This window comes from Pseudomonas sp. FP2335 (genome assembly GCF_030687535.1).
Taxonomy (GTDB): domain Bacteria; phylum Pseudomonadota; class Gammaproteobacteria; order Pseudomonadales; family Pseudomonadaceae; genus Aquipseudomonas.
In genome coordinates this window covers 884,717-999,470 of sequence record NZ_CP117437.1, presented here as the reverse complement: position 1 = coordinate 999,470, position 114,754 = coordinate 884,717, and the positions used below count along the sequence as shown (strand labels likewise).

The window sequence follows — 114,754 nt, the reverse complement described above, 5'->3', positions numbered from 1 at the left end:
TCTCCAACAACATTCCACCCATTTACCCACGCCCTCTCCCGTAGCGCCGGTGCCACAGGCCAGCGTCGGTACAACGGCGTCGCCCCACGAGACCGCTCTGCTCAACGCCTACATTGCGGCGGTACAACGTAAAGTACTGCACAACGATGCCGGTCTGGTGAAGGTGCCGCCCCAGAGCACCCTGGGCCAATGGCTGGAGCTGTATCGGGCCCAAGTGGAACACCCGGTTGTGCAACGCTGGATGCACGATCAGAAGATCGATCCCTCTGCCCTGCTTTCAATCGACCCCTTCAAGGGCACGCTGACCGTCGGGGTCGACGCACAGAACAAAACCTTTTCGCTCTCGGACACCTCCGGCTGGGGCCAGGTTTCTGGCCCGTTGCTGGCCGCTGCAAAAGTAATCGCCCCCGAAAACAAAGGTGCCTTGCGCGTACGATTCGGTGATGGCTACACACAGGTCAGCGCCAAAGTGGTGGCGAACTTCCAGGGCATCGCGCTTCCTACAAACCGTTCCAAGGCCAGTGACCAAATCAAGCATCTGGAGCAGCAAAAAGCCTTCGACCCTATCCCGGCGGACGACCGTGTGCGCCCGGCCAGCAGCCGTTCAGCGGAAGCCCTGGAGGTGCACAAAAAAAATGCAGCCACGTTCTACAGCAGTGCTCCGCAAGCGCTGGAGTACAAGCATCTGGCAGTCGATGTTGCGACTAACCTGCCTGACACACGGGCAGAAGCAAAGAAGTGGGCAGAGGCACTCATTTTCAAGTTGACCGGCAAACATGTCGACGCGGACACCCTCTATTTCAATCGCTTCGACAACTACAACACGCCGATGTTCGGAGCCACCGCCTCAGGCACCGAGCATTTCAACGATGAGCCAAAATCGTCGTTGCGCCTGCCCGATGCACTGCTGAAAAACTTCTCCGAACATGACGCAATTCCAGGCGAACTGGATGCTCACGCCGGTATATACACCGTCGGATACGGCGCAGGTGCAACAGGCGGATACGGCGCCCGTAACGAATTCCCCTTGGCCCCATCCAAACTCATGCACGAGAGCTGGAAAACCGATTTCCAAGGCCAAATGGACAAGAAGATCGACAAGTTCTGGAGCACGCATACCGAAAGCTATGAGACCGCCATCAAAGGAGAGTTCACCTACCAGGCCCGCAAACAATTGAAGGAGGCCGAGGCCAGGCCCGCGGCAGAACAAGCGGTGCAGGCTCCCGAACATCGATTTACGCGCGACGACTACCGCTTGGTTATGGGCGCCGTGTCCAACCTGCCACTCGATGAAAACGCGCCGCTAAGCGTTGAGCAGCTCAAGGCCAAGGCTCCAGCCAACGGAGTTGTGAAGGCGTACGCCCTCAACATCCACGGGATTACGTCCAGCGATATTGTGCGATTCAGTGCGGACGACGGTAGTCGGCAAGTCATCTACATACCCGGAGCCGTGCCGGCGTTTCTGAGATTTGATTCTCTCGACCAGTTGAACAAGTGGATCACTAACCAAGCCGATGACCCTAAAAAACGCGAGGCCTTGGCCGCTCATTTTCCGTTGGCCTCTCGACAAGACCATGCGCATAAGCCAGGCGTGGGTGAGAGTATTCTTGAGGGGTTGATCCCAGGACTCGCTCTTGCGACTTCGGTGATTAAATCCAAAGGTCTGGACACCGTACTCAGCGAAATGGCAGACGGTAGCCTGAAGGGACCGGCCGTCAGTGCCAGCCACTCAAAGATCGAGGGCGATGTGTTTTCCACACTGACATCTGCCAGCAAGGTGCGTATGAGCAGCGATGCAGACATCGTGATCAAATCCAACAGCGAGGTGATCCGGGATACTTGGCTGAACGACATTACCGTGGCCGCAGGCTTACTGGCCAAGCTTGCCCCCATCGCGGCACCGGTAGCGGCTGCCGCAGTCATCACAGGCTTGGCTGAGGTGGCGCTGGGAGCAGAAAAGGCATCATCCGGTGACACCCAGGCTGAACGCAAAGACGGTGCGTCCAAGGCATTCGATGGTGTGCTGAACGTGTTGTTCTCGGCCGGCGCCAGCACCGTCCCCAAAGATCCTTTTGCTCTACCTCCCGAGAATGAAATAGCTGCGCAGGAGCCGATGCCTCGACCTGACGTCAATGCCGGTGAAGAGCCACAACCGGGGTCATCCAGCGGTAAGCCCGTTGTGCCCGCCCCTGAGGCGGGGCCTGCGGCCAGATCCAAATCGCTCATTCCCTTGGCTCAATACGCTGTTCCGGAAGGCGAAGCGCTGATAAAGAACGCCACCGCCGACGCGAAGGGGGTCTATCGAGTGAGCGACAGCGACGGGGTGCTGCATCAATACGTGCGCCTGACCGATGAAACAGGCACAAGTAAGGTATTTGAAATATCAGGTCGCTACAGGACGGGGAACTCATTCGCCAAAATCATTGATCCCAATAATGGCGCGGGTCTGATAGTGATAACACCCGGCCGCAATGGCGAGTGGGCGCGAGCTCCAGCCGATGGCGGTACATGGTGGAAACGTACACCTTCGCCAACACCAAGCCTGGAACCCAGGACACCGCCAAAACTATCGGATCAGTTCCTTGAAGTCGATGGCACAAAAATCAAGGGCTCCGAAAAACTGGACAATTACTTCAATCTTGATGGCAACGACTACGTTTACGGCATTGCTGTGGGCGATGACGGTGAAGTCATCCCGCAAATTTCCTGGACATCTGAAGAGAATCCCGCATTAGCCACTCCACCACCTACCGAATACAATTCGGCGTTCGGCACCAATGAATACACAGAACAGTTCCTTAAAGATTTAAACCGCAGCAAGCTCACCATACAAGCCCCCGGTGACATCAAACTGGAAATTGATATCGGTAAACAAATACGAGAGCTTGAATTGGAAAAGGGCAGACTCCTATCCACGGCCGAAATGGATGAACTCAAACAAAAAGCTATCGAATCGATTGAGAAGCTTATTCCTGACCCCGCGCTGAGAAGACGCATATCTGAACTTGCCAATCAATGGGCACTCGGCGCGGCCCCGGATGAATTCAGAACGTCTCGATTCAAAGGTGAGTTTTTTGGAAGCGGACGTGACCCGCATTTTTACGTCAACTATGATCCGGCAAACGATGCAACCACGGTCACGGCCAAGTCCGATTTTATAGTCACCAAACTAGATGAACAGAATGGTGAGCTCGAGCGCCTTAATGATCTGGATGTAAAAGCATCCAGAACACTCACCCTCCGTCGCAGCAATGAACTGGACAGTGACGGCTATGTCTTGGACCCCTCTTCGCCGACACGTATAGAGGTTAGACCTACGCAAGGCTGATGGCGCTCCTCCCTATCACGTCCTACTGAACGGCGGTAACCTCGGTGACCGCCGTTTTCGTTTGGGCAGCGAATCTATGCCTGCCATCTCAGGGGTCTCCATGGAAAGAATCACCTTCAAACCGCTCTTCCTCGTCGCGGGCCTGCTGGCCTTCATGCCAATGGCCCAGGCGGCCAGCACCCTGGTCTACTGCTCCGAAGCCAGCCCCGCCGGTTTCGACCCTAGCCAGTACACCAGCGGCACCGATTTCGATGCATCGGCCGAAACCGTGTTCAACCGCCTGACCCAGTTCAAGCGCGGCGGCACCGAAGTGGAACCCGGCCTGGCCACAAGCTGGGACGTGTCCAATGACGGCCTGACGTATACCTTCCACCTGCGGGATGGCGTCAAGTTCCACACCACGGATTTCTTCACCCCGACCCGCGATTTCAACGCCGATGATGTGCTGTTCACCTTCAACCGCCTGCTGGATGCCGACAGCCCGTTTCGCAAGGCCTACCCATCCGAGTCGCCGTATTTCACCGACATGGGCTTGAACACCACGATCAAGAGCGTCGAAAAACTCGACGAGCACAGCGTGCGCTTCAACCTGAACAACGTCGATGCCGCGTTCGTGCAGAACCTGGCCATGAGTTTCGCCTCGGTGCAGTCCGCCGAATATGCCGCGCAACTGTTGAAAGACGGCGCAGCCTCCGACATCAACCAGAAACCCGTCGGCACCGGGCCGTTCGTGTTCAAGCGCTACCAGAAAGACTCGCAGATTCGCTACGTGGCCAATAAACAGTATTGGAAACCCGAGGACGTGAAACTCGACAACCTGGTGTTCGCCATCACCCCCGATGCCGCCTCGCGCCTGCAAAAGCTCAAGGCCGGCGAATGCCAGGTCGGCGGCTACCCACGCCCGTCCGACATCGAAGTGATGAAGCAGGACCCCAACCTGCGCGTGCTGCAACAGGCGGGTTTCAACCTGGGCTTTCTGGCCTACAACGTGACCCATCCGCCGCTGGACCAGCTCAAGGTGCGCCAGGCCCTGGACATGGCCATCGACAAGCCGGCGATCATCAAAGCCGTATACCAGAGCGCCGGGCAATTGGCGCAGAACGCCCTGCCACCGGCGCAGTGGTCTTATGACCCGAATATCAAGGACGCGCCCTACGATCCCACCAAAGCCAAGGCGCTACTAAAAGAAGCAGGCATTGCGCCAGGCACCACCATCAACCTGTGGGCCATGACGGTCCAACGCGCGTCCAACCCGAATGCGCGTATGTCGGCACAAATGATCCAACAGGATTGGGACAAGGTCGGCATCAAGGCCAACATCGTCAGCTATGAGTGGGGCGAATACATCAAGCGCGCCAAAAACGGCGAACACGACGCGATGATTTATGGCTGGACCGGCGACAACGGCGACCCGGATAACTGGCTCGGCGTGCTCTACAGTTGTGCCGCAGTGAAGGGCAGCAACTACGCCAAATGGTGTAACCCGGCCTACGACAAGCTGGTGCAGCAGGCCAAGGTCAGCAGTGACCGCGAGCAGCGCATCAAGTGGTATCAACAGGCGCAAAAAATACTTAAAGAACAAGTACCTATAACACCTATTGCGAACTCGACGGTTTTCCAACCCCTGCGCAAGGAAGTGCGCGACTTCAAGATCAGCCCGTTTGGGCTCACGCCGTTCTACGGCGTCAGTCTAGATAAGTAACAGCAACGCCCCAAGCGGGTGCGCCAGACGCCTCGCTCGGTCTTTTTTGGTGCGCCTGGCGCACCGAAAAAACCCTCGAAATGTACGAAATCATGTACGAACTTTCATATTTGCGACATTCCTGTACGTTCGTACCACTCTTTTAACCTCGTATCGGTTCTGCGTCTTGCAATGGGTATGGCCCCTGCATAAGTATCCGCAGGTCGACTCACGAGGTCGCCCTCACTACCAAAAATGACAACAAATCATGAGGCCAACATGCTTAAACACGCAGTCCTTCCGCTTTTAGTTAGCGCTGGCCTTATGGCCGCAGCCCCTTTCGCCCAAGCGGCGACTAACCTGGTGTTCTGCTCCGAAGGGAGCCCGGCCGGTTTTGACCCAGGCCAGTACACCACCGGAACAGACTTCGATGCTTCGGCAGAGACCATGTTCAACCGCCTCAGCCAGTTCGAGCGCGGCGGCACCGCCGTTGTTCCTGGCCTGGCCACCAGCTGGGACGTGTCCCCGGATGGCCTGACCTACACCTTCCACCTGCGCGAAGGCGTCAAGTTCCACACCACCCCGTACTTCAAGCCAACTCGTGAATTTTCGGCTGACGACGTACTGTTCACCTTTAATCGGATGATCAACAAAGACGATCCTTTCCGTAAGGCCTACCCCACCGAGTTCCCGTACTTCACGGACATGGGGATGGACACCAACATCAAGAACATCGAGAAAGTCGATGACCACACCGTCAAGTTCACCCTTGGCACCGTGGACGCGGCTTTCATCCAGAACCTGGCCATGAGCTTCGCCTCGATCCAGTCGGCCGAATACGCCGCCCAACTGTTGAAAGAAGGCAAGGCCCAGGACATCAACCAGAAGCCGATCGGCACTGGCCCGTTCGTGTTCAAGAGCTACCAGAAAGACTCGAACATTCGCTACACCGGCAACAAGAACTACTGGAAACCTGACGACGTGAAGATCGACAACCTGATCTTCGCCATCACCACCGACCCGTCGGTGCGTATCCAGAAGCTGAAGAAAAACGAATGCCAGGTCACCCTGTTCCCACGTCCGGCCGACCTCAAGGCGCTGGGCGAAGACAAGGACCTGAAACTGCCGCACCAGGCGGGCTTCAACCTGGGCTACGTTGCCTACAATGTGATGGACAAGGTCAAGGGCAGCGACCAGCCAAACCCACTGGCGGACCTGCGCGTACGCCAGGCAATGGACATGTCGGTAAACAAGCAGCAGATCATCGACTCCGTATACCAAGGCGCCGGCCAACTGGCCACCAACGCCATGCCGCCGACCCAGTGGTCCTATGACACCACCGTCAAGGACGCCAAGTACGATCCTGAAAAAGCCAAGGCCCTGCTCAAGGAAGCCGGCGTCAAGGAAGGTACCGAGATCGTGCTGTGGGCCATGCCGGTTCAGCGTCCGTACAACCCGAACGCCAAGCTGATGGCTGAAATGCTGCAAAATGACTGGTCCAAGATCGGCCTGAAGGTCAAGATCACCAGCTACGAGTGGGGCGAGTACATCAAGCGCTCCAAAGGCGGCGAGAACCAGGCCATGATCATTGGCTGGAGCGGCGACAATGGTGACCCGGACAACTGGCTGAACGTGCTGTTCGGCTGCGATTCGCTGGCCGGCAACAACTTCTCCAAATGGTGCGACAAGAAATTCGACGGCATCGTAAAAGAAGCCAAGGCTACGTCCGACGTCGCCAAACGCACCGAGCTGTACAAGCAGGCGCAACACATCCTCAAAGATGCTGTCCCGATGACACCTATCGCACACTCGACGGTGTATCAACCCATGCGCAACACCGTGCAGGACTTCAAGATCAGCCCGTTTGGCTTGAACTCCTTCTACGGCGTGAGCGTAAGCGGCAAGTAAAAATCAATAACGGCGACGTTTCATAACGTCGCCGTTATTGCATCCGCCATGACAGTAGGAAACAGACCACAGTCGCATTCGTTGCCGTCCTACAGCAATAAACTGCGATCCCTGTCTACGTTACCTACAAAGTCAGTCAGATTTTGCGCATTTACTGCGAAGTCCACGGCCCATAACGTCGTAGGACAGCAGAGGCTGCAATCTGATGGGCACTTGCTGCGTGGGGTCAGCCATGCATCCCGGCCGGTAAATGGCCGGGTGATTGCACGCTGACGACAACTACAAACAAGGATCGGGATCGTCATGCGCCATACCACCGTTCTATCCGCACTGTTTGCCACCAGCCTGCTGGCTGTGGCCACGATGGGCCAAGCCGCCGAGAAAAAGAGCCTGGTGTTCTGCTCTGAAGGCAGCCCCGCAGGCTTTGACACCGCGCAATACACCACCGCCACCGACAACGACGCGGCCGAGCCGCTGTACAACCGCCTGGTCGAATTTGAAAAAGGCGCGACCAACGTGGTACCGGGCCTGGCAACCAAGTGGGATATTTCCGAAGACGGTTTGACCTACACCTTCCATCTGCGTGAAGGGGTGAAATTCCACAGTAACAAGGAGTTCAAGCCGACGCGCGACTTCAACGCCGACGACGTGCTGTTCACCTTCAACCGCATGCTTGACCCCGACCAACCGTTCCGCAAGGCCTACCCCACCGAGTTTCCGTACTTCAACGGGATGAGCCTGAACAAGAACATCGCCAAGGTCGAGAAAACCGGCCCGCACACCGTGGTGATGACGTTGAACACGGTCGACGCCGCGTTTATCCAGAACATCGCCATGAGCTTCGCCGCGATCCTGTCGGCCGAATATGCCGAACAATTGCTCAAGTCCGGCAAGCCCAGCGACATCAACCAGAAGCCGATCGGCACCGGCCCCTTCGTGTTCCAGCGTTACCAGAAAGATTCGCAGATCCGCTATGTGGCCAACAAACAGTACTGGGACCCGAGCAAGGTCAAGCTCGACCAGCTGATTTTCGCCATCAACACTGACGCCTCGGTACGTGTACAAAAGCTCAAGGCCGGCGAATGCCAGGTAACCCTGCACCCACGTCCGGCCGACGTCGACGCCCTCAAGGCCGACCCGAACCTGCAATTGCTCACCAAGCCCGGCTTCAACCTCGGCTACATCGCCTATAACGTGCGCCACAAGCCGTTCGACCAGCTCGAAGTCCGCCAGGCGCTGGACATGGCGGTGAACAAGCAGAGCATCCTGAACGCCGTGTACCAGGGCGCGGGGCAACTGGCGGTCAACGCCATGCCGCCGACGCAATGGTCCTACGACGACAGCATCAAGGACGCCGCCTACAACCCGGAAAAAGCCAAGGAACTGCTCAAGGCTGCCGGCGTGAAGGAAGGCACCGAAATCACCCTGTGGGCGATGCCGGTGCAACGCCCCTACAACCCCAACGCCAAGCTGATGGCGGAAATGCTGCAGAACGATTGGGCCAAGATCGGCCTGAAAGTGAAGATCGTCAGCTACGAGTGGGGCGAATACATCAAGCGCACCAAGAACGGTGAGCACGATGTGAGCCTGATCGGCTGGACCGGCGACAACGGTGACCCGGACAACTGGCTGGGCACCCTGTACAGCTGCGACGCCATCGGCGGGAACAACTACTCCATGTGGTGTGACCCGGCGTACGACAAGCTGATCAAGCAAGCCAAGGTCGTGACCGACCGCGAACAACGGACTGTTCTGTACAAACAGGCGCAGCAACTGCTTAAAGCGCAGGTGCCGATCACGCCGGTCGCCCACTCGACGGTCAACCAGCCGTTAAGCGCCAAAGTCGAAGGTTTCCAAGTGAGCCCCTTCGGCCGCAACGTGTTCTCGGGCGTCAGTATCACCCCATAAAAACATAACCGGATGATGGAGAGCCAAACTGGCTCTCCAGCAAACGTGCAGCCAATTTTCAGGAAATTTCCTACGGCAAACGTTTGCAATAGCTTGAACGAGTTACACCCAATAGCCGGTTCACCTGATAAGGCCGGCATAAAAAAGAGAACCAAAGGAGCTTCACACATGAAACTGAGCAGCAAAGCGCTTCTGGCCCTGGCCATCAGCAGCATCACGGCGACCGCCTACGCGGAACCCGCCAGCCAGGATTTCGTGCCGACCACACTGGCCGGCACCAGCGCGCAAAGCGAGGCCAAGGGCTTTATCGACGGTCAAAGCCTGGGCGGTACCACTCGCAACTGGTATGCGAACGAAATGAAGTTTCGCAACGACCGCTTCAGCTATCGCAAAGACGGCGTGAAGACGCCGATCTCGCGCCGTATCAACTGGGCCCAGGGCACCATCCTCAACTACACCTCGGGCTTCACCCAAGGCACTGTCGGGGTCAGCACTGAAGTCGCTGCCTACAACTTCATCGCCCTCGACCGCGACCGCAAAGATATCGCCGGCGGTTCCAACCGTACCCTGGCGGATTCCGGCGGCGACGCTGTAGGTCAGTGGAGCAAACTGGGCCTGGCCAACGTCAAGTTCCGTGTTTCCAACACCACCTTGACCGCCGGTCGCCAGAACTTCAGCACCGGCATCGTCGACACCATCGGCAACCGTGCGCTGCCTTCGAGCTTTGAAGGTGTGAGCTTCAACAGCGAAGAGTTCAGTAACCTGTCGTTCCAGGGCGGCATCTTCGACCGCGTTTCGCCGCGTACCGAGCAGAGCCTGTCGAAATTCCGCTCCGAATACGGCAATGGCCAGGAAACCGACAAGGTCAAGACCCTGGGCTTCAACTACCAGCCGTTCAAGAGCCTGAAAACCAGCGTGTTCGCCGCCAACGTCGAAGACTTCTGGAACCAGTACTACTTCGGCGCAACCCACGAACTGGGTGATGCTCAAACCCTGGCACTGACCACCGGCCTGAACTACTACAAGACCACCGACACCGGCAGCAAGAAGATGGGCAACATCGACAACGACACTTACTCGTTGTCCCTGGGCTTGACCCACCAGGCCCACAGCCTGACCTTCTCGTACCAGGAAGTGAACGGTGACGAGTACTTCGACTACCTGCACGAAACCAACGGCATCTACCTGGCAAACTCCCTGACTTCGGACTTCAACAGCCCGAACGAGAAGTCTTTCCAGATCGCCTATGCCATCAACATGGCCGAATACGGCGTGCCAGGCCTGAAGTTCAACGTGTACTCGGCTCGCGGTTGGGGCATCGACGGTACTCACTACAACGGCACCGCCTACGGCGAAGCCGGCGCATCGCGTAGCGACCTGCGCCTGATGGACGGCGAGAAACACCAGGAATACGGCGTTGGTACTTCCTACGCAATTCAGAGCGGCCCGCTCAAGGCCACTACGATCCGTGGCACCTACGTGACTCACCGAGCCAGCGCCCAACAAGCTGACGGCAACATCAAAGAGTTCCGCCTGGTCACCACCATCCCGTTCAACATTCTTTAATTAGCGCCAGGTAGACGGCAGGCTCAGGACGAGCCTGCCGTCTACGCTTGTCTGGTCCCACCGATTGCAGAGGGCTCTGAATGAAAATGCTCCCACTCCAAGCCGCCATGGCTGCCGCGTTGTTGAGCGTGGCCGTCGGCATTTCGGCCAAACCGCTGGTGGTCTGCACCGAAGCCAGCCCGGAAGGTTTCGACCCGGTCCTGTACACCACGGCCGTGACCGCTGACGCCGCCGCCGAAACCATGTTCAACCGCCTGGTGGACTTCAAGCCCGGCACCACCGAAGTGATCCCCGCGCTGGCCAAGGCCCTGCCCGAGATCAGCGCCGATGGCCTGACCTACACCTTTCATCTGCGTGACGACATCAAGTTCCACACCACCGACTACTTCAAACCCACGCGCAACATGAACGCCGACGACGTGCTTTGGAGCTTCCAGCGCCAGCTGGACCCGAATCATCCGTGGCATAAAAAGTCCCTCGTGGGCTACCCGTATTTCGAAAGCATGGGCTTCAAGGAACTGCTCAAGAGTGTCGAGAAGCTCGACGATCACACGGTTGTCTTCACCCTGACCCGTCCTGAAGCACCGTTTTTGGCCGACCTGGGCATGGCATTCTCTTCGATCCACTCGAAGGAATACGCCGACCAGTTGCTCAAGTCCGGCAAGACTGAAGACCTCAACGCCAAGCCCATCGGCACAGGCCCCTTCGTCTTCAACCGTTATCAGAAAGATGCCCAGGCTCGATTCAAGGCCAATCCCGACTACTTCCGCGGCAAACCGGCGGTAGACCCGCTGATCCTGGCAGTCACCACCGACAACAACGTGCGCCTGCAGAAACTCAAGGCCAACGAATGCCAGATCGCGTTGTTTCCCAAGCCGGATGACATTCCAAGCATCAAGAAAGACCCGAACCTGAAAGTCGATGAACTGGCGGCGATGACCACCAGTTACACCGCGTTGAACACCACCCACAAATACATGAGCGATGCGCGAGTGCGTCACGCGATCAACATCGCGTTCGACAAGGCCGGCTATACCGAAGCCCTGTTCGGCAAAGGCAATGCGGTGGTAGGCACCGGCCCCTATCCGCCGACCTTGCTGGGTTTCAGCGAAAAACTGAAGAACCCGCCCCGCGATCTGGACAAGGCCCGCGCCCTGCTCAAGGAAGCCGGCGTACCGGAAGGCACCGAATTCACCCTGTTCACCCGAAACGGCGGTGGCCCGACCAACCCTAACCCGATGCTCGGCGCCCAGCGCATGCAGGCAGATCTCGCGCAGATCGGCCTGAAAGTGAATATCAAAGTTATGGAATGGGGCGAAATGCTCAAGCGTGCTAAAAACGGCGAGCACGACATGGTTTCGGCTGGCTGGGTCGGTGATAACGGCGACCCGGACAACTTCCTGACACCCAACCTGAGTTGCGACGCTGCGAAAAACGGCGAAAACTACGCACGCTGGTGTAACAAAGAATTTCAAGACTTGATCGACAAGGCCCGCGCCACCGCTGAACCCAGCCAGCGCGCTGCACTCTATGAACAAGCGCAGGACGTTTTCGAGAAGGACCAACCATGGCTTCCCATGGCTTACCCGAAACTGTTCACCGCCATGCGCAAGAACGTAGAAGGCTTCACCCAAAGCCCTCTGGGGACCAATAACTTCGCCACCACCCAGGTGAAGTAATAAGAAAAACGCTCGGCGCCGTCGACACTGACGGTGCCGGACCTGCCTAACCGGCTGATTGAGGTACACGACAAGATGTTTAGTTTTATTGCCCGCCGACTGGGGTTATTGATCCCCACGTTTTTCGGCATAACGTTGCTCACGTTTGCGTTGATTCGCATGATCCCTGGCGACCCCGTCGAAGTCATGATGGGCGAGCGGCGCGTCGACCCCGAGATGCACGCACAGGCAATGGAACGCCTCGGCCTTAACAAGCCGCTGTATGCGCAATACCTGGATTACGTTGGCAAGCTCGCCCAAGGCGACCTCGGCGAATCCCTGCGTACCCGCACCAGCGTGTGGACTGAATTCAGCGCCCTCTTCCCGGCGACCCTGGAACTGTCCATGGCCGCCCTGCTGTTCGCCGGTATCCTGGGCCTGTTGGCCGGGGTGATCGCGGCCTTGAAGCGAGGATCGCTGTTCGACCACGGGGTGATGGGCATCTCCCTCGCGGGCTATTCGATGCCGATCTTCTGGTGGGGCCTGATCCTGATCATGTTCTTCTCGGTGAGCCTGGGCTGGACCCCGGTGTCCGGGCGGATCGATCTGCTCTACGACATCGAGCCGCGCACCGGCTTCATGCTGATCGACACCCTGCTGGCTGACGAGCCGGACGCTTTCTGGGACGCGCTGCACCACCTGATCCTGCCAGCCATCGTGCTTGGCACCATCCCGCTGGCGGTGATTGCGCGGATGACCCGTTCGTCGATGCTCGAAGTGCTGCGTGAAGACTACATCCGCACCGCCAAGGCCAAGGGCCTGTCACCGGCGCGCGTGGTATTCGTCCACGGCCTGCGCAACGCGCTGATCCCGGTGCTGACCGTGGTCGGCCTGCAAGTCGGCACGCTGTTGGCCGGTGCGGTCCTGACCGAAACCATCTTCTCGTGGCCCGGCATCGGCAAATGGCTGATCGAAGCCATTGGCGCACGGGACTACCCGGTGGTGCAAAACGGCATCCTGCTGATCGCCTGCCTGGTGATCCTGGTGAACTTCGTGGTGGACATCCTCTACGGCTTCGCCAACCCACGCATCCGTCACCAGCGCTGAGATCAAGACCATGACCACACCTACTCCCGTGTCAGCAGTCGATCAAAGCCTGCTGTATCCGTCCCCGTACAAAGAATTCTGGCAAGCCTTTTCCAAGAACAAAGGCGCGGTTGCCGGCCTGGCGTTCATGTTGCTGATCGTGTTCTGCGCGATCTTTGCCCCCTGGGTCGCGCCGCATAACCCCAGCGAGCAATACCGCGACTTCCTGCTGACCCCGCCGGCGTGGCTGGAAGGCGGGCAGATCCAGTTCCTGCTCGGCACCGACGAACTCGGCCGTGACCTGCTCTCGCGCCTGATCCAGGGCTCGCGCCTGTCATTGCTGATCGGTCTGTCGTCGGTGGTGATGTCGCTGATCCCGGGCATCCTGCTGGGCCTGTTCGCCGGGTTCTTCCCGCGCTTGCTCGGCCCGACCATCATGCGCTTGATGGACATCATGCTGGCCCTGCCGTCGCTGCTGCTGGCCGTGGCCATCGTCGCGATCCTCGGCCCAGGCCTGATCAATACCGTGATTGCCATCGCCATCGTCTCGCTGCCGTCCTATGTGCGTCTGACCCGCGCCGCGGTGATGGGCGAACTCAACCGTGACTACGTGACCGCTGCGCGCCTCGCTGGCGCCGGCCTGCCACGCCTGATGTTCATCACCGTGCTGCCCAACTGCATGGCGCCGCTGATCGTGCAGGCCACCTTGAGCTTCTCGTCGGCGATCCTCGACGCTGCGGCGCTGGGCTTCCTTGGCCTTGGCGTACAACCGCCAACCCCGGAGTGGGGCACCATGCTGGCTTCGGCCCGTGACTACATCGAACGCGCTTGGTGGGTGGTAAGCCTGCCGGGCCTGACCATTTTGCTCAGCGTGCTGGCAATCAACTTGATGGGCGACGGCCTGCGCGATGCGCTGGACCCGAAACTCAAGAACGCCGCCTGAGGAGATTCCCATGTCACTGTTAGAAATCAAGAATCTCAATGTGCGCTTCGGCGACAAGACCGCCGTGCCGGTGGTCGATGGCCTCGACATTTCCGTCGACAAAGGCGAGGTACTGGCCATCGTTGGCGAGTCGGGTTCGGGTAAATCCGTGACCATGATGGCGCTGATGGGCCTGATCGAGCACCCCGGCATCGTCACCGCCGACGCCCTGAACTTCGACGGCAAGGACATGCTCAAGCTGAGCAACCGCCAACGCCGCCAGATCGTCGGCAAAGACCTGGCGATGGTGTTCCAGGACCCGATGACCGCGCTGAACCCCAGCTACACCGTGGGTTTCCAGATCGAAGAAGTGCTGCGCCTGCACCTGAAAATGTCCGGCAAACAAGCACGCAAGCGTGCCATCGAGCTGTTGGAAAAGGTTGAAATCCCGGGCGCTGCCAGCCGTATGGATGCCTACCCGCACCAGCTGTCCGGCGGTATGAGCCAGCGCGTGGCCATCGCCATGGCAATTGCCGGCGAGCCGAAACTGCTGATCGCGGACGAACCGACCACTGCGCTGGACGTAACGATCCAGGCACAGATCATGGAGCTGCTGCTGGCCCTGCAGAAAGAGCAGAACATGGGCCTGGTGCTGATCACCCACGACCTCGCGGTGGTGGCTGAAACCGCCCAGCGCGTGTGCGTGATGTACGCCGGCCAGGCTGTAGAGGTCGGCCAGGTGCCGCAGTTGTTCGACATCCCGGCGCACCCGTACAGCGAAGCGCTGCTCAAGGCGATCCCCGAGCACAGCCTAGGTGCCACGCGCCTGGCCACGCTGCCGGGTATCGTGCCCGGTCGTTATGACCGTCCGCAGGGCTGCCTGCTGTCGCCGCGCTGCCCGTATGTGCAGGACGCCTGCCGCGCCCAGCGACCTGGGCTGGACCCGAAAACCAACAGCCTTGCGCGCTGCTTCTACCCCTTGAACCAGGAGGTGGCGTAATGGCCGTCGTTCTTACCGCCCGCGACCTTACCCGTCACTACGAAGTGTCCCGTGGCCTGTTCAAGGGCCACGCGTTGGTGCGCGCACTCAATGGCGTGTCCTTCGAGCTGGAAGCCGGCAAGACCCTCGCCGTGGTGGGCGAGTCGGGTTGCGGCAAATCCACCCTGGCCCGTGCACTCACACTGATTGAGGAACCGTCTTCAGGCTCGCTGAAAATCGCCGGCCAGGAAGTCGCCGGCGCCGACAAGGCCCAGCGCAAGCAATTGCGCAAAGACGTGCAGATGGTGTTCCAGAGCCCGTACGCGTCGTTGAACCCACGGCAGAAAGTCGGCGATCAACTGGGCGAGCCGCTGCTGATCAACACCAACCTGTCCGCCGCCGAACGCCGCGAGAAAGTGCAGGCGATGATGAAGCAAGTGGGCCTGCGCCCTGAGCACTATCAGCGCTACCCGCACATGTTCTCTGGCGGCCAGCGCCAGCGCATCGCCCTGGCCCGCGCCATGATGCTGCAACCGAAAGTGCTGGTGGCGGATGAACCGACCTCGGCGCTGGACGTATCGATCCAGGCCCAGGTGCTCAACCTGTTCATGGATCTGCAGCAGGAATTCAACACCGCCTACGTGTTCATTTCCCACAACCTCGCGGTGGTGCAGCACGTTGCCGATGACGTGATGGTGATGTACCTCGGCCGCCCGGTGGAAGTCGGCCCCAAGGAAGACATCTACGCGCGCCCCTTGCACCCCTACACCCAGGCGCTGCTGTCGGCCACCCCGACCATCCACCCGGACCCGAACAAGCCGAAGATCAAGATCGTCGGCGAACTGCCCAACCCGCTGAACCCGCCGCCGGGCTGCGCGTTCCACAAGCGTTGCCCGTACGCGACCGCACGCTGCAGCAGCGAGGAGCCGCAACTGCGGGCCTTGGACAACCGCCAGGTGGCCTGCCACTACGCGGAGCAATTCGTGGCGTGAGATCGCAACAAAAATGCCCTGGGCTGATTAAGCCCAGGGCATGACAGGAGTTCTACCGCCCCACCCGTCGGATTGCGCATCAGTCCGGCAGGTGGGGCTTTTTTTCGTCTCGACTCAGGTATCGCTGTCGCCTTCGCTGTCATCGTCATCCGGTGGGGCTTGTTGGTCGTCGTCATCCTCGGAGCCGCCTTGGCCTTTGTCACCGGCTTCCGATTCGCTCTGGGCCAGCTGCAAGTGCTTCGCCGCCACAAACCCGGGCGCCTGGCTTTGCACCGCGGTATTGGCCCATGCGGTGGTGGTACCCAGCGTTAACAGCACCAGCACTTTCAGCAGCAGCACTAAACGTTGAAAGGTAGTCATGGTCGATTTCCGTCCAGTCAGTGAGTCACGTGCGCCAGCGTTCAACTGGCGCTGTGATTCAAGCTAGTTGCGATCCGAGGTTTACGCCAATCGCCTGTCAGGTATCGCCGTCATCGTAGGTTTCGCTGTCTTCCCCTTCGTTATAGGGGTTTTCGGCGTCTTCCTTGGGCGCGGGCTGGGCCTGGGGCTGCCAGCTGCCGGAGTTGACCTCTTGTTGCTTGCGCTTGGTGACGGGGCCGGTGTCTTTCCACTGGGGCGTTCCGGCATCGGCCTGGGCGTGTGCGGTGGGGAGCAACAGGCCTGTTAGCAGGACCAGACGGATGGCATGTTTGACACTCGACACAGCGGTCTCCTTCTCAGTCGTTGGGTAAAAACTAGACCCGATGTACGGTTCTCGCCAATCCCAAGCCTGATGAAGACCAAAATGTGGGAGCGGGCTTGCTCGCGAATGCAGTGTGTCATTCACAGCTATGCTGGCTGATCCACCGCATTCGCGAGCAAGCCCGCTCCCACACAAGCCCATTCCCACCGTTGGTTTTGTGTGGGCATGAAAAAGGGTGAAGCCATCACAGCTTCACCCTTTCTTTACCGCTCAGCCCTTAGTGGTGCTCGCGGGTCGCGCGGAATTTCACATCCGGCCAGCGCTCTTCCATCAGCGCCAGGTTCACCCGGGTCGGGGCCAGGTAGGTCAGGTGCCCACCGCCGTCCACCGCGAGGTTTTCCACGGCCTTGTTGGAGAACTCTTCCAACTTCTTCTTATCGCTGCAATCGATCCAGCGCGCGGAGTACACGGTGATCGGCTCATACGAGCACTCAACCTTGTATTCCTCTTTCAAGCGGCTGGCCACTACATCGAACTGCAGCACACCGACGGCGCCGAGGATAATGTCGTTGCTGCGCTCCGGGAAGAACACCTGGGTGGCGCCCTCTTCCGCGAGCTGCTGCAGGCCCTGGCGCAGCTGCTTGGATTTGAGCGGGTCGCGCAGGCGTACGCGACGGAACAGTTCCGGGGCGAAGTGCGGGATTCCGGTGAAGCCCAGCGCTTCGCCTTCGGTGAAGGTGTCGCCGATCTGGATGGTGCCGTGGTTGTGCAGGCCGATGATGTCGCCGGCGTAGGCTTCTTCGAGCTGTTCACGCTCGGAGGAGAAGAACGTCAGGGCGTCGCCGATGCGCACGTCCTTGCCGGTCCGCACGTGGCGCATTTTCATGCCTTTTTCGTATTTGCCGGAGCAGATGCGCATAAAGGCGATGCGGTCGCGGTGCTTGGGGTCCATGTTCGCCTGGATCTTGAACACAAAGCCGGTGAATTTCTCTTCCACAGGCTCCACGGTGCGCTCGTTGGCCACACGGGCCAACGGCTTCGGCGCCCAGTCGACGACCGCGTCGAGTACGTGGTCAACACCGAAGTTGCCCAGGGCCGTACCGAAGAACACAGGGGTCAGCTGGCCGTCGAGGAATTCCTGCTGGTTGAACTCGTGGCAAGCGCCCTGCACAAGTTCCAGTTGGTCGACAAAACGGTCGTACTCGTCACCCAGATGGGCGCGAGCTTCGTCCGAGTCGAGTTTCTCGATGATCTTGGTTTCGGTGCGCTCGTGACCGTGGCCGGCGGTGTAGACAATGATGTAGTCATCGGCCAGGTGGTACACGCCCTTGAAGTCGCGGTAGCAACCGATCGGCCAGGTGATCGGTGCGGCCTTGATCTTCAGGACGGCTTCGATTTCATCCAACAGCTCGATCGGGTCGCGGATGTCGCGGTCGAGTTTGTTGATGAAGCTCACGATCGGCGTGTCACGCAGACGGCACACGTCCATCAGCGCGATGGTGCGCGGCTCGACGCCTTTACCGCCATCGAGGACCATCAGCGCCGAGTCCACGGCGGTCAGGGTGCGGTAGGTGTCTTCGGAGAAGTCTTCGTGGCCCGGGGTGTCGAGCAGGTTGACCATGTGCTCGCGATACGGGAACTGCATGACCGACGTGGTAATGGAAATACCCCGTTGTTTTTCCATTTCCATCCAGTCGGAGGTGGCATGGCGGTCGGATTTGCGGGATTTCACCGTGCCGGCCACCGCGATTGCCTTGCCCATCAGCAAGAGCTTCTCGGTGATGGTGGTTTTACCGGCATCGGGGTGGGAAATAATGGCGAAAGTGCGGCGTTTCGCGACTTCGGCGGCCTGGTGGGTCATGGGAAATCGCCTGGCAGGTGAGTCAAAAAAGGGCGGCGAGTATAGCGCAAACCCCAGCCACCGGACCACCGTTCACCCGATTGGGGGTGGCTAAATGCTGCCAAGTATGGAACCTTTTAAAAGGTCGAGACGTCCACTCCCCTGCTACCGCACTCGGAACAGGGGCTGATAAATCAGCAAGTTAGCCTGACGAGGCTGCGCTCATGGCTCGGATTGATACCGCGTTGCCGGTATAGACGAGCTGCTTTTCGCGACCACATTCGCCGACAGCCAGGAATGGCATGCCACGAAGGAATGTGCTCGCCGACAGAAGAAAAAAAGGAGTCCGCCTGTGGCTATTCGCTATGGCAAAGGGCTGATAGGAGGTGCGGTTGTCGTCGCGCTCCTGGCCCTGCTGGTCCACTGGATCGGCATCAACACGATCGAACTGTACCGCGACGATTTGTTGTTTTACCTGCAAGCACACCTGATCCTCGTTCTAGTCTCCATGCTGGCCGCCCTCGTTGTGGGCATCCCCGCCGGTATCCTGCTCAGCCGACCGAACATGGTCGGGCGCGCAGAACGCTTCATGCAGATCTTCAACATCGGCAACACCGTCCCGCCCCTGGCCGTCCTGGCCATCGCCCTCGGCGTCCTCGGTATCGGCAGCGGCCCGGCGATCTTCGCGCTGTTCCTCGCCTCCCTGCTGCCCATCGTGCGCAACACCTACGAAGGCCTGAAAAACGTCCAGGGTTCCCTGAAAGAAGCTGCCACCGGCATCGGCATGACCCCGCGCCAGGTGCTGTTTCGCGTGGAATTGCCCAACGCCGTGCCCATCATCATCGGCGGCGTGCGCGTGGCCCTGGCGATCAACGTCGGTACCGCACCGCTGGCGTTCCTGATTGGCGCCAACAGCCTGGGCAGCCTGATCTTCCCTGGCATCGCCCTGAACAATCAGCCGCAATTGCTGCTTGGCGCCGCGTGCACCGCGTTGCTGGCATTGCTGCTTGACGGTCTGGTGACCATGGCCAGCCGCCTCTGGCTGGAACGCGGGTTGCGTCCGTCTTAAGGCTTGGCAAAGGAATCGACATGAAAAAACTTAGCTTGATATTAGGCTGCGTCCTGCTGCTCGCCGGCATTGCGCAAGCCGCTGAAAAACCGGTCATCCGCATCGGCGCCCGGGTGTTCACCGAACAGACCCTGCTTGCCGAAATCACCTCCCAGTACCTGCGCACCAAGGGTTACGACACCCGCGTGACCGGCGGCCTGGGCAGCAACCTGGCGCGCAGTGCCCAGGAAAGCGGGCAACTGGACCTGATCTGGGAATACACCGGCGTGTCGCTGGTGGCCTACAACCACGTGGACGAGAAGCTCGACAGCGAACAGTCCTACGCCCGAGTGAAAGAACTCGACGCGAAAAAAGGCCTGGTCTGGCTCTCCCCATCGCGCTTCAGCAACACCTACGCCCTGGCACTGCCGGAAAAAGTGGCCGCCGAGCATCCCGAGATCAACAGCATCAGCGACCTGACCCAAGCCGTGGCGGACGATGCAAAGGCCCATCGCCTGGTGGCCCTGGACACTGAGTTCGCCAACCGCTCCGACGGCCTGGCCGGCATGGTCAAGCTGTACGACATGAACCTGACCCGCAAGAACACCCGGCAAATGGACGCCGGCCTGGTCTACACCGCGCTGCGTAACGGCCAGGTGTTTGCCGGTTTGGTCTACACCACCGACGGTCGCCTCAACGCGTTCAAATTGAAGCTGCTGGAGGACGACAAGCACTACTTCCCGGACTACACCGCAGCGCCCGTGGTACGTCAGGTTTATCTCGACGCCCACCCGCAACTGGCCGCCGACCTCAAACCGCTCGCTGCACTGTTCGACGATGAAACCATGCGCCAGTTGAATGCGCGGGTCGATGTCGACCACGAAAGCCCGTCCACTGTTGCCGCCGATTTCCTGCGCCAGCATCCGCTCAACTAAAGAGGAGAAGACATGGAATTCCTGAACGCCTTTTCCCATCTTGATTGGGCCCAAGTCCTGCATCTGACCTGGCAGCACATCACCCTGGTCGGCATTGCCGTGATCCTCGCGATCCTGATCGGTGTGCCCCTGGGCATCCTGATGACGCGCTTTCCGAGCCTCGCAGGCCCCTTGCAAGCCAGCGCCACGGTGTTGCTGACCGTGCCGTCCATCGCCCTGTTCGGCCTGCTGCTGCCGTTCTACTCCAAATTCGGCCAGGGCCTGGGGCCAATGCCGGCGATCACCGCCGTGTTCCTCTATTCCCTGCTGCCGATCATGCGTAACACATACCTGGCCCTGACGGGCGTGGAACCGGGCATTCGCGAGGCCGCCAAAGGCATCGGCATGACCTTCGGCCAGCGCCTGCGCATGGTCGAGTTGCCCATTGCCGTGCCGGTGATCCTCGCCGGTGTGCGCACCGCCGTGGTGATGAACATCGGTGTCATGACCATCGCCGCCACCATCGGCGCCGGTGGCCTGGGTGTACTTATTCTGGCTTCCATCAGCCGCAGCGACATGTCGATGCTGATCGTCGGCGCCGTGCTGGTCAGTCTCCTGGCCATCTTCGCCGACCTGCTTCTGCAATGGCTGCAACGCTCGCTGACTCCAAAAGGATTGCTCAAATGATCGAACTTCAAAACCTGTCCAAGACCTTCCAAAGCAACGGCAAGACTGTCACCGCCGTGAACGATGTAAGCCTGACCGTCAACGAAGGCGAAATTTGCGTATTCCTCGGCCCCTCGGGTTGCGGCAAGAGCACCACGCTGAAAATGATCAACCGCCTGATCAAGCCGACCTCGGGCAAGATCCTGATCAACGGCGAAGACACCACCGACCTCGACGAAGTGACCCTGCGTCGCAACATCGGCTATGTGATCCAGCAGATCGGCCTGTTCCCCAACATGACCATCGAGGAAAACATCGTGGTCGTGCCGAAACTGCTCGGCTGGGACAAACAGAAATGCCACGACCGCGCCCGCGAATTGATGAGCATGATCAAGCTGGAGCCCAAGCAGTACCTGCACCGCTACCCGCGTGAACTGTCGGGCGGCCAGCAACAGCGGATCGGCGTGATCCGTGCGCTGGCGGCCGATGCGCCGTTGCTGTTGATGGATGAGCCGTTCGGGGCAGTCGACCCGATCAACCGCGAGATGATCCAGAACGAGTTCTTCGAGATGCAGCGTGCGCTGAACAAGACCGTGATCATGGTCAGCCACGACATCGACGAAGCCATCAAGCTGGGCGACAAGATCGCCATCTTCCGCGCCGGCAAGCTGTTGCAGATCGACCACCCGGACACCCTGCTCGCCCACCCGGCCGACGAATTTGTCAGCAACTTCGTAGGCCAGGACAGCACCCTCAAGCGCCTGCTGCTGGTCAAAGCCGAGGACGCGGCGGACAACGCCCCGTCGGTGAGCCCGGAAACCCCAGTGGCCGACGCGTTGGAACTGATGGACGAACACGACCGCCGCTACGTGGTGGTGACCTGTGCCGAGAACAAGGCACTGGGGTATGTACGACGTCGCGACCTGCACCGCCAGAGCGGTACTTGCGGCCAATACCTGCGCGAGTTCAACGCCACGGCGGCGTATGACGAACATTTGCGCATCCTGTTGTCGCGCATGTACGAGTTCAATCGCTCGTGGTTGCCGGTGATGGATGCGGAGCGGGTGTTCCTTGGGGAAGTGACCCAGGAATCGATTGCCGAGTACCTGAGTTCCGGTAAGTCCCGGGGTGGCAAGACCAGTATCGTTTCGCCTGCCGAAACCGCACTGGCTTGACCTGACACCACTCGGTCAAAACTGTGGGAGCGGGCTTGCTCGCGAAAGCGGTGTATCAGTCAAACATCTATCGACTGACACTCCACTCCGCTTTCGCGAGCAAGCCCGCTCCCACATTGGATCTCTATTGGGTCTGAAACACCTCAATTTGCCCCATCCGGGGAACATCATTCCGTCACACCTGTCGGTTACATAAGTAGCTGCACGGGTGCTCGCGACGAACGCGTGCAAAAACGCGACATTTTTAGTTGATCTCAAGCCCCTCACGCCCTAAAGTTCGCGCCGAACGTCCATGCTGGAAACGATCCATCCGGCTCAAGTACTGACGACGAGACAGCAAGGCCAAGGGAAGCGGTAGATCCCATGGCCTTTTTGCTTTCGGCGACATGCCTTGGGAAGTAGGCGAACCAAAGTGGGGATACGGAGGACGTTCATTTGCACCCATTGATCAATTTAGTTTGCCAGTAGGAGTTCCCAGCATGTCGATCCAGGTCGAAGATTATTTCGCGCGCGCCACATTTGACAAAATGAAGGCGTTCGCCGACAAGCAAGAAACCCCGTTCGTGGTGATCGACACCGCGATGATCAGCCAGGCCTACGACGACCTGCGCGCCGGTTTCGAATTCGCCAAAGTCTATTACGCGGTCAAGGCCAACCCGGCTGTCGAGATCATTGACCTGCTCAAAGAAAAGGGTTCGAGCTTCGACATCGCCTCGATCTACGAGCTGGACAAAGTGATGGACCGTGGCGTCAGCGCCGACCGTATCAGCTACGGCAACACCATCAAGAAATCCAAGGACATCCGCTACTTCTACGAGAAGGGCGTGCGCCTGTTCTCCACCGACTCCGAAGCCGACCTGCGCAACATCGCCAAGGCCGCGCCGGGCTCGAAAGTGTATGTGCGCATCCTCACCGAAGGCTCGACCACGGCTGACTGGCCTCTGTCGCGCAAATTCGGCTGCCAGACCGACATGGCCATGGACCTGCTGATCCTCGCCCGTGACCTGGGCCTGGTGCCTTACGGCATCTCGTTCCACGTCGGCTCGCAACAGCGCGACATCAGCGTGTGGGACGCTGCCATCGCCAAGGTCAAAGTGATCTTCGAGCGCCTGAAAGAAGAAGACGGCATTCACCTCAAGCTGATCAACATGGGCGGCGGCTTCCCGGCCAACTACATCACCCGCACCAACAGCCTGGAAACCTACGCCGAAGAAATCATCCGCTTCCTCAAGGAAGATTTCGGCGACGACCTGCCGGAAATCATCCTGGAGCCGGGCCGTTCGCTGATCGCCAACGCCGGCATCCTGGTCAGCGAAGTGGTCCTGGTTGCACGTAAATCCCGTACCGCCGTCGAGCGTTGGGTGTACACGGATGTGGGCAAGTTCTCCGGCCTGATCGAAACCATGGACGAAGCCATCAAGTTCCCGATCTGGACCGAGAAGAAAGGCGAGATGGAAGAAGTGGTCATCGCCGGTCCTACCTGCGACAGCGCCGACATCATGTACGAAAACTACAAGTACGGCCTGCCGCTGAACCTGGCGATCGGTGATCGTTTGTACTGGTTGTCGACCGGTGCGTACACCACCAGCTACAGCGCGGTTGAGTTCAATGGCTTCCCGCCACTGAAATCCTTCTACGTTTAAGAGCAGCGGTTAGTTTTTAGCCGCAAGCTACAAGAAAAAAAGCCCATGACGTGTCATGGGCTTTTTTGTTTCCGCTAAGCCGATAACTCACGCAACGCCGCCGTCGCCAAAAAGCCTGGTCGCGAGGCGTAGCGATGGTCCTTTTGCACGCGCTCATCGATGCGCTGTAACAGGTGTTCCGGTTATGCCTGCCTCGCCACAGCCGGTGTTTACAGAGTTAGCTGTGTAGCACGCGCCTCGTATGCATCGGCCATTGCGCGAATCTGCGTATCATTCGCCGCAGCCAATGCCTTGCACGCCGTGCGTAAAAACTTCAAATTGCCCCCCGCCAATGCCTTGCGCAACCACTCCAGCGCCGCATCGACCTGGCCGCTGTCCGCCAGCACCGCCGCGTAGCTGAACTGCCCGCGAAAATCTCCGCCTTCGGCTGAACGGCGATACCAATCCACGGCAGCCTCCAGATCCCGTGCACAGAAGCGGCCGTCTTCCAGATAACGCCCCAGCAGGTTCATCGATTTGGCGTGACCTTGCTCAGCTGCCCGGCGATAAAAACTCAGCGCTTGCGATTGATCCTCTGCAACACCGCGTCCGGTCGCCAGCAGATTGGCGTAGTTGTATTGGGCCCAATCCAGCCCGGCCTCGGCGCCCTTGCGGTATTCCCGCGCAGCTGCCGCTTCATCCGCCGCGCAGCCCCAACCATGTTCCAGACACCGCCCGGCCATATTGCGCGCCATCAGGTGCCCGCCCTGAGCCGCGATCCGGAACCAACACAGCGCCAGCGCTTCATCCCGCGCAATGCCTCGGCCTTCCAGCAGGATTTGCCCGAGCAGCGCCTGGGCATCCACCACGCCTTCTTTCGCCGCCATCAGGATCGCCTGGGCGGCGCGTACCGGGGAATCGTCGAGCATCGATTGCAGTTGTTCGACGTTGAGCACTTCTTCGCGACGCAGCAAGAAGCCCATGTCAGACCTCGACCCAGCGGCGCAACAGGTTGTGATAAGTGCCGGTGAGCTGGATCAGCGCCGGATGGTCAGGCACATCGGCGGTCAATTGCTGGATCGCGCCGTCCATGTCAAACAGCAGGGTGCGCTGGCTGTCTTCGCGCACCAGGCTTTGGGTCCAGAAAAACGAGGCGTAGCGTGCGCCACGGGTCACGGCGTTGACTTTGTGCAGGCTGGAACCGGGGTACAGCACCATGTCGCCGGCCGGCAGTTTTACCCGTTGCAGGCCAAAAGTGTCCTGGATCTCCAGCTCGCCGCCGTCATATTCCTCCGGGTCGCTGAAGAACAAGGTGGACGACAAATCGGTACGCACCCGTTCAAAACTACCCCGGGCCTGGCGCACGGCGTTGTCGATATGGAAATCGAAACTGCCGCCGGCGGTGTAGCAGTTGAACAGCGGCGGGAAGACCTTGTGCGGTAACGCCGCTGACATAAATAGCGGGTTTTTCCACAAGCGCTCAAGCATCGCCGCGCCGATTTCCTTGGCCAGCGGGTGGCCTTCGGGCAATTGCAGGTTGTGCTTGGCCTTGGCGGACTGGTGCCCGGCGGTGATTTTACCGTCGGCCCAATCGGTGCTTTCCAGGGCTTGGCGAATGCGCTGCACTTCCTCGCGAGAGAACAGGCCGGGGATGTGCAGCAACATGGGCAGTACCTGAATGCAGAGAGGCGCCAATGGTATTGATTCTTATCAAGCCTGTAAAACGCCGTGGACGGATGAGATCGTAAAAACCGTAAGCAAAAAGTGTAAAGAATGTAAATTCAATGCAATTAGCAATGTATCGCAATTGATAGAAAGTCGTGTTCACCCTATATTCCGCCGCCTCACATCCTTGGGGAAAGGACACGTCATGTCGCGCACTTCAATAAAAACACCTGCCAGTTCACCGCGCCTGCTGGCTTCGGCCATCGGCGTCGCGCTTACCGCCAGCTCTGCCGCCCAATTGGCGCAAGCGGCCGAAGACACTGAACAAAAAGGCGAGCGCAACACCATCTCCCTGGGCGCCACCAGCATCACCGGCGAAGAACAGGACCAGACCTCCTACCAGGTCGAAAAAGCCTCGTCGCAGAAGTACACCGCGCCGCTGGTAGACACCCCGCGTTCGGTCACCGTGGTGCCACAGCAAGTCCTCAAGGACACTGGCGCCACCTCGCTGCAAGATGCCTTGCGCACCGTACCGGGCATCACCTTCGGCGCGGGAGAAGGCGGCAACCCCCAGGGCGACCGTCCATTCATCCGTGGCTTCGACGCCCAGGGCGACACCTACCTCGACGGCGTGCGCGACACTGGCGGCCAGAGCCGTGAGATTTTCGACATTGAGTCGATTGAAGTCAGCAAAGGCCCGAACTCCTCGTTCGGCGGTCGTGGTTCGGCCGGTGGCAGCCTCAATCTGGTCAGCAAGACCCCACAAGCGCGGGACTTCACCAACGGCGGCTTCACCTACGGCTCCGACCAGACCCGCCGCTATGTGCTTGACGTCAACCGCCAGTTCCTCGACGACAGCGCCGCGTTCCGCCTGAACCTGATGAGCCACGAACAAAACGTCGCCGGCCGCGACGCGGTCAACTACGACCGTTGGGGCGTGGCCCCGTCGCTGACCTTTGGCCTGGGCACCCCGACCCGCGTCAACCTCAGCTACTACCACATGGAAAGCAACGACCTGCCGGATTCGGGCATTCCGTACGGTTATGGCTCGGCAAGCGCCACCACCCATGGCCATGACAAACCCACCGACGGCGGCGACAGCAGCAACTTCTATGGCCTCAAGGATCGCGACTTCCGCAAGACCCGCGCCGACATCAGCACGATCTCCATCGAGCACGATCTGAGCGACAGCATGACGCTGAAAAACACCCTGCGTCATGGCAGCACCGGCCAGGACTACATCCTCACCCAGCCGGACGACAGCAAGCTCAACGTCAACAAATACGGCACCGTATGGCGTCGTGCCAACACCCGCGTCTCCACCACCACGACCACCACCAACCAGACCGACCTGTTCGGCAGCTTCCAGGCCCTGGGCTTCAAGCACAGCTACTCCACCGGCCTGGAGTTCACGGGTGAAGAAACCCGCGTCAGTGGTTACACCGTGACGCCGAACGCCAACCCGACGCCCAACGGTTGCACGCCTGGCATGGTCGGCAACAGCGGCGGCAGTTGCACCTCCCTGGGCAACCCGAACCCGGACGACGCCTGGACCGGCGCCACCGCTCGCAACTACATGGGCACCAACACCAAGGCCACCAGCCGCGCCGCCTACGTGTTCGACACCATCGAGCTAGACCCGAAATGGCTGCTGAACGTTGGCCTGCGCTACGACACCTTCGACACCGAAGCCAACACCAATGCCACCACCGGGCGTACCAAGGTCAAGGACGACAGCCAATTCTTCAACTGGCAGGCCGGCCTGGTCTGGAAACCGCTGGAAAACGGCAGCATCTACACCTCCTACGCCACCTCGGCATCGCCGGCCGGCGGCCTGGTCGGTGAAGGCGTCGACAGCAACGCGATTCCGACCGGCATCAACACCAGCGACATGAAGCCGGAAGAAACCGTCAACTACGAACTGGGCACCAAGTGGGACCTGTTCCACAACCGCCTGTCCCTGTCGGCGGCGGTGTTCCGTACCGAGAAGAAAAACACCCGCATCCTGGTGGATTCCAACACCTACCAAACCGCCGGTGAGTCTCGCGTCGACGGCCTGGAACTGACAGCCAGCGGCAAGATCACCGAGCAATGGCAAGTGTTCGCCGGCTACAGCTACCTGAAAGCCGAGCTGGTTGATCCTGGCAAGAACGGCAACCGTCAGGGCGTCGTCACCACGGGTTCGAACAAAGGCAACCAGATGCCGAACACCCCGGAAAACTCGTTCAGCCTGTGGACCACCTACGCCATCACCCCAAAACTGACCGTCGGCGGCGGTGCGTTCTATGTCGACGATGTTTACGGCGACGCGGGCAACACGGTTTACGTACCGTCCTACACCCGCTACGACGCCATGGCCAGCTACAAGCTGACCAAGAACGTCGACCTGCAACTGAACGTGCAGAACCTGACCGACAAGACCTACTACGACAAGGCCTACGGTTCGCACTTCGCCAACCAGGCGGCCGGGCGCACGGCGTTGCTGTCCACCAACTTCCACTTCTAAGCAACAGCCTCACGCAGCACAAAGCCCCACGCATCGGATGCGTGGGGCTTTTGCGTGTTGAACAGAATGTTTCTCGACAAGCCACGGCATAATGCGCGCCGTGTCCTACATACCCAGATAGACGAGGCGGTCAGACGTGTTGAAGAAAACCCTGTTCCAGTTGCACTGGTTCTTCGGCATCAGCGCCGGGCTGGTGCTGGCCTTGATGGGGATCACCGGGGCTGCAGTGTCGTTCCAGGATGAAATCCTGCGCGCGCTCAACCCCACGGTACTGAGCGTGGAAAAACGCGAAGCCGGTGTGCTGCCGCCCGCCGAACTCGTGCGCAAGCTCGAAGCCACCGAAGGCAAGACCGTCTCCATGCTCTGGGTGGAAAACGATAGCGGCAATGCCGCACGCGTGTTCTTCACCCCGCCACCGGGCGAGCGCCGCGGGCAGATGCGCTATTTCGATCCGTACACCGGCGCCTACATGGGCGACGCCGTCGGCCAGGACGTGTTCGGCTTCCTGCTGCAATTTCACCGTTTCCTCGTGATGGGCGACACCGGGCGCAACATCACCGGCGCGTGCACGCTGATCCTGGTGTTCTTCTGCCTGTCCGGGCTGTACCTGCGCTGGCCGCGCCAAGTGGCGAACTGGCGGGTATGGCTGACGCTGGACTGGCGCAAAAAGGGCCGCAGCTTCAACTGGGACCTGCACTCGGTATTTGGCACGTGGTGCCTGCTGGCCTACCTGCTGGCGGCGCTGACCGGCCTGTATTGGTCCTACGACTGGTACAACCAGGGCCTGACCAAACTGCTCTCCGACGCGCCGCAGAACGAGCGCATGCGCAAGCGCGGCCCGCCACCCGCTGGCCCGGCGCCAATCGCCAACTACGACGCGCTGTGGAGCAGCATCTACAGTCGCGCCGGTCCCGGCTTGAGCGCCTACAACATCCGCATGCCAGCCGTTGCCGGGCAACCGGCCACTGTCTACTACCTGCTGCAGGACTCGCCCCACGACCGCGCGCTGAACCAGATCAACCTGGACCCGGCCAGTGGCGAGGTCAAATCCCACGACCGCTACGCCAGCAAGACCCTCGGTTCCCAACTGCTGACCAGCGTTTACGCCCTGCATACCGGCAGCTATTTCGGCCTGGCAGGGCGGATTATTCTCACCGTCAGCTCGCTGCTGATGCCGTTGTTCTTTATCACCGGCTGGCTGCTGTACCTCGACCGCCGCCGCAAAAAACGCCAGGTGCGTGATGCGCGCAAAGACCTCGGCGCCAACAGCAGCGAGGCCCCGGCATGGCTGATCGGCTTTGCCAGCCAGAGCGGGTTCGCCGAGCAACTGGCCTGGCAGACCGCCGGCCAATTGCAGGCCGCCGGGCTGCCAGTGAAGGTGCAGCCCCTGGGCAGCGTCAGCCAGGACGACCTGCGTCAGTCCGAAAACGCGCTGTTCGTGGTCAGCACCTTCGGCGACGGTGAAGCGCCCGACAGCGCCCGTGGTTTCGAGCGCAGCGTGCTCGGCCAGGACCTGTCTCTCAAGGGCCTGAACTACTCGGTGCTGGCCCTGGGTGATCGGCAGTACCAACACTTCTGTGGGTTCGCCCGGCGCCTGCATTTCTGGCTGACCAATCAGGGCGGCAACGCGCTGTTCGCCCCGGTTGAAGTCGACAGCGGCGACACCGCCGCCCTGCGCCACTGGCACCAGCAACTCGGCGAACTGACCGGCCACGCCCCCACCACCGCCTGGCCAACGGCGCAGTACGAAAACTGGACCCTGAGCCAACGCACCCTGCTCAACCGCGACAGCGTCGGCGCCAGCGTCTACCTGCTGGGCCTCACCCCGCCATCGCCGCAAACCTGGCTGGCGGGCGACCTGGTGGAAGTGCTGCCGCGCAATTGCCCGTGGGCCATCGAACACTTCCTCGAAGGCCTCGGCCTGAGCGGCAGCGACGGCGTGTTGATCGACGACCTCGCGCACACCCTCGATCAGGCCCTGGCCACCCGCCAACTGCCGACCCATCGCGCCCATCTGGTCGGCCTGCACGCCCAGGCACTGGTCAACGCGCTGGTGCCCCTGGGCATGCGCGAATACTCCATTGCTTCGATTGCCAGCGATGGCGTGCTGGAGCTGATCGTGCGCCAGGAACGCCACCCCGACGGCAGCCTCGGTTTGGCGAGTGGCTGGCTCACCGAACACGCGGCCCTCGGCTCGGCCATCAGCCTGCGCCTGCGCCGCAACAGCGGCTTCCACCTACCCGACGCGCCGGTGCCGCTGATCCTGCTGGGCAACGGCACCGGCCTCGCCGGCCTGCGCAGCCTGCTCAAGGCACGCATTGCCGACGGCCAGCAGCGCAACTGGCTGCTGTTCGGCGAGCGCAACATCGCCCACGACTACTTCTGCCAGGACGAGCTGCAAGGCTGGCTGGCGAGTGGGGATCTGGCGCTGCTGGACCTGGCGTTTTCCCGCGATCAAGCGGAAAAGATCTACGTGCAGGACCGCCTGCGCGAATCGGCGGATGTGCTGCGCAAGTGGCTGGCCGAGGGTGCGGCGATTTATGTGTGCGGCAGTTTGCAGGGCATGGCGGCCGGGGTGGATCAGGCGCTGGCGGATATTCTGGGCAGTGACGCCGTGGAGCGGTTGATCGAACAGGGCCGTTACCGTCGCGACGTGTACTGACCTCTTAGGCGCCAAAGTCCCCATGTGGGAGCGGGCTTGTGTGGGAGCGGGCTTGCTCGCGAAGGCGGTGTTTCTGTCGACACCTATTTCACCGATCCACCGCTTTCGCGAGCAAGCCCGCTCCCACAGGTTTAACCGCGTTTCAAATCAGGTGGGTTGGAGTTTTTGCTGGAACACTGACACGCCATCCAGATCCCGCAAGATCACCGTCAACTCCGCCGTCTGCCCATCAATCTGCACCTCGCCAAAAAACTGGAATCCCGCAAACGGCGAGGTGTTCTGCGCCGGTGGTGCTTTCTCGAACACCACTTCTGGCCCAAAGGTTTTATCCAACGGATTGGGCCCAAAGCTGCCAGCATTCAGCGGCCCCGCGACAAACTCCCAGAACGGTTCGAAATCCTGGAACGCCGCCCGGTCCGGGTGGTAGTGATGCGCCGCGCAGTAGTGCACATCGGCGGTCAGCCACACATGGTTGCGCACCTTCTGCGCCCTTAAAAAACCGAGTAACTCGGCGATCTCCAGCTCACGCCCTTGCGGTGCGCCGGGGTCATTGTTGGCGATCGCTTCCCAGCGCGGCACGCCCGGGCTGACCTCTCCATCCGGCACGCCCAGGCCAATCGGCATGTCGGCGGCGATGACTTTCCACTGCGCCGTGGACGCCTTGAGTTCGCGCTTGAGCCAGTCCAGCTGCTCACGGCCCATGAAGGCTTTTTCGCCGCCCAGGTTGTCATCGTTGGGCCCGCGATAGCTGCGCATGTCCAGCACAAATACATCCAGCAACGGCCCGTAGCCGAGCTTGCGATAAATCCGCCCGCCGCCGTCGGCGCTCTGCCGGCGCATCGGCGAATATTCCAGCCACGCCTGGCGGGCACGGCTCACCAAGGTGTTGATGTCCTTGGTCTGGTAGCGCTCATCGAGCTGCTTGCTCGGCGACCAGTTGTTCACCACCTCATGGTCGTCCCACTGCCAGATCTGCGGCACCTCGGCATTGAAGCGGCGCACGTTTTCATCCAGCAGGTTGTAGCGGTAATTGCCGCGATAGTCATCGAGGGTCTCGGCGACTTTGCTTTTGGCTTCGCTGGTGATGTTGCGCCACACGCGTCCGCCCTCCACCGCGAGCTGCGCGGGCACCGGGCCGTCGGCGTAGATGGTGTCGCCGCTGTGGATAAAGAAGTCCGGCAGGCGCAGGCGCATGGCTTCATAGATGCGCATGCCGCCGATGTCCGGGTTGATGCCGAAGCCTTGGCCAACGGTATCGCCGCTCCATACAAAACGGATGTCGCGCCGCTGTTGCGGCACGCTGCGCAGGTGGCCGAACCAGGGTTCGCTGGCGACACCGGTCTGGGCGTCTTCGAAGTGCACGCGATAGAAGATCGCCTGGTCGGCGGGCAGCCCGGTGAGTTCGACGCGGGCGGTAAAGTCGCTGCGATGGTCGGCCAGGGGCGAGATGGATTTGCGCGGGTTGCCGAACGTGCTGCGGGTGTCCCACTCCACCACCATCCGTGCCGGGCGGTCGCTGCGGCTCCAGATCATCGCCCGGTCGCCAAGCAGGTCGCCGGACTGCACGCCATCGGTGAGTTGCGGGCGGTCCTTGACCGAAGCGATCACCGCCGGCGCCAGGCCCGGCAGCAACAACCCGGCGCCGACGGCTTGCATCACGCGGCGACGGCCGAGATCGAAGTGGCTCATGCAGGTGCCCTCTTGAATATCAAAAGGGCAACTTAAACATGCAGGGATGAAGCGGATATGACACAGGCCTTGCGATCAATGAAGATCAAACGGTGGGAGCGAGCAAGCCCGCTCCCACCGTTTTAGACTGCGTCAGGCTTTAACAGGTGCGACCGACAACTCGACCACTTCCGGCCGCTTGATCACCGCATACACCAACCCAGTCAACACACTCCCCGCCACAATCGCCAGCAAATACAGCAACGCATGGTTCATCGCATTCGGGATGATCAACACAAACAACCCACCGTGGGGCGCCGCCAGTACGCAGCCGAAATACATCGACAACGCGCCGGTCAACGCGCCACCGGCCATGCTCGCCGGGATCACGCGCAGCGGGTCCTTGGCGGCAAACGGGATCGCGCCTTCGGAGATAAAGCACATGCCCAGGATCATCGCCGCCTTGCCTGCCTCGCGTTCGGTCTGGGCAAACTTGCGCCGCGCCAGGAACGTAGCGATGCCCATGCCAATCGGCGGCACCATGCCGGCAGCCATGGTCGCGGCCATCGGTGCGCCGCTGTGGGCGGCCAGCAGGCCGACGGAAAACGCATACGCCGCCTTGTTGATCGGCCCCCCCAAGTCGACACACATCATGCCGCCGAGCAGGATGCCCAGCAGCACCGCATTGGTAGTGCCCATGGTGCTGAGAAAATCGGTCAGGCCCACCAGCATGCGCGCCACGGGCGGGCCGACCAGGTAGATCATCGCCAGCCCGGTGAACAGGCTCGCCAGCAGCGGGATGATCAGGATCGGCTTGAGCGCCTCCAGGCTCTGGGGCAATTTCACCGCACGGGTGATCAGCTTGACGCAATACCCCGCAAGGAAACCGGCGAAAATCCCGCCGATAAAACCGGCGCCCAAGGTGCCTGCCAGCAGGCCGCCGATCATGCCGGGGGCGATGCCGGGACGGTCGGCAATCGAGTAGGCGATGTAGCCCGCGAGCAACGGCACCATCAGCATGAAGGCGCGGTCGCCGACGGTTTTCAGCGCGGCAGCCAGCGTGCCTTCCTGTTCAAACGCGTGGATACCGAACACAAACGACAACGCGATCAACAACCCGCCCGCCACCACCATCGGCAACATGAACGACACGCCGGTGAGCAGGTGCTTGTACACCCCGGTCTTTTCCGACTTGGCAACCGTCGCGCTGGCGTTGCTTTCCACCACGCCTTCGGCCAGGGCCTTGTTCAGAATCGACTCGGACTGCTTGAGGGCAATGCCGGTGCCGCAACGGTAGATCTTCTTGCCGGCGAAGCGCTCGGTGGCGACTTCGATGTCGGCGGCCAACAACACCACATCGGCATTGGCGATGGCCTCCGGGCTCAACGGCGTGCGGGCGCCCACCGAGCCTTGAGTCTCGACCTGCAGGTCATAACCCAGGCGCTTGGCGGTTTGCTGCAAGGCCTCGGCGGCCATGAACGTGTGGGCCACGCCGGTTGGGCACGCGGTGACCGCGACGATGCGTGGCGCATTCGGCGTGGCCTGTTCAGCGGCAACATACACCACCGCCTCTTCGGCACCCCGGCGCAACACCGCCTCGACATCCGCCAGCGCCTGGGCCGGCGTGCTCTGGAACACACGCTTGCCGACGAACCGCTGCATGTCCACCGGCGCGCTGCTGACCAGCAGCACCCACTCGGCATCGTCGATGATCGCCTGGGACAACTGGCGTTCCGGGCGCTGCACGTCGACCACTTCGACGCTGGTGCTCCAGCCCTGGCGTTGCGCGGCGGCGTCCAACAAGCGGGCGCACAGCACACTGGTGACCATGCCGTTGGGGCAGGCAGTAACAATGGCTAACTTCATGAAAAACCCTCTTATTGTTCTGTCAGCGCGCGTACATCGACGCCACTTTCGAGATGCGCCAGCTGCGCGTCATCGCTGATGCCAAAACCGATCTGTGTCACCGCCATCGCAGCAATCGCCGTGGCGCGGCGCAGGGTCTGCTCGGGTGTGTCGCCACTGAGCAAACCGTGGAGCATCCCGGCGAGCAGCGAGTCGCCCGCGCCCACGGTACTGGCGACAGTGACCTTGGGCGGCGTGGCATGCAGCGCGGTGCCAGGGCGGTACCAGTTCACACCGGCCGCACCATCGGACACCACCACGTGTTCCACGCCCAATCGATGCAATTGGCTGATGGCATCGCTGGCGTTGCCCAGCGCCTCGGCCAGTTCCTCGGTGTTGGGTTTGACCAACCACGGGCCCGCCTGCAAACCGGCGCGCAACGCTTCGCCGCTGGTGTCGAGGGCAACTTTCAAACCGAGGTTTTTCAGGGTTACCAGCAAACCGTGAAACCACTGTGGGCTGACACCGCGCGGCAGACTGCCAGCGACCACCACCGCATCGAATTCAGGGCCGATGATCTCGACCATCTTGAGCAGTTCCTTTTGCGCCCGCTCATCCACAAACGGCCCCGGTGCGTTGATGTCAGTGATCCGGCCGTCCTGTTCGGCGATCTTGATATTGCTGCGGGTTTCACCCGCCACGCGGATAAACGCATCACCAAAACCACGGCGGGCGATCAGGGCGTTGAATGCCTGGGGATTTGCCTCGCCGAGGAAACCGCCCACGCTTACCGAATGCCCCAGGTCGGCCAACACCTGCGCCACATTCACGCCCTTGCCAGCGGCGTGGGTCAGCACGTTGTCACTGCGATTGACTTCGCCCGGTTCCAGGCGCGCCAGGCGCACCGTCAGGTCCAACGCCGGGTTCAGCGTCAGGGTCAGAATCCTTGCCATTTACACGGCCTCCACAAGGGCACGCACTTCGGCGGGCGAACCCACCGCAAGCGCTTTTTGCGCCAGGCCCTGGGCCTCGCTCAGACTGAATTCACGCACCCGCGCCTTCACTTCGGCAATGCTGCGCGCCGATACGCTCAACTCATCCACCCCCAGGCCGATCAGCACCGGCACCGCCAACGGGTCCGCCGCCAGCTCGCCGCACACGCCGACCCATTTGCCATGGGCATGGGCCGCACGCACGGTGATGTCGATCAGTTGCAGCACCGCCGGGTGCAGGCCATCGGCCTGGGCCGACAGGGTCGGGTGGCCGCGATCGATGGCCAGGGTGTATTGGGTCAGGTCATTGGTGCCGACGCTGAAGAAGTCGACTTCCTTGGCCAGCACCGGCGCGAGCAAGGCGGCGGACGGCACTTCGATCATGATCCCCAGTTGCAGGTCGGCCACCGGGATTTCCAGGCGCAGGCGCTCGGTCATGTCGCGGGCGGCGCGCCATTCGTCGACGCTGCCGACCATGGGGAACATGATGCGCAGCGGACGGTTGTCGGCCGAACGCAACAGTGCCCTGAGTTGCGCTTCCATGATCTGCGGACGTTGCAAGGTCAGGCGAATGCCGCGCACGCCGAGGAAGGGGTTTTCTTCTTCGGCAATCGGCCAGTACGGCAACGGTTTGTCGCCGCCCACATCAAGGGTGCGTACCACCAGCGGACGCCCGCCGAGGCCGTCGAGTACACGGCGGTATTCGGCTTCCTGGGTGGCTTCGTCCGGTGCTTGCGGGTGAGCCATGAAGATCAATTCGGTGCGCAGCAGGCCAATGCCTTCGGCGCCCTGCTCCACCGCGCTGGCCACACCGGCGCTTTCGCCGATGTTGGCGAACACTTCCACGGCGTGGCCGTCGCGGGTCAGTGCCGGTTCATGGCGCTGGGCGGCGGCGGCTTGCAGGCGTTGTTCGCGGGTGTCGCGCTCGACGGTGGCACGTTGCAGGGTGGCGGCGTCGGCGTCCACATGCAGGCGACCACGCTGGCCATCCAACAGCAGCGGCGTGCCGGCGGCCAGCAGCAACACGCCGGCACCGGCGCCGACCAGCGCCGGAATCCCCAGGGCGCGGGCGACGATGGCGCTGTGGGCGGTCGCGCCGCCACGGGCAGTGAGGATGCCGGCGACGCGCGCCGGATCAAGCCGCGCCACATCGGAGGGGCCGACTTCGTCCATCACCAGAATGTAGGGCTCGTTCGGCTCCCTGGCGGTTTCGACGCCGCACAGTTGCGCCAGCACACGGCGGCCGATGTCACGCAGGTCGGCGGCGCGCTCGGCGAGCAAGGCGTCCTGCAGCGACTCCTGCTGTTTGGCGGCGGCTTCGATCACGCTCATCCACGCCGCTTCGGCGCTTTCGCCCTGCTTGAGGCGGGTGTCGACTTCATCGGTGAGTTCCGGGTCGTCGAGCATTTCCTGGTGGGTGATGAAAATCTCGCGGATGGCCTTGGATTGGCTGCGCTCGATCAAGCCTTGAATGTCGCGACGCACATCGGCCAGGGCATCTTGCAGGCGCTGGCGCTCGATGGCCGAAGATTCGCCGCGCAGCGGGTAGTCGAACACCTGCTGAACCTGGATATGCGCCGGGCCGATGGCAATGCCCGGCGCGGCGGCGATGGCCTGGATCTGACTGCCGCTGGACGGTGCACTGAGCACCGGTTCGACCTCGACAGCAGCCAGTGGCGCGCGCACGGTCGGCAGCGGCTCAACCTCTTCGCCGAGGCCCGCTTCGACCGCCGCCAGCAACGCCGGCAGCGCATCGCCGGCAATCGTCGGCTCGGCAACAAATTCCAGCACCTGGCCGCGACGAGCACCGAGGCTCAGCAGTTTGCTCAGGCTTTTGACCGACACCGCGCCGACGGGGCCATCAACGATGCGCACGCGGATGTCGCCTTCAAAACTTTTCGCCAGTTGCGCGAGGATCTTTGCCGGGCGGGCATGCAGGCCATGGGCGTTGGCCAGGGTGATGCGGGCGTTGGGCCAGTCTGGCGGCAGTTCACCGCCGAGGACTTCGAGGACGGCGCGGCTGCTGGTGGCGCGGCCCAGCTCCTGGCCGCGACCTTCGATCAGCAAGGCGCACAGGCGCTCGAGCAAGGCTTGGTGGGCTTCGCCGAGGCTGGCCAGGCAGAACAGGCCGTTGAGCGGCTGGCCGAGGTAGCGCATCGGTTTGTCCGGGGTGACAAACGCCAGGCCCGGACGCTTGACCGTCTGCTCGCTGTGCAGCCACCACAGGCCGTCGCCCAGGGGCAGCGCATCAACCTGCTGCAGCACCGCGGCGAAACCGTTGCTCACACAATCGGCCTGGCGCAACAGGCGTGCGCCGCGCCACACCAGCTCTTCAAAATCGTCGGCGGACACGCCCAGGCTGATCATCTGGGCGTCCAGCGCCAGTTCCTGGGGCGCGCCTTGCAGCAGTTTGAGCAAGGCTTGCGCCGTACCGGCACGGCGCAGTGCCTGGCCGAGGTCGGTCTCACCGAGGGCCCGGGTCAGCAGTTGCAACAGGCGCAGGTGTTCATCGGATTTGGCCGCGATGCCAATCGCCAGGTAGACGATCTGGCCGTCGCCCCAATCCACCCCTTCGGGGAACTGCAGCAGGCGCACGCCGGTGGCGAACACCTGGTCGCGGGTTTCGGGGGTGCCGTGGGGGATCGCAATACCTTGGCCGAGAAAGGTCGAGCCCTGGGCTTCACGGGCTTGCAAGCCACTGAGATAACCCTCGGCGACCAGGCCGTCGGCCACCAGTTTTTCAGCGAGCAGGTGCAAGGCTGCAGATTTATCCACAGCCACCTGGCCCATGGAAATCTGCTCGTGGGTGAGCTCAAGCATGCCGTTCTCCTAGTTAGTGCGATGGGCGCACTAGGTATTGTTTTGAATAAACAGGGTAATAGCGCTTCAAAATAGCTGACTGAGTAGTCAATTGGCAGTAGCCACTCAGTAGCGAAGATCGTAAAAATACGCTTGCTGAAACGTTTAATCTAGAATTTATGGCAGATTACGCGTTAATTGAGCATCCTTGAAGAACCACTCGGCACTTGAGCTTGGACATTGGTCGTGTGCAGTAATCGGTTACGATTGGACAAAATGTCGGGGCACGCTCCAAAAAACAAGGAAATCCCGGTTTGAAACTCAGTGATATTGCACGTCTGGCCGGTGTGTCCGTGACCACCGCCAGCTACGTCATCAATGGCAAAGCCGAACAACAACGGATCAGCAACGCCACCGTCGAGCGTGTGCGGGCCGTGGTTGACGCCCATGGCTTTACGCCCAACCCCCAGGCTGCCGGGTTGCGCAGTCGGCATACGCGCACCTTGGGTTTTATCCTGCCCGACCTGGAAAACCCCAGTTACGCACGCATCGCCAAGCTGCTGGAGCAAGGCGCACGGGCGCGTGGCTATCAACTGTTGATCGCCAGCTCCGACGATGATGCCGACAGCGAACGCCAGTTGCTGCAACTGTTTCGCGCCCGCCGTTGCGATGCGCTGTTTGTCGCCAGTTGCCTGCCAGCTGGCGACGACAGCTACCGCGAACTGCAAGCCAAGGGCCTACCCGTGATCGCCATCGACCGGGTGATGGACACTGCGGATTTCTGCTCGGTGGTCAGCGACGACCGCCGGGCCTGCCAGCACCTGACCGGCAGCCTGCTGCAACCGCTGCCCAAGCAGATCGCACTGATCGGTGCGCGGCCCGAACTGAGCATCAGCCAGGAGCGGGCCGCCGGCTTCCGTGAAGCGCTGCAGGGTTTCAGCGGCGAGGTGATCGTCGAACACGGCGAGTCGTTCAGTCGTGACTGTGGCCGACAGCTGATGGAGCAATTACTGCAACGCCTGGGGCATTTGCCTGACGCGCTGGTAACAACCTCCTACGTGCTGCTGCAAGGTGTGTTTGACGCGCTGCATGACTTCCCGTTGAAGTCGCGCCCGCTGCGCCTGGGCACCTTTGGCGATACGCAACTGCTGGACTTCCTGCCGCTGCCGGTCAACGCCATGGCCCAGCAACACCCATTGATTGCCGATACCGCGCTGAAACTGGCCCTGGCGGCGATTGAAGAGCAGCAGTACCAACCGGGCGTGCACGCCATCGGCCGTACGTTCAAGCAGCGTATCCGCGAGGCTTGAGCGTGGAGCTGATCGACACCCACACCCACCTGGACTTCGCGGAGTTCGACAAAGATCGCCGCGCCGTCCTCGCCCACAGCCGTGCACTTGGCGTGCGGCGCATGGTGCTGCTGGGGGTGTATCAGCAGAATTGGCAGCGGTTGTGGGATCTGGTGCTGGAGGATGAAGGCCTGTTCGCAGCCTTTGGCCTGCATCCGGTGTATCTCGATGACCACCGCCCCGCCGACCTGACCGAACTGGGCGATTGGCTCACGCGCCTGCACGGCCATCGGCAACTGTGTGCGGTGGGCGAGATCGGCCTGGATTACTTCCTCGAACAACTGGATCGCGAGCGCCAGCAAAGCCTGTTTGAAGCCCAGCTCAAGCTGGCGGTGGACTTCCAGCTGCCGGCGCTTTTGCACGTACGCCGCAGCCATGCCGCGGTGATCGCCACCCTCAAGCGCATCCGCCTGCCACGGGGCGGCATCATCCATGCCTTCGCCGGCAGCCGGGAGGAAGCCCGCGAGTACATCAAGCTGGGCTTCAAACTGGGCCTGGGCGGCGCGGCCACCTGGCCCCAGGCGCTGCGCATGCATAAGGTGCTGGCACAGTTGCCGCTGGACAGCGTGGTGCTGGAGACCGATGCCCCGGACATGGCGCCCGTGATGTATCCGGGCCAGCGCAACAGCCCGGAGCATCTACCCCAGATTTGCCACGCCCTGGCCGAGCGGATGGGCATCAGCCCCTTATTGCTGGCTGAGGCGAGCACACGCAATGCGTGCGAGTTGTTCCATTGGTAGCACCGGGCTGACCGCTTCCAGACTAAGGGTCAACCGCTGCCGGTAGCGCGCATAACGCAATGCCAGGCAATGCACCAACACCACCACCAGCGAAACATTGAGCTGCCCGATCACGCTGACCAACCCGACCCACTCCGCCACCAGTGCCACGATCAGCACCATGCAGGTCAGCACCATCATGCTCGGGTGGACCAGCGCCCAATGGTCCAGCGTCCTGAGCTTGCGCAACTGCCGTGGGCAGCTCAGGTGCAAGACCCGCTGGCAATACGGACAGTCGAAGGGTTCCTTGATGGCGATGGCATTCAACTGCCAAGGCTTGAGTTCAAACGTGATGTCACAATGGGCGCAGTGCCCTTTGATGCCGACTGCAGTGGTCATCGCCGTGCGTCCCCAAAACCTGAATGTGAGAGAGGTGAAGTTTCGCCCACTCACACACCACGGAAAGAGCCTCAGGCAAATTAGGACATACACCACACACCCAAAAGAAAAACCCTACACCAAGACCTTACACACGAAACGCCCCGATCAGCTGCTTCAGCTCGATCACCTGCATCGACAGTTGCCGGCTCGCGGTTTCGGTCTGATAGGCGCCCTGGGCCGCGTGTTCACCGGCGCGATTGATTTCGACGATGTTCTGGTCGATGTCATGGGCGACGGCGGTCTGTTGCTCCACGGCGGCGGCAATCTGCTGGTTCTGATCAACGATCATTCCTACGGCGCCTAGGATATTTTCCAGCGCCTGCTGGACTTTTTCCGACTGCTCCACGGTGCCATTCGCCATTTCATGGCTGCTGCCCATGGCTTTCACCGCAGCGGCGACACCGCTGTGCAAGCGGCTGATCATCTGCTCGATTTCTTCGGTGGAATGCTGGGTGCGCCGCGCCAGGGTACGTACCTCATCGGCCACCACCGCAAAACCGCGCCCCTGTTCACCGGCCCGCGCCGCCTCGATGGCGGCATTGAGCGCCAGCAGGTTGGTTTGTTCGGCGATGCTTTTGATCACTTCCAGCACGCTGCTGATGGATTGGCTGTCGGTGGCCAGTTGGTTGATCACCCGCACCGACTGGTCGATCTCCGAGGCCAGGCGCGCGATGCTGCCCTGCTGGGACTGCACCAGGCCACGGCCGCTGACGGTTTCATCATTGACACTATGGGCACTGCTGACCGCCGCCGCCGCACTGCGCGCCACTTCTTGGGCGGTGGACGACATCTGGTTCATCGCCGTAGCCACCTGTTCGATCTGGCTGCGCTGGCCGGATACCGCCTGGTTGCTCTGGGCCGATACCGTTTCCACTTGCCCGGCCTGGTGCTCCACCTGGCTGACGGTGTGCCCGACGCGCTCGATCAGGTCATGGATTTTTGCCACGGTGCCGTTGAACACCTGGCCGAGGTCACCGAGTTCGTCGCGGCTGTGGGCAACGAAGGTGACGGTCATGTCACCAGCGGCCACCTTGTCCATCATCGCGCCGAGGCGTCGCAGGGTGGTGCGGGTGGAGGCGTAGAAGCCCGCATATAAATAGAAGATCAGCAAAAACACCGCCGTCAGCGCCGCGACCAGCACCACCATATGCGTGCGGTTTTGCGCCAGGCGTTGCTCCAATTGGTGCCCGAGGAACGTCAGGGTCGCCTCATCCAGCTGGTAGGTCAGGGCCATCAACTGGCTGACGCTGTCATAGAAGCCCTGCCACGGCGCGTCGAGGGTTTCGGCCATCACCACCTGTTCTTCAAACAACTCGCTGGCGTGCTTGAGGCTGGCGTTGCTGGCCGTGGCCAGGCTGTCGAGCGCGGCGTGGGCGGCCTTGCTGGAGCCCAGGGCATCTTGCAGCTTCAAGGCGTATTCGCCGTGGAGTTTTTCCAACTGCTGTAGCAGTTCGTCGAAGCGCGTGCTCGAGGATGAATTGAGAAAGCCCTGGCCGAGGGAGTAGGCCCCCATCGCCCGACCTTCACCCAGGGTCTGGGTGACCTGTGGGGTGACACTGGTGATCAGCTCGCTGAGTTGGCGCAGATCGCCCTGGGGGTCGCGGCTCAAGCCGGATTGGCTGGCGATGATCTGGCTGAGCATCTGCGCTTTGTTGAGCAGCTTGCCGATCAGCGCGCTTTTGCTCAGCAGCGAGGTTTCCTGTTGCTGGGCCTTGAAGGCCGCGATCAGCTCGTCGCGCTTGCCGTCAAACACGACGATTTGTTCGGGATCGGTGGTCATTGCGTTGAGACTTTGCAGGCGGCTCAGCACACTCTGCTCCAACGCGCTGATCTTGCCCTCCAGGTCACCGGCCTTGCCGGATTGGCCAAGGGTCGCGTTGATTTGCACCTGATTGTTCAGGGTTTCCAGGTCGCGGCGCAGGGCCAGGCTGCTGCCGAGCAGATCCAGGCTTTGCAGTTCGACGCGGGTGCCCTGGAATTCGCGCCAGGAATCGCGCACCAGATAATAGTTGGTGGCCAACATAGGCAGCAGGAACAGCACGCTGATCAGGCTGAACTTCATGCCGAAGCTCAAGCGATTCATCAGCGCAACGGCGGGATAGAGCAAGCTCTTCACGGGTGAACTCCCTTTCTTTTATTTTTATTGAGGTCAGGGCGACGGCAGAACGCCAGCATCTGTATAGCTCAATTTGAAAGGGAGTTTTGTAACGTAAGGTTAACGAGAGTTTCGCGCGGCAAAAACAAATGTGGGAGCAAGCCGGCTCCCACACGGGTTTATGGCAATACGGTCCAGATCGCGAAGCCGGCATACCACAGCACCGCTGCGCGCAGCAGCAGTTCCCACAAGCGGTCCAGGCTGTTGATGCCGTCGGCCCCCACCACCGGCGGTGGGATTTCCGCGGCCACCAGGCCGACTTTTTCCACCAGTTGCGCGGCGCTGATGTCCCAGCTCAGTAGTTCGTGGAGCATCACGCGGCTGACGGCAACGAAGTTGCCCACCAGGGCAAAGCTGGCCGCGAGCAAGCGCACCGGCAACCAGTCAAAAGCATGACGCAGTTGCCCGGCGCGCTCGGCCACCAGCGGGTTCTTGCTGTGTTCGTTGGCCAATGCCAGCAGGCGGTAGGCCAACGCGGCGACCGGGCCCAGCAGGAAATACCAGAAAATTACCGCAAAAAAGCTCTGATAGGCCTGCCACAGCAGGTGGCCCTGCACGCGTTCAAGCAGTTGCTCGCCACTGTCTGCGCCCAGTTGCAGGTCACGTTCGGCCACGTGTTCGGCGGCTTGCAGATCACCGCGCCGCCAGGCATCACGAAACGGCCCGAGCCCGGCCAACAGATCGCCTCGCCCCAGGCTGTAAATCACCACCAGCAAGTGCACCGGCAGCGCCAACAGGCCGTAGGCCACTGGTTCCAGCACCAGCAGCAACAATGCCAGCAAGGCCACCGGCAACAGCACCAACGCGGCCAGGATCAGCCACGGCCGCTTGCCCATGCGCGGGCTCGATTCCAGCCTGGCCAGCTCGCGCAGCCAGCCGCCATCACGCTGCAATCGTTGGCGCAGGGCCGAGAACTTCTCGATCCACACCGCCAGCACCAATACCAGGAAACTCATTGTGCGTGTCCTCCATCCTGCAAGGCGCTGCGAAAGCGCGTCCAATCAAAAGCCGGGCCGGGATCGGTCTTGCGCCCCGGCGCTATATCGCTATGACCACAAATACGTTGGCGGGTGATGCCTGGATACGCTGCCAGCAATTGACGGGTCAGGTCGATCAGCGACGCATATTGGGCGTCGGTGTACGGCAAGTCATCCGTGCCCTCCAACTCGATGCCAAGGGAAAAGTCATTGCACGTCTCACGCCCTTCGAACGACGAGACACCGGCATGCCAGGCCCGGTCGACGCACGCGACAAACTGCGTCACCGCCCCGTCGCGCTCAATCAGAAAATGCGCAGATACCCGTAGGTCGGCAATCCCTTCAAAGTAGGGATGTTCCGTGACATCCAGGCGATTCTGGAAAAACTCCTGCACCTTGCCGGTGGCAAACTGCGCGGGGGGCAGGCTGATGTTATGCACCACCAACAGCGAGATTTCGCCGGCAGGGCGCTCGTTGAAGTTGGGCGAAGGGCAATGACGGATGCCCTTGCACCAACCGCTGAGGGGGTCCAACTGCATACAGGGTCCTTGAGCGTGACAAAGTGTGACCAGTATGCCGCGTTCAAGCCTATGGTTGCGATGCCTTGGCGCGATTGAGTTGACGCAGGTGGCCCAGCACCGAGGCCAGCGCCCGGTCGAACAGCAACCCGTCGTCAAGCCTGCGCAAGTTGCCACGCTTGAATCCAAGCGCCAATTGCCCCACACGCTGCTCCAGCACCTTGAGCCCGGTGCGGTTGATGAACACGTAGCGATTGGCCGGCGCGACGATCGTCGTCAGCTTGCAACGCTGCACGGTGTCCGCGCCGTCCTGGAACTCGATCCAGTCACCAATGCGCGTCTGGTAGGCGTTGATCAGGTCGGGATCGTCACTCGGCAAATCCTCGGCGGCGTCGGGCAACTCGGCACTAAATACAAAGGGCTCGCGCACAACGCTCAAGGTTTCGACGCCGTCCAGTGGCTGCACGTGCAACGCTTGGAGGCGGATGAAGAATTCACGGGTGCTGAACGGGTCGAACGCCGCGCTGGTCAGACCGTCGCGCAGAGCCTTGAGCAATCCCGGCAGCCGCGCCAGCAGATGCCGCCCGGCCTCGGTGTCGTCCTGCAGGCCCACGCTCCAGATCAAATCGTCCATGGTGCGCAACGCTGCCAGCCACTGCACCGACTGCTCGCCATGCTTGAGGCTGGCCAGCAACAGCACCTGGCTCCAGGCCTGTTGCAGGAATTGCACCACGGCTTGCGGCAAGGTCTTGCCCAGCAGCCGACGATTAAGCACATCGGCCACCCGCTGGCGGGCGGCGTCGGTGCGTACGCGCGTGTCTTCGGCATCGCGGGTGTGTTGCTCGACCAGCTCGCTGCGACGTTGCTCATCGGCGGTAAAAGCCGTGAACTCTACGAGCAGTTGGGAAAAAATCGCCGGGTCTTCCACAAAATCATTCAGCAGACGCTGCACTACCTGCTCGATACGCAGGTAGAGGTAGTCACGCGAATAATCTTCGCGAGGGCTCCAGCCCAGGGCAACAGCGGCGATTTCATTGAGCAGCCGCCGCGCCGGATGGCTGGCGCGGCTGAAAAAGCTTTTATCCAGCACCGCGACTTTCAGCAGCGGGATCTGCAATCGCGCGATCAACGCCTTGAAGGGGTCCGGCAGATTGCAGTCCTTGCGAATGAACTCGAACAACATGGCGATCAGGTTGATCACGTCTTCGTCCGCAACTTCCACCACCCGGGACTTGCCACTCTTGACGCTGACCCGGGTCAGCAGTTGCCCAAGCTGGTTGCGCAGGTCGACATCATCTTCGGTTTCTGACGCAGGCACGTACTGCTGCAAATGGGACAGCAGCCGCAACAGGTCGCGGGTGGCGATCGGTTGTGGTTCGGCGCTGGCTTCCAGGGTGGGCGCCACGCCGCCACGCACGGCCTTGAGCAATGCCTGCAGGGCGGCAAACGCTTGCTGGCCGTTCTCATCGAGCGGCGGATCAGCGTTCGGCACGCTGTCTTCACGCAAGCCCTCACGGGCCGTTCGCCCGCCGGGACGCCGCGACGGTGCGGCCTTGAGTTCAGGCAATACGCCGGTGGCAACCAGCAATCGGTTGGCTTCGCCGTACAGTTGGTCGGCGTCGCTGAGCACGTATTTTTCAAACAGCTTGAGCATGATCAGCTTGACGCGGATCTCCACGCCAAGGCTGCGCCCCGCACGCAGGAAGAACTCACATAACAGCGCAGGCCCCAGCGGGTTTTCGCGCTCATCCAGGCACTTGTCCAGCAAGGCGCTCAAGCGCGCCGTCAGTTGGCCCAGGGCCAGGCCGTCGCGGTGTCGCACCCGCCCCAACATGGCCTCCAGTGCCACGGCTTTTTCCAACTCATCGCTGGACGTCCCCGGCACTGCGTCGTAGGACACCACCGGCACCAACTGCCGCTCCCCCTGCCCGGCCAGGCCCAGGTTGGCGAAGGCCGCGAACAGCTGCTCCATGAACACACGCTCGAAATTCTTGCGCTTGAGGCGCAAGTCGCGCATGGCTTCAAAAAAAATGTGGTGATCGAGGTTGTTGCGCGCCTTGTCGGCCATCTCGAACAGGGTGTCGTCGGCGTTATCGAACAACTCCTGCAAGCCCTGCTGCAACTGCTGCGCCGCCTTGTCGCGAACCTGCAGCAACACCACCGGCAAGCGCGCGAGCGGCGATGGCGTGGTGTGTGCCTTGCTAATGGGCACCACCTTTCCGTCATAGTGCATCCTGGCCTCCTGATACGGCGGTGTCTGTTGGGGAATGATGGGGCGGGCGCTGCGCGATTCCAGTCATCACCAAGACGTCAAAGCTATGACGCCAATTGCAAGGCGCGAGATTATCTTGCAAAGAGGGGCAGTTGCGCCAGCGAACTCTGTCATTTGGCAGCAATTGAGCGGTGGGTTCTGGGTTCGGGCGCACACTGCCCCTATAATCGGGGCACTTTGTTTGTGGAGCCTGTTATGCCGAATCTCCGTCTTGCCGACCTCACCGCCGAAATCGAAGCCAACGTGCGCCGCGCGCTGCTCGAAGACATCGGCAGCGGCGACATCACCGCGCAGTTGATCCCGGCCGAGCGGCTGGCCAAGGCCACCATCATTACCCGTGATGCGGCGGTGATTGCCGGCACAGCCTGGGTAGATGCCGTGTTCCGCCAGCTGGACCCACGGGTTGCGGTGCACTGGCAGGTGGCCGACGGTGAGCGTGTCAGCCCCAACCAGGCGCTGTTCCACCTCGAAGGCCCCGCACGCTCGCTGCTCAGCGGCGAACGCAGCGCACTGAATTTCTTGCAACTGCTGTCAGGCGTGGCGACGCGTGCCCGGTTCCTGGCGGATTTTGTCGCGAGCACCCAGGTCAAGCTGCTGGACACCCGCAAGACTCTGCCTGGCCTGCGCCTGGCGCAGAAATACGCAGTCACCTGTGGCGGCTGCCACAACCACCGCATCGGTTTGTATGACGCGTTCCTGATCAAGGAAAACCATATCGCCGCCTGTGGTGGCATCGCCCAGGCCATTACTGCCGCGCACAAGATCGCCCCGGGCAAACCGGTGGAAATCGAAGTGGAAAGCCTGGAAGAGTTGCGTGAAGCGCTGGCGGCAGGCGCCGACATCATCATGCTCGACGAACTGAGCCTGGACGATATGCGTGAAGCCGTTCGTCTGAATGCCGGCAAGGCCAAGCTGGAGGCCAGTGGCGGGATCAATGAAAGTACGTTGCTGCCTATCGCGCAAACCGGTGTGGACTACATCTCCATCGGCGCGATGACCAAGGACGTGAAGGCGGTGGATCTATCGATGCGCCTCAGTATCTGAGGCCAGGCACCAGCTTGCTGTTGTGGCGAGGGGGCTTGCTGCCTCGCCACAACACGCTTGGCTCAGACCACCAGATTATTCATCTCGCAGTATTCTTCCCATTCGACGCCCAACACTTCGGCCGCCTCCTTGTGCAAGGCCAAGCGTGCATCTTCGAACTCTTCCGGTGTCGAGGTGTACTTGAGGGTCAATTCCCAAGGCTGCAGGCCCTGGCTCTCGGCCTCATCCTCGAATGCCCACTGGATCTGATCACGCCGGTCATCAGCGCTCAAATCCTTGATCTCTTCTTTAAGCTGCGGCGACTCCTCGATGTATTTTTCGAGGGCTTTGGCGTGCCGAACTTCCTGGGTCATTTCAGTCGTGGTCATGTCGTTCTCTTAGATCGAGGAATGGGGATGCATCTGGGTCATCAAGGTCTCGCAGATACAAAAGAGCGGGCGTGAATACCGACTCGTCTGGCCTTCAGAACCATTCTTGGGATCATCTGAAAACAGTGCTGCCTTTTTGCCCGAGACAGGAATCGAACCTGCGACCTTCGCGTTACGAGTGCGCTGCTCTACCAACTGAGCTACACGGGCGGTGGGCTAAAGCTAGCACCGCATCGGGTGTCCGGCAACTCACGGACGTGGCAGCGCGATTACCCCCTGGGCCCAGAAGCGTGGCTGCAGGTGGTTATGGGTCGCATCGATGTAGCGCTGCTGCGCCTGCGTGATGTGCGGTACATCACGTGCAGCAACAAATATCAGCAGACCAACGGCCACGACACTCAGCACCGTCCATACACCCGCGACCATCGGCAGCGCGGCAGCGCCCGGCACTCGCGGATGCAGCGCCAGCAGCCAACCCACCACCAGTGCCAGCCACAGTTGCGAGATAGGCATCACGATCACTCCATCGACCATCGACTGCACCAGCGCAGCGACCAAGGCCGCGAACAGGCACAGACGCAACAAATCCACACGCTGGGTCGACAACCCACGTTCACGCAGTACACCGAGCGTGGCCCAACCGCCACGCCAGGCCAGCGCAATGACAACCAGGGTTGATGGCACACCCCACTCGCTGGCCCATTGCAGAATCGCCTGATGGGGATGGGCCGCAATCACGTTGGGAATATCGGCAAACTGCATCGGCCCGAACCCCAGCCAAGGCCGCTCGACGATCATATGCCAGGCCTGCCACCAGATCGGCCCACGCCCAGACAGCGACGTGGTGAGACGATCGCCGGCACCGCTGGACAACTCGATCCCCAAGTAGCCCGCCAGCCCCGTGAACAGCAGCCAGTACAGCAGCAACCCGCCGCCCGCCGCCGCCAGTTGCCAGGCCACCCAGCGCCGCCCTCCTGGCCCCAGCGCCGCCAGCAGCACCCCAGCCGTGCCCAGGCCCAGCCAAGTACCGCGCGTACCGCCGCTGATTGCGATCAACCACCATACGCACAGCAACGCCAACACCGCAGCGCGCACTGGGCGAGAGAGCGTGGGCAACAGCAAGGGAAGCGCCAGAAACGGCAGCGTGAAGGTCTGAAATTGACCGTAGAAACGTTTGTTGGAGAAGCCTGACAGCAGCAGATCCGGGTCCAGCAGGCGCTGGCCACTGGTAAACGCCAGCATGCCGGCATACAGGTACTGGGCCGACTTGACCAGGCACAGCAGCACCACGATCAGGATCAGCACACGATCCAGGCGCTCCCCCCCCTCGCGGCGCACCGCGGCAAACGCCACGGCAATCAGGCCGCAACTGATAAACAGTGACACCTCGGTGAACGCCCAGAGCGGTTGGTGCGCCAGCCCCGAGGAAATCATCCCCAGCGCGATCACCAGCGCCAGGCCTATGGCGGCGGGCCGATCCAGCCACGGCCCGTGGTTGACCGACAACCCATACAGCAGCGCGAGCAGCGCCAGGGCAATCTGGATCGTGCGCTGAAGATCATGACCGCCGAACGGCACACAGATCCCCAGCACCAGCAGGCACACCGCCAGCACCAGGAAAACGTTACCGCGCTGCCGTATGGAAAAGACCATCGTCCACCTCTACGTCCGTGTGGATGGTTGGGTCGTTACGCGCCGTCGGCGCCACAGCCCTTGGCAACGTATTTTGCTTCAGCGCTGGTAACACACTTCCAGCCCTTGGTCGCATCACGGGTCAACGTGATGGTCTTGCCCAGCACCGGCGCCGGGGCGTCGAGGATTTCGCAACTGATGGAACCGGTGCCCGTGGCCACATCCCCCGCCACATCGATCTTGCAGTTGGCGGTCGGGCTGGTGCCACCGATCAGGGGGAGGGTCGGCACGGTGCCTTGATTGAAGACGTCCTCGTAACCGGCCTTCAACGCGGTGATTTCCGCCAGCCCCGCCGTGAACTTGGCCTTGGCCTGGTGCGTGGTGTACATCGGCAGGCCGATGGTGGCCAAAATGCCAATGATTGCCACGACGATCAACAACTCGATCAGGGTAAAGCCTTTCTGACGCATCACATTCACTCTCCAGAATAAAACCTATGACAAGGCGCATCCTGCGCCCCGTAGTGTGCAGCCGCGCCAGTGTACTCACCCTCGAGCGGCCAATCGTATCCAAGACGCACATTCTGACATTTTATCGTGCACCACCCGCGCGCCCGAATCCGTCACCTGACTACGCTATAAATTCTCCACCACCGGCATGCGGAGCAGTGATATGGACAACGCGTCAACGATCTACGCCTGGGAAGGCATCAACCGCAAAGGGCACAGGGTGTCCGGGCAAACCGTCGGCCACAACCCTGCGCTGATCAAGGCGCAACTGCGCCAACAAGGCATCTGCCCCGAGCGTGTGCGCCAGCGCTCCCGTGTTTTTCCAGACCTCGCCCCACCGATCAAATCCGCCGACATCGCCCTCTTCACCCGACAGTTGGCGACGCTGCTGAAAGCCGGAATTGCGCTGCTGCAAGCCCTCGACATCCTCGCAGAGGGCTGGGAAAACCGGCGCATGCAGGTGCTGATCAAAAGCTTGAAACAGGAGATCGCCGGCGGCAGCAACCTGGCCACGGCACTGCGTAAACAGCCGCGCCATTTCGATGCGTTGTACTGCAACTTGATTGCCGCGGGCGAGCAGGCAGGCGCCCTGGAAACCCTGTTGGAACGCGTGGCGCTGCACCTGGAGAAAACCCAGCAGCTCAAGGCGCGGATCAAAAAAGCCATGACCTACCCAGCGGCTGTGCTGGTGGTCGCCGGCGTAGTCAGCACGTTGCTGCTGGTGCACGTCGTGCCACAGTTCCAGACCCTGTTCGCCGGCAGCGGCGGCAAATTGCCCGGCTTTACCCAGGTGGTCATTGCCCTGTCGGAATTCCTGCGCAACGCCTGGTGGCTGCTCGCACTCGGCCTGGGCACGGCAGTGGCCGGGCTGCGCCGGGCCTATCGTGTGTCCCCAGGGTTTCGCCACCGGCTGCAAGCCGGTTTGTTGAAAGCGCCCCTGGCAGGCACACTGTTGAAAAAGTCCGCCGTCGCCCGCTACGCTCGCACACTCTCGACTACGTTCAGTGCAGGCGTCCCCCTGGTGCAGGCATTGGACTCGGTCGCCTGCGCCGTCGGCAACGGGCCATTCAGACAAGCCATCGAGCGCCTGCGCGACGATGTATCCACAGGTATTCAGTTGAATCAATCCATGACCACCAGCGGCCTGTTTCCAGCCATGGCGATCCAGATGACCGTTATCGGCGAAGAGTCCGGCACGTTGGACCGCATGCTGGAAAAGGTGGCAAACCACTATGAGGCTGACGTGGACACACTGGTCGACCACCTCACCAGCCTGATGGAACCGCTGATCATGGTCATACTGGGAGGGATTGTCGGTGCGCTGGTGATCGCAATGTACCTGCCAGTCTTCCAGTTGGGGTCGGCATTTTGAGCTTGCTGCTGAGCGAACACCCTTGGGCCTTTATCGGCATGGCGCTGGTGCTGGGCCTGATCGTCGGCAGCTTTCTCAACGTGCTGGTGTGGCGTCTGCCGAAAATGCTCGAACGCGAATGGCGCGCCCAGGCCCAGGAAGTCCTCGGCCTGCCGACCGAGCCACCCGGCCCGACCTACAACCTGATGCACCCCAACTCCTGCTGCCCGCATTGCAATCAGCCGATTCGTCCCTGGGAAAACATCCCGCTGTTGAGCTTCCTGCTCCTCAGGGGGCGCTGCGCTCATTGCCGTGAGCCGATCAGTGCACGCTACCCCTGCACCGAACTGGCCTGCGCGCTGCTTTCGGCCGTGGTTGCCTGGCACTTCGGTTTTGGCTGGCCAGCGGCAGCGGTGATGCTGCTGACCTGGGGCCTGCTGGCCATGAGCCTGATCGATGCGGACCACCAACTACTGCCGGATGTTCTGGTACTGCCGCTGATGTGGCTGGGGCTGGTCCTCAACAGTTTCGAGTTGCTGGTGACACTGCCCGATGCGCTGTGGGGTGCAGTGATCGGCTATATGAGCCTATGGACAGTGTTCTGGCTGTTCAAACTCGCCACCGGCAAGGACGGTATGGGCCATGGAGACTTCAAGTTACTGGCCCTGCTGGGTGCCTGGGGCGGCTGGCAGATCCTGCCGATGACCCTGCTGATGTCTTCATTGCTGGGGGTGTTTGTCGGGCTGATCCTGATGCGCCTGCGCAAGACCGAAGCGTCGACCCCGATGCCGTTCGGTCCTTATCTGGCAATTGCCGGCTGGATTGCATTGCTCTGGGGTGGTCAAATAACCGACTTCTATTTGCAGTCCGTCGGTTTCAGATGACCACTTCTGTTGCAACACCCTGGATTCTTGGCCTCACTGGCGGCATCGGCAGCGGCAAAAGCGCGGCGGCGCAACACTTTATCGACCTGGGTGTCGACCTGGTGGACGCCGACCACGCCGCCCGCTGGGTCGTCGAGCCTGGCCGGCCGGCACTGGCACGCATTGCCGAGCATTTTGGCGCAAGCGTGCTGCAGCCTGACGGCCAACTGGACCGCGCAGCGTTGCGCAAGCTGATCTTTGAAATCCCCGAAGAGCGCCGCTGGCTGGAAGGCTTGCTGCACCCGTTGATTGGCGAAGAGATTCGCAGCCACCTGGCGCGCGCGCAGTCGCCTTACGCGATCCTGGTGTCGCCGCTGCTGATCGAGTCCGGCCAGCACAGCATGACCCAGCGCATCCTGGTGATCGACGTGCCGCAATCGCTGCAGATTCAGCGTACCCTGCAGCGCGATGGCATCAGCGAGCAGCAGGTGCAGGCGATCCTCAAGGCCCAATCGAGCCGCGAAGAGCGCCTGAGCCATGCCGATGACGTGCTGGTCAACGACAAGGACCTCGCCTGGCTGCACAGCGAGGTCGAGCGACTGCACCACTTTTACCTTACTTTGCGTGGAGGCCGATCATGAGCCAACCCTTGACCGTCGACTGCCCAACCTGCGGCGCACCCGTGGAATGGACAGCGACCAACCTCAACCGGCCGTTCTGCTCGGACCGTTGCAAACTCATCGACCTGGGCGCCTGGGCAGCTGAGGAACACAAGATTCCCGTGGCGCCGGATGCCGAGGACGAGCTGTTTTCCGAAGACCTGACACCGCGCCACTAAGGCCGCATAAAGGCGTATTCCTGCTGGTCGTCGAGGTTTTCTGCAAGGTATTGCAGTTCGTCGGCCAGGTCTTCGAAACTGCGCACGCCCTTGCTCTGCTGCACCACCGCGCTGAGCATGGCGCGCAGGGTCAAGCCGGGGTCAAAACCGATTTCCTGCGCTGCGTCCTGGCTTCTGCGCAACTCCTGCCGTGCCCACTCATACACACTCATGATTCGTGCTCCTGGAAAATTTCGCAGAGCATGGGCCTGCGCGTGCCGACAGGATTTGATCTGGATCAACGCCGCGAATCGTCGTCATTCCAGGGCGCCGAGAGGTAGCGGGTACGGTTGAAGGTCTCCAGCCATTCAGGGCAAAACACTACCAGGGCGCTGATGACCATGCCGTTGATAAAGGCTTCGGGAAAGATGATCAGCCATAGGTAACCGACAAAGTCTTCCAGCCATTCCGGCATGGCGAAACGTCCGTCGAACCACAGCAAGCCCAGCCCGAGCAGCAGACAGAGCAAGGCTGACAGGGCGGCGGCGAAAAAACCGGAGCAGAAGATATACACAAAGGGGTTGCGAGGCTGTGCGCGCTCCACCAGCAGCGCGCAGCCTTCAGTGACCAGCACCGGCAACACGATCAGCAGCAGGCCGTTGACGCCAAGCGCGGCCAGATCCTGGCGCCCCAGCAGCATCAAGCCGAGCTGGGCGGCAAAGCCACCGACAATGGCCAGGGGCCAATCCAGCAGCAGGGTCACGGCGGTCATGCCGATGAAATGGTAGGACACCCCGGTATCGAAATCCCTGCGTACCAACCAGAGCATGAACAGTGCGAACACCGTGCCGAACAGCAAATGCTGGCGCCGTCGGTCGGCGAACAGCTCGACCCACGGCGAACGCAAAATCGCCCACACCACCACAGGCACAAATAACAGCCAGCCAAGGCCAAGGGTTTGTGGTGCGAGCACTGCAGCACTGATCACGGCGGCCCCCATGCTTGAATAACGGTCGAGTAGGCAGTCTACACCGAGCTTATGCAACGGGACTTCCTGCGGTCATCATTTGAACGCTAAGCTGCAAGCATGGATGACTCAGATTACTTGCGCCTGCTCACGGTAGCGGCCGAACAAGCCAACGCGTTTTTGTCCAATGCCCGCAAATGGGAGCGTGAGCGTTGGGTCTGCCAGCGCCTGCTGCAAGGCTTGAATGTGCCCTACCGCGTTGAAGAGTTCCACGCCGCCGGGCAAGAGCCGCCGGACGTGCTGTTTCGCGACGCCAGCTTCGAAGTATTTTTTGTACTGGATGAAGGCCGGCGCCTGAACGACGAATGGCGCGACGAGTTGCTGCGCCGACGCAGCGCGTTCTCCCTCAGCCAACTGGTGCGCCGTGAAGCCAAGCCGCGGCGGATCCCGGCCCATGAATTCCTGTTGCGCCTGGCGCCGACGCTGCGCAAAAAGGCGCACAACTATAAAGAACGCGGCATGGACCTGGGCGAGCTGGATCTCATCGCCTTCACCAGCCTCAAGCGCGAAGTGCTCGACCTCAACAGCCACTTCCCACCGCCGACGGAATACCTGCGCCAGGGCTGGCGCTCGCTGTCGCTGGTGGGGCCAACGTTTGCACGGGTGCTGTTCGCTCACCCCGACGCGCCGGATTTCTTGCGCAACAACCTGGGCCGCAGCATAGTGTTCGACGTGGGCATCAGCCTCTGAGCCCCCGGACTGTAACGTGGCGCCCTTTTGCAACGTCTACCTGACGAGGCCTTTATGACCAGCCGCCTGAACCCCGATGACCAACAGCATGTCGAAGAGTACCTGCAACTCTCCCAGAACCGAGTCGAGCGCAAGCCTTTCCGGCCGTGGCTGCTCCTCGGCGTGGTGCTGGTTGCAGTGATCGGCCTCGGTCTGTTGAGCCGCCTTTTGAGTTACCTGACGCTATGAGCTGCCTGGCGCTCGCGGGGGTAACTGCTCCGATTTCTTTTAGCCTTGCGAGATACCCCCATGACCCATCGTATTATTATCGTCGGCGGCGGCGCCGGCGGCCTGGAGTTGGCTACCCGCCTGGGTAAGACTCTGGGCAAGCGCGGCACCGCCAGCATCACGCTGGTGGACACCAACCTGACCCACATCTGGAAGCCCCTGCTGCACGAAGTGGCCGCCGGCTCGCTGAACTCTTCGGAAGACGAACTCAATTATGTCGCCCAAGCCAAATGGAACCACTTCGAGTTCCAGCTGGGCCGCATGAGCGGGCTTGATCGTGAACAGAAGAAAATCCAGCTGGCCGCCACCCTCGATGAAGAAGGCCGCGAACTGGTGCCCGCGCGCGTACTGGACTATGACAGCCTGGTGATCGCCGTCGGCAGCACCACCAACGACTTCGGCACCGAAGGCGCAGCGCAGCACTGCCTGTTCCTCGACACACGCAAGCAGGCCGAGCGTTTCCACCAGCAATTGCTCAACCACTATCTGCGCGCGCATGCCGGGCAGACTGATGCTGTCGAGCAGATCAGCGTGGCTATCGTCGGTGCCGGCGCCACAGGCGTCGAGCTGGCGGCCGAACTGCATAACGCAGCCCATGAACTGGCGGCCTATGGCCTGGACCGGATCAAACCGGAAAATATGCACATCACCCTGATCGAAGCCGGCCCACGGGTGTTGCCTGCCCTGCCGGAACGCATCGGTGGACCTGTGCATAAAACCCTGGAGAAGCTCGGCGTGACCGTGCTGACAAACTCGGCGGTCAGCGAAGTGACCGCCGACGCGCTGATTACCAGCAGCGGCCAGGTGATTCCTGCCAGCCTGAAAGTCTGGGCCGCCGGGATTCGCGCACCGGGTTTCCTCAAGGACATCGATGGCCTGGAAACCAACCGCATCAACCAGCTGCAAGTGCTGCCGACGCTGCAAACCACCCGTGACGAGAACATCTTCGCCTTTGGCGATTGCGCCGCCTGCCCGCAGCCGGGCACCGACCGCAACGTACCGCCACGAGCCCAGGCGGCTCACCAGCAGGCTTCATTGCTGGCCAAGTCGCTGAAATTGCGCATCGAAGGCAAGGCCCTGCCGAGCTACAAGTACACTGACTACGGCTCGCTGATTTCGCTGTCGCGTTTTTCCGCTGTGGGTAACTTGATGGGCAACCTCACTGGCAGCGTGATGCTGGAGGGCTGGTTGGCGCGGATGTTCTATGTGTCGCTGTACCGCATGCACCAGATGGCGCTGTATGGCTTCTTTCGCACGGCGATGTTGATGCTGGGCAGCAGGATTGGCCGCGGGACTGAACCACGCCTCAAATTGCATTAACAACCGGGGTCTGGAATGTGACCTGATAAATGTGGGAGCGGGCTTGCTCGCGAATGCGGTGGTTCAGTGCCAGATGTACTGACTGACACACCGCTTTCGCGAGCAAGCCCGCTCCCACATTTGCTTTGCGGTGAATTCAGGTTTTTGCAGGCAAAAAAAATCCCCGTATCTTTCGATACGAGGATTTTTAATATGGTCGGGGTAGGGGGATTCGAACTCCCGACATCCTGCTCCCAAAGCAGGCGCGCTACCGGACTGCGCTATACCCCGGTAATAAAAAGGCGACCTTTCAGTCGCCTTCTTCGATCAGCGCTTTTGGCCTCTGATCTTAAGATTCGATTCCAGCGTTAACTGGTTTCAAAAATGGTGGGTCGTGTGGGATTCGAACCTACGACCAATTGGTTAAAAGCCAACTGCTCTACCAACTGAGCTAACGACCCAAAAATGGTCGGGGTAGGGGGATTCGAACTCCCGACATCCTGCTCCCAAAGCAGGCGCGCTACCGGACTGCGCTATACCCCGATTTGAAATTGGCTCCGTGACCAGGACTCGAACCTGGGACCCAATGATTAACAGTCATTTGCTCTACCGACTGAGCTATCACGGAACAACATATTTCAATGTACAACTTCTACTGCGGTGTAGCCTTCTCTTCGACGCTTCCGTATCGCTACGTTGTCGTGTCTGAGGCGCGCTATTCTACAATCTTAAAAACCCCTGTCAACCCTTTAAATTGCTTTTAAGACAATGATTTGCGCTTGTTTCTGATTTCTTCTTGGGGAGAAGAAACCCGTGGGCTGACGTTGCTGCGGGGCGCACTTTACAAGCCTTTTCCTTACAGTTCAACGCCCTATCGAAAAAAAAAGGCCCCGCGATGCGGGGCCTTCTTTTATTACGCCACTGAAGAGGCTTAGTGGAAGACGATTTCGTCGTTTTCCACGGTCGCTTCGACGCTGGTGCCAGGCATGAAACTGCCCGACAGGATCAGCTGCGCCAGCGGGTTCTCGATCCAGCGCTGGATCGCACGTTTCAAAGGCCGTGCGCCATACACCGGGTCGTAACCAACCGCGATCAACTTGTCCAACGCCTCGCTGCTCAGCACCAGGTCCAGCTCGCGCTCGGCGAGGCGGCTGCGCAGACGACCCAGCTGGATCTCGGTGATACCAGCGATCTGATCCCGCGCCAGAGGCTCGAAGATCACCACTTCATCGACCCGGTTGATAAATTCCGGGCGGAAGTGACTGGTCAGCGCATCCATCACCGCAGCACGCTGGCCTTCACGATCTCCGACCAACTCCTGGATCTGCGCAGAGCCCAGGTTGGAGGTCATCACGATCACCGTGTTGCGGAAGTCCACGGTACGTCCGTGGCTGTCCGTCAGCCGGCCATCTTCCAACACCTGCAGCAACACGTTGAACACGTCCGGGTGGGCCTTCTCGACCTCATCCAGCAGGATCACCGAGTAAGGCTTACGCCGCACGGCTTCGGTCAGGTAGCCACCTTCCTCGTAGCCCACATAGCCTGGTGGCGCACCAATCAAACGAGCCACCGAGTGTTTCTCCATGAATTCGGACATATCGATCCGCACCATGGCCTCTTCAGTATCAAAGAGGAACTCGGCCAAGGCCTTGCACAACTCGGTCTTACCCACGCCGGTTGGGCCGAGGAACATGAACGAGCCGCTCGGACGGTTCGGGTCGGACAACCCGGCCCGCGAACGCCGTACCGCGTTGGACACAGCCACCACGGCTTCTTCCTGGCCAATCACACGCTGGTGCAACAGGCTTTCCATCTTCAGCAGCTTGTCGCGCTCGCCTTCGAGCATTTTCGACACTGGAATGCCGGTCCACTTCGAGACGACTTCGGCAATTTCTTCCTCGGTCACCTTGCTGCGCAGCAACTGGTTCTCGCTGTGGCCATGCTGGTCGACCATTTGCAGGCTGCGTTCCAGGTCCGGGATCACCCCGTACTGCAACTCGGCCATGCGGTTCAGGTCGCCTTTACGGCGCGCTGCTTCCAGCTCCTGGCGGGACTGCTCGATTTTCTGCTGGATCTGCGCAGAGCCCTGCACTTCGGCTTTTTCCGAAGTCCAGATTTCTTCCAGATCCGAATACTCGCGTTCCAGACGGACGATTTCTTCCTGGAGTTTTTCCAGGCGTTTTCTCGCCGCGTCGTCCTCTTCTTTCTTCAGGGCCTGGGATTCAACTTTAAGTTGAATCAGACGCCGATCCAGACGGTCGAGCACTTCCGGCTTGGAGTCGATCTCCATGCGAATGCGGCTGGCCGCTTCGTCGATCAAGTCGATGGCCTTGTCGGGCAACTGCCGGTCAGTGATATAGCGATGGCTCAATTTCGCCGCCGCAATGATCGCGCCGTCAGTGATGGCCACTTTGTGGTGGACCTCATAACGCTCTTTCAGGCCACGCAGGATCGCGATGGTGTCTTCTTCGCTCGGCTCTTCCACCAGCACTTTCTGGAAACGACGTTCAAGGGCCGCGTCCTTTTCAATGTACTGGCGATACTCGTTGAGCGTAGTGGCACCGACGCAATGCAACTCACCCCGCGCCAACGCTGGCTTGAGCATGTTGCCCGCATCCATCGAGCCCTCGCCTTTACCGGCGCCGACCATGGTGTGCAGTTCGTCGATAAACAGAATGATCTGCCCTTCCTGCTTCGACAGTTCATTCAGCAGGGATTTGAGGCGCTCTTCGAACTCACCACGGAACTTGGCGCCAGCGATCAACGCCCCCATGTCCAGGGACAGCAGGCGCTTGCCTTTAAGGCCGTCCGGCACTTCACCATTGATGATGCGCTGGGCCAGACCTTCGGCAATCGCGGTTTTACCTACGCCAGGCTCACCGATCAGCACCGGGTTGTTCTTGGTGCGACGTTGCAGGACCTGGATGGTGCGACGGATTTCATCATCACGCCCGATCACCGGGTCAAGCTTGCCGTCTTCGGCGCGCTTGGTCAGGTCGACGGTGTATTTGTCCAGGGCCTGGCGCGACTCCTCATGATTGGGGTCGTTCACCGCGTCGCCGCCACGCAGGTTGTTGATGGCGTTTTCCAGGGCTTTCTTGCTCACGCCCTGGCCCAGCAACAACTTGCCGAGTTTGCTGTTTTCGTCCATGGCGGCGAGCAGCACCAGTTCGCTGGAGATGAACTGGTCGCCCTTTTGCTGGGCCAGGCGGTCCGCTTGGTTAAGCAGGCGCGCCAAGTCCTGGGACATATTCACGTCGCCGGTCGGATTTTGGATTTTCGGCAATTGGTCGAGCTCTTTGCTCAACTCCTTGCGCAGGCTGTTGACGTCGAAGCCCACCTGCATCAGCAAGGGCTTGATAGAACCACCTTGCTGCTCCAGGAGCGCCTGCATCAAGTGCGCAGGCTCAATGGCCGGATGGTCGAGGCCCACCGCCAGGGATTGAGAGTCAGATAATGCCAACTGTAATTTGCTGGTTAAACGATCAATACGCATTAGTCACCTTCCTTTTGAGCAGGCCGGAGCTATAAAACATCCTGAATGAAGAAACCTGCCAGATACCCTTATAGATGGGGTGGATTCTGGGAGTTTCAAGCGTCGGACAGTTGACCTAGGTCAGAAGAGTTTAGCGTGCAAGCCAGATAAGGGAGGCAAACCGACCGGTGCGAGGACTGCGGCGGTAAGAAAAGAAGCGCGGATCGGTCACGGTGCAGAAACCGCCACCATAAACAGCAGTTACACCGCGTGCGGCAAGGCGCAGGCGCGCGAGCTTATAGATGTCAGCCATGAACTTGCCGGGGTTGCGACTGGGCACGAAAGCTTCGGCGGTGATCGGCAATTGCTGCACGAAGGCTTCCCGCACTTCCGGGCCGACTTCAAACGCTTGCGGGCCAATGGCCGGGCCGAGCCAGACCAGAACCTCGCCGGGTTCGGCATCCAGGCTTTCAAAAGCGGCTTCCAGCACGCCAGCCGCCAGGCCACGCCAACCGGCATGGGCTGCGGCGACGCGAGTACCGGCACGGTTGCAGAACAACGCGGGCAGGCAATCGGCAGTCATGGACGTGCAGGCGATACCTGGGGTGCTGGTCCAACTGCCATCGGCTTCAGCGGTGCGGTCTGGGTCAGCTTCGACCACGGTCACACCATGAACCTGACGCAGCCAGGCCGGCCGGACATCGAACGCATCGCTCAGACGGCGGCGATTCTCGAGGACGGCCTCCAGGCTGTCCTCGACGTGATCGCCCAGGTTGAGGCTGTCGAACGGCGCCAGACTGACGCCGCCCGCACGGGTGGTGACGCAGGCCTTTACCCGAGCCGGCGCGGGCCAGTCAGGAATCAGCCAGTCACTCATCCGATAAACGCCTCGCGATCCTGCTTGAGCAACGACAACAACCAGACCAGATCGTCTGGTAGAGGCGATTCCCAGCTCATCCGCTTACCGCTCGTCGGATGATCCAGTTCCAGGAAGCGTGCATGCAGCGCCTGGCGCGGGAACGACTTCAGCGACTCAACCATGGTCTGACTCGCCGCCGGCGGAATGCGGAAGCGACCGCCGTAGGCCGGATCCCCGACCAACGGGAAGTTGATGTGGGCCATGTGCACACGAATCTGGTGGGTACGACCGGTTTCCAGCTTGACCCGCACGTGGGTGTGGGAACGGAAACGCTCCAGCACACGGTAGTGGCTGACGGCTTGCTTGCCGCCTTCCATCACCGCCATACGCTGGCGCTGCTGGCCGTGACGACCGATCGGCGCGTTGATCTTGCCACCGGCCACCACTACGCCAATCACGATGCACTCGTAGATCCGGCTGACGCTGCGGCTCTGCAGTTGTGTGACCAGCTGCGTCTGCGCCTGAATGGTCTTGGCCACCACCATCAAGCCGGTGGTGTCTTTGTCCAGACGGTGCACGATGCCGCAGCGCGGGACATTGATGATGTCCGGCACGTGGTGCAACAGGGCATTGAGCAAAGTGCCATCAGCGTGCCCGGCTGCCGGGTGAACCACCAGGCCTGCGGGTTTGTTGATGACCAGGATGTCGTCGTCTTCATAGACGATGTCCAGCTCGATGTCTTGGGCGACCCATTCTCCCTGGGCTTCCTGCTCGGCAGTCAGCTCAAGAATCGCACCGCCATGGACTATGTCTCGCGGGCGGATAACCGCTCCATCCACAGTCAGGCGGCCGTCTTTGATCCAGGCGGAAAGGCGCGAGCGCGAGTGCTCAGCGAATAATTGTGCGGCGACTTGATCGAGGCGTTGGCCGCCCAATTCGGACGGCACCTCTGCGCGAAGTTCAATTTTATCGGACATGCTCAGACTAGGCGTGGCACAGCCTTTGGTTTCGGCTGCGCGCTTGTGGTTAAATACGGCGTCTTTTGCCCCGAGGCTTTCAACGGGGCGCTCATCATAACAGGACGGCCCCGCCCAAGACAGCGGCCGTCATAGGGACGCAAGCCGCCATGCAAGTGAAACACCTGCTGCTGATCGCCATCCTCGCCATGACTGCTGCTTGCTCGTCAACAAAGGAAGTCGTCGACGAAAACCTGAGCGAAGTCGAGTTGTACCAACTGGCTCAGAAAGACTTGGACAATAATAGCTACACCAGCGCCACAGCGAAGCTGAAGGCACTGGAGTCGCGCTATCCGTTCGGGCGCTACGCCGACCAGGCCCAGCTTGAGTTGATCTACGCCAACTACAAGAACGCCGAGCCGGAAGCCGCCAAGTCCGCCGCCGAGCGTTTTATCCGCCTGCACCCACAGCACCCGAACGTTGACTACGCCTACTACCTCAAGGGCCTGACCTCGTTTGACCAGGACGTCGGCCTGCTGGCGCGCTTCCTGCCGCTGGACATGACCAAGCGTGACCCAGGCGCTGCCCGCGACTCCTACAACGAGTTCGCCCAGCTGACCAGCCGCTACCCGAACAGCCGCTACGCGCCGGACGCCAAGCAGCGCATGATCTACCTGCGCAACCTGCTGGCGTCCTACGAGATCCACGTAGCCCACTACTACCTGACCCGTCAGGCCTATGTCGCTGCCGCCAACCGTGGCCGCTATGTCGTGGAGAACTTCCAGGAAACCCCGTCCGTCGGTGACGGCCTGGCCGTGATGACCGAGGCTTACCAGCGCCTGCACCTGGACGCCCTGGCCACCACCAGCCTGGAAACCCTGAAGCTCAACTACCCGCATCACCCAAGCCTGAAAGACGGCCAGTTCGTACCCCAGGTCGCCGAAGCGGACAACCGCTCGTGGCTGAGCAAGTACACCCTGGGCCTGATCGAGTCCCGTCCACCACTGCCGCCGGGCGAAACCCGCGCCAACCAGGACGTGATGAAGCAGTTCCAGGATGCCAAGGAAGCGATTCCTTCGGAGCTCAAGCCCCACGACGAGAACGGCGACGTGATCGAAGAAGAAGCCCCGCAAGCCCTGGGCAACAATCAGGACCGCTCGTGGTTCAGCTACATGACCTTCGGTGTGTTCGACTGATCTGTTGACGCAACGCAAAAAGGGAGCCCTTGGGGGCTCCCTTTTTTGTGGGCAAGCATTATTGCGCTGTGCGCCTGCCATGTCCTTGGCTAAACTGGCGCATTCCTTGTCGAGAAACTGCCCATCATGGTTCGTCTACTGTTCTGGATTGCCGTCATTGCCGCCGCAGTATGGTTCTGGCGTAAATTCAAAAGCCCGGCTGCCAAACAGCAGCGCTCCGCCGAGCCCGACGCGGCATTGATGGTGCGCTGCGCCCACTGCGGCGTGCACCTGCCGCAGGATCGCGCATTGAATTCACGCCAGGAGTGGTACTGCACCCAGGCGCATCTGGAGCAAGGGCCGAAGTCTATCCAGCGTTGATCCGACCGTCGGGAGCATACGGCGCCGGGTCGATGATCGGCGCACGTCCCAGCAGCAGATCCACAAACAACTGGCAGGACGCCGGAGCGAGCACCAGGCCGTTGCGATAATGCCCGCAGTTGAGCCACAAACCGTTGAAACCCGGCACCTGGCCAATATATGGAATGCCTTCCGGCGACCCCGGACGCAAGCCGGCCCAATGCCCCACCACCTCGGCGTCGGCCAACGCGGGGATCAACTCCACCGCTGAAGCCTTGAGGCTTTCCAGTGCCGCTTCGGTCGGCGTCTTGTCGAAGCCTTCATGCTCCAATGTGCTGCCAATCAAGATATGTCCATCACGCCGAGGGATCGCATAACGCCCCTTGGCCAGGACCATGCACGACAAAAAGTCCGACGCGCATTTGTACAGAATCATCTGCCCCTTGACCGGCTCTACCGGCAGCGACAGCCCCAGGGTGCCGAGCAACTCACCGCTCCACGCCCCCGCTGCCAGCACCACCTGATCACCCAGAATCGGACCACCCGGTGTATTCACGCCGATCACGCACTCACCCTCCCGAATAAACCCGCTCACTTCGCACTGCTCATGGAGCGTCACGTCCGGCAGCGCCAACAGCGCCGCCTTGAGCGACTTGACCAGCCGTGGATTGCGCACGTTGGCCACGTTGGCCATGAACACCGCCTGGGAATATCCGCTGCCCAGCACCGGCACCGCGTCATGGGCGGCGCAGACATCCACCTTGCTCAAAGGACGACCTTCGCGTGCAGCCCAGGCAAGTGCCTCGGCCTCATCATCCAGGTCGAGCCAGTACAAGCCGGTGGTATGCACCTCCGGGTCAACACCAGTCGCAGCAAACAGGCGCTGCGCCAACTGTGGATAAAAATCCTGCGACCAATGGGCCAGCGCGGTGACCGCCGGGCTGTAGCGCCACGGGTACAACGGCGAAACAATACCGCCGCCGGCCCAGGACGACTCCTGCCCCACGCCTGCACGCTCCAGCAGCACCACCGCCTGCCCCTGAGAGGCCAGGTTGAACGCCGTCAACAAGCCGATTACGCCACCACCGACAACCACCACCTGCTGTTGCTTAGCCATCATTTGATCCAGCCGATAAATAGGGACAAGCGCACCCGGCGCCCAATCTTCCAGCACTCTCATCACTGCCCCCAGCACAACTTGCGCGACATGTCCGGCGCTGCGCCAGGGTTGGCCCGGGCGCCGGTGCTGGTCAGGCTGAAGTCGCCGCAAGGGTCGCCGGCCATCACCGAATCGACGGCTGGCGTAGCCACCAGGCGGAAATCCTGAGGGTTCAATGCAGCGGTGATTCTATAGCGATCATTGCCCGCACTGACGCCGCTGGCGTCAATAAAAGTACCGTTGCTCGTATAAAACCGTTCCAGATACTGGGCCTGCTCGTTCAGCAGGGCGACGATTTCTGCGCGATAAACCTTTTTTATATGGCCGGTGTAGCTGGGGTAAACGATCCCGGCCAGCAACCCGATGATCGCCACGGCGATCAGTAATTCGATCAGGGTAAAACCCTGGCTATCCCTGCCCATCACACCACTCCTTATTGAACCTGCCGCCACGCTACCCGCCGAAACCGTGGGCCGCCCTCCTCCATCAGCCGCGCATACACGCTCTCCAGCACCGTGCGTGATTGGCCGCTGAGCCCGACAGCCGTCACCCGATACACATTGGCCACAGCCTGTGGCGGTAAATGCGCCAGCCCCACCGCTTCCCCAAGGGACTGAATGCCGTAGAAACCACCCTTGAGCGCGATCCAGTCAACGCCAGAAACCGGGTTCGCCCCGGCGCCAATCAATAGAAGCGCTTCACCTGGGGGCGCACAGGTGGCAACCGACTGGCACACCGGCAAGGCGGCAAACGCCCGTTGCACGTTGGACTCCCCCAACCTCAGGCCACTCTCGGCACTTTGCAGCGACTGATTGCGATGCCAGAGGCTGGCTGCCATCTTTTGCTGGGACACCGCGCCTTGCATCGAAGACAGGCCGATCAGCGACAACAGCAGCAGAAACACCAGGCTGATCAGCAGGACCATCCCCGCCTGCCGCACACCAATACGTTGAGTCATTTCCATGCTCGCGCCCTACCCCAGACGGTTTCGTAGCGCGGCGACGACGCTGTAGGTTTGGTCCTTTACCCGCCCGGAAGGGTCTTGCAGCGTCATCCGGATGCGCACACTGCGGATCAACGACTCGTCGCCGGGGCTGGTGTCGTAACGCACCACACCGAGCGACTCCGGCTTGGCGGCCAAACCAAAACTGATCTCGAAATTGCGCACGTTATCCACCAGCACGGCCTTGGCCGGTGCGGCGGGCGTACTGACCTTCAACTGGCCCGCCTCGAATGTGTAGGTGAGTTGGCGTATCGCAAAACGAATCTGCCCGGGAGCAGGCGCCGGTCCGTGCGCAGCGTAAGCCTGAGCGCTTGCGGTGCAGTCGGAAAGCACCGTCCAGTCCGGCGTGCCACCAACGACGTCAGCCGTCACCAACATCAGCGCCGTTGACCCGCTACCGGCACTCCAGCCCACTGGCCGATCAAAGGCCGGCGGGGCGTTGTCGATAAACGCCGTGGCCAGGCAGCCAAACATACCGGCCTGGCGAATGTCCTGAACCATCTTGCCCAGGACAAACCGCGCATCGTCCTGCAACAGCATGGCTGCCTGCTGGCTGGCGTGTGTCATGCGAGCGCTGACCGCGACCTGGCTGACCCCGAGCACCAGCACCAGACCAACGGCCAGTGCCAGCAGCAGTTCCACCAGGCTAAAACCTCGCACAGGACGCTTCATTGCGCCCCCGCCATACGGCTGGTCAGCGTGAATGTTTCACGGGCGCCAGGGGTATGGGTGCCCCGACTGTCGTCCCAAGTGATGCTGACGGTGACTTGATCATCGCTGACCACCACCGAGCCTTTGGCGCTCTCTCCGGCAAAGCCGCGGATATTGGCTTCGAAATCATGCAGGTCCAGGTCACGCACGCTGGAGGAAGGACTGCTGAGCGGGGCGCGCTCGGCGCGTCCCCAGGTGTAGTCAGCGGTGGAATTGGCGCGGATCCGGTCAAGCATGTCGTACGCGATAAAACTCGCCTGGCTGGCCATCCTAGAGCTGTCGGTGTACTTGAGCGCATTGAGCTGGATAAGCGCCGCACCCAGCAGACCGATCGTGAGGATCGACAGCGCAACCAGCACTTCGATCAGTGTCGTGCCGGTTTGGCATCGACGTGAAGCATGGAAAAAAACATTGTTGGGGCAGGCGGGCATCACCATCGTCATCCGTGTCGAGGGCCAAAAAAAGCAGGCAAATCCTGCTGTGCGAACCCAGATTAGCGGCGGTTTTTACCGCGTGCCGCTGCCGGAACAAAGGGAAATACTTTGGACAAAAAGGCCATCATCCAGCGCCACGGACTGGGCGCTATACCTATCACTGCACCCAAATCCATGGAGGGATGGCCGATGAAACAGCGAGGTTTCACCTTGATTGAATTGCTGCTCGCGCTGATCGTGAGCGGCATCCTGGCGCACCTGGCAGTCCCCAGCTTCAAGCATCTTCTGCAATCGCAACAACGACACAGCGCAGCACAGTCGCTAGCGGGAGGGCTGCGCTTTGCCCGCACCGAGGCCATTGCACACAACCGGGCGGTGGTGATTCACGCGCGGGGCGATGATTGGAGCCGGGGCTGGCGGGTGATATTGGATCTGAGCGGGCGCGGCCACCTGGACGAGGACAACCCGGTGCTGCTGGAGCACCAGGACAGCGGACAGGTGCCGATGGTCGGCAATGGGCCAGTGAAGAACCAAGTCCGCTTCAGCGGGCTGGGCGAACCGGTCTTTTCAGGCGGAGGGTTTCGGGCAGGGACGGTACACGTATGTACCACGGACCAGGCGGAGAGCCTTTACCAAGTGGTGCTGGCGCCCAGCGGGCGCATCAGCCTGCGCAGCGACAGGGCCGAGCAGGCGCTGTGCCGGAGCTACTCCGGCAGCCTGGCGCTCAGAGCAGCGAGCGAACCCGCAGCTCCTTGGGCATGGAGAAAGTGATGTTTTCTTCACGACCAGCCAACTCATCGGCGCCAGTGGCACCCCATGCGTGCAGTTGCTGGATCACACCACGCACCAATACTTCCGGGGCCGAGGCACCGGCGGTGATGCCGATACGCTCGACACCATCGAACCAGCTGCGCTGCATGTCTTCTGCGCCGTCGATCAGGTACGCCGGCGTGGCCATGCGTTCGGCCAACTCTCGCAGGCGGTTGGAGTTGGAGCTGTTGGGGCTGCCGACCACCAGGACCACATCGCACTCGTCGGCCAGTTGCTTGACCGCGTCCTGGCGGTTTTGCGTGGCGTAGCAGATGTCATCTTTACGCGGGCCACCGATGGCCGGGAAGCGGCTGCGCAGGGCGTCGATCACCCGGCTGGTGTCGTCCATGGACAAGGTCGTCTGGGTCACGAATGCCAGGCGCTCGGGGTTGCGCACCTGCAGGTTGGCGACGTCTTTTTCGTCCTCCACCAGGTAGATGGTGCCGCCATTGCTGGCATCGTACTGGCCCATGGTGCCTTCGACTTCCGGGTGCCCGGCGTGGCCGATCAGGATGCACTCACGGCCGTCACGGCTATAGCGCGCCACTTCGATATGCACCTTGGTCACCAGCGGGCAGGTGGCATCGAAGACTTTGAGGCCACGGCCTGCCGCTTCGGTACGCACTGCCTGGGAAACACCGTGGGCGCTGAAGATGACGATCACGTCGTCCGGCACCTGATCCAGCTCTTCGACAAAGATGGCGCCGCGTGCGCGCAGGTCTTCGACCACGAACTTGTTGTGGACAACTTCATGGCGCACGTAAATCGGCGGCCCGAAGACTTCCAGGGCGCGGTTGACGATTTCGATCGCACGGTCCACGCCGGCGCAGAAGCCACGGGGGTTGGCGAGTTTGATTTGCATGCTGTGCCTCGTGTCTTGCAGCCACTTGGGTTCAAGCTAGACGCCAACCCACCTGACAGTAGAGATCAAAGGTGGGAGCGGGCTTGCTCACGAATGCGGCGGGTCAGTAAATAAATCTGTTGACTGACACTCAGCATTCGCGAGCAAGCCCGCTCCCACATTTTTAACCGTGTCGTTGATCAGAGCGCTTTAACGTCGATGATTTCAACGTCAAAGGTCAAGGTTTTACCGGCCAACGGGTGGTTGAAGTCGATGGTCACTTGCGTGTCATCAAAGGTTTTCACCACGCCAGGCAATTCGGTGTTCGCCGCGTCATTGAAGATCACCAGCAAGCCTTCCGAAAGGTCCATGCCTTCGAACTGCGAACGCGGGATGATCTGTACGTTTTGCGGGTTGGGCTGGCCAAAGGCGTTTTCCGGCAGGATCTGCAGGTTGCGCTTGTCGCCAGCCTTGAAGCCGAACAGAGCCGCTTCGAAACCCGGCAGCAGGTTGCCATCGCCGACCTTGAAGGTGGCCGGGGCTTTGTCGAACGTGCTGTCGACCGTGTCGCCATTCTCCAGGCGCAGTGCGAAATGCAAGGTGACTTCCGTGTTCTGGCCGATGCGTTGCTCAGCCAATACCTGATCAGTCATTGACGGTCTCTCCGGTTTTCTTACTTTTGAACATGTCCAACGCCAGCATGATTGCACCGACGGTGATGGCGCTGTCGGCAAAGTTGAACGCAGGGAAATACCAGCGGTTCTGCCAATGCACCAGAATGAAGTCGATCACATGGCCCAGGGCAATGCGGTCGTAAAGATTGCCCAGCGCGCCACCCAGCACCAGGGCCAGGGCGACAGCCAGCCAGGTGTCATCGCGGCCCAGGCGCTTGAGCCACACCACCAGCACCGCACTGACCACCACAGCGATCAGGGCGAACAGCCAGCGCTGCCAGCCGCCACCATCAGCCAGGAAGCTGAAAGCAGCACCGGTGTTGTAGGCCAGGGTCCAGCTGAAGTAATCCGGGATCACCACGATCTGCTGGAACATCTGCAAGGAGCCTTCGAAATGAGCCTTGCTGACCTGGTCGATGACCAGGACCAGCACGCTCAGTACGAGCCAACCCAGACGTCCGAAACGACTGGCGTTAGGCATAGTGGCGAACCTCGCCAGCGCCCGAGATGTTGTCGACGCAACGACCACAGATCTCCGGGTGCTCAGGGTTCACGCCGACGTCTTCACGGCAGTGCCAGCAACGGGCGCACTTGGCGAAGGCCGACTTGACCACTTTGAGCTTCAGGCCTGGAACTTCGGTAGCGACCGCATCCGCTGGAGCCTGGGCGAAGGGTGCCAGGCTCGCAGTGGAGGTGATCAGCACGAAACGCAGTTCGTTGCTCAGCTTGGCCAGGTCGGCGCTCAAGCCTTCCTCGGCGAACAGGGTGACTTCGGCTTGCAGGTTGCCACCGACGGCCTTGGCCGCACGCTGCACTTCCAGCTCCTTGTTCACCGCAACCTTGACGGCCATCACGCCTTCCCAGTACTCGCGGCCCAGTTCGAAGTCGGCCGGCAGTTCGGTCAGGCCTTCATACCAGGTGTTGAGCATCACGGACTCGTTACGCTCGCCCGGCAGGTATTCCCACAGCTCGTCGGCGGTGAAGGCCAGGATCGGCGCGATCCAGCGCACCAGTGCTTCGCTGATGTGGTACAGCGCGGTCTGCGCCGAGCGGCGCGCCTTGCTGTTGGCGCCGGTGGTGTACTGGCGGTCCTTGATGATGTCGAGGTAGAAACCACCCAGCTCCTGCACGCAGAAGTTGTGGATCTTCGAGTACACGTTCCAGAAGCGGTATTCACCGTAGCTTTCCTGCAACTCGCGCTGCAGCAATAGGGTACGGTCCACGGCCCAACGGTCCAGGGCGAGCATGTCCTCGGCCGGCAGGATGTCGGTGGCCGGGTTGAAGCCGGTCAGGTTCGACAGCAGGAAGCGTGCGGTATTACGGATGCGACGGTAGGCATCGGCGCTACGGGCCAGGATCTGGTCCGACACGGCGATTTCGCCCGAATAGTCGGTCGACGCTACCCAAAGACGCATGATGTCGGCGCCCAGGGTGTCATTGATCTTTTTCGGCTCGATCACGTTTTTCAGCGACTTGGACATCTTGCGACCCGTCTCGTCGACGGTGAAGCCGTGGGTCAGCAGTTCGCGGTACGGGGCGTGGTCGTCGATGGCGCAACCGGTCAGCAGGGACGAGTGGAACCAGCCGCGGTGCTGGTCCGAGCCTTCCAGGTACAGGTCGGCGCGCGGGCCGGTCTCGTGACCCATAGGGTGCGAGCCGCGCAGGACGTGCCAGTGAGTGGTACCCGAGTCGAACCACACGTCGAGGGTGTCACTGATCTTGTCGTACTGCGGCGCTTCGTCGCCCAACAGTTCGGCCGCGTCCATCTTGAACCAGGCTTCGATGCCTTCCTGTTCAACACGCTGGGCAACGATTTCCATCAGTTCGACGGTGCGTGGGTGCAGTTCGCCACTTTCCTTGTTCAGGAAGAACGGGATCGGCACGCCCCAGTTACGCTGGCGGGAGATGCACCAGTCCGGGCGGTTGGCGATCATCGAGTGCAGGCGCGCCTGGCCCCAGGCCGGGACAAACTTGGTGTCTTCGATGGCTTTGATTGCGCGGTTGCGCAGGGTGTCACCGCTGGCCGGCTCTTTGTCCATGCCGATGAACCACTGCGCGGTGGCGCGGTAGATCAGCGGGGTCTTGTGGCGCCAGCAGTGCATGTAGCTGTGCTGGATGGTCGCGGTTTGCATCAGCGCACCGACTTCACGCAGCTTCTCGATGATCGGCTGGTCGGCCTTGAAGATGAACTGGCCGCCGAAAAACTCCAGCGAAGTCGCGTAGACGCCGTTGCTTTGCACTGGGTTGATGATGTCATCGTTGACCAGGCCGTACTTCTTGCAGATCACAAAGTCGTCTACGCCGTAGGCTGGCGAGCAGTGAACCACGCCCGTGCCCGAACCCAGCTCAACGTAGTCGGCCAGGTAAACCGGCGACAGACGGTCGTAGAACGGGTGACGGAAATTGATCAGTTCCAGCGCTGTGCCGGTGGTGGTCGCGATGACCGAGCCCTGCAGCTCGTAACGGGCCAGGCAGGCCTCAACCATTTCCTCGGCCAGTACCAGCAGGCGATCACCGACGTCCACCAGGGCGTAGGTGAATTCCGGGTGCACGTTCAACGCCTGGTTGGCAGGGATAGTCCACGGGGTGGTGGTCCAGATCACGATGGCGGCGGGTTTGGCCAGCGATGCCAGGCCAAAGGCCTCGGCCAGCTTGGCGTCGTCGGCAATCGGGAAGGCCACGTCGATGGTCGAGGACTTCTTGTCTTCGTACTCGACTTCCGCTTCGGCCAGGGCCGAACCGCAGTCGAAGCACCAGTTCACGGGCTTGAGGCCCTTGAACACGAAACCGCCCTTGACGATTTCGGCCAAGGCGCGGATTTCACCGGCCTCGTTCTTGAAGTTCATGGTCTTGTAGGGGTTGTCCCACTCGCCCAGCACGCCCAGGCGGATGAATTCGGACTTCTGCCCTTCGATCTGCTCGGTGGCGTAGGCACGGCACAGTTCGCGGGTTTTATCCGCGCCCAGGTTCTTGCCGTGGGTCACTTCGACCTTGTGTTCGATCGGCAGGCCGTGGCAGTCCCAACCCGGCACGTACGGCGCGTCGAAGCCCGACAGGGTTTTCGAGCGCAGGATCATGTCCTTGAGAATCTTGTTCAGCGCATGACCGATGTGAATCGTGCCGTTGGCATAAGGAGGGCCGTCGTGCAGGACGAATTTCGGACGATCCTTGCCAATCTCGCGCAACTTTCCGTACAGGCCAATACTGTCCCAGCGCTGCAGGATCTGCGGTTCGCGCTGTGGCAGGCCGGCCTTCATTGGGAAGGCGGTGTCCGGAAGGTTTAGCGTGGCTTTATAGTCGGTCATTTAAGGCTCTTCGGTTAGCGATGGGCGCTAGGTGCGGCTAGTGCACGGGCGGCGGCGACATCCGCATTGATCGCCGTTTTCAACGCCTCAAGGGAGGCGAAACGCTGCTCTTCACGCAGCTTCTGGTGGAAAACCACCGTCAAACGCCGGTCATACAGATCACCGGCAAAATCCAAGAGATGAACTTCCAGGTGGGCCTTGCCATCACCTGCAACCGTGGGCCTGACGCCTATGTTGGCGACTCCCGGCCACGGTTGGCCGTCGATGTCGACACTGACCAGGTAAACCCCGGTGAGCGGCACACGACGGCGCTTGAGTTGCACGTTGGCAGTTGGCGTGCCCAGTTGGCGCGCCAGCTTCTGGCCGTGCAGTACCCGCCCGGCAATGCGGAACGGGCGACCGAGCAGACGCTCGGCCAAGGCGAAGTCGGCAGCGGCCAAGGCGTTACGCACCTGGGTGCTGCTCACGCGCAGGCCATCGAGTTCGACGGTTTGCGCGGCTTCGACGGTAAACCCTTGGTTGACACCAGCGTGTTGCAGGAAATCGAAATCCCCGACGCGGTCGCAACCAAAACGGAAGTCGTCGCCGACCTCCAGGTGCTGTACGCCCAGGCCATCGACCAGGATACGGTCGACGAACTCGGCGGCGCTGAGGCTCTGCAAACGCTGGTTGAAGGCCAGGCAGAGGACGCGGTCCACGCCTTCTTCGGCCAGCAGTTGCAGTTTGTCGCGCAGGCGCGCCAGACGCGCCGGAGCGGTCTCGGGAGTAAAGTATTCCCGCGGCTGTGGCTCAAAAATCACCACGCAGCTGGGCACGCCCAACTCGACCGCACGCTCGCGCAGCCTGGCCAGGATAGCCTGGTGGCCACGGTGAACACCGTCAAAGTTGCCAATAGTGGCGACGCAGCCCCGATGCCGGGGGCGCAGGTTGTGGAGACCTCGAACCAGCTGCATAACGCGCTTCTTGCTCATAAAGTGGTCGATTATAACCACACCCGGCCCCGGACGACAGGCAACAGAACAGGCCAAATGGATCGAATCGATAAAACAATGGTTTTATCGCCGCAAACGCTCTAACTGATCGACTTGCGATTGAAATCCCGTAGGCGGAAGCCTTGTATCAGCAACATCCCGAAGTACACCACCACCCCCGCGACCACCAGCACACCCAGGCGCATGAAGCGCTCCAGCATATGGCCCTGGTCCCAGGCGGGCATGAAGTGCATCAGGCCCAGCAATACCGCCGACATCGCCGCGACCGCCACCAGCAGTTTTAGGGCAAACATGCCCCAGCCCGGCTGCGGCTGGAACATCTGCTGCTTGCGCAGTTGATAAAACAGCAAGCCGGCGTTGATGCATGCCCCCGCACTGATGGCCAGGGCCAGGCCGGCGTGGGCCAACGGGCCGATAAACACCAGGTTGAGCAGTTGCGTGACGATCAGCGTGAAGATCGCGATCTTCACCGGCGTGCGAATGTTCTGCTGGGCATAGAAGCCCGGCGCCAGCACCTTGATCACGATGATGCCAAGCAGGCCGACGGAGTAGGCGATCAACGCATGCTGGGTCATCAGGGCGTCATGGGCATCGAACTGCCCGTACTGGAACAGCGACACCGTCAGCGGCTCGGCCAGGATGCCCAGCGCCAGGGAGCATGGCAGCACCAGCACAAAGCACAGGCGCAGCCCCCAATCGAGGATACGTGAATATTCCTGACGATCCTTGCTGGCATAGGTGCGCGCCAGCGTCGGCAGCAAGATAGTGCCCAAGGCCACGCCGAGCACGCCGGACGGCAATTCCATCAGACGGTCGGCGTAGTACATCCACGACACCGAACCCGAGACCAGCAGCGAAGCAAATGCGGTGTTGATGATCAGGGAAATCTGGCTGACCGATACGCCGAGGATCGCCGGCAACATATTGCGCATCACACGCCAGACGCCGGTGTCCTTGAGGTTCAGACGCGGCAGTACGAGCATGCCGATCTTTTTCAGGTGCGGCAGTTGGTAGAGCAATTGCGCCAGGCCGCCGGCCAGCACGGCCCAGCCCAGGGCCATGACCGGCGGATCGAAGTACGGCGTCAGGAACAGCGCGAAGATGATCATGCTGACGTTCAGCAGGGTCGGCACGAATGCCGGCACCGAGAAGCGGTTCCAGGTGTTGAGGATTGCCCCGGCCAGCGATGACAGGGAAATCAGCAATATATAAGGAAAGGTCACCCGCAACAGGTCGGTGGTCAGCGTGAATTTTTCCGGGGTGTTGGCAAAACCGGGGGCCGTGGCCCAGATCACCCAGGGCGCGGCGAGCATGCCAAGGATGGTCACCAGCATCAGCACCAGGGTCAGCAGACCCGAGACGTAGGCAATGAAGGTGCGGGTTGCCTCCTCGCCTTGCTGGGTCTTGTATTCGGCCAGGATCGGCACGAACGCCTGGGAAAATGCGCCTTCGGCGAAGATCCGCCGCAGCAGGTTGGGCAGCTTGAAGGCAATAAAGAAGGCATCCGTGGCCATGCTTGCGCCAAAAATGCGGGCCAGCAGAGTGTCACGCACAAAGCCCAGAACCCGGGAAATCATGGTGATGGAGCTGACGGCAGCCAACGATTTGAGGAGGTTCATTGAAAGAGTTTGCGCCTATTAGATAAACAGCAGGCGAACAACGCGCCTACTTATGCGATACTGCGCGCCTGCAAAACAGCACAGAGCCAAAGCTCGCGAGTTTACAGGTCAAGCGCCGGAAATAAATCACCCGCCTCTTCAGATCGACCACTCAGCAGTTCGCATCAACCGCCCTTGACAACCAATCAACTCATCGGCATGATTCGCGGCCTATTTTGTTTGCTATTTCCTAAAAAGTCTTTCGAGGAGCTCGACGGTGGCCAACACACCTTCCGCCAAAAAACGTGCAAAACAGGCTGAGAAGCGTCGCAGCCACAACGCCAGCCTGCGTTCCATGGTTCGTACCTACATCAAGAATGTAGTTAAAGCCATCGACACCAAAGACGCTGAAAAAGCTCAAGCAGCTTACGTTCTGGCTGTGCCAGTTATCGACCGTATGGCCGATAAAGGCATCATCCACAAGAACAAGGCCGCTCGTCATAAGAGCCGTCTGAATGGCCACATCAAGGCTCTGAACGTCGCTGCAGCAGCCTAAGTGGTAACAACTGCCGCGTAACCCAGGTTACGCAACAGTTAAGAAATGCCCCGTACCGAAAGGTCCGGGGCATTTTTGTGTGTCCCTGAAAATACTTGTAGTGAGCGGGCTTGCCCGCGCTGGGTGGCGAAGCCGCCCCAAACGGTCCGCCGCGGTGTTTCAGAGAGACCGAGGTGATTGGATTTGGGGCGGCTTCGCCACCCAGCGCGGGGCAAGCCCGCTCACTACAAAAGCCCGGCCGCCACAAAATACGGGCACAAAAAAAACGCCCCGAACAGGTCGGGGCGTTTTGCTAGCAGCTGATCAATACATCGATCAGTGCTGGTGACCGCCTTCACCGTGGACGTGGCCGTGAGCCACTTCTTCCTGGGAAGCGTCGCGGATGGCAACGATCTTCACTTGGAAGTTCAGGCGCTGGCCAGCCAGCGGGTGGTTGCCGTCAACGGTAACGTCGTCGCCGTCCAGATCACGGATGGTCACGATCTGCATTTGGCCGTCCGGCGCGGAAGCGTGGAACTGCATGCCCACTTCCAGCTCGTCAACGCCTTCGAACATGCTGCGGCTCAGGGTGCTGACCAGTTCGGCCGAGTACTCGCCATAAGCATCTTCAGGTTCTACGGCAACGGTCAGTTCGTCACCGACGCTCTTGCCTTCCAGAGCCTTTTCCAGGCCTGGGATGATGTTACCTGCGCCTTGCAGGTAGACCAGCGGCGCGCCGCCGGCGGAGCTGTCGATGACCTCACCAGCGTCGTTGGTCAGGGTATAGTCGATGGAGACAGCCTTGTTAGCGGCGATCGTCATGGGGCGAGACCTTTTGCATAAGAATGAAGAACGGACAAGTCTAAACAAGGATTTGCCCGAAAGCGAACACAACCCGGACAGACGGGGTCGCATACGCGACTCGACGGTCATCGGTTTTCATCTGGACGACGACCAACACTGGGTCGCCGAGCTCTCCTGCGGCCACACCCAGCACCTGCGCCACCAGCCGCCCTGGCAAACCCGCGCCTGGGTCCTGGACCCCGCGCAACGCCTGGAAAAAATAGGCCAGCCCTTTGCCTGCGGCTGGTGTGCGCAAGCACGCGAATAACGATAACCTTGGCACCTGATTCGCGGTAGACGCTCAGCCATAGAGCGCCACCCAAGCCATGCACCTCCAGAGAATCCGCATGCAGACTTTTTTTATCGCGCCCACCGATTTTGGTGTGGGTCTGACCTCCATCAGCCTTGGGCTGGTGCGTACCCTTGAGCGGGCCGGGCTGAAAGTCGGGTTCTTCAAGCCGATTGCCCAGCCGCACCCCGGCGACACCGGCCCCGAGCGCTCCACCGAACTGGTGGCACGCACCCACGGCCTCAAACCGCCACAACCCTTGGGCCTGGCCCATGTCGAGCGCATGCTCGGCGACGGCCAACTCGACGAGTTGCTCGAAGAAATCATCACCCTCTACCAGCAGGCCGCAGTCGGCAAGGACGTACTGATCGTCGAAGGCATGGTGCCGACCCGCAGCGCCAGCTATGCGGCGCGGGTCAACCTGCACCTGGCCAAGAGCCTGGATGCCGAAGTGATCCTGGTCTCGGCCCCGGAAAACGAAGTGCTCACCGAACTTTCCGGCCGCGTGGAATTGCAGGCCCAACTGTTCGGCGGCCCGAAAGACCCGAAAGTACTCGGCGTGATCCTCAACAAGGTGCGCACCGACGAAAGCATGGAAGCCTTCTCCGCCCGCCTGAAAGAACACTCACCGTTACTGCGCAGCGGCGACTTCCGCCTGCTCGGCTGCATTCCCTACCAACCGGAACTCAACGCCCCGCGCACCCGCGACGTGGCCGACCTGATGGGCGCACAGATCCTCAACGCCGGCGACTACGAAAGCCGGCGCATGACCAAGATCATCATCTGCGCGCGCACCATGCGTAACACCGTAGAACTGCTCAAGCCCGGCGTGCTGGTGGTGACTCCCGGCGACCGCGACGACATCATCCTCGCCGTCAGCCTGGCCGCGATCAACGGCGTGCCCCTGGCCGGCCTGCTGCTGACCAGCGACACCCTGCCCGACCCGCGCATCATGGATCTGTGCCGTGGCGCATTCCAGGCCGGGCTGCCAGTGTTGTCGGTGAGCACCGGTTCCTACGACACCGCCAACCAGCTCAATAGCCTCAACAAAGAAATCCCCATCGATGACCGCGAACGCGCGGAGATCATCACCGATTTCGTCGCCAGCCACCTTGATGCGCGCTGGCTGCACCAACGCTGCGGCACGCCACGGGAGATGCGCCTGTCGCCGGCGGTGTTCCGCTACCAACTGATCCAGCGCGCCCAGGCGGCCAACAAGCGCATCGTGCTGCCCGAAGGCAGTGAACCGCTGACCGTGCAGGCCGCCGCGATCTGCCAGGCCCGCGGGATTGCGCGCTGCGTGCTGCTGGCCAAACCGGCGGACGTGGAAGCCGTCGCCCGCGCCCAGGGCATCGAATTGCCCGAGGGCCTGGAGATCCTCGACCCGGACCTGATCCGCCAACGCTACGTCGAACCCATGGTGGCCCTGCGCAAGAGCAAGAGCCTCAATGCGCCGATGGCCGAGCAGCAACTGGAAGACACCGTGGTGATCGCCACCATGATGCTCGCGCTGGATGAAGTGGATGGCCTGGTCTCCGGCGTCATCCACTCCACCGCCAACACCATCCGCCCCGCCCTGCAACTGATCAAGACCGCGCCGGGCTGCACCCTGGTGTCGTCGGTGTTCTTCATGCTGTTCCCCGAGCAGGTGCTGGTGTACGGCGACTGCGTGATGAACCCGCACCCGAGTGCGGCGGAACTGGCGGAAATCGCCCTGCAAAGCGCCGACTCGGCCGCCGCGTTCGGGATTACGCCGCGCGTGGCGATGATCAGCTATTCCAGCGGTGATTCGGCCAGCGGTGAAGAAGTCGAAAAAGTCCGCGAAGCCACCCTGCTCGCCCACGAGCAGCAAAGCTCGCTGCTGATCGACGGCCCGCTACAGTACGACGCCGCCGCCAACGAAAACGTTGCGCGGCAATTGGCCCCCAACAGCCAGGTCGCCGGCAAGGCCACGGTGTTCGTGTTCCCTGATCTCAACACCGGCAACACCACCCACAAGGCCGTGCAACGCAGCGCCGACTGCGTGAGCCTGGGGCCGATGCTCCAGGGCCTGCGCAAGCCGGTCAACGACCTGCCACGTGGCGCCCAGGTGGACGACATCGTGTACACCATCGCACTGACTGCGATCCAAGCCGCCAACCGACCTATGGATATTTAAATGCTGGCTTTCCTACCTGCCGCCGTGCGCGGGGTGATCGCGTCGCTGTTGTTGGCGCTGAACACCATCCTGTTGTGTTCGTTCCTGTTTATCGTGGCCCTGTTCAAGGCGCTGCCGTTCGCCAAGCGCTTCAGCGAATGGCTGATGAACCACACCCACGAAGCCTGGGTCACCAACAACAAAGGCTGGATGAATCTGGTACGTCGCACACGCTGGCACCTGAGCGGCCTGGAAGGCCTGGACTACCAGCACTCGTATTTGGTGACCAGCAACCACCAGAGCTGGGTCGACATCATGGTGTTGCAGTACGTGCTCAATCGGCGCATTCGCCCACTGAAGTTCTTCCTCAAGCAGGAGCTGATCTGGGTCCCGGTGATCGGCCTGGCATGGTGGGCCTTGGGCTTTCCGTTCATGAAACGCTACAGCAAGGCATACCTGGAGAAGCACCCGGAAAAGAAAGGCAAGGACCTGGAAACCACCCGCAAGACCTGTGCGAAGTTTCGCGACAACCCGGTGGGTATTTTCAACTTTGCTGAAGGCACGCGGTTTACCCCGGGCAAGCATGCGCAACAGAAATCGCCGTTCCGCTATCTGCTCAAGCCCAAGGCCGGTGGCATTGCGTTTGTGCTGGATGCGATGGGAGAGCAGTTGAAGTCATTGGTCAATGTGACCATTCACTACCCGGCCGGGCGCCCTGGTTATTGGGATTTGCTGTGCGGGAATGTGCAGGACGTGGTGGTGCAGTTTGAAGAGGTGCAGATCCCGGCCGCGTTCATTGGCAAGAATTATGAGCAGGACGAGGAGTACCGGACGGCCTTCCAGGGCTGGATCAACCAGCTATGGGAAGAAAAAGACCAACTGCTAGAAAAACTGCACACACAATTCCCAGGCAAACACTGATCAAAATGTGGGAGCGGGCTTGCTCGCTCCCACATTTGACCGAGTTGTTTTCAAGCCCTCCACAAAAAGCCCGCCACCGATGACTCGGTGGCGGGCTTTTTTGTAGCGACGATCTTTAGATCGCGCCGCGCTGACGCAACAGCTCCAGCACTTGCTTGACGCTCTCATCCACAGACAACGCCTGGGTGTCGATCACCAGATCGGCATTCAACGGCACGTCGTACGGGAAAGATTCGCCCGGGATGTTATCCCCACCGGCAGCGTACAGGCCTTGCGGATCACGCTCGGCGCACGCCAGCGGCGACGCTTGCACATAGACGGTCAACAAACGGTCGGCGCCGATCAGCGCCTTGGCCGCCTCACGCCCTTCGGCATCCGGCGCAACGAACGCAGCCAGGGTCAGCAGGCCGGCTTCGTTGAACTGACGCGCCACGTGAGCGGCACGACGCCAGTTCTCGGTACGACCGGCACGGTCCTGCGGCAACCCCTTGTTCAGGTCGTGGCGCAGGTTCTGGCCATCCAGTACAAACACTGCACGGCCCATGTCGAACAGCTTGCGCTCAACCGCATAGGCCAGGGTGCTCTTGCCCGCGCCCGACAGGCCGCTGAACAGCACGGTCGCCGGTTGCTGGCCAAAGCGCTGGGCGCGCTCTTCAGTCGCTACATGGGCCAGCTTGCCGTGCTGCGCCGAACTGCCATGGCTCACTGGCGGCGCGATGATCATGCCCGCGGCCACAGTGCCGTTGGTCAGGCGGTCGATGACGATGAACGCACCGGTGGTGCGGTTGCTGTCGTAACCGTCCAGGGCGATGGCGGCATCGAGGCTGACCTTGACCCGGCCGATCTCGTTCAGTTGCAGCGAACTCGCCGGGCCTTCGGCCAGGGTGTTCACGTCCACGCGGTGCACGATGCTGGTGATGGAACCCGGCACGTAGCTGGTGGCGCGCTTGATGTCGTATTTCTTGCCCGGCAGCATCGGTTCTTCGGCCATCCACACCAGCATGGCGTCGAAGGCGTCGGTCACTTGCGGCACGTTGTCGGCATGCACCAGCAGGTCGCCACGGGAGATGTCGATCTCGTCTTCCATGGTCAGGGTCACGGCCTGGCCTGGGCCTGCGTGTTCCAGTTCACCTTCAAAGGTGACGATGGATTTGACGCGGCTGCTCTTGCCCGACGGCAGCACCACGACTTCGTCGCCCTTGTGCACGATGCCGCTGGCCAGGGTGCCGGCGAAACCGCGGAAATTCAGGTTCGGACGGTTGACGTACTGCACCGGGAAACGCAGGTCGGTGTAGTTGCGGTCGTTGGCGATCTCGACGGTCTCGAGGATCTCCATCAGCGACTGCCCGGTGTACCAAGGCGAACGCTCGCTCTTGTTCACCACGTTGTCGCCCTTGAGCGCCGACATCGGCACGAACGCCATGGTGCTCGGCTTGAACGCGATACCTTCGGCGAACTTCAGGTAATCGGCCTTGATCGACTCGAACACGCTTTGGTCAAAGCCATTGATGTCCATCTTGTTGACGGCAATCACGATGTGCTTGATGCCCAGCAGCGAAGCGATATAGCTGTGGCGACGGGTCTGGGTCTGCACGCCGTAGCGGGCGTCGATCAGGATGATCGCCAGGTCACAGGTGGACGCGCCGGTGGCCATGTTGCGGGTGTACTGCTCATGGCCAGGGGTGTCGGCAATGATGAATTTGCGCTTGGCGGTGGAGAAGTAGCGGTAGGCCACATCGATGGTGATGCCCTGCTCACGCTCGGCCTGCAGGCCGTCGACCAGCAGCGCTAGGTCGATGTCGTCGCCGGTGGTGCCGACTTTCTTCGAATCGCGGGTGATGGCTTCCAGGTGATCTTCGTAGATCATCTTGGAGTCGTGCAGCAGGCGCCCGATCAGGGTGCTCTTGCCGTCATCGACGTTGCCGCAGGTCAGGAAGCGCAACATTTCCTTGCGCTCGTGCTGGCCCAGGTAGGCGAGGATGTCCTCGCTGATCAAATCAGATTGATGCGACATTGGTGACAACCCCTTAGAAATAACCCTGACGTTTTTTGTCTTCCATCGAGCCTGCGCCATCGTGGTCGATGACACGGCCCTGGCGCTCGGAAGTTCGCGTCAGGAGCATTTCCTGAATGATGTCCGTCAGCGTCTCGGCTTCGGACTCCACCGCGCCCGTCAACGGGTAGCAGCCAAGGGTACGGAAACGTACTTTCTTTTTGACGATTCGGGCTTTGTCTTCATCGGACAAGTGCTCGAGGATGCGGTCGTCGTCGATCATGATCAACGTGCCGTTCTTCTCGATCACTTCACGCTCGGCGGCGAAGTACAGCGGCACGATCGGGATGCCTTCCAGGTAGATGTACTGCCAGATGTCCAGCTCGGTCCAGTTGGACAGCGGGAACACACGGATCGACTCACCCTTGTTGACGTTGCCGTTGTAGACGTTCCACAGCTCGGGCCGCTGGTTCTTCGGGTCCCAGCGGTGCTTGCTGTCGCGGAACGAGTACACGCGCTCTTTGGCACGGGATTTCTCTTCATCGCGACGGGCACCGCCGAACGCGGCGTCGAAACCATGCTTGTCCAGGGCTTGCTTGAGGCCCTCGGTCTTCATGATGTCGGTGTGCTTGGCGCTACCGTGGGTGAACGGGTTGATGCCCTGCGCCACGCCGTCCGGGTTGACGTGGGTGATCAACTCCAGGCCCAGCTCCTCGACCATCTTGTCGCGGAACTTGTACATCTCCTGGAATTTCCACTGGGTGTCGACGTGCATCACCGGGAACGGCAGCTTGCCCGGGAAGAATGCCTTGCGTGCCAGATGCAGCATCACGGCGGAGTCTTTACCGATCGAGTAGAGCATCACCGGGTTATCGAACTCGGCGGCGACCTCGCGGATGATGTGGATGCTTTCCGCCTCCAGCTGTTTCAGATGCGTCAGTTTGTCGACCATGGTTACTCACGGAAAAACGATCTTGTGGACGGCCAGCGGGCCGTGTTCGAGCGGGGCATGCTAGCACAGCACCTTCTTCTAATCAGGGAGCGGACTAGATCGAAACGGTATATGAATATGCCCCCAGGTTTGGCTCATCACCCACTACGAACACGGGACAGGTGTGAGCTGGCTTGCCTGCGATGCAGACACCTCGGTGTATCAGTTGCACCTCGGTGATGCTATCGCAGGCAAGCCAGCTCTCACATTTGTTCGGCGGTATTTGTCAGATCGGGTTCGGGCAATCGATAAACAGGTGCTCCAGCGCAAACCGCCGCGCCAGGTAATCCCCCAACGCCTGCACACCGTAACGCTCGGTGGCGTGATGGCCGGCGGCGATGAAGCTGATGTCGTTTTCCCGCGCACTGTGGAAGGTCTGCTCGGAGGCTTCGCCACTGAGGAACAGGTCCACGCCGGCCGCGATCCCATGGTCGATGTAACCCTGGCCACCCCCCGTGCACCAACCGACGCGACGGATCATTTCGCTGCCTTCGATCAGCAGCGGCTCACGGCCCATGACTTCCTGCACACGGCGGGCAAAGTCGCGGGGCGACAGCGGTTCGGCGAGGGAGCCGACCAGGCCGACGACCTTGGCGTCGCTTGGGTCCAGCGGGCCTTCGACGGTGATGTCCAATTGCCGGGCAAGTTGCACGTTGTTGCCGACATCGGGATGCAGGTCCAGCGGCAGGTGATAGGCCAGCAGACTGATATCGTGTTTGAGCAGGGTTTTCAGGCGCCGCTGCTTCATGCCGGTAATGCAGGGGTTCTCGCCTTTCCAGAAATAACCGTGGTGCACCAGCACCAGGTCGGCCCCGGCCTCGACGGCCGCGTCCAGCAGGGCCTGGCTGGCGGTCACACCGCTGACGATGCGCATCACCTGCGGGCGCCCCTCGACTTGCAGGCCATTGGGGCAATAATCGGCAATTTTGGAGCTGTTCAGGTAGCGGTCAGCTTCGTCGACTAATGTGCTCAGGGCAACGGCCATAAAAGACTCCTAAATATCCCGTTCGAAGGCACTCACAGCCTCGTATAATGCGCGCCATTATGGGCGCTCTCCCGCCCCCTGCAACCTGTCAGGACTTACTTGATGCTCAAGGCACTGCGTTTTTTTGGATGGCCATTGTTGGCTGGCGTGCTGATCGCGATGCTGATCATTCAGCGTTATCCCCAATGGGTGGGCCTGCCCAGCCTGGATGTGAACATGCAACAGGCACCGCAAACCAGCGCGGTGGTACAAGGCCCGGTGACCTATGCGGACGCGGTCGTCATCGCCGCGCCGGCGGTGGTCAACCTGTACACCACCAAGGTCATCAACAAACCGTCGCACCCGTTGTTTGAAGACCCGCAGTTTCGCCGCTATTTCGGCGACAACGGGCCCAAGCAACGCCGCATGGAATCCAGCCTGGGTTCCGGCGTGATCATGAGCCCGGAGGGCTACATCCTCACCAACAACCATGTGACCACCGGCGCCGACCAGATCGTGGTGGCCCTGCGTGACGGCCGCGAAACCCTGGCCCGCGTGGTCGGTAGCGACCCGGAAACCGACCTCGCCGTGTTGAAGATCGACCTCAAGAACCTACCCTCCATCACCCTCGGCCGCTCCGACGGCCTGCGTGTAGGTGACGTGGCGCTGGCCATCGGCAACCCGTTCGGCGTGGGCCAAACGGTGACCATGGGCATCATCAGTGCCACTGGGCGCAATCAGTTGGGCCTGAACAGCTACGAGGACTTCATCCAGACCGACGCGGCGATCAACCCGGGCAACTCCGGCGGTGCGCTGGTGGATGCCAATGGCAATCTGACCGGTATCAACACGGCGATTTTCTCCAAGTCCGGCGGCTCCCAGGGCATCGGCTTTGCGATCCCGGTGAAGCTGGCGACAGAAGTGATGAAGTCGATCATCGAGCACGGCCAGGTGATCCGCGGCTGGCTGGGCATTGAAGTACAGCCGCTGACCAAGGACCTGGCCGAATCGTTTGGCCTGACCGGGCGGCCGGGCATCGTGGTCGCCGGGATCTTCCGTGACGGCCCGGCACAGAAAGCCGGCCTGCAACTGGGCGACGTGATCCTCAGCATCGACGGCGAACCGGCCGGCGATGGCCGCAAGTCGATGAACCAAGTGGCGCGGATCAAACCGACCGACAAGGTGACGATCCTGGTGATGCGCAACGGCAAGGAGATCAAGCTCTCAGCGGAAATCGGCCTGCGCCCACCACCGGCGCCGGTGAAAGAAGAGGAATAAACGCCCTCGGCGAGGTGCCTGTTCGCGGGCACCTGAAAGCTCATATTTCATAGCGATTCATTCTCATTAGGCATGTTATATTGTTTCAATATCGACATTGGAACGCTCTATCATGCCGTCTCGAAGAATTGCCCCCCTGGCTGGCCTGGCCTTGGGTCTATTGCTTGACCCCGCCTTCGCCGAAGACAACACCCTGGAACTCGATGCCATCAGCGTCACCACCGACGCTTACGAGTCCGCCACAGGCCCGGTCAACGGCTACCGCGCTACCCGTTCGGCCAGCGCGACCAAAACCGACACCGCCCTTCGCGACATCCCACAATCCATCAGCGTGATTCCGGCCACGGTGCTCAAAGACCTGGGCAGCACCAACGTCGAGCGCGCCCTGGAATTTGCCGGCGGCGTGTCCAAGCAGAACAACTTCGGCGGCCTGACGCTCTACGAATACAGCGTGCGCGGCTTCACCACGTCCGAGTTCTACCAGGACGGCTTCAGCGCCAACCGTGGCTACCCGAGCACCCCGGACACGGCCAATATCGAACGCATCGAAGTGCTCAAGGGCCCCGCCGCCAGCCTTTACGGGCGCGGCGATCCCGGCGGCACCGTGAATATCGTCACCAAAAAGCCCCAGCCTGAAGCCTTCACCACCCTGCAAACCAGCGCCGGCAGTTGGGACCGCTACCGCACCGCCCTGGACGTCAACACGCCGCTGGACAGCGAAGGCCACGTGCTGTCACGGGTCAACCTGGCAGTGGAGGACAACCACAGCTTCCGCGATCACGTGCAGAGCAAGCGCGTATTCGTCGCCCCTTCGTTCAGTTGGCAGCTGGACCCGGATACCACGCTGCTCGTCGAAAGCGAATTCGTGCGCCACAGCTCCACCTTCGACCGCGGCATCGTCGCCGCCCCCGGCGTATCTCGCTCAACCTTCCTCGGCGAACCCAACGACGGCGACATCGACAACCACAACAATCGCATCCAGGCCGCCCTCGAACATCACCTCAACGACGCCTGGAGCCTGCGCCTGGCCAGCCATTACAAACAGGGCAGCCTGTGGGGCGACGCCTCGGAAAACCGCGCACTGAATGCCGATGGCCACACCCTCAACCGCCGCTACCGCGAACGCTCCATGGGCTGGCACGACAGCATCACCCAATTGGAACTGCGCGGCCTGTTCGACATCGGCAGTTGGCAACACGAACTGCTGGTCGGCACCGAATACGAGGACTACCGCAAGAACGAACGGGTCACCGCCATCGCCGGCAGCCCCTACGCCATCGACCTCTACAACCCGGTCTACGGCCAGATAAAACCCAACGGCACACGCAGCGGCACCGACTTCTTCGAACAGACCAAAAGCCACGCGCTGAACCTGCAAGACCAGATCGTCTTCACCGAGCGCCTGCGCGGCATGGTCGGCGCACGTTTCGAGCATTTCGAGCAACGCATCGACGATTTCACCCGCAACGCGCCGCCGGGCAAGCAGACCCACGACGCCTTTACCCAGCGCGCCGGCCTGCTCTACCAGCTCACGCCAGAAGTCGGCGTGTTCGCCAACGCCTCCACCTCGTTCAAACCCAACAGCGGCTTGGACGCCAACAGCAAAGGCTTCAAGCCGGAAGAAGGGGTGGGCTACGAAGTGGGGATCAAGAGCGAGCTGTTCGACGACCGCCTCAGCGCCACCCTCGCCGCCTTCCATATCGAGAAGGAAAACGTGCTCACCCTCGACCCGGCCACCAACCTCAACCGCGCCATGGGCAAGGCGCGCAGCCAGGGCTTTGACCTGCAGCTGACCGGGCAAGTGACGGACGCCGTACGGGTGATCGGGGCCTTTGCCTACATCGATGCCCAAGTCACCAAAGGCGACACAGCCATTCCCGCCGGCAGCCGCATCCTTGGCGTGGCCAAGCGCAGCGGCAGTCTGTTGGGCGTGTATGAATTCCAGGACGGCGCGTTGCGCGGGTCAGACGTGGGCGCTGCGTTTACTTATGTGGGGGATCGTTCCGGTGAGGCCGGCACTAGCTTTGAGCTGCCGGCGTATCACACGGTGGATGTGTTGGCGCATTACAAGGCCACAGAGAATGTCACCGTAGGACTGAACCTCAATAACCTGTTTGATGAGAAGTACTACGAGCGGTCTTACAGCAACTATTGGGTCAACCCGGGTGAACCGCGCAATCTCACGGTCAGCCTGACCCTCAATCTGTAACGCGGTAAAAACTGTGGGAGCGGGCTTGCTCGCGAATGCGGTATGTCAGTCACTTATTATTTGACTGATCCACCGCATTCGCGAGCAAGCCCGCTCCCACATTTAGACTGCGCCAGGTTCAGTTACAGCTCAACGGGTGCTTTTTCACACAAGGTATTCAACGCCTTCGCCCACTGCGGATCATCATTCAGGCACGGCACCAGCACCAACTCCTCGCCCCCCGCCTCGCGGAACTGCTCCAGCCCGCGATCACCAATCTCCTCCAGCGTCTCAATGCAGTCGGCCACGAACGCCGGGCACATCACCAGCAGCTTCTTCACGCCTTGCCGGGCCAGGCTTTCCAGACGGGCTTCGGTATAGGGTTCGATCCACTTGGCGCGGCCCAGGCGCGATTGGAACGCCACCGACCACTTGTCTTCGGGCAACCCCATGCGTGCGGCAAAGTCACGGGCAACGCTGAAGCACTGCGCGCGATAGCAGGTCTTGAGCACCTCGGCAGACGCGTTCTTGCAACAGTCGGCATCCTTGAAGCAATGCTGGCCGGTAGGGTCGAGCTTGGTCAGGTGGCGCTCAGGCAAGCCATGGAAACTCAGCAGCAGGTGGTCGTAATCCTGCTCCACGTACGGCCGCGCGCTGGCGACCAGGGCGTCGAGATATTCGGGCTGGTCGTAAAACGGTTGCAGAATCGAGAATTGCACGTCGAGTTTGTGGTCGCGCACCACACGCCTGGCTTCCTCGATCACCGTGGTCACGGTGCTGTCGGCAAACTGTGGATACAACGGCGCCAGCGTGACCTTGCGGATGCCCTGGCCGGCGAGGCGGGTCAGCACGCTTTCAATCGACGGCTCGCCGTAGCGCATCGCCAATTCCACCGGGCCTTGGCTCCATTGCGCAGTCATTTGTTGTTGCAGGCGGCGGCTGAGCACCACCAGCGGCGAGCCTTCGTCCCACCAGATCGAAGCGTAGGCGTGGGCCGACTGCTCGGGGCGCTTGATCAGGATCAGCGACACCAACAAGCGCCGCACCGGCCACGGCAGGTCGATCACGTAGGGGTCCATCAAAAACTGATTGAGGTAGCTGCGCACATCGGCCACCGAGGTGGACGCCGGTGAACCCAGGTTGACCAGTAACAACGCGTGATCCGTCATGCAACATCCTATCTTTAGAGGCGGCTGGACAAGTCATCCAGGGCCGCGCGCAACTCAGTGAACTGAAAAGTGAAACCGGCCGCCAGCAACCGCTCCGGAACGGCCTTCTGCCCGCCCAACAGCAACCCGGACAACTCGCCCAACCCGACCTTCAACGCAAAAGCCGGCATCGGCATGAACGCCGGGCGATGCAGCACCTGGCCCAGGGTCTTGGCGAACTCGCGGTTACGCACCGGGTGTGGCGCGCACGCATTATAAGGACCGCTGGCGTCGGCGTTGTGCAGAAGAAAATCAATCAGGCCGATTTGATCCTTGATATGCACCCACGGCATCCACTGCCGACCATTGCCGATCGGCCCGCCCAGCGCCAGCTTGAACGGCAGCAACAGGCGCGACAAAAAGCCGCCCTCGGCCGCCAGTACCAGGCCCGTGCGCACCAGCACCACGCGTATGCCCAGGGCTTCGGCGCGCTGCGCAGTTTCTTCCCAGGCGATGCACAGTTGGCTAGGGAAATCGTCCTGCACCGGGCCGCTGGCTTCGCTCAACTCACGCTCGCCGCCGTCGCCGTACCAGCCCACGGCGGAACCGGAGATCAGCACCGCCGGTTTTTGCGCCAGCTCATCGAGCCACGCCAGCAGGGTTTCGGTCAGGCCGACCCGGCTGTTCCACAACAACGTCTTGCGCTTGTGGGTCCAAGGGCGATCCGCGATGGGCGCACCGGCGAGGTTAATGACCGCGTCCACCGGGCCGATAACCTGTTGTAGGCGGCCGACTCCCGACACCTGAGCGCCGCAGACCTTGGCAACCTGTTCCGGGTGACGGCTCCACACGGTCAGGCGATGGCCCTGGGCAAGCCAGTGTTGGCAGAGTTGGCGGCCGATCAAACCCGTACCGCCGGTCAGCAAAATATGCATGGGACACTCCTCATGTAACGTTCGCCGCCGATCACTGGTCTATTTTATAGGCAGGGATCATTTGCAATCGGGCGTAGCCTCAACGTTAACCATAGGCCACGCCGTAAGAACAGGTACGCCAAAACTTATACCAAAAAACAATATTGTACAGCTATTGGTGTCGGCGTAGTCTGTACCCAAAGGTAAAACGAGGCCTCCCATGACTGTTCCCATCGCGATCATCGGCACCGGCATTGCCGGTCTCTCCGCCGCCCAAGCGTTACGAGACGCGGGGCACGTTGTACAACTCTTCGATAAAAGCCGCGGCAGCGGTGGCCGCATGTCCAGCAAGCGCAGCGATGCCGGCTCACTGGACATGGGCGCGCAATACTTCACCGCCCGCGACCGGCGCTTCGTCAACGAAGTGCAACGCTGGCAAAGCAACGGTTGGGCCGAGCAGTGGAAACCCCAGCTGTACAACTTCAAGTCCGGCCAACTCACACCCTCCCCCGATGAACAGGTGCGCTGGGTCGGCACGCCGCGCATGAGCGCGATCACCCGCGCCTTGCTCGATGACTTGCCGGTGCAATTCGGTTGCCGCATCACCGAAGTGTTCCAGGGCACACAGCACTGGAACCTGCTGGATGCCGACGGCGGCAGCCACGGCCCGTTCAGCCACGTGGTCATCGCCACGCCCGCGCCCCAGGCCACCGCCCTGCTCGCCGCCGCGCCGAAACTGGCCAGCGCCGCCGCCGGGGTGAAGATGGACCCGACCTGGGCCATCGCCCTGGCTTTCGACAAACCCCTGGATACACCGATGGAAGGCTGCTTCGTCCAAGACAGCCCCCTTGACTGGCTGGCGCGCAACCGCAGCAAACCAGGGCGTGACGCCAGCCAGGACACCTGGGTGCTGCACGCCACCAGCGCATGGAGCCGGGCGCACCTGGACCTGGCCAAGGAAGCGGTGATCGAACACCTGCACGGCGCCTTCGCCGAACTGCTGCACAGCGCCATGCCTGCGCCGTCGTTCAGCCTGGCGCACCGCTGGCTCTACGCACGACCGTCGAGCAGCCACGAGTTCGGCGTGCTGGCCGACGCCGACCTGGGCCTGTATGTGTGCGGTGACTGGTGCTTGTCCGGCCGCGTGGAAGGCGCCTGGCTCAGCGGCCAGGAAGCGGCGCGACGCTTGATCGAGCACCTGCAATGAACCGCATCAACCCCGCCAAGTTGCTGCTGTCGAAGTGGACAGCAGCCCAGCCTCGCCACAAAGAAAAACACTTCCTCGTCACCGAGCTGTTTCGCGACGAGGAAGGCACCGTGCTGGAAATCGAACTGCAAGCCGTGCTGACCCGCCGAGCCGAGCGCCTGGCGTGGCAAACCCTGCAAAACGCCGAGGACTGGAAGATCGGCTGGAAATAACCTGTACAAAAAGTTTGACTTGTACAGCTTCGAACCTATGATGAGATTTAGTTGTACAAGAATATTATCTTGTACAGGAATCTTGCCGGGGTTCGCGTATGTCCAGCACCACCAAACCCAAGATCGCCATCAGCGCCTGTCTGCTCGGCGAAAACGTGCGCTTCAACGGCGGGCATAAACAATCCCTGCTGTGCAGCCAGACCCTCGCCGACTACTTCGACTTCGTGCCACTGTGCCCCGAAGTCGCCATCGGCCTGGGCATCCCCCGTGAACCGATCCGCCTGGTGGGCGACCCGGCCCATCCGCAAGCCGTCGGCACGGTGCACCGCGAACTCAACGTCACCCAGCCGCTGAACGACTACGGCCAACAGATGGCGCTGGAACACACCGACCTGTGCGGTTACATCTTCATGCAGAAATCCCCGTCGTGCGGCCTGGAGCGGGTCAAGGTCTACCGCGCCAACGGCACCCCGGTGGACGGCGGTGGGCGCGGCATCTACGCCCAGGCGTTCTGCTCACGCCATCCCAACCTGCCCGTGGAAGAAGACGGTCGGCTGAATGACCCGGTGCTGCGGGAAAACTTCCTGACTCGCGTGTTCGTCTACGCCAGCTGGCAACAGCTGCTGGCCGACGGCCTGACCCGCCACCGCCTGCTGGCCTTTCACTCGCGCTACAAATACCTGCTGATGGCCCATAGCCCGGCGCACTACAAACGCCTCGGCCACTTGCTCGGCAGCATGGGCAAAAGCACGCAACTGGAAGAATTGTCCGCCTGCTATTTCAGCGACCTGATGACCGGCCTGAGCCAGTGCGCCACCCGTGGCACCCACAGCAACGTGCTGCAACACATCAGCGGGCATCTGAAGCAGGCGATCAGCGCCGACGACAAACAGGAAATGCAAACCGTCATCGGCCAATACCGCCACGGCATCGTGCCGCTGGTAGTGCCGCTGACCCTGCTCAAGCATCACTTTCGCCAACATCCGGACCGCTACATCGCGCAGCAGGCCTACCTGCAGCCGCACCCGGAAAACCTCAGCCTGCGTAATGCGATCTAACCCATGAAAGCAGCCCCACCCGAAGACCTCGCCCAAGCCGTCGAAGACGGCTGGCTGCCGATCCGCGAAGTGGCGCGCCAGACCGGCGTCAACGCCGTGACCCTGCGCGCCTGGGAACGCCGCTACGGGCTGATCGTGCCCCAGCGCACACCCAAGGGCCATCGACTGTTCAGCGCCGAACACGTGCAACGCATCCATACCATCCTCACCTGGCTCAACCGTGGCGTGCCGGTCGGCCAGGTGAAAACCTTGATCGACTCCGCCCAACCCGCCACCGACGTCGTTGAAAATGAATGGCACACCTTGCGCCAGACGCTGGTGCAAGCGATCAGCGAATTGGCCGAGCGTCGGGTCGACGATGCCTTCAACCAGGCCATGGCGCTGTACCCGCCGCGTACCCTGTGCGAGCAACTCTTGCTGCCACTGCTCAAGGATCTGGAGTTGCGCTGGCAAGGCCAGTTCGGCGCACAGATGGAGCGGGTGTTTTTCCTGTCGTGGCTGCGCAGCAAGTTTGGCGCACGCATCTACCACAACAACCGTCAGCTCCAGGGCGCGCCGCTGCTGCTGGTCAACCACTCGGACCTGCCGCTGGAACCGCACTTATGGCTCAGCGCCTGGCTGGCCAGCAGCGCCGACTGCCCGGTGGAAGTCTTCGACTGGCCGCTGCCGGCCGGCGAACTCGCGCTGGCGGTGGAACATCTGAAACCGCGCGCCGTGCTGCTGTATTCGAGCAAGGCCCTGCATGTGCCGGCCCTCGGCAAACTGCTGGGCGGTGTCGATTGCCCAACGCTGATTGCCGGACCAACGGTATGCATCCACCAAGCCGAGTTGGCCGTATTAAGCACTGACATCCCTCAATTGTGCGTGGCCGAAGACCCGTTGTCGGCCCACCAGCTACTGATCCAGCGTGGAATCGTTTAAATGCATTTGATCTGGTTGCGCACCGACCTGCGCCTGCACGACAACACCGCCCTGGCCGCCGCGAGCCAGCGTGGCCCGGTCGCCGCCGTGTACCTGATAACCGCCGAGCAGTGGCAGGCCCACGATGACGCGCCGTGCAAGGTGGATTTCTGGCTGCGCAACCTGCGCGAACTGAGCAACGCCCTTGGGGAGCTGAACATTCCCCTGTTGATCCGCCACGCCGCCACCTGGGACCAGGCGCCAGGCGTCTTGAGTGAACTGTGCCGCGAACTGTCGGTGACGTCTGTGCACGTCAACGAGGAATACGGCATCCACGAGAGCCGCCGCGACGCTGCCGTGGCCACGGCGCTGGACGCCGACGGCGTGACGTTCCACAGCTACCTCGACCAACTGTTCTTCCAACCCGGCAGTGTGCTGACCAAGACCGGCACGTATTTCCAGGTGTTCAGCCAGTTCCGCAAGGTCTGCTACACGCGCCTGCACAGCGCCCTGCCGCGCCTGGTGCCGACAGCCAAAGCCCAGGCGCCACTCGCCATCAAACGCGATCCGATCCCCCAGGCCGTCGACGGCTTCGAGCCCCCCAGCGACAGCCTGCGCGCGCTCTGGCCCGCCGGTGAAGACGAAGCCCGTCGGCGCCTGGACGCCTTCGCCGAGCAACAGATCAGCTACTACAAGGACGAGCGCGACTTCCCCGCCAAGCCCGGTACCAGCCAGCTTTCGGCGTACCTCGCGGCGGGCGTGGTGTCACCGCGCCAATGCTTGCACGCCGCGCTGCAAACCAACCGGGGCGAATTCGAAAGTGGCGACATCGGCGCCATCACCTGGGTCAACGAACTGCTCTGGCGCGAGTTCTACAAACACATCCTGGTCGGCTACCCACGGGTGTCCCGTCACCGTGCGTTCCGTCCCGAGACCGAAGCCGTGGCCTGGCGCGATGCGCCCAAGGACCTGGCGGCGTGGCAAGAAGCGCGCACCGGCCTGCCGATCATCGACGCGGCCATGCGCCAACTGCTCGAAACCGGCTGGATGCACAACCGCCTGCGCATGGTGGTGGCGATGTTCCTGACCAAGAACCTGCTGATCGACTGGCGTGAAGGCGAGCGCTTCTTTATGCGCCACCTGATCGACGGCGACCTCGCCGCCAACAACGGCGGCTGGCAGTGGAGTTCGTCGACCGGCACCGACTCGGCGCCGTATTTCCGCATCTTCAGCCCGCTGAGCCAGTCGGAAAAATTCGACGGCGACGGCGTGTTCATCAAGCGCTGGCTGCCCGAGTTGGCCGCGCTGAATAAAAAGGAAGTGCATAACCCCGAGGCGGTCGGCGGCCTATTCGGCGTGGCGGATTACCCAAGGGCCATCGTCGACCTGAAAAAATCCCGCGAACGCGCCCTGGCGGCCTTCCGCAGCCTGCCGTCACGCGCAGCGATCGGGGGCGAGCATGAGTGACTTCCTACGCCGGTTCGCCCAGGCCTTTGCCACGCTGGACAAGCACAACCTGCACCTGCTCGACAGCCTCTACAGCCAGGACATCGCCTTTGCCGACCCGCTGCATGAAGTCCACGGCCTGCCCGCGCTGCGCCGTTACTTCGCCGAGCTGTACGGCAACGTCCGCCAGTTGCGCTTCGACTTTCACAGCTTCGACGAGGTGGCTGAAGGCGAAGGCTACCTGCGCTGGAAAATGAGCTTCTGCCACCCGCGCCTGGCCAACGGCAAGGTGATCCGCGTGGAAGGCTGCTCGCACCTGCAGTGGCGCGACGGCAAGGTGTATCGCCATCGCGACTATTTCGACGCCGGCGCCCTGCTTTACGAGCACCTGCCCGTGCTGGGCCGCGTGGTCCGCTGGCTGAAAAGGAGAATCGCATGAGCCAGACACCCCCCCGCCGTTACTGGCTGACCGGCGCCAGCAGTGGCATCGGCGCAGCACTGGCGATCGAGCTGTTGGAAAGCGGCGCCCAAGTCGCGCTCAGTTCGCGCACCACAGCCCCGCTGCAAACCCTGGCCGAACGCTATCCGGGGCAAGTGCTGCTGGTGCCCGGCGACTTGACCGACAGCCAGGCCGTGCGTGAGATCGGCGCACAGATCAGCGCCGCCTGGGGCGCGCTGGACACGGCGATCCTCAACGCCGGCACCTGTGAATATATCGATGCCCAGCACTTTGACGCCGCGATTGTCGAACAGGTGGTACGCACCAACCTGCTGGCCAGCAGTTATTGCATCGAGGCCGCGTTGCCACTGTTGCGCGCCGGAATCCGCCCGCACCTGGTGGGCGTCGCGAGCGCCGTGACGTACTTGCCGATGCCGCGCGCCGAAGCCTATGGCGCGTCCAAGGCCGGCTTGCGCTACCTGTTGGAATCCTTGCGCATCGGCCTGTCGCCGGAACACATCGACGTCACGGTGATCAGCCCGGGCTTCGTCGACACGCCGCTGACCGAACGCAACGATTTCCCCATGCCCCTGAGCTGGCCGGCCGGCAAGGCCGCGCGCCATATCTTCGTAAAGCTTGCGAAACGTCCGCTGGAAATCGCCTTCCCGGCACTGTTTATCGCCACCCTCTGGCCGCTGTCGAAGCTGCCGGCCCGTGTGCAGTTGTTCATCGGCAGGCGCATGTTGCGCAGCCCGCTACCGCAGAAGGATCGCCTGTGAAAATCGCCATCATCGGCAGCGGCATCGCCGGGCTGACCAGCGCCTACCTGCTCAGCCGCCGCCACGACATCACGCTGTTCGAAGCGGGCGACCGCATCGGCGGGCATACCCATACGGTCAACGTCAGCGTCGCCGGTCAAAGCCATGCGGTGGACACCGGTTTCATCGTGTTCAACGACTGGACCTACCCCAACTTCATCCAACTGCTGGGGCAGATCGGCGTCACGTTCAAACCCACCGAGATGAGCTTTTCGGTACACGACGAGAGCCAGCGCTTCGAGTACAACGGCAACAACCTCAACAGCCTGTTTGCCCAGCGTCGCAATATCTTGTCGCCGGGGTTCTGGGGCATGTTGCGCGACATCCTGCGTTTCAACCGCGAGGCCCCGCAGGACCTGCAAGAACAGCGCATCAACGCCGAGATGACCCTGGGTGAGTACCTCAAGGCCGGCGGTTATGGCGAGCGGTTTATCCGACACTACATCGTGCCGATGGGCGCGGCGATCTGGTCGATGTCCCTGGCGGACATGCTCGGGTTTCCGTTGCAGTTCTTTGTGCGCTTCTTCAAGAACCACGGCTTGCTGTCGGTGAGCAATCGCCCGCAGTGGTGCGTGATCGAGGGTGGTTCGAGCAGCTATATCGAACCGCTGACCCGCAGCTTTCGCGAACAGATCCGCCTCGACTGCCCTGTGCATAACGTTGAGCGCACCGCCGACGGCGTGGTTATCCACAGCGCCGCCGGCCGCGAGACGTTCGACCGCGTGGTATTCGCGTGCCACAGCGACCAGGCCTTGGCGCTGCTGGCCGACCCAAGCCAGGCCGAACACGACATCCTCGGCGCCCTGCCCTACGCCGACAACGACGTAGTGCTGCACACCGACACCCGCCTGCTGCCGGATCGCAAACTCGCCTGGGCCAGCTGGAACTACCGGCTCAGCGGCGATGCGCAGACCCAGGCCGCCGTCACCTATGACATGAACATCCTGCAAGGCATCGACAGCGCCACCACCTTTTGCGTCAGCCTGAACCAGACGGCCATGATCAACCCGCTGAAGATCCTCGCCCGCTACACCTACGCGCACCCGCAATACAGCCTCGCGGCGGTGGCCGCCCAAGCGCGCTGGCAAGAGTTGTTCGGCATGCGCAACACCTATTATTGCGGCGCCTACTGGGCCAACGGCTTTCACGAAGACGGCGTGGTCAGCGCGCTGCGCGTGGCCAAGGCCTTTGGGGAAAGCCTGTGAACAGCGCCCTGTACAGCGGCTGGATCGCCCATCGCCGGTTTGCCCCCAAGGCCCACGCCTTTCGCTACCGCATCGGCTTGCTGTACCTGGATTTGAGCGAAGAACACACGGTGCTCGGGCTCTCGCCCTTGGCCGGGCGCAGCCGTTTTGCCGCGTTCGGTTTTCGCCAGCAGGACTACCTGCGTGAGTTCACGCGCACCGGCATGAGCTTGAGCGATGCCGTGCGCCATGAAGTCGGCAAGGCTCTGGGGCGTACACCCCAGGGCGTTATCTGCCTACTGACCCAGGCCCGCAGTTGGGGCCTGGCTTTTAACCCGGTGAGTTTCTTCTACTGCTTCGAGGCTGACGGACAATTGGCCGCGATCCTGTGTGAAGTGACCAACACGCCCTGGCGCGAGCGCTATCACTACGTGCTGCCGGCCCAGGCGCTGGACGCGGATGAACATCAGCATTTCGCCGTGGCCAAGGCGTTTCATGTGTCGCCGTTCCTGCCCCGCGACCTGGAATACCGCATGAGCTTCAGCCCGCCCGCCGCCAGGCTTGGCGTGCACATGGCCGATTGGCAGGGCACGCAAAAAGTCTTCGACGCCACCTTGAGCCTGGAAAAACATGCACTGAACCGCGCCAGCCTGCATCGCTACCTATGGCGCTTCCCCTGGATGACCGCCAAGACCTGCCTCGCAATTTACTGGCAGGCCCTGCGCCTGTTACTCAAACGCACACCGATTTTTTCCCACAGGGCTGCCGAAGGCACCTCTCGCACTGCAGTCGGGTATACCAAGGATCGCCGCCATGAAAACCCCTAGTTTATCGGTCAAGTCCCACCGTCTGAACGTCAACGGCATGACCAGCGCACTGCTGCGCAAGGCCGTGCTGCGTCAATTGAGCCAACTGCGCCACGGCCAGTTGGTGGTGATCGAGGACGGCGAACGCCAGGTGTTCGGCGCACGGGAAGCGCACCTGCTGGGGGAGATCCATATCCTCGATCCGGCAGTGTGGGGCCTGGTGGCGGCCAGTGGTTCCATCGGCGCGGGTGAGGCATTTATCCATGGTTACTGGAGCAGCCCGGACCTGACTGCCGTGGTGCGCGTGATGGTCAGCAACCTCGATGTGCTCGACGCGATGGAAGGCGGCCTCGCGCGCCTGGCGCGTCCACTGACCCAGGGCTTGCACTGGCTCAACCGCAACACACGCAAGGGCTCGCAGAAAAACATTGCCGCCCACTACGACCTGGGCAATGACCTGTTCGAAGAATTCCTCGACCCGACCATGATGTACTCGGCGGCGCAATTCCTGAGCCCCGACGACAGCCTGGAACAGGCGCAATTGAACAAGCTGGAGCGCATCTGCCAGAAACTCGCGCTCAAGGCCACCGACCACCTGCTGGAAATCGGCACCGGCTGGGGCAGCATGGCGCTGTATGCCGCGCAGCATTATGGCTGCAAGGTCACCACCACCACCTTGTCCAAAGAGCAGTTTGCCTACACCGAAAAACGCATCGCCGCACTGGGCCTGGGTGATCGTGTGACACTGCTGTTGCAGGACTACCGCGACCTGACCGGCGCGTACGACAAGCTGGTCTCCATTGAAATGATCGAAGCGGTGGGCCATCGCTTCCTGCCGACCTACTTCAAACAGTGCGCGCAACTGCTCAAGAGCGACGGCCTGATGTTGCTGCAAGCCATCACCATCCGCGACCAACGCTACGAACAGGCCAAGCGCAGCGTCGACTTTATCCAGCGCTACATCTTCCCCGGCGGCGCCCTGCCCTGTGTGCAGAAGATGCTGGAGATCGTCAGCCGCGATACCGACTTGAACCTGATGCACATGGAGGATTTCGGCCTGCACTACGCGCGAACCCTGCGCCTGTGGCATGAGAACTTTCGACGCGCCCATGGCCGCCTCGCGGAGCTGGGCTACGATGAGTACTTCCTGCGGCTGTGGGAATTTTACTTGTGCTACTGCGAAGGGGGGTTCATGGAGCGCACGATCGGCACCGCACAACTGCTGCTGGCCAAGCCCGCAGCGATCAACCCGCCGTTGCTAGGGCGCTTCGATGCTTAAACCGCTGGTGAATGCCGTGCTGTTCCAGTGCGGCTGGTTTGCCTGCGTGCTGGGCGGCGACAGTCGGTGGCTACTGGTGGCGTTGGCGGCGCTGGCCGTGCACCTGCTGTGGATAAGTTCGTGGTCGCGCGAGGGCCAGGTGATTCTCGCAGTGACCTTGCTCGGCACGCTGATCGACACCTCGTTGCGCTCCTTTGGCGTGTTTCATTTCAGCCTGCCGGGGCCGCTGATTCCGCTGTGGCTGATGGCGTTGTGGGCGCTGCTCGCGACGACCTTGCGCCATTGCCTGGCCTGGAGCGCACGCCCCTGGTGGCGGGCCAGCCTGCTGGGAGCCGTGGGTGGGCCGCTGTCCTATTACGCAGGCAGCCAATTGGCCGGGGTGAGTTTCGGCTACGGCACGGCACCGACCGTGATTGGCCTGGCGCTGCTGTGGGGACTATTGTTCCCCGTCTTGCATTGGGTCGCCCGACAGCTGGGACACTGACGTCTGTCAGAGCATTCACACGTTCTTGATCGGCTTGCCTTACACTGCGCGCCTATGACCAACATCCCCCACACCCAAATCACCGAACCCGCCGTCACCTGCTCGACGTGCGCGGCCTGCTGCTGCCAGTTGGAAGTGATACTGATCACCGATACCGGCGTGCCGGAGCGCTACATCGATACGGACGATTGGGGCGGCGAAGTGATGCTGCGCCTCGACGACGGCTGGTGCGCAGCGCTGGACCGGGACACGATGATGTGCACGATCTACGAGCGCCGGCCCTTGATCTGCCGGGAGTTCGAGATGGGCGCGCCGGAGTGCCTGGAAGAGCGGCAGGGGATCGCGACGGCCTATCGCTGAACCTTTGATCAACGCCGATCAAAATGTGAGAGCTGGCATGCCTGCGATAGCGGTGGGTCAGCCGAATCTATGTTGACTGACAGGCCGCCATCGCGGGCAAGCCCGCTCCCACAGGGGATTGGGTTGCCACTTTGGATCAGCTCCCACATTTGGTTTGCAGTGTTCTTAAGACTTACAACGGCAGGGTGTAGTGCAACGAGTAGCTCTCGACCCCATCGTTGTTGCTGCTCAGCCCGGCATTGGAATAGTGCGTGGCGCGAATCCCCACCTCATGCCCACCGGCAAAGCGCAGGCCGAATCCCAACCGATCTTCGAACTGAAAAGCCTGGCCAATATTGTTGTCCTCGACCCGTGTGCGCGAGAACAGCGCCACGCCCACCCCCGCCTCGATGTACGGCTTGACCTTCTCACCGGCAAACTCATACACAAACACTGGCGAGAACGACAGGCTGCTGACGCTGGCGTGCTTGTCACCATCCCAGTAGGTGTAGGCACCGCTCCAGTAGCCGGTCAAGCGCCCGGTATCGGTCTGCCACCAGCTTTTGTCCCACTGCGACGTCAGCCCCAGCCGATAGGTCAGTGTCGAATCACTGGTGCTCCCCACCCCTAATTCCAGGCCAGCGGCCTGGGCTGAAACGGTGTGCCCTACAACGACGGCCGCAATCGCAGCCAAACAGAACAAGCGCTTCATAAGAAACATCCTTTCCCGACGAAGTTATTTGGTTTTGTACAAGCTATCTCGCTATAGAAGCTGGCAAATAGACGGAAGTTCCAGCTTTTAACGCGGGAATTTCACGAATTTTTCACGCACCGAAGCTTCGCACAACGCCCGGATATTTCCATAGTGTTGGTAGGATATTTCTTAGGTGAGACACATCGCCGCTGGTCCAGAACTGCGCTGGCTCGGGCTTGCCGTCGGCCAGCAGGTTGCGCTCGCCGAGCAAGCGCTTGAGCTGGCGGGCCACGGCGGCGCCGGTGTCGATGAGGATGATGCTGGGGGGCAGCATCTGCGCCAGCAGCGGCTTGAGGAAGGGATAGTGGGTGCAGCCGAGGATGATGGTGTCGCAGCCGGCGCCTAGCAGCGGGTCGATATACCCCTGCAACAACTGGCGCAGTGCCGGGCTGCTCAGGTCGCCGGTTTCGATCAGTTCCACCAGGCCCGGGCACGGCTGAGTAATCACGCGGACATCGGTGGCGAAGCGATCGAGCAGTGCCGCGAACTTGGCGCTTTGCAGGGTGCCCGTGGTGGCGAGCACGCCGACCACACCGCTGCGGGTCGCGGCGGCCGCAGGTTTGACGGCAGGCTCCATGCCCACCAACGGCCAATCCGGGAAGTCCTTGCGTAAATCGGCAACGGCCGCAACGGTCGCGGTGTTGCAGGCAATCACAAACGCCTTGGCCCCCTTCTCCCGCAGAAACCCGGCAACCTGCCGCGAGCGCTCAAGAATAAAGGCCGGGCTTTTCTCGCCGTAAGGGATATGCCCGCAGTCGGCCACGTACAGCAGCGATTCGTGGGGCAGCAGCTGCTGGATTTCCTCCAGCACCGACAGCCCGCCGACGCCGGAATCGAACACACCGATCGGCGCGTCCTTAACCATGGTGAGTCCCGCACACGCTGCAACCGGGGTCGCGCTTGACGCGCAACTCGCGGAAACGGCTGCTCAATGCATCGATCAGCAACAAGCGGCCCACCAGCGGCTCGCCGAAACCGGCCAGCAGCTTCAAGGCTTCCAGCGCTTGCAGGCTGCCGACCAGGCCCACCAGCGGCCCGACCACGCCGGCTTCGCTGCAGGTCAGTTCGGTGTCGCTGCCGTGCCCGTATAAACAGTGGTAGCACGGGCTGTCGGCGCGACGCGGGTCGAACACCGACAATTGCCCTTCCAGGCGAATCGCCGCGCCGCTGATCAACGGCTTGGTCGCGGCGACGCAGGCGGCGTTGACCGCTTCGCGGGTGGAGAAGTTGTCGCTGCAATCGAGGACCACATCCACCGCCGCGACCGCCGCGGCGAGTGAGTCGGCGTCCAGCGCGCTGCGATGGGCGACCAGCGTGATTTCAGGATTGATCGCGCCCAGGCGCCGCAGGGCTGAATCGACCTTGGTCTGCCCGACGCTGGCGGTGTCGTGGATGATCTGGCGTTGCAGGTTGGTCAGGTCGACGCTGTCGAAGTCCGCCACGTGCAATTCACCGACCCCCGCAGCAGCCAGGTACAACGCAACCGGCGCGCCCAGCCCGCCCAGGCCGATGATCAGGGCGCGGCTGTGTTTCAGGCGCAACTGGCCGTCGATGTCGACATGCTGCAACAGAATCTGTCGGCTGTAGCGCAGCAGTTCCTGGTCGGTCAGCACGGCCGGCGTCCCAGGGTAATGCGCTCGTGGCCGCCAAGGTCGATGCGGCTGTGCACGTTGTCAAAACCTTCGCCCAGCAATAGGTCACGCACGGCGCCAGCCTGGTCGTAACCGTGTTCGAGCAACAGCCAGCCAGCGGCATTCAGGTGCTGGGGTGCCTGCTTGATGATGTGGCGCAAGTCGTCCAGGCCATCGCGGCCCGCCACCAGCGCACTGGCCGGTTCGAAGCGCACGTCACCGGCGACCAGGTGCGGGTCGTTGTCGGCAATGTACGGCGGATTGCTGATGATCAGATCGTAGGTGTGGCCTTGCAGGGCGCTGAACCAGTGGCTGTTCAGCACGGTGACGTTATTCAGGTGCAGGCGCTGGCGATTGCGCTCGGCCAAGGCCACCGCTTCGAGCACGCGATCGACGGCGGTGACGGTCCAGGCCGGGCGCTCGCTGGCCAGGGCCAGGGCAATCGCGCCGCTGCCGGTGCCGAGGTCGAGAACCTGGGTCGGCGTGGCCGGCAACAATTGCAGGGCGGTTTCCACCAGTAACTCGGTGTCCGGACGCGGGATCAGCGTGTGGGGCGCGACCTCCAGGTCCAACTTCCAGAAGCCTTGCTGGCCGAGGATGTAGGCCACCGGCTCACCGCCGCGGCGGCGTTGCAGGTAGCCGGCAAAGGTCAGCGCATCTTCGCTGCTGACGATTTTCTCCGGCCAGGTGTGCAGGTAGCTGCGCGACTTGCCCAGGGCCGCGGCGAGCAATAACTCGGCGTCCAGGCGCGCGGTGGGCGAGTCGGGCAGGTCGGCAGCGCGCAGCAGGCTGGCGATAATGGTCATTTAGTCACCTATCGCTGCAAGTTGGTCGGCCTGGTATTCGGCGAGCAACGGCTCGATCACTGCATCGACGCCACCGGCGAGGATCTCGTCGAGGGAGTAGAGCGTGAGGTTGACCCGGTGGTCGGTGACCCGGCCCTGGGCAAAGTTGTAGGTGCGGATGCGTTCGGAGCGGTCGCCCGAGCCCACCAGCAACTTGCGCTCGCTGGCAATCGCATTGGCAGCGGCGCTGGTCTGCTGGTCGTTGAGCTTGGCCGACAGCCAGGACATGGCCCGCGCCCGGTTCTTGTGCTGGGAACGTTCTTCCTGACACTCCACCACAATGCCGGACGGCAAGTGGGTAATGCGGATCGCCGAGTCGGTCTTGTTGACGTGCTGGCCACCGGCGCCCGACGAGCGGTAGGTGTCGACGCGCAGGTCGGCCGGGTTGATCTCGATGGCTTCCTGCTCGTCCGGCTCGGGCAATACAGCCACAGTGCAGGCCGAGGTGTGGATGCGGCCCTGGGACTCGGTGGCCGGCACGCGTTGTACGCGGTGTGCGCCAGACTCGAACTTGAGCTTGCCGTAGACGTTATCGCCTTCAACCCGTGCGATGACTTCTTTATAGCCGCCGTGCTCCCCCTCATTCTCCGAGAGGATCTCGACTCGCCAACCGCGTCGCTCGGCATACCGCGAATACATGCGGAACAGGTCGCCGGAGAAGATCGCCGCCTCGTCGCCGCCGGTGCCGGCACGGATTTCGAGGAACACGTTGCGCCCGTCGTTGGGGTCTTTGGGCAGCAGCATGCGTTGCAGATCGCCTTCCAGCGCGATCAGTTTTTCCTTGGCTTCGCGGACTTCTTCCACGGCCATTTCGCGCATGTCCGGGTCGCTGTCCTTGAGCAGCGCCTGGGCGCCTTCGAGGTCGGCCTGGGTTTTCAGCCACTGGCCATAGGTGGTCACAATCGGCTCAACTTCCGCGTATTCCTTGGAATAGGTACGGAACTTGGTCTGATCGGAGATGACTTCGCCATCGCCGAGCAAGGCGGTCAGTTCTTCGAAACGGTCCTGGAGCACGTCCAGTTTATTGAGCAGTGACGCTTTCATTGCGGTTTTTTATCCGAAGAGCTATCTGACGCGCCCTCACCGAGGGCAAAGAGTTCTTGGGCCATGGCCAGCGCATCGAGGCGGCCTTCGGCAGTCAACTTTTTAAGCTGCACGCTGGGGGCGTGGAGCAGCTTGTTGGTCAGGCCGCGGGCCAGTTGCATCAGCACCTCTTCGGCGTTGCTGCCGTTGGCCAGCAAACGCTGGGCCTTGCTCAGTTCCTCGTCGCGCAGGCGTTCGCCCTGCTGACGATACGCCTTGAGCACGTCCACTGCCGCCAGTTCACGCAAGCGCACCATGAAATCTTCGGCGCCGTCGCTGACCATCTCTTCGGCCGCCTGGGCTGCACCCTGGCGGCTCTTGAGGTTCTCGGCGACCACTTCGTGCAGATCGTCGACGCTATAGAGGTAAACGTCGTCCAACTCGCCGACTTCGGGTTCGATGTCCCGGGGAACGGCGATGTCCACCATAAAGATCGGTTTGTGCTTGCGCAGCTTCAGCGCGCTTTCGACCGCGCCTTTGCCGAGGATCGGCAACTGGCTGGCGGTGGAGCTGATGACAATATCGCTGCGCACCAACTCGGCCGGGATGTCCGACAGCAACACCGCATGGGCGCCGAACTGCTCGGCGAGGATGCTCGCACGCTCAAGGGTGCGGTTGGCGACGACAATGCGTTTCACGCCCAGGTCGTGCAGGTGGCGGGCGACCAGGGTGATGGTCTCGCCAGCGCCGATCAGCAGGGCCTGGCTGCGCTGCAAGTCGCTGAAAATCTGTTTGGCCAGGCTGACGGCAGCAAACGCCACGGACACCGGGTTTTCGCCGATGGCGGTGTCGGTCCGCACCTGCTTGGCCGAGTTGAACGTGGCCTGGAACAGGCGGCCCAACAGCGGCCCCACCGTGCCAGCCTCACGCGCCACGGCGTAGGCGGATTTCATCTGGCCAAGGATCTGCGGCTCGCCCAACACCAGCGAATCGAGACCGGCCGCCACACGCATCATGTGACGAACTGCCGCATCCTCTTCGTGCACATAAGCACACGCGCGCAGCTCATCGAGGCTTAAATGGTGGTAATCGGCCAGCCAGCGCAGTACCACATCCGCGGAAAGATGTTCCTGCTCTATATAAAGCTCGCTGCGATTGCAGGTTGAAAGGATTGCAGCTTCGCGGCTGTCGGTGAGCCGGCAGAGCTGTTGCAAGGCCTCAACCAACTGCTCTGGCGTAAACGCCACGCGCTCGCGCACGTCTACGGAGGCAGTCTTGTGGTTAATACCGAGTGCGAGGAAGGCCATTCAATATCGCTGATGATGTCGGGAAGCCGACAATTGTCCTACTTCGAAAGATTCAGAACAACCACCGTCGTCTATTGTCCCTATACCTTGTACCTATAAATACGCCAACTGAGTCTCGGTTATGTTTGGCCGAAGGCTTGTGTCATGATGATCCGACCGCAGGTTAGTCGTCCTCTTCCTATATGAATAGATCCTCCGCGTTGCTCCTTGCTTTTGTCTTCCTCAGCGGCTGCCAGGCCTTGGCCCCCGTGTCGCCGGACGGTACGCCGCCGGTGGAAGACAGCACCCCCGCCCCTGAAAAGCCCAAGGTTTATTCTTCATTCAGTGAAGAAACGGTGTTCAGCCTGCTGAGCGCGGAGCTGGCCGGCCAGCGCAATCGTTTCGACATTGCGTTGGATAACTACGTGACGCAGGCCATCAATACGCAGGATCCGGGGATTTCCGAGCGGGCGTTTCGTATCGCCGAGTACCTGGGCGCCGATCAGGCTGCGCTGGATACCTCGCTGATCTGGGCGAAAAACGCGCCGGACGACCTCGAGGCGCAGCGCGCCGCGGCGGTGCAACTGGCGCGTGCGGGGCGCTACGACGACTCCATGGTCTATATGGAGAAGGTCTTGCAGGGCAAGGGCGACACCCATTTCGACTTTCTTGCGCTGTCGGCTGCCGACACCGACCAGGACACGCGCAATGGTCTGATGAAGAGCTTCGACCGCCTGCTGCAAAAACATCCCAAGAACAGTCAGCTGATTTTCGGCAAGGCCTTGCTGTTGCAGCAAGACGACGAGGCCGATGCGGCGCTGAAGCTGCTGGAGCAGAACCCACCGGAAGAGGGTGAGATCGCGCCGATCCTGCTGCGTGCGCGCCTGCTGCAAAACCTCAATCGCGGCAAGGAAGCGATTCCGCTGCTGGAAAAAAGTATCAAGAAGTACCCGGACGACAAGCGCCTGCGCCTGACCTACGCGCGCATGCTGGTGGAGCAGGACCGCATGGAAGACGCCAAAGTGCAGTTCGCCAACCTGGTCCAGCAATACCCGGACGACGACGAACTGCGCTACTCCCTCGCACTGGTGTGCCTGGAAGCCAAGGCCTGGGATGAGGCCAAGGGTTACCTGCAAGAGCTGATCGAACGCGAAAGCCACGTGGATTCGGCGCACCTGAACCTGGGCCGCATCGCCGAGGAGCACAATGACCCACAGGCTGCCCTGCTTGAGTATGCCCAGGTCGGCCCTGGCAACGATTACCTGCCGGCGCAACTGCGCCAGGCCGACATATTGATGAGCAACGGTCGCACCGACGAGGCGGAAAAACGCCTGGCGGCTGCGCGTGATGCCGAGCCTGACTACGCGATCCAGCTGTACCTGATCCAGGCCGAAACCCTGTCGGCCAATAACCAGGGCGAGCGCGCCTGGAAACTGCTGCAACAAGCGTTGCTGCAATACCCCGACGACTTGAACCTGCTGTACACCCGCGCCATGCAGGCGGAAAAGCGCAACGACCTGGCGCAGATGGAAAAAGACCTGCGCCTGATCATCAAGCGTGATCCGGACAACGCCATGGCCCTCAACGCCCTGGGCTACACCTTGTCCGACCGGACCACGCGCTACGACGAAGCCAAGGCGCTGATCGAACAAGCGCACAAGCTCAACCCGGAAGACCCGGCCGTGCTCGACAGCCTGGGCTGGGTGAATTACCGCCTGGGCAACCTGGATGAAGCCGAACGCTTGCTGCGCCAGGCACTGGAGCGTTTCCCCGACCAGGAAGTCGCCGCCCACCTGGGTGAAGTCCTGTGGGCCAATGGCAAACAACGCGAAGCGCGCCAGATCTGGGAAAAATTCCTCAAGGAACAACCCGAAAGCCCCATCCTGCGCGGCACCATCAAACGCCTGACCGGATCCGAGACCCTTTAAGCTTATGTTCTTGCGCCACGTTGCAGTCTTCAGTCTCATCGCCCTGCTCGCCGGTTGCGCGGGCGTCGGCACCCGCGAATCCGTTGAGGGCCAGGGCAACCCGGCGCAATGGCAACAGCACAAGGATCAGCTCGCCAGCATCGATGGCTGGCAGATCGAAGGGAAAGTCGGTGTTCGTGCGCCGAAAGATTCCGGGAGCGGTACGTTGTTCTGGCTGCAACGCCAGGATTACTACGACATCCGCCTGTCCGGCCCATTGGGCCGTGGCGCGGCACGCCTGACCGGCCGACCGGGGCAAGTAAGCCTGGAAGTGGCCAATCAGGGCCGCTATGAAGCGACATCGCCGGAAACATTGCTGGAAGAACAGATCGGCTGGAAGCTGCCAGTGTCGCATCTGGTGTGGTGGGTACGCGGCTTGCCCGCGCCTGAGAGCAAAAGCCGCTTGCGCCTTAACAGTGACAGCCGCCTGGCCACCCTGGAGCAGGATGGCTGGCAAGTCGAATATTTGAGCTACGTGCAGCAAAGCGGTTACTGGCTGCCTGAACGAATCAAGCTGCATGGCACCGACCTTGACGTCACGCTGGTGATCAAGGACTGGCAACCACGCAAACTGGGACAATAACGTGACCGTAGAACGCTTGACCCTGCCCTCCCCTGCAAAACTCAATTTGATGCTGCACATCCTGGGTCGTCGTGAAGACGGCTACCACGAGTTGCAGACGCTGTTTCAATTTCTCGACTACGGCGATGAGATGACGTTCGCCGTACGCGACGATGGCGTGATCCAGTTGCATACCGAATTCGAAGGCGTGCCCCACGACAGCAACCTGATCGTGAGGGCCGCAAAAAAACTTCAGGAACAATCTGGCTGCTCGCTCGGCATCGACATCTGGATCGATAAAATCTTGCCCATGGGCGGTGGTATCGGCGGCGGCAGTTCGAATGCGGCCACCACACTGCTGGGTCTGAATCACTTGTGGCAACTCGGCTGGGACCACGATCGCCTGGCGGCGCTGGGCCTTACGCTGGGCGCGGACGTCCCGGTTTTCGTGCGTGGACACGCCGCATTTGCTGAGGGTGTCGGGGAAAAACTCACCCCTGTAGAGCCCGAAGAACCGTGGTATGTCGTACTTGTGCCGCAAGTATCTGTAAGTACAGCAGAAATTTTTTCAGATCCGTTGTTGACACGTAACTCTTCTCCCATTAAAGTGCGCCCCGTTCCCAAGGGAAACAGTCGAAATGACTGCTTACCGGTTGTAGCAAGGCGTTATCCAGAGGTACGTAACGCTTTGAATTTGTTAGGTAATTTTACCGAAGCAAAATTAACCGGAACTGGAAGTTGTGTGTTTGGGGGCTTCCCAAACAAAGCTGAAGCTGATAAAGTCTCGGCCCTTCTTACAGAGACCCTTACAGGGTTTGTAGCAAAGGGAAGCAACGTTTCGATGTTGCATCGCAAGCTGCAAAGTATGCTCTAAAAGGAACCGAGTGTTAGGCACTCGTTGCAACAGATACAGGGGCGTCGCCAAGCGGTAAGGCAGCAGGTTTTGATCCTGCCATGCGTTGGTTCGAATCCAGCCGCCCCTGCCATTTTCTAATACTCATCCAGGTTACCCTCAGCCTCTAGGTACTGCGCGTGTCCAAGATGATGGTCTTTACGGGGAACGCCAACCCCGATCTGGCTCGACGTGTCGTACGTCAGCTGCATATCCCTCTCGGTGACATCTCTGTCGGTAAATTCTCCGACGGTGAAATTACAGCCGAGATCAATGAAAACGTCCGCGGTAAAGACGTCTTCATTATTCAGCCGACTTGCGCTCCGACCAACGATAACCTGATGGAACTCGTCGTGATGGCTGATGCCTTCCGCCGCTCCTCAGCGACTCGAATCACAGCTGTAATCCCTTACTTTGGTTATGCCCGTCAGGATCGCCGTCCGCGCTCCGCACGTGTGGCCATCAGCGCGAAAGTTGTCGCTGACATGCTGACCGTGGTAGGTATCGACCGTGTTCTCACGGTTGACCTGCACGCTGACCAAATCCAGGGGTTCTTCGATATTCCGGTAGATAACATCTACGGCTCCCCAGTCCTGGTGGATGACATCGAAGACCAGCGCTTTGAAAACCTGATGATCGTGTCCCCGGACATTGGTGGCGTCGTGCGTGCACGGGCTGTTGCCAAATCCTTGGGCGTGGACCTCGGGATCATCGACAAACGCCGTGAAAAAGCCAATCACTCTGAAGTGATGCATATCATCGGTGATGTCGAAGGGCGTACCTGTATTCTGGTTGATGACATGGTCGACACCGCCGGCACCCTGTGCCACGCGGCGAAAGCCTTGAAAGAGCACGGTGCCGCAAAAGTCTTCGCCTACTGCACACACCCTGTGCTGTCGGGTCGAGCGATCGAGAACATCGAGAACTCCATGCTGGACGAACTGGTGGTGACCAACACCATCCCGTTGTCCGCTGCAGCTCAAGCCTGTTCGCGTATCCGCCAACTGGATATCGCACCGGTAGTTGCCGAAGCGGTTCGCCGCATCAGCAATGAAGAATCGATCAGCGCGATGTTCCGTTAAGGGTCAAACCTTCGGATCATTTCACTGACGAAAAGCGCCCCGCCCCGGCATTCTGTCGGGGCGGGGCTTTTTTGCCCATATCGAGAACGGCGCTGGTCGCAAACGCCACTCGATGATGGCTATTTTGGAGATACAAAATGACTGACTTTACTCTGAACGCTCAAGCGCGTACTGACCTGGGGAAAGGTGCGAGCCGCCGCCTGCGTCACGCCGCCAACATCCCAGCCGTTGTATACGGTGGTAACAAGCCTGCTGAATCCGTGACCATCCTGGCCAAGGAAATCGCCAAGCTGTTCGAAAACGAAGCTGCCTACAGCCACGTTATCGAGCTGAACGTCGACGGCGCCAAGCAGAACGTCATCGTTAAAGCGATGCAGCGTCACCCGTCCAAGCAGTTCATCATGCACGCTGACTTCGTTCGCGTTGTAGCTGGCCAGAAACTGACCGCTGTCGTGCCTGTGCACTTCGTCGGCGAAGAAGCTCCGGTCAAGAAAGGCGGCGAGATTTCTCACGTTGTGAACGAAATCGAAGTGACCTGCCTGCCGAAAGACCTGCCTGAGTTCATCGAAGTCGACCTGTCGACCGCTGAAGTTGGCGCCATCATCCACCTGTCCGACCTCAAGGCCCCTAAAGGCGTTGAGTTTGTTGCACTGGCTCACGGTGATGACAAAGCTGTTGCAAACGTACACGCTCCACGCGTTGCTCCAGAAGCAGACGCTGCAGAGTAAATCACTCTGTAACGTCGGAGCTTGAGGAAACATCGCGGACCGAAACGTAGCGAGAAAGCGGGCGATAACGCGACGTTTACTCTTGAGTAAATGAGCTACTGTTGTCCACTTTCGCCGCACCTTGGTTTGGCGATGTTATCCACAACTCCAAAGGAAGGGCCCCTGTCGTGACTGCCATTAAACTGATCGTTGGCCTGGGAAATCCAGGCGCCGAATACGAACAGACCCGGCATAACGCGGGGGCCCTTTTTGTTGAGCGCATCGCCCACGCGCAAGGTGTGAACCTTGTGGCCGATCGCAAGTATTTTGGCCTGACCGGGCGCTTCTCGCACCAGGGTCAGGATGTTCGTCTGCTGATTCCCACCACCTACATGAACCGTAGCGGCCAAGCCGTGGCGGCGCTTGCGAACTTCTTCCGGATCAAACCCGAAGAAATCCTGGTGGCCCATGACGAACTGGACCTGCCACCCGGTGTTGCCAAGCTCAAGCTCGGCGGTGGGCATGGCGGGCACAATGGCCTGCGCGACATCATCGCGCAGTTGGGCAATCAGAATAATTTCTACCGTCTGCGGCTCGGCATTGGCCACCCAGGCGTTGCCAGTATGGTTTCAAATTTCGTCCTGGGTCGTGCGCCACGCGCCGAACAGGAAAAACTCGATGCCAGCATCGACTTTGCCCTCGGCGTGCTGCCGGATATCTTCGCCGGTGAATGGAACCGCGCGATGAAAAACCTGCACAGCCAGAAGGCCTGACTCTTTATCCGAGGGGAAACACCATGGGATTCAATTGCGGCATCGTCGGCCTGCCCAACGTCGGCAAATCCACCCTGTTCAACGCCCTGACCAAGTCCGGTATTGCGGCGGAGAACTTCCCCTTCTGCACCATCGAACCCAACAGCGGTATCGTGCCGATGCCGGACCCACGCCTGGACGCCCTCGCGGCCATCGTCAATCCAAAGCGCATCCTGCCGACCACCATGGAATTCGTCGACATCGCGGGCCTGGTGGCTGGCGCGTCGAAAGGTGAAGGCCTGGGTAACAAGTTCCTGGCCAACATCCGTGAAACCGATGCCATCGCCCACGTGGTCCGCTGCTTTGAAGACGAGAACGTGATTCACGTCTCCAACAGCGTCGACCCGAAACGCGACATCGAGATCATCGACCTGGAACTGATCTTCGCCGACCTCGACAGCTGCGAGAAGCAATTGCAGAAGGTCGCGCGTAACGCCAAGGGCGGCGACAAAGACGCAGTGGTTCAAAAAGCGCTGCTGGAACAGCTGATCGCGCACTTCACCGAAGGCAAGCCGGCACGCAGCCTGATGAAGAACATGGGCGCTGACGAGAAGGCCGTGATCAAAGGCTTCCACCTGCTGACCACCAAGCCGGTGATGTACATCGCCAACGTCGCCGAAGACGGTTTCGAAAACAACCCGCTGCTAGACGTGGTCAAGGCCATCGCCGACGAAGAAGGCGCGATCGTGGTGCCGGTGTGCAACAAGATCGAAGCCGAAATCGCCGAACTGGATGACGGCGAAGAGAAGGACATGTTCCTTGAGGCCCTGGGCCTGGAAGAGCCTGGCCTGAACCGCGTGATCCGCGCCGGTTACGAAATGCTCAACCTGCAGACCTACTTCACCGCCGGTGTCGAAGAAGTCCGTGCATGGACCGTCAAGGTCGGCGCCACAGCGCCACAGGCCGCCGGCGTGATCCACACCGACTTCGAGAAAGGCTTTATCCGTGCCGAAGTGATCGCCTACAACGACTTTATCCAGTTCAAGGGTGAGGCCGGTGCCAAGGAAGCGGGTAAGTGGCGCCTGGAAGGCAAGGAATACATCGTGAAAGATGGCGATGTGATGCACTTCCGTTTCAACGTTTAAGTTTCACGCTGCAGATAAAAAGCCGATGCAATGCATCGGCTTTTTTGTACCTGCCTGATTGTCATAGATAAACAACTTTAAGATTAATCTTACATATACAGTGCGCATCAAAACCACTCAACCACCATAGGCCCTCCGTTTATCCTACAACACTTTAGCTGCTTACCCCTTTCAACCCTACCTCCCACCCTGATAAGTTTCGACCTGCTGGCGAGGCTAACAGGTCGTTCGCCCAGCCATAAAGCAATAGCGTTGGCGGAGCCTCTTTACAATGTCGGTCTTTATTCACAAGCACAATGAAGTAGATCCCCTCTTTATTGCAGGCTCGGAAATTGAAAGCACCCTCAATACGACCGCAACACTTAATATAGACATCCTATTACTAGGAGAAACCGGCACCGGCAAAGATACCTTGGCGCAGCGGGTACATCGATTGTCTGGCCGCCGTGGAAACCTGGTCGCCGTTAACTGTGCAGCCATCCCGGAAACTCTCGCCGAAGGCCAATTATTCGGGGTCAATAGTGGCGCCTATACCGGTGCAGTGCAGTCGAGGGCAGGCTTTATCGAAGCCGCACACCTGGGTACGTTGTACCTGGATGAAATCGACAGCATGCCGCTGCCCCTGCAGGCCAAACTGCTTCGAGTCTTGGAGTCGCGCGGTGTCGAGCGCTTGGGGTCGACCCGGTTCATCCCAGTGGACATGCGCGTCATCGCGTCCGCTCAGCAATCGCTGCATGACATGGTCGAACAAGGCACCTTTCGACGTGATCTTTACTTTCGCCTGAATGTCGTGAGCATCAACCTTGTGCCACTGCGTAATCGGCAAGAGCAAATCATTCCGCTGTTTATGGATATGGTGCGACAAGAAGCGCAATACTTCGACTGCCCCGCGCCTACACCAACCGATACGTTACTCCAACAATTGCTCTGCCACCGCTGGCTGGGTAATGTCCGCGAATTACGTTCGGCAGCCAAACGCTTTGTGTTGGGCATGCGGCCCCTCGATTCGCCGGTAAAAGATGCTCGGTTCATGCCGTTGAAAGAGCGCCTGCAGCAAATCGAAAAGTCATTGATCGAGGAGTCGTTGAAACGTCATGCGGACTGCGTGGAGCGTGTCGCCGCAGAACTGGGCGTTGCCAAGCGAACACTGTATTACCGTTTGAAGCATTTGAATATATTGACCTAGGCATCCACCTAAACTCGACGACAACATCTTTAGAAACACTTCAGAAACACTTTAGAAATATAATTCTGGAACGTTTTCTACCTCTTCGACCACTCAATTGATGAGCCTAGGCTCTAAAGATTTTAGGCATGCTATATGTCTATTATTTAGGCACTAACCATATTGAAAGCAGGTAATTAATATGACTATTGACACTATTACCGGATACAACAGTAATAATATTTACACAAACGGATACGGAAGCGGAAACGATGTCAGCGGCGCATTCGGCGAAATGGACAGCGACACCGCGGCGGTGCTTCAACAACAAAATCTGCGCAAGAAAAATGCGCAGAACTACCACCAAACCGTAGAAGGCATGAAGCTCGACTTCTCCACCAAACTTATGACGCAGATTGGCTCCGCAAGGGCTTAAGCATAAAACGACTTGTCTCCTCAGTTCATTGATGGAGGAGGCAAGTCCCCACCGATACACTTGGAGTGTCAAATGCTTTCGAAAACCGAGTGGGTCTCACAGCCTCAAACTCTTGTACAAAGAAACGACATGGCAACGCCTGCCGACTCCACGCTCGACAGCCATTTTTTTGCCTCGGCGTTGATGAACGATAGCGGTCCAAAGCCCTCGGCTCCGGCCATTAGCGCTCACTATCTGGCGGAGCAATCCACTGCCCTCAAGAGCAAGTCAGACCTGGTATCCAGAGGGTTGAAAGACTTCGCCAGCGGCAAGCACTCCCTAAAGGCAGCACAAGTGCCCCTGGCGTTGGTTGAAAGCAAGGAACTCCTGTCAGTGTCAGTGAAAGTCATCAAACACGGTATTGCGATGGTGGAAAAAACCACCAATCTGCAATAGGAAACCTATGCGCAGCCGTCTCATCACTTGTTTACTGTTAACGCTGGCACTCCTCCTTGCCGGCTGTAGTGAACGCATCGAACTTCACCGCCAACTGTCCGAGCAGGAAGCCAACGATGTCATTGCCGAGCTGGCGGATAAACAAATCCGCGCCCAAAAGACATTGGAAAAGGACGGTGTGGTCGTTCGGGTGAAAACCAGCGACATCGCCCGCGCGGTACGCACGCTGGAGGCTGCGGGGCTGCCCAAAACCGCGCGTTCCACGCTGGGAGAGATTTTCCGCAAGGAGGGTGTCATCTCCACCCCCCTGGAGGAACGGGCCCGTTACATCTACGCGTTATCACAGGAACTGGAGGCCACGTTATCCAACATCGACGGGGTCATCGTCGCGAGGGTGCATGTCGTGTTACCCGAACGCGTGGCCCCGGGCGAACCCGTTCAACCTGCATCGGCCTCGGTCTTTATCAAGCATGACCCGCGCCTGGACCCCGATAACATCAGGCCACGTGTGCGCAGAATGGTCGCCAGCAGCATCCCAGGCATGACTACCACGGTGGACAACCCAGAAAAACTCACCGTCACCTTCGTACCTGCAACCGCCTATGTCGAACAGGAACGCCTGACCTATTTCGGGGCTTTCTTGGTACCCGAGAAAGATCTGACGTTTTGGCAGACAGCGCTGGCAGCACTGCTGATTGCGTTGGCGCTATCGGCCGCAGGGCTGGCATTCTGGCTTCGGAAAAAACTACGCCCGGAAATGGCACAGGTCAATGACCCACCAAGCACCGCACTCCATGAATGAGCTGTACCAATGGGCACGCTGGTGGACATCTCCCTGGAGCCATTCGCAACAGGACTGGTGGCCCTTCGACCTGGACTCACCTGCCGCCAAGACACTGTGCCGAAGCCGGCATGAACGCATAGGTGTCGCACTGGG

105 protein-coding genes, 6 tRNA genes and 1 pseudogene (2 of these 112 cut by a window edge) are annotated in these 114,754 nt (G+C 61.0%); 61 read left to right on the top strand and 51 right to left on the bottom strand.

What is annotated here, in order from left to right; genetic code table 11:
• The 10 genes from PSH81_RS04255 to PSH81_RS04210 all read left to right on the top strand — a co-directional run.
• Positions 1-3,328: the 3' portion of a dermonecrotic toxin domain-containing protein gene (locus tag PSH81_RS04255; protein WP_305392069.1), read on the top strand. The gene continues 29 nt to the left of window position 1, outside the view; only the last 3,328 of its 3,357 coding nucleotides appear in the window; its start codon lies beyond the left edge, outside the window; it ends in the stop codon at positions 3,326-3,328.
• Positions 3,329-3,428: 100 nt separating this feature from the next.
• Positions 3,429-5,030: an ABC transporter substrate-binding protein gene (locus PSH81_RS04250; protein WP_305392068.1), complete on the top strand. Its 1,602-nt coding sequence runs from the start codon at positions 3,429-3,431 to the stop codon at positions 5,028-5,030.
• 258 nt (positions 5,031-5,288) lie between these two features.
• A complete protein-coding gene (locus PSH81_RS04245) occupies positions 5,289-6,917 on the top strand; it encodes an ABC transporter substrate-binding protein (protein ID WP_305392067.1) in 1,629 nt (542 codons plus the stop codon).
• Positions 6,918-7,280: 363 nt separating this feature from the next.
• Positions 7,281-8,825: an ABC transporter substrate-binding protein gene (locus PSH81_RS04240; RefSeq protein WP_370694907.1), complete on the top strand. Its 1,545-nt coding sequence runs from the start codon at positions 7,281-7,283 to the stop codon at positions 8,823-8,825.
• Positions 8,826-8,993: 168 nt separating this feature from the next.
• Positions 8,994-10,391 (top strand): OprD family outer membrane porin, encoded by a 1,398-nt coding sequence (locus tag PSH81_RS04235; protein WP_092240692.1) that lies wholly within the window; start codon positions 8,994-8,996, stop codon positions 10,389-10,391.
• Positions 10,392-10,471: 80 nt separating this feature from the next.
• A complete protein-coding gene (locus PSH81_RS04230; protein ID WP_305392066.1) occupies positions 10,472-12,070 on the top strand; it encodes an ABC transporter substrate-binding protein in 1,599 nt (532 codons plus the stop codon).
• 75 nt (positions 12,071-12,145) lie between these two features.
• Positions 12,146-13,156, top strand: coding sequence for an ABC transporter permease subunit (locus PSH81_RS04225; protein WP_032860135.1), 1,011 nt, complete (start codon positions 12,146-12,148; stop codon positions 13,154-13,156).
• Positions 13,157-13,166: 10 nt separating this feature from the next.
• Complete coding sequence (locus PSH81_RS04220) at positions 13,167-14,078, top strand: ABC transporter permease subunit (protein ID WP_105520930.1); 912 nt, start codon at positions 13,167-13,169, stop codon at positions 14,076-14,078.
• A 10-nt stretch (positions 14,079-14,088) separates the two neighbouring features.
• Positions 14,089-15,057: an ABC transporter ATP-binding protein gene (locus tag PSH81_RS04215; protein WP_192297714.1), complete on the top strand. Its 969-nt coding sequence runs from the start codon at positions 14,089-14,091 to the stop codon at positions 15,055-15,057.
• Positions 15,057-16,028: a peptide ABC transporter ATP-binding protein gene (locus PSH81_RS04210; RefSeq protein WP_017138288.1), complete on the top strand. Its 972-nt coding sequence runs from the start codon at positions 15,057-15,059 to the stop codon at positions 16,026-16,028. Before PSH81_RS04215 ends, PSH81_RS04210 begins: the two co-directional genes overlap by 1 nt.
• Positions 16,029-16,142: 114 nt before the next feature.
• Here PSH81_RS04210 and PSH81_RS04205 read toward each other — a convergent pair whose 3' ends face one another.
• From PSH81_RS04205 to PSH81_RS04195, 3 genes are all read right to left on the bottom strand, one after another.
• Entirely contained in the window at positions 16,143-16,388 is a 246-nt protein-coding gene (locus tag PSH81_RS04205) for a hypothetical protein (RefSeq protein WP_192297715.1), read from the bottom strand.
• A gap of 97 nt (positions 16,389-16,485) precedes the next feature.
• Entirely contained in the window at positions 16,486-16,731 is a 246-nt protein-coding gene (locus PSH81_RS04200) for a hypothetical protein (protein WP_226456491.1), read from the bottom strand.
• 256 nt (positions 16,732-16,987) lie between these two features.
• A complete protein-coding gene (locus PSH81_RS04195; RefSeq protein ID WP_192297717.1) occupies positions 16,988-18,571 on the bottom strand; it encodes a peptide chain release factor 3 in 1,584 nt (527 codons plus the stop codon).
• Between the two features lie 331 nt (positions 18,572-18,902).
• Between PSH81_RS04195 and PSH81_RS04190 the strand changes: the two genes are divergently transcribed.
• The 5 genes from PSH81_RS04190 to PSH81_RS04170 all read left to right on the top strand — a co-directional run bounded on the left by PSH81_RS04190 (position 18,903) and on the right by PSH81_RS04170 (position 23,996).
• The gene (locus PSH81_RS04190; RefSeq protein WP_025856261.1) at positions 18,903-19,619 is read left to right on the top strand and encodes an ABC transporter permease; all 717 of its coding nucleotides are present in this window, start codon (positions 18,903-18,905) and stop codon (positions 19,617-19,619) included.
• Between the two features lie 20 nt (positions 19,620-19,639).
• Complete coding sequence (locus tag PSH81_RS04185; protein WP_226456493.1) at positions 19,640-20,533, top strand: glycine betaine ABC transporter substrate-binding protein; 894 nt, start codon at positions 19,640-19,642, stop codon at positions 20,531-20,533.
• A 12-nt stretch (positions 20,534-20,545) separates the two neighbouring features.
• Complete coding sequence (locus tag PSH81_RS04180) at positions 20,546-21,199, top strand: ABC transporter permease (RefSeq protein ID WP_226456494.1); 654 nt, start codon at positions 20,546-20,548, stop codon at positions 21,197-21,199.
• Positions 21,196-22,353, top strand: coding sequence for a betaine/proline/choline family ABC transporter ATP-binding protein (locus PSH81_RS04175; protein WP_192297721.1), 1,158 nt, complete (start codon positions 21,196-21,198; stop codon positions 22,351-22,353). The genes PSH81_RS04180 and PSH81_RS04175 overlap by 4 nt, the downstream gene beginning before the upstream one ends.
• 479 nt (positions 22,354-22,832) lie before the next feature.
• A complete protein-coding gene (locus PSH81_RS04170; RefSeq protein ID WP_016986476.1) occupies positions 22,833-23,996 on the top strand; it encodes a type III PLP-dependent enzyme in 1,164 nt (387 codons plus the stop codon).
• A gap of 74 nt (positions 23,997-24,070) precedes the next feature.
• Here PSH81_RS04170 and PSH81_RS04165 read toward each other — a convergent pair.
• From PSH81_RS04165 to PSH81_RS04155, 3 genes and pseudogenes are all read right to left on the bottom strand, one after another.
• Positions 24,071-24,178, bottom strand: a pseudogene (locus PSH81_RS04165) (type II toxin-antitoxin system HicB family antitoxin); the annotation flags it as partial.
• A gap of 27 nt (positions 24,179-24,205) precedes the next feature.
• The gene (locus PSH81_RS04160) at positions 24,206-24,958 is read right to left on the bottom strand and encodes a tetratricopeptide repeat protein (protein ID WP_305392065.1); all 753 of its coding nucleotides are present in this window, start codon (positions 24,956-24,958) and stop codon (positions 24,206-24,208) included.
• A gap of 1 nt (position 24,959) precedes the next feature.
• On the bottom strand, positions 24,960-25,640 hold the full coding sequence (locus PSH81_RS04155; RefSeq protein ID WP_305392064.1) for a Fe2+-dependent dioxygenase: 681 nt from the start codon (positions 25,638-25,640) through the stop codon (positions 24,960-24,962).
• Positions 25,641-25,845: 205 nt separating this feature from the next.
• Here PSH81_RS04155 and PSH81_RS04150 point away from each other — a divergent pair, with 205 nt between their 5' ends.
• Together PSH81_RS04150 and PSH81_RS04145 are read left to right on the top strand one after the other, a co-directional pair.
• Positions 25,846-28,146, top strand: coding sequence for a TonB-dependent siderophore receptor (locus PSH81_RS04150; RefSeq protein WP_226456499.1), 2,301 nt, complete (start codon positions 25,846-25,848; stop codon positions 28,144-28,146).
• Between the two features lie 136 nt (positions 28,147-28,282).
• Positions 28,283-30,808, top strand: coding sequence for a sulfite reductase flavoprotein subunit alpha (locus tag PSH81_RS04145; protein ID WP_305392063.1), 2,526 nt, complete (start codon positions 28,283-28,285; stop codon positions 30,806-30,808).
• A gap of 147 nt (positions 30,809-30,955) precedes the next feature.
• Here PSH81_RS04145 and PSH81_RS04140 read toward each other — a convergent pair whose 3' ends face one another.
• The 4 genes from PSH81_RS04140 to ptsP all read right to left on the bottom strand — a co-directional run bounded on the left by PSH81_RS04140 (position 30,956) and on the right by ptsP (position 38,133).
• A complete protein-coding gene (locus tag PSH81_RS04140; protein ID WP_305392062.1) occupies positions 30,956-32,497 on the bottom strand; it encodes an alkaline phosphatase in 1,542 nt (513 codons plus the stop codon).
• Positions 32,498-32,629: 132 nt separating this feature from the next.
• Entirely contained in the window at positions 32,630-34,342 is a 1,713-nt protein-coding gene (locus tag PSH81_RS04135) for a PTS fructose-like transporter subunit IIB (protein ID WP_226456503.1), read from the bottom strand.
• A gap of 11 nt (positions 34,343-34,353) precedes the next feature.
• Positions 34,354-35,274 (bottom strand): 1-phosphofructokinase, encoded by a 921-nt coding sequence (pfkB, locus tag PSH81_RS04130; RefSeq protein WP_305392061.1) that lies wholly within the window; start codon positions 35,272-35,274, stop codon positions 34,354-34,356.
• The gene (gene ptsP / locus PSH81_RS04125) at positions 35,275-38,133 is read right to left on the bottom strand and encodes a phosphoenolpyruvate--protein phosphotransferase (RefSeq protein ID WP_192297730.1); all 2,859 of its coding nucleotides are present in this window, start codon (positions 38,131-38,133) and stop codon (positions 35,275-35,277) included.
• 293 nt (positions 38,134-38,426) lie between these two features.
• On the opposite strand from ptsP, the gene cra reads away from it, so the two are divergent.
• Entirely contained in the window at positions 38,427-39,422 is a 996-nt protein-coding gene (cra, locus tag PSH81_RS04120) for a catabolite repressor/activator (protein ID WP_305392060.1), read from the top strand.
• Between the two features lie 2 nt (positions 39,423-39,424).
• Positions 39,425-40,201 (top strand): TatD family hydrolase, encoded by a 777-nt coding sequence (locus PSH81_RS04115; RefSeq protein ID WP_305392059.1) that lies wholly within the window; start codon positions 39,425-39,427, stop codon positions 40,199-40,201.
• On the opposite strand, the gene PSH81_RS04110 is transcribed toward PSH81_RS04115, so the two are convergent.
• From PSH81_RS04110 to PSH81_RS04090, 5 genes are all read right to left on the bottom strand, one after another.
• Entirely contained in the window at positions 40,148-40,579 is a 432-nt protein-coding gene (locus tag PSH81_RS04110) for a hypothetical protein (RefSeq protein ID WP_226456511.1), read from the bottom strand. The genes PSH81_RS04115 and PSH81_RS04110 overlap by 54 nt on opposite strands.
• Positions 40,580-40,706: 127 nt before the next feature.
• The gene (locus PSH81_RS27445) at positions 40,707-41,411 is read right to left on the bottom strand and encodes a methyl-accepting chemotaxis protein (RefSeq protein WP_370694906.1); all 705 of its coding nucleotides are present in this window, start codon (positions 41,409-41,411) and stop codon (positions 40,707-40,709) included.
• A gap of 1,484 nt (positions 41,412-42,895) precedes the next feature.
• Positions 42,896-43,732 (bottom strand): regulatory signaling modulator protein AmpE, encoded by an 837-nt coding sequence (gene ampE, locus PSH81_RS04100; RefSeq protein ID WP_192297735.1) that lies wholly within the window; start codon positions 43,730-43,732, stop codon positions 42,896-42,898.
• Entirely contained in the window at positions 43,729-44,292 is a 564-nt protein-coding gene (gene ampD / locus PSH81_RS04095; RefSeq protein ID WP_192297736.1) for a 1,6-anhydro-N-acetylmuramyl-L-alanine amidase AmpD, read from the bottom strand. Before ampD ends, ampE begins: the two co-directional genes overlap by 4 nt.
• Before the next feature lie 49 nt (positions 44,293-44,341).
• Positions 44,342-46,504 (bottom strand): DUF1631 domain-containing protein, encoded by a 2,163-nt coding sequence (locus PSH81_RS04090; protein ID WP_226456515.1) that lies wholly within the window; start codon positions 46,502-46,504, stop codon positions 44,342-44,344.
• A 234-nt stretch (positions 46,505-46,738) separates the two neighbouring features.
• Between PSH81_RS04090 and nadC the strand changes: the two genes are divergently transcribed.
• Positions 46,739-47,587 carry a carboxylating nicotinate-nucleotide diphosphorylase gene (gene nadC, locus PSH81_RS04085; protein WP_305392057.1) on the top strand — a complete coding sequence of 283 codons (849 nt, stop codon included), beginning with the start codon at positions 46,739-46,741 and terminating at the stop codon, positions 47,585-47,587.
• 62 nt (positions 47,588-47,649) lie between these two features.
• Here the strand turns inward: nadC and PSH81_RS04080 are convergent, their stop codons facing one another.
• The 4 genes from PSH81_RS04080 to PSH81_RS04065 all read right to left on the bottom strand — a co-directional run bounded on the left by PSH81_RS04080 (position 47,650) and on the right by PSH81_RS04065 (position 50,057).
• Positions 47,650-47,955 carry a DUF6388 family protein gene (locus tag PSH81_RS04080; protein WP_226456518.1) on the bottom strand — a complete coding sequence of 102 codons (306 nt, stop codon included), beginning with the start codon at positions 47,953-47,955 and terminating at the stop codon, positions 47,650-47,652.
• 137 nt (positions 47,956-48,092) lie between these two features.
• Positions 48,093-48,165, bottom strand: a tRNA-Thr gene (locus PSH81_RS04075).
• A gap of 39 nt (positions 48,166-48,204) precedes the next feature.
• Positions 48,205-49,608 carry an O-antigen ligase gene (locus PSH81_RS04070; protein WP_305392056.1) on the bottom strand — a complete coding sequence of 468 codons (1,404 nt, stop codon included), beginning with the start codon at positions 49,606-49,608 and terminating at the stop codon, positions 48,205-48,207.
• Between the two features lie 35 nt (positions 49,609-49,643).
• Positions 49,644-50,057, bottom strand: coding sequence for a pilin (locus PSH81_RS04065; protein WP_230412800.1), 414 nt, complete (start codon positions 50,055-50,057; stop codon positions 49,644-49,646).
• 202 nt (positions 50,058-50,259) lie between these two features.
• On the opposite strand from PSH81_RS04065, the gene PSH81_RS04060 reads away from it, so the two are divergent.
• Genes PSH81_RS04060 through yacG form a run of 4 tightly spaced genes read left to right on the top strand, consistent with a single transcriptional unit; the run spans position 50,260 to position 53,148 of the window.
• A complete protein-coding gene (locus PSH81_RS04060; RefSeq protein ID WP_305392055.1) occupies positions 50,260-51,468 on the top strand; it encodes a type II secretion system F family protein in 1,209 nt (402 codons plus the stop codon).
• On the top strand, positions 51,465-52,331 hold the full coding sequence (locus PSH81_RS04055) for an A24 family peptidase (RefSeq protein WP_305392054.1): 867 nt from the start codon (positions 51,465-51,467) through the stop codon (positions 52,329-52,331). The genes PSH81_RS04060 and PSH81_RS04055 overlap by 4 nt, the downstream gene beginning before the upstream one ends.
• Positions 52,328-52,951 (top strand): dephospho-CoA kinase, encoded by a 624-nt coding sequence (coaE, locus tag PSH81_RS04050; protein WP_305392053.1) that lies wholly within the window; start codon positions 52,328-52,330, stop codon positions 52,949-52,951. The genes PSH81_RS04055 and coaE overlap by 4 nt, the downstream gene beginning before the upstream one ends.
• On the top strand, positions 52,948-53,148 hold the full coding sequence (gene yacG / locus PSH81_RS04045) for a DNA gyrase inhibitor YacG (protein WP_017737928.1): 201 nt from the start codon (positions 52,948-52,950) through the stop codon (positions 53,146-53,148). Before coaE ends, yacG begins: the two co-directional genes overlap by 4 nt.
• On the opposite strand, the gene PSH81_RS04040 is transcribed toward yacG, so the two are convergent.
• The gene (locus PSH81_RS04040) at positions 53,145-53,360 is read right to left on the bottom strand and encodes a hypothetical protein (protein WP_003171680.1); all 216 of its coding nucleotides are present in this window, start codon (positions 53,358-53,360) and stop codon (positions 53,145-53,147) included. The two genes, yacG and PSH81_RS04040, sit on opposite strands and share 4 nt — an antisense overlap.
• A 65-nt stretch (positions 53,361-53,425) precedes the next feature.
• Positions 53,426-54,115, bottom strand: a complete 690-nt coding sequence (locus PSH81_RS04035) for an energy-coupling factor ABC transporter permease (protein ID WP_192297840.1) — start codon at positions 54,113-54,115, stop codon at positions 53,426-53,428.
• A 99-nt stretch (positions 54,116-54,214) separates the two neighbouring features.
• Between PSH81_RS04035 and PSH81_RS04030 the strand changes: the two genes are divergently transcribed.
• From PSH81_RS04030 to PSH81_RS04020, 3 genes are read left to right on the top strand one after another with little or no spacing between them, the layout of a single operon-like run.
• Positions 54,215-54,844: a DUF1780 domain-containing protein gene (locus PSH81_RS04030; RefSeq protein ID WP_003188431.1), complete on the top strand. Its 630-nt coding sequence runs from the start codon at positions 54,215-54,217 to the stop codon at positions 54,842-54,844.
• A gap of 54 nt (positions 54,845-54,898) precedes the next feature.
• On the top strand, positions 54,899-55,072 hold the full coding sequence (locus PSH81_RS04025; RefSeq protein ID WP_064450648.1) for a DUF3094 family protein: 174 nt from the start codon (positions 54,899-54,901) through the stop codon (positions 55,070-55,072).
• A 60-nt stretch (positions 55,073-55,132) separates the two neighbouring features.
• A complete protein-coding gene (locus PSH81_RS04020; RefSeq protein WP_192297744.1) occupies positions 55,133-56,431 on the top strand; it encodes an NAD(P)/FAD-dependent oxidoreductase in 1,299 nt (432 codons plus the stop codon).
• Positions 56,432-56,624: 193 nt separating this feature from the next.
• On the opposite strand, the gene PSH81_RS04015 is transcribed toward PSH81_RS04020, so the two are convergent.
• The 7 genes from PSH81_RS04015 to rluD form a co-directional block, all read right to left on the bottom strand.
• Positions 56,625-56,701, bottom strand: a tRNA-Pro gene (locus tag PSH81_RS04015).
• Between the two features lie 94 nt (positions 56,702-56,795).
• A tRNA-Lys gene (locus PSH81_RS04010) sits at positions 56,796-56,871 on the bottom strand.
• A gap of 5 nt (positions 56,872-56,876) precedes the next feature.
• A tRNA-Pro gene (locus PSH81_RS04005) sits at positions 56,877-56,953 on the bottom strand.
• A gap of 9 nt (positions 56,954-56,962) precedes the next feature.
• Positions 56,963-57,038: transfer RNA gene (locus PSH81_RS04000), tRNA-Asn, on the bottom strand.
• Positions 57,039-57,341: 303 nt separating this feature from the next.
• Positions 57,342-59,906, bottom strand: a complete 2,565-nt coding sequence (gene clpB / locus PSH81_RS03995; protein WP_305392052.1) for an ATP-dependent chaperone ClpB — start codon at positions 59,904-59,906, stop codon at positions 57,342-57,344.
• A 130-nt stretch (positions 59,907-60,036) separates the two neighbouring features.
• A complete protein-coding gene (gene pgeF, locus PSH81_RS03990) occupies positions 60,037-60,762 on the bottom strand; it encodes a peptidoglycan editing factor PgeF (protein ID WP_305392051.1) in 726 nt (241 codons plus the stop codon).
• Positions 60,759-61,721, bottom strand: a complete 963-nt coding sequence (gene rluD, locus PSH81_RS03985) for a 23S rRNA pseudouridine(1911/1915/1917) synthase RluD (protein WP_005784662.1) — start codon at positions 61,719-61,721, stop codon at positions 60,759-60,761. The genes pgeF and rluD overlap by 4 nt, the downstream gene beginning before the upstream one ends.
• A 149-nt stretch (positions 61,722-61,870) precedes the next feature.
• Here rluD and PSH81_RS03980 point away from each other — a divergent pair, with 149 nt between their 5' ends.
• Together PSH81_RS03980 and PSH81_RS03975 are read left to right on the top strand one after the other, a co-directional pair.
• Positions 61,871-62,896 carry an outer membrane protein assembly factor BamD gene (locus PSH81_RS03980; protein ID WP_305392050.1) on the top strand — a complete coding sequence of 342 codons (1,026 nt, stop codon included), beginning with the start codon at positions 61,871-61,873 and terminating at the stop codon, positions 62,894-62,896.
• A 126-nt stretch (positions 62,897-63,022) separates the two neighbouring features.
• Entirely contained in the window at positions 63,023-63,256 is a 234-nt protein-coding gene (locus PSH81_RS03975) for a PP0621 family protein (RefSeq protein WP_192297748.1), read from the top strand.
• On the opposite strand, the gene thiO is transcribed toward PSH81_RS03975, so the two are convergent.
• The 5 genes from thiO to pilV all read right to left on the bottom strand — a co-directional run bounded on the left by thiO (position 63,243) and on the right by pilV (position 66,539).
• On the bottom strand, positions 63,243-64,352 hold the full coding sequence (thiO, locus tag PSH81_RS03970; RefSeq protein WP_305392049.1) for a glycine oxidase ThiO: 1,110 nt from the start codon (positions 64,350-64,352) through the stop codon (positions 63,243-63,245). The genes PSH81_RS03975 and thiO overlap by 14 nt on opposite strands.
• A gap of 62 nt (positions 64,353-64,414) precedes the next feature.
• Positions 64,415-64,816 (bottom strand): type IV pilin protein, encoded by a 402-nt coding sequence (locus PSH81_RS03965; protein WP_226456526.1) that lies wholly within the window; start codon positions 64,814-64,816, stop codon positions 64,415-64,417.
• An 11-nt stretch (positions 64,817-64,827) separates the two neighbouring features.
• Positions 64,828-65,358: a PilX N-terminal domain-containing pilus assembly protein gene (locus PSH81_RS03960; RefSeq protein ID WP_192297751.1), complete on the bottom strand. Its 531-nt coding sequence runs from the start codon at positions 65,356-65,358 to the stop codon at positions 64,828-64,830.
• Positions 65,359-65,367: 9 nt separating this feature from the next.
• Entirely contained in the window at positions 65,368-66,069 is a 702-nt protein-coding gene (locus PSH81_RS03955) for a prepilin-type N-terminal cleavage/methylation domain-containing protein (RefSeq protein WP_305392048.1), read from the bottom strand.
• Complete coding sequence (pilV, locus tag PSH81_RS03950; RefSeq protein ID WP_305392752.1) at positions 66,066-66,539, bottom strand: type IV pilus modification protein PilV; 474 nt, start codon at positions 66,537-66,539, stop codon at positions 66,066-66,068. Before pilV ends, PSH81_RS03955 begins: the two co-directional genes overlap by 4 nt.
• 192 nt (positions 66,540-66,731) lie before the next feature.
• Between pilV and PSH81_RS03945 the strand changes: the two genes are divergently transcribed.
• The gene (locus tag PSH81_RS03945) at positions 66,732-67,313 is read left to right on the top strand and encodes a GspH/FimT family pseudopilin (RefSeq protein ID WP_305392047.1); all 582 of its coding nucleotides are present in this window, start codon (positions 66,732-66,734) and stop codon (positions 67,311-67,313) included.
• On the opposite strand, the gene ispH is transcribed toward PSH81_RS03945, so the two are convergent.
• The 6 genes from ispH to murJ form a co-directional block, all read right to left on the bottom strand.
• The gene (ispH, locus tag PSH81_RS03940; protein WP_192297754.1) at positions 67,267-68,214 is read right to left on the bottom strand and encodes a 4-hydroxy-3-methylbut-2-enyl diphosphate reductase; all 948 of its coding nucleotides are present in this window, start codon (positions 68,212-68,214) and stop codon (positions 67,267-67,269) included. The two genes, PSH81_RS03945 and ispH, sit on opposite strands and share 47 nt — an antisense overlap.
• 179 nt (positions 68,215-68,393) lie before the next feature.
• A complete protein-coding gene (locus PSH81_RS03935) occupies positions 68,394-68,831 on the bottom strand; it encodes a peptidylprolyl isomerase (protein ID WP_177325344.1) in 438 nt (145 codons plus the stop codon).
• 7 nt (positions 68,832-68,838) lie between these two features.
• Positions 68,839-69,348: a signal peptidase II gene (gene lspA, locus PSH81_RS03930; RefSeq protein WP_192297755.1), complete on the bottom strand. Its 510-nt coding sequence runs from the start codon at positions 69,346-69,348 to the stop codon at positions 68,839-68,841.
• Positions 69,341-72,172: an isoleucine--tRNA ligase gene (gene ileS, locus PSH81_RS03925; RefSeq protein ID WP_226456530.1), complete on the bottom strand. Its 2,832-nt coding sequence runs from the start codon at positions 72,170-72,172 to the stop codon at positions 69,341-69,343. Before ileS ends, lspA begins: the two co-directional genes overlap by 8 nt.
• Before the next feature lie 14 nt (positions 72,173-72,186).
• Entirely contained in the window at positions 72,187-73,125 is a 939-nt protein-coding gene (gene ribF / locus PSH81_RS03920) for a bifunctional riboflavin kinase/FAD synthetase (protein WP_192297757.1), read from the bottom strand.
• 119 nt (positions 73,126-73,244) lie between these two features.
• Positions 73,245-74,783: a murein biosynthesis integral membrane protein MurJ gene (gene murJ, locus PSH81_RS03915; protein WP_305392046.1), complete on the bottom strand. Its 1,539-nt coding sequence runs from the start codon at positions 74,781-74,783 to the stop codon at positions 73,245-73,247.
• A 256-nt stretch (positions 74,784-75,039) separates the two neighbouring features.
• Between murJ and rpsT the strand changes: the two genes are divergently transcribed.
• On the top strand, positions 75,040-75,318 hold the full coding sequence (gene rpsT / locus PSH81_RS03910) for a 30S ribosomal protein S20 (RefSeq protein ID WP_003171647.1): 279 nt from the start codon (positions 75,040-75,042) through the stop codon (positions 75,316-75,318).
• Between the two features lie 315 nt (positions 75,319-75,633).
• Here rpsT and PSH81_RS03905 read toward each other — a convergent pair whose 3' ends face one another.
• A complete protein-coding gene (locus tag PSH81_RS03905) occupies positions 75,634-76,119 on the bottom strand; it encodes a peptidylprolyl isomerase (RefSeq protein WP_017737905.1) in 486 nt (161 codons plus the stop codon).
• Here PSH81_RS03905 and PSH81_RS03900 point away from each other — a divergent pair.
• The 3 genes from PSH81_RS03900 to PSH81_RS03890 all read left to right on the top strand — a co-directional run bounded on the left by PSH81_RS03900 (position 76,118) and on the right by PSH81_RS03890 (position 79,487).
• Entirely contained in the window at positions 76,118-76,408 is a 291-nt protein-coding gene (locus PSH81_RS03900; RefSeq protein ID WP_370694883.1) for a DUF3565 domain-containing protein, read from the top strand. The genes PSH81_RS03905 and PSH81_RS03900 overlap by 2 nt on opposite strands.
• Before the next feature lie 79 nt (positions 76,409-76,487).
• Positions 76,488-78,587, top strand: coding sequence for a phosphate acetyltransferase (gene pta / locus PSH81_RS03895; RefSeq protein WP_192297759.1), 2,100 nt, complete (start codon positions 76,488-76,490; stop codon positions 78,585-78,587).
• Complete coding sequence (locus PSH81_RS03890) at positions 78,588-79,487, top strand: acyltransferase (protein ID WP_305392044.1); 900 nt, start codon at positions 78,588-78,590, stop codon at positions 79,485-79,487.
• Between the two features lie 115 nt (positions 79,488-79,602).
• Here the strand turns inward: PSH81_RS03890 and cysN are convergent, their stop codons facing one another.
• From cysN to PSH81_RS03875, 3 genes are all read right to left on the bottom strand, one after another.
• Entirely contained in the window at positions 79,603-81,501 is a 1,899-nt protein-coding gene (gene cysN / locus PSH81_RS03885) for a sulfate adenylyltransferase subunit CysN (protein ID WP_192297761.1), read from the bottom strand.
• Positions 81,502-81,514: 13 nt separating this feature from the next.
• Positions 81,515-82,432: a sulfate adenylyltransferase subunit CysD gene (gene cysD, locus PSH81_RS03880; protein ID WP_017735179.1), complete on the bottom strand. Its 918-nt coding sequence runs from the start codon at positions 82,430-82,432 to the stop codon at positions 81,515-81,517.
• 265 nt (positions 82,433-82,697) lie between these two features.
• Positions 82,698-83,456 (bottom strand): Nif3-like dinuclear metal center hexameric protein, encoded by a 759-nt coding sequence (locus PSH81_RS03875; protein WP_192297762.1) that lies wholly within the window; start codon positions 83,454-83,456, stop codon positions 82,698-82,700.
• 102 nt (positions 83,457-83,558) lie between these two features.
• On the opposite strand from PSH81_RS03875, the gene algW reads away from it, so the two are divergent.
• Together algW and PSH81_RS03865 are read left to right on the top strand one after the other, a co-directional pair.
• Positions 83,559-84,713: a Do family serine endopeptidase AlgW gene (gene algW, locus PSH81_RS03870; RefSeq protein ID WP_192297763.1), complete on the top strand. Its 1,155-nt coding sequence runs from the start codon at positions 83,559-83,561 to the stop codon at positions 84,711-84,713.
• Positions 84,714-84,825: 112 nt separating this feature from the next.
• On the top strand, positions 84,826-86,922 hold the full coding sequence (locus PSH81_RS03865; protein WP_305392043.1) for a TonB-dependent siderophore receptor: 2,097 nt from the start codon (positions 84,826-84,828) through the stop codon (positions 86,920-86,922).
• Positions 86,923-87,044: 122 nt separating this feature from the next.
• Here PSH81_RS03865 and hemH read toward each other — a convergent pair whose 3' ends face one another.
• The gene (gene hemH / locus PSH81_RS03860) at positions 87,045-88,070 is read right to left on the bottom strand and encodes a ferrochelatase (protein ID WP_226456534.1); all 1,026 of its coding nucleotides are present in this window, start codon (positions 88,068-88,070) and stop codon (positions 87,045-87,047) included.
• A gap of 14 nt (positions 88,071-88,084) precedes the next feature.
• Positions 88,085-88,984: a TIGR01777 family oxidoreductase gene (locus PSH81_RS03855; RefSeq protein WP_226456535.1), complete on the bottom strand. Its 900-nt coding sequence runs from the start codon at positions 88,982-88,984 to the stop codon at positions 88,085-88,087.
• A gap of 199 nt (positions 88,985-89,183) precedes the next feature.
• Between PSH81_RS03855 and PSH81_RS03850 the strand changes: the two genes are divergently transcribed.
• The 12 genes from PSH81_RS03850 (at position 89,184) to PSH81_RS03795 (ending at position 99,156) form a co-directional block, all read left to right on the top strand.
• A complete protein-coding gene (locus PSH81_RS03850) occupies positions 89,184-90,170 on the top strand; it encodes an NAD(P)/FAD-dependent oxidoreductase (RefSeq protein WP_226456536.1) in 987 nt (328 codons plus the stop codon).
• On the top strand, positions 90,167-90,382 hold the full coding sequence (locus PSH81_RS03845) for a TIGR02450 family Trp-rich protein (RefSeq protein WP_192297768.1): 216 nt from the start codon (positions 90,167-90,169) through the stop codon (positions 90,380-90,382). The genes PSH81_RS03850 and PSH81_RS03845 overlap by 4 nt, the downstream gene beginning before the upstream one ends.
• A gap of 98 nt (positions 90,383-90,480) precedes the next feature.
• Positions 90,481-91,440 carry a DUF523 and DUF1722 domain-containing protein gene (locus tag PSH81_RS03840; protein ID WP_192297769.1) on the top strand — a complete coding sequence of 320 codons (960 nt, stop codon included), beginning with the start codon at positions 90,481-90,483 and terminating at the stop codon, positions 91,438-91,440.
• Between the two features lie 3 nt (positions 91,441-91,443).
• Positions 91,444-92,361 (top strand): MerR family transcriptional regulator, encoded by a 918-nt coding sequence (locus PSH81_RS03835; protein WP_226456537.1) that lies wholly within the window; start codon positions 91,444-91,446, stop codon positions 92,359-92,361.
• On the top strand, positions 92,362-93,807 hold the full coding sequence (phrB, locus tag PSH81_RS03830) for a deoxyribodipyrimidine photo-lyase (RefSeq protein WP_305392042.1): 1,446 nt from the start codon (positions 92,362-92,364) through the stop codon (positions 93,805-93,807).
• On the top strand, positions 93,800-94,225 hold the full coding sequence (locus PSH81_RS03825) for a nuclear transport factor 2 family protein (RefSeq protein WP_192297772.1): 426 nt from the start codon (positions 93,800-93,802) through the stop codon (positions 94,223-94,225). Before phrB ends, PSH81_RS03825 begins: the two co-directional genes overlap by 8 nt.
• The gene (locus PSH81_RS03820) at positions 94,222-95,004 is read left to right on the top strand and encodes an SDR family oxidoreductase (protein ID WP_226456539.1); all 783 of its coding nucleotides are present in this window, start codon (positions 94,222-94,224) and stop codon (positions 95,002-95,004) included. Before PSH81_RS03825 ends, PSH81_RS03820 begins: the two co-directional genes overlap by 4 nt.
• On the top strand, positions 95,001-96,248 hold the full coding sequence (locus PSH81_RS03815; protein WP_305392041.1) for an NAD(P)/FAD-dependent oxidoreductase: 1,248 nt from the start codon (positions 95,001-95,003) through the stop codon (positions 96,246-96,248). Before PSH81_RS03820 ends, PSH81_RS03815 begins: the two co-directional genes overlap by 4 nt.
• Positions 96,245-97,054: a DUF1365 domain-containing protein gene (locus PSH81_RS03810; RefSeq protein ID WP_192297775.1), complete on the top strand. Its 810-nt coding sequence runs from the start codon at positions 96,245-96,247 to the stop codon at positions 97,052-97,054. The genes PSH81_RS03815 and PSH81_RS03810 overlap by 4 nt, the downstream gene beginning before the upstream one ends.
• Positions 97,041-98,312, top strand: a complete 1,272-nt coding sequence (locus PSH81_RS03805) for a cyclopropane-fatty-acyl-phospholipid synthase family protein (RefSeq protein WP_305392040.1) — start codon at positions 97,041-97,043, stop codon at positions 98,310-98,312. Before PSH81_RS03810 ends, PSH81_RS03805 begins: the two co-directional genes overlap by 14 nt.
• Positions 98,305-98,796: a DUF2878 domain-containing protein gene (locus tag PSH81_RS03800; RefSeq protein ID WP_305392039.1), complete on the top strand. Its 492-nt coding sequence runs from the start codon at positions 98,305-98,307 to the stop codon at positions 98,794-98,796. Before PSH81_RS03805 ends, PSH81_RS03800 begins: the two co-directional genes overlap by 8 nt.
• 54 nt (positions 98,797-98,850) lie before the next feature.
• The gene (locus PSH81_RS03795) at positions 98,851-99,156 is read left to right on the top strand and encodes a YkgJ family cysteine cluster protein (RefSeq protein WP_305392038.1); all 306 of its coding nucleotides are present in this window, start codon (positions 98,851-98,853) and stop codon (positions 99,154-99,156) included.
• 172 nt (positions 99,157-99,328) lie between these two features.
• On the opposite strand, the gene PSH81_RS03790 is transcribed toward PSH81_RS03795, so the two are convergent.
• From PSH81_RS03790 to hemA, 6 genes are all read right to left on the bottom strand, one after another.
• Positions 99,329-99,847, bottom strand: a complete 519-nt coding sequence (locus PSH81_RS03790; RefSeq protein ID WP_226456544.1) for an acyloxyacyl hydrolase — start codon at positions 99,845-99,847, stop codon at positions 99,329-99,331.
• Between the two features lie 112 nt (positions 99,848-99,959).
• Entirely contained in the window at positions 99,960-100,754 is a 795-nt protein-coding gene (murI, locus tag PSH81_RS03785; protein WP_226456545.1) for a glutamate racemase, read from the bottom strand.
• The gene (locus tag PSH81_RS03780) at positions 100,747-101,502 is read right to left on the bottom strand and encodes a molybdopterin-synthase adenylyltransferase MoeB (protein WP_192297780.1); all 756 of its coding nucleotides are present in this window, start codon (positions 101,500-101,502) and stop codon (positions 100,747-100,749) included. The genes murI and PSH81_RS03780 overlap by 8 nt, the downstream gene beginning before the upstream one ends.
• Positions 101,496-102,326: a peptide chain release factor N(5)-glutamine methyltransferase gene (gene prmC, locus PSH81_RS03775; RefSeq protein ID WP_226456546.1), complete on the bottom strand. Its 831-nt coding sequence runs from the start codon at positions 102,324-102,326 to the stop codon at positions 101,496-101,498. Before prmC ends, PSH81_RS03780 begins: the two co-directional genes overlap by 7 nt.
• Positions 102,327-103,409, bottom strand: a complete 1,083-nt coding sequence (prfA, locus tag PSH81_RS03770; RefSeq protein ID WP_226456547.1) for a peptide chain release factor 1 — start codon at positions 103,407-103,409, stop codon at positions 102,327-102,329.
• Entirely contained in the window at positions 103,406-104,695 is a 1,290-nt protein-coding gene (hemA, locus tag PSH81_RS03765; protein ID WP_192297783.1) for a glutamyl-tRNA reductase, read from the bottom strand. The genes prfA and hemA overlap by 4 nt, the downstream gene beginning before the upstream one ends.
• 182 nt (positions 104,696-104,877) lie before the next feature.
• Between hemA and PSH81_RS03760 the strand changes: the two genes are divergently transcribed.
• The 13 genes from PSH81_RS03760 to PSH81_RS03700 all read left to right on the top strand — a co-directional run.
• Positions 104,878-106,602 (top strand): tetratricopeptide repeat protein, encoded by a 1,725-nt coding sequence (locus tag PSH81_RS03760; RefSeq protein ID WP_192297784.1) that lies wholly within the window; start codon positions 104,878-104,880, stop codon positions 106,600-106,602.
• Positions 106,603-106,606: 4 nt separating this feature from the next.
• Entirely contained in the window at positions 106,607-107,224 is a 618-nt protein-coding gene (lolB, locus tag PSH81_RS03755; RefSeq protein ID WP_226456549.1) for a lipoprotein insertase outer membrane protein LolB, read from the top strand.
• 49 nt (positions 107,225-107,273) lie between these two features.
• The gene (gene ispE / locus PSH81_RS03750) at positions 107,274-108,077 is read left to right on the top strand and encodes a 4-(cytidine 5'-diphospho)-2-C-methyl-D-erythritol kinase (protein ID WP_305392751.1); all 804 of its coding nucleotides are present in this window, start codon (positions 107,274-107,276) and stop codon (positions 108,075-108,077) included.
• A 37-nt stretch (positions 108,078-108,114) separates the two neighbouring features.
• Positions 108,115-108,189: transfer RNA gene (locus tag PSH81_RS03745), tRNA-Gln, on the top strand.
• A gap of 46 nt (positions 108,190-108,235) precedes the next feature.
• Positions 108,236-109,177: a ribose-phosphate pyrophosphokinase gene (locus PSH81_RS03740; RefSeq protein ID WP_003208392.1), complete on the top strand. Its 942-nt coding sequence runs from the start codon at positions 108,236-108,238 to the stop codon at positions 109,175-109,177.
• A gap of 137 nt (positions 109,178-109,314) precedes the next feature.
• Positions 109,315-109,905: a 50S ribosomal protein L25/general stress protein Ctc gene (locus PSH81_RS03735; protein ID WP_226456550.1), complete on the top strand. Its 591-nt coding sequence runs from the start codon at positions 109,315-109,317 to the stop codon at positions 109,903-109,905.
• A gap of 167 nt (positions 109,906-110,072) precedes the next feature.
• Positions 110,073-110,657, top strand: a complete 585-nt coding sequence (gene pth, locus PSH81_RS03730) for an aminoacyl-tRNA hydrolase (RefSeq protein WP_017735148.1) — start codon at positions 110,073-110,075, stop codon at positions 110,655-110,657.
• Between the two features lie 23 nt (positions 110,658-110,680).
• Complete coding sequence (ychF, locus tag PSH81_RS03725) at positions 110,681-111,781, top strand: redox-regulated ATPase YchF (protein ID WP_192297788.1); 1,101 nt, start codon at positions 110,681-110,683, stop codon at positions 111,779-111,781.
• Between the two features lie 271 nt (positions 111,782-112,052).
• A complete protein-coding gene (locus PSH81_RS03720; protein WP_192297789.1) occupies positions 112,053-112,967 on the top strand; it encodes a sigma 54-interacting transcriptional regulator in 915 nt (304 codons plus the stop codon).
• Between the two features lie 181 nt (positions 112,968-113,148).
• Complete coding sequence (locus tag PSH81_RS03715; RefSeq protein WP_226456551.1) at positions 113,149-113,382, top strand: hypothetical protein; 234 nt, start codon at positions 113,149-113,151, stop codon at positions 113,380-113,382.
• A 129-nt stretch (positions 113,383-113,511) separates the two neighbouring features.
• Positions 113,512-113,817 (top strand): hypothetical protein, encoded by a 306-nt coding sequence (locus PSH81_RS03710; RefSeq protein WP_226456552.1) that lies wholly within the window; start codon positions 113,512-113,514, stop codon positions 113,815-113,817.
• Between the two features lie 7 nt (positions 113,818-113,824).
• A complete protein-coding gene (gene sctJ, locus PSH81_RS03705) occupies positions 113,825-114,619 on the top strand; it encodes a type III secretion system inner membrane ring lipoprotein SctJ (RefSeq protein ID WP_226456554.1) in 795 nt (264 codons plus the stop codon).
• Positions 114,588-114,754: the 5' portion of a type III secretion protein gene (locus PSH81_RS03700; protein WP_305392037.1), read on the top strand. Its footprint extends 430 nt past the window's final position; 167 of the gene's 597 nt are visible here — the first part of the coding sequence; it begins with the start codon at positions 114,588-114,590; its stop codon lies off the right edge, out of view. The genes sctJ and PSH81_RS03700 overlap by 32 nt, the downstream gene beginning before the upstream one ends.

Bases quoted from the DNA above. Each gene is read 5' to 3' on its own strand.
- PSH81_RS03805 (WP_305392040.1), top strand. From the start codon at position 97,041: ATGAAAACCCCTAGTTTATCGGTCAAGTCCCACCGTCTGAACGTCAAC.
- PSH81_RS04205 (WP_192297715.1), bottom strand. From the start codon at position 16,388: ATGACTACCTTTCAACGTTTAGTGCTGCTGCTGAAAGTGCTGGTGCTG.
- PSH81_RS04070 (WP_305392056.1), bottom strand. From the start codon at position 49,608: ATGGTCTTTTCCATACGGCAGCGCGGTAACGTTTTCCTGGTGCTGGCG.
- PSH81_RS04155 (WP_305392064.1), bottom strand. From the start codon at position 25,640: ATGTTGCTGCACATCCCCGGCCTGTTCTCTCGCGAGGAAGTGCAGCGC.
- pilV (WP_305392752.1), bottom strand. From the start codon at position 66,539: ATGCCCGCCTGCCCCAACAATGTTTTTTTCCATGCTTCACGTCGATGC.
- ileS (WP_226456530.1), bottom strand. From the start codon at position 72,172: ATGACCGACTATAAAGCCACGCTAAACCTTCCGGACACCGCCTTCCCA.
- ychF (WP_192297788.1), top strand. From the start codon at position 110,681: ATGGGATTCAATTGCGGCATCGTCGGCCTGCCCAACGTCGGCAAATCC.
- pta (WP_192297759.1), top strand. From the start codon at position 76,488: ATGCAGACTTTTTTTATCGCGCCCACCGATTTTGGTGTGGGTCTGACC.
- PSH81_RS04065 (WP_230412800.1), bottom strand. From the start codon at position 50,057: ATGCGTCAGAAAGGCTTTACCCTGATCGAGTTGTTGATCGTCGTGGCA.
- PSH81_RS04030 (WP_003188431.1), top strand. From the start codon at position 54,215: ATGGATGACTCAGATTACTTGCGCCTGCTCACGGTAGCGGCCGAACAA.
- coaE (WP_305392053.1), top strand. From the start codon at position 52,328: ATGACCACTTCTGTTGCAACACCCTGGATTCTTGGCCTCACTGGCGGC.
- PSH81_RS04020 (WP_192297744.1), top strand. From the start codon at position 55,133: ATGACCCATCGTATTATTATCGTCGGCGGCGGCGCCGGCGGCCTGGAG.
- PSH81_RS03790 (WP_226456544.1), bottom strand. From the start codon at position 99,847: ATGAAGCGCTTGTTCTGTTTGGCTGCGATTGCGGCCGTCGTTGTAGGG.
- PSH81_RS04225 (WP_032860135.1), top strand. From the start codon at position 12,146: ATGTTTAGTTTTATTGCCCGCCGACTGGGGTTATTGATCCCCACGTTT.
- clpB (WP_305392052.1), bottom strand. From the start codon at position 59,906: ATGCGTATTGATCGTTTAACCAGCAAATTACAGTTGGCATTATCTGAC.
- PSH81_RS03960 (WP_192297751.1), bottom strand. From the start codon at position 65,358: ATGGAAATGACTCAACGTATTGGTGTGCGGCAGGCGGGGATGGTCCTG.
- PSH81_RS03800 (WP_305392039.1), top strand. From the start codon at position 98,305: ATGCTTAAACCGCTGGTGAATGCCGTGCTGTTCCAGTGCGGCTGGTTT.
- PSH81_RS03715 (WP_226456551.1), top strand. From the start codon at position 113,149: ATGACTATTGACACTATTACCGGATACAACAGTAATAATATTTACACA.
- PSH81_RS03795 (WP_305392038.1), top strand. From the start codon at position 98,851: ATGACCAACATCCCCCACACCCAAATCACCGAACCCGCCGTCACCTGC.
- PSH81_RS04150 (WP_226456499.1), top strand. From the start codon at position 25,846: ATGTCGCGCACTTCAATAAAAACACCTGCCAGTTCACCGCGCCTGCTG.
- PSH81_RS04185 (WP_226456493.1), top strand. From the start codon at position 19,640: ATGAAAAAACTTAGCTTGATATTAGGCTGCGTCCTGCTGCTCGCCGGC.
- lolB (WP_226456549.1), top strand. From the start codon at position 106,607: ATGTTCTTGCGCCACGTTGCAGTCTTCAGTCTCATCGCCCTGCTCGCC.
- PSH81_RS04060 (WP_305392055.1), top strand. From the start codon at position 50,260: ATGGACAACGCGTCAACGATCTACGCCTGGGAAGGCATCAACCGCAAA.
- PSH81_RS04220 (WP_105520930.1), top strand. From the start codon at position 13,167: ATGACCACACCTACTCCCGTGTCAGCAGTCGATCAAAGCCTGCTGTAT.
- PSH81_RS03955 (WP_305392048.1), bottom strand. From the start codon at position 66,069: ATGAAGCGTCCTGTGCGAGGTTTTAGCCTGGTGGAACTGCTGCTGGCA.
- PSH81_RS03720 (WP_192297789.1), top strand. From the start codon at position 112,053: ATGTCGGTCTTTATTCACAAGCACAATGAAGTAGATCCCCTCTTTATT.
- PSH81_RS04210 (WP_017138288.1), top strand. From the start codon at position 15,057: ATGGCCGTCGTTCTTACCGCCCGCGACCTTACCCGTCACTACGAAGTG.
- PSH81_RS03845 (WP_192297768.1), top strand. From the start codon at position 90,167: ATGAACCGCATCAACCCCGCCAAGTTGCTGCTGTCGAAGTGGACAGCA.
- PSH81_RS03980 (WP_305392050.1), top strand. From the start codon at position 61,871: ATGCAAGTGAAACACCTGCTGCTGATCGCCATCCTCGCCATGACTGCT.
- PSH81_RS03875 (WP_192297762.1), bottom strand. From the start codon at position 83,456: ATGGCCGTTGCCCTGAGCACATTAGTCGACGAAGCTGACCGCTACCTG.
- murI (WP_226456545.1), bottom strand. From the start codon at position 100,754: ATGGTTAAGGACGCGCCGATCGGTGTGTTCGATTCCGGCGTCGGCGGG.
- ampD (WP_192297736.1), bottom strand. From the start codon at position 44,292: ATGCAGTTGGACCCCCTCAGCGGTTGGTGCAAGGGCATCCGTCATTGC.
- thiO (WP_305392049.1), bottom strand. From the start codon at position 64,352: ATGGCTAAGCAACAGCAGGTGGTGGTTGTCGGTGGTGGCGTAATCGGC.
- PSH81_RS04195 (WP_192297717.1), bottom strand. From the start codon at position 18,571: ATGACCCACCAGGCCGCCGAAGTCGCGAAACGCCGCACTTTCGCCATT.
- PSH81_RS04175 (WP_192297721.1), top strand. From the start codon at position 21,196: ATGATCGAACTTCAAAACCTGTCCAAGACCTTCCAAAGCAACGGCAAG.
- PSH81_RS03760 (WP_192297784.1), top strand. From the start codon at position 104,878: ATGAATAGATCCTCCGCGTTGCTCCTTGCTTTTGTCTTCCTCAGCGGC.
- PSH81_RS04080 (WP_226456518.1), bottom strand. From the start codon at position 47,955: ATGACCACGACTGAAATGACCCAGGAAGTTCGGCACGCCAAAGCCCTC.
- pfkB (WP_305392061.1), bottom strand. From the start codon at position 35,274: ATGGCAAGGATTCTGACCCTGACGCTGAACCCGGCGTTGGACCTGACG.
- PSH81_RS03945 (WP_305392047.1), top strand. From the start codon at position 66,732: ATGAAACAGCGAGGTTTCACCTTGATTGAATTGCTGCTCGCGCTGATC.
- cysD (WP_017735179.1), bottom strand. From the start codon at position 82,432: ATGGTCGACAAACTGACGCATCTGAAACAGCTGGAGGCGGAAAGCATC.
- ribF (WP_192297757.1), bottom strand. From the start codon at position 73,125: ATGCAGCTGGTTCGAGGTCTCCACAACCTGCGCCCCCGGCATCGGGGC.
- PSH81_RS03890 (WP_305392044.1), top strand. From the start codon at position 78,588: ATGCTGGCTTTCCTACCTGCCGCCGTGCGCGGGGTGATCGCGTCGCTG.
- PSH81_RS04110 (WP_226456511.1), bottom strand. From the start codon at position 40,579: ATGACCACTGCAGTCGGCATCAAAGGGCACTGCGCCCATTGTGACATC.
- PSH81_RS03905 (WP_017737905.1), bottom strand. From the start codon at position 76,119: ATGACGATCGCCGCTAACAAGGCTGTCTCCATCGACTATACCCTGACC.
- prfA (WP_226456547.1), bottom strand. From the start codon at position 103,409: ATGAAAGCGTCACTGCTCAATAAACTGGACGTGCTCCAGGACCGTTTC.
- PSH81_RS03825 (WP_192297772.1), top strand. From the start codon at position 93,800: ATGAGTGACTTCCTACGCCGGTTCGCCCAGGCCTTTGCCACGCTGGAC.
- prmC (WP_226456546.1), bottom strand. From the start codon at position 102,326: ATGACCATTATCGCCAGCCTGCTGCGCGCTGCCGACCTGCCCGACTCG.
- ptsP (WP_192297730.1), bottom strand. From the start codon at position 38,133: ATGCTTGAGCTCACCCACGAGCAGATTTCCATGGGCCAGGTGGCTGTG.
- PSH81_RS03975 (WP_192297748.1), top strand. From the start codon at position 63,023: ATGGTTCGTCTACTGTTCTGGATTGCCGTCATTGCCGCCGCAGTATGG.
- PSH81_RS03835 (WP_226456537.1), top strand. From the start codon at position 91,444: ATGAAAGCAGCCCCACCCGAAGACCTCGCCCAAGCCGTCGAAGACGGC.
- PSH81_RS03710 (WP_226456552.1), top strand. From the start codon at position 113,512: ATGGCAACGCCTGCCGACTCCACGCTCGACAGCCATTTTTTTGCCTCG.
- PSH81_RS04240 (WP_370694907.1), top strand. From the start codon at position 7,281: ATGGGCCAAGCCGCCGAGAAAAAGAGCCTGGTGTTCTGCTCTGAAGGC.
- murJ (WP_305392046.1), bottom strand. From the start codon at position 74,783: ATGAACCTCCTCAAATCGTTGGCTGCCGTCAGCTCCATCACCATGATT.
- yacG (WP_017737928.1), top strand. From the start codon at position 52,948: ATGAGCCAACCCTTGACCGTCGACTGCCCAACCTGCGGCGCACCCGTG.
- PSH81_RS04025 (WP_064450648.1), top strand. From the start codon at position 54,899: ATGACCAGCCGCCTGAACCCCGATGACCAACAGCATGTCGAAGAGTAC.
- PSH81_RS27445 (WP_370694906.1), bottom strand. From the start codon at position 41,411: ATGTCGTCCACCGCCCAAGAAGTGGCGCGCAGTGCGGCGGCGGCGGTC.
- cysN (WP_192297761.1), bottom strand. From the start codon at position 81,501: ATGTCGCATCAATCTGATTTGATCAGCGAGGACATCCTCGCCTACCTG.
- PSH81_RS03865 (WP_305392043.1), top strand. From the start codon at position 84,826: ATGCCGTCTCGAAGAATTGCCCCCCTGGCTGGCCTGGCCTTGGGTCTA.
- PSH81_RS03855 (WP_226456535.1), bottom strand. From the start codon at position 88,984: ATGCATATTTTGCTGACCGGCGGTACGGGTTTGATCGGCCGCCAACTC.
- pgeF (WP_305392051.1), bottom strand. From the start codon at position 60,762: ATGAGTGACTGGCTGATTCCTGACTGGCCCGCGCCGGCTCGGGTAAAG.
- algW (WP_192297763.1), top strand. From the start codon at position 83,559: ATGCTCAAGGCACTGCGTTTTTTTGGATGGCCATTGTTGGCTGGCGTG.
- hemH (WP_226456534.1), bottom strand. From the start codon at position 88,070: ATGACGGATCACGCGTTGTTACTGGTCAACCTGGGTTCACCGGCGTCC.
- hemA (WP_192297783.1), bottom strand. From the start codon at position 104,695: ATGGCCTTCCTCGCACTCGGTATTAACCACAAGACTGCCTCCGTAGAC.
- PSH81_RS04180 (WP_226456494.1), top strand. From the start codon at position 20,546: ATGGAATTCCTGAACGCCTTTTCCCATCTTGATTGGGCCCAAGTCCTG.
- phrB (WP_305392042.1), top strand. From the start codon at position 92,362: ATGCATTTGATCTGGTTGCGCACCGACCTGCGCCTGCACGACAACACC.
- PSH81_RS03820 (WP_226456539.1), top strand. From the start codon at position 94,222: ATGAGCCAGACACCCCCCCGCCGTTACTGGCTGACCGGCGCCAGCAGT.
- PSH81_RS04235 (WP_092240692.1), top strand. From the start codon at position 8,994: ATGAAACTGAGCAGCAAAGCGCTTCTGGCCCTGGCCATCAGCAGCATC.
- sctJ (WP_226456554.1), top strand. From the start codon at position 113,825: ATGCGCAGCCGTCTCATCACTTGTTTACTGTTAACGCTGGCACTCCTC.
- PSH81_RS03850 (WP_226456536.1), top strand. From the start codon at position 89,184: ATGACTGTTCCCATCGCGATCATCGGCACCGGCATTGCCGGTCTCTCC.
- PSH81_RS03900 (WP_370694883.1), top strand. From the start codon at position 76,118: ATGGGGCGAGACCTTTTGCATAAGAATGAAGAACGGACAAGTCTAAAC.
- PSH81_RS04140 (WP_305392062.1), bottom strand. From the start codon at position 32,497: ATGAGCCACTTCGATCTCGGCCGTCGCCGCGTGATGCAAGCCGTCGGC.
- PSH81_RS04170 (WP_016986476.1), top strand. From the start codon at position 22,833: ATGTCGATCCAGGTCGAAGATTATTTCGCGCGCGCCACATTTGACAAA.
- ispH (WP_192297754.1), bottom strand. From the start codon at position 68,214: ATGCAAATCAAACTCGCCAACCCCCGTGGCTTCTGCGCCGGCGTGGAC.
- PSH81_RS03965 (WP_226456526.1), bottom strand. From the start codon at position 64,816: ATGGGCAGGGATAGCCAGGGTTTTACCCTGATCGAATTACTGATCGCC.
- PSH81_RS04160 (WP_305392065.1), bottom strand. From the start codon at position 24,958: ATGGGCTTCTTGCTGCGTCGCGAAGAAGTGCTCAACGTCGAACAACTG.
- PSH81_RS04135 (WP_226456503.1), bottom strand. From the start codon at position 34,342: ATGAAGTTAGCCATTGTTACTGCCTGCCCCAACGGCATGGTCACCAGT.
- nadC (WP_305392057.1), top strand. From the start codon at position 46,739: ATGCCGAATCTCCGTCTTGCCGACCTCACCGCCGAAATCGAAGCCAAC.
- PSH81_RS04250 (WP_305392068.1), top strand. From the start codon at position 3,429: ATGGAAAGAATCACCTTCAAACCGCTCTTCCTCGTCGCGGGCCTGCTG.
- ampE (WP_192297735.1), bottom strand. From the start codon at position 43,732: ATGAGTTTCCTGGTATTGGTGCTGGCGGTGTGGATCGAGAAGTTCTCG.
- rluD (WP_005784662.1), bottom strand. From the start codon at position 61,721: ATGTCCGATAAAATTGAACTTCGCGCAGAGGTGCCGTCCGAATTGGGC.
- PSH81_RS04230 (WP_305392066.1), top strand. From the start codon at position 10,472: ATGAAAATGCTCCCACTCCAAGCCGCCATGGCTGCCGCGTTGTTGAGC.
- PSH81_RS04090 (WP_226456515.1), bottom strand. From the start codon at position 46,504: ATGCACTATGACGGAAAGGTGGTGCCCATTAGCAAGGCACACACCACG.
- lspA (WP_192297755.1), bottom strand. From the start codon at position 69,348: ATGCCTAACGCCAGTCGTTTCGGACGTCTGGGTTGGCTCGTACTGAGC.
- PSH81_RS04040 (WP_003171680.1), bottom strand. From the start codon at position 53,360: ATGAGTGTGTATGAGTGGGCACGGCAGGAGTTGCGCAGAAGCCAGGAC.
- PSH81_RS03735 (WP_226456550.1), top strand. From the start codon at position 109,315: ATGACTGACTTTACTCTGAACGCTCAAGCGCGTACTGACCTGGGGAAA.
- ispE (WP_305392751.1), top strand. From the start codon at position 107,274: ATGCTGCACATCCTGGGTCGTCGTGAAGACGGCTACCACGAGTTGCAG.
- PSH81_RS03840 (WP_192297769.1), top strand. From the start codon at position 90,481: ATGTCCAGCACCACCAAACCCAAGATCGCCATCAGCGCCTGTCTGCTC.
- PSH81_RS04245 (WP_305392067.1), top strand. From the start codon at position 5,289: ATGCTTAAACACGCAGTCCTTCCGCTTTTAGTTAGCGCTGGCCTTATG.
- PSH81_RS04215 (WP_192297714.1), top strand. From the start codon at position 14,089: ATGTCACTGTTAGAAATCAAGAATCTCAATGTGCGCTTCGGCGACAAG.